Source organism: Kitasatospora sp. GAS1066B (assembly GCF_041262605.1).
Classification (GTDB): domain Bacteria; phylum Actinomycetota; class Actinomycetes; order Streptomycetales; family Streptomycetaceae; genus Kitasatospora.
On sequence record NZ_JBGCCO010000001.1, the window covers coordinates 171,056 to 286,398 of the forward strand.

Sequence of the window (115,343 nt, forward strand, 5' to 3'; positions counted from 1 at the left end):
CGTCGGTCCCGCCGGTGACCAGTCGCCACAGGTCCTCGGGCGACTGCACGCCGCCCGGGAACCGGCAGCTCATGCCGATGATGGCGATCGGCTCGTCGGTTGCACGGGACGCGCGGGCGGGCATCGTCGCGCCGGTGGCCGTGGCCGCCTGCTGGGCGCCGGCGATCTGGGTGCGCAGGTACTCGGCGAGCGCGGCGGGGGTCGGGTAGTCGAAGATCAGGGTGGGCGGCAGGCGCAGCCCGGTGGCGGTGTTGAGCGCGTTGCGCAGCTCGACGGAGGTCAGCGAGTCGAAGCCGAGCTCCTTGAACGCCCGGCCCGCCTCGATCACCTCGGGCGAGGCGTGGCCCAGCACGGCGGCGACCCGCACCCGCAGGACTTCGAGCAGCTCGCGGTCCAGCTCGGCCTCGGAGAGCCCGGCCAACCGGCGCATCAGCTCCGAGCCACCGCCCGCTCCGCCCTGGGCGGCACGCCGGGTCGGCACCCGGACCAGGCCGCGCAGCAGGGCGGGCAGGGTGCCGGCGGCAGCCTGGGCGCGCAGCGCGGTCACGTCGAGGTGCATCGGGACCAGGGCGGCCTGTCCGAGGCGCGCGGCGGTGTCGAGCAGGGCCAGGCCTTCGGCGTTGGCGAGGCCGCGCATGCCGTCGCGGGCCAGGCGCTGGAGGTCGGCGGCGTCGAGGGTGCTGGCCATGCCGCCCTCGGCCCACGGGCCCCAGGCCAGCGAGAGCGCGGGCAGGCCGGCCTGGGCGCGCTTGGTCGCGAGCGCGTCCAGGAAAGCGTTTGCAGCCGCGTAGTTGGCCTGGCCGGCGCCGCCGAGCGTGGCGGCGTTGGAGGAGTAGAGCACGAAGGCCGACAGGTCGAGTCCGGCGGTCAGCTCGTGCAGGTTGAGCGCGGCGTCCACCTTGGGCCGCAGGACGGCGTCGAGCCGCTCCGGGGTGAGCGAGGCGAGGACGCCGTCGTCCAGGACGCCGGCGGTGTGGATGACGGCGGTCAGCGGGCGCGCCAGCGAGCCGAGCAGTGCCGCGAGTTCGGCCCGGTCGGCCGCGTCGCACCCAGCGACGGTCACCGAGGCACCCAACTGCTCCAGCTCGGCCGTCAGTTCGACCGCGCCCGGGGCGTCGGCGCCGCGCCGGCTGGTGAGCAACAGGTGCCGCGCGCCGTGCTCGGCGACCAGGTGGCGAGCGGCGACGGCGCCCAGCGCGCCGGTGCCGCCGGTGATCAGGACGGTGCCGTCCTGGTCCAGCGGGGCCGGGACGGTGAGCACGACCTTGCCGATGTGCTTGGCCTGCGAGACGAAGCGGAACGCCTCCGGTGCCCGATGGATGTCCCAGGTGGCGATCGGCAGGTGGTCGAGCGCGTCCTGGTCGAAGAGCTCCAGCAGCGCCGCGAGCATCTCGCCGGTGCGCTGAGCACCGGCCTCGATCAGGTCGAAGCCCTGGTAGTGGACGCCCGGGTGCTCCGCGGCGACCTGCTCGGGGTCGCGGACGTCGGTCTTGCCCATCTCCACGAACCGCCCGCCGCGCGGCAGCAGCCGCAGCGAGGCGTCCACGAACTCCCGTGCCAGCGAGTCGAGTACGACGTCCACACCGCGTCCGCCACTGGCCGAGCGGAACCGCTCCTCGAACTCCAGGTCACGCGAGGAGGCGATGTGCGCCTCGTCCAGACCCAGCGCCCGCAGCGCCTCCCACTTGCCCGCACTCGCCGTGCCGTAGACCTCCGCGCCCAGGTGCCGGGCCAGCTGAACCGCCGCCATCCCCACACCACCGGCGGCAGCGTGGACCAGGATCGACTCACCCGCCTGGAGGTCCGCGAGGTCCACCAGCGCGTAGTAGGCGGTCAGGTAGACCAGGGGCACCGAGGCGGCCTGGGCGAAGGTCCAGTTCCGCGGCATCCGGGCGATCTGCTGACGGTCGGCCACCGCCACGGGGGCGAAGCCGCCGGAGATGATGCCGAACACCCGCTCGCCGACGGCGAGATCGGTGACGTCACTTGCCACCTCCAGGACGACGCCCGCGCCCTCCAGGCCCAGCAGGCCCGCGTTGCCCGGGTACATGCCCAGCGCGTTCAGCACGTCACGGAAGTTCAGGCCGGCCGCGCGCACGCCGATCCGGACCTGGCCCGCCTCCAGCGGCGCGACGGCCGCCGGGTACTCGACCAGCGCCAGGTTGTCCAGCGTGCCCTTGACCGGGATGTCCAGGCGCCAGGCGACCGCGCCCGCCGGCTCGGTGAGCGCCTCATCGGTGGCGACCCGCGCCAACCGAGTTGCGTAGCAGCCTCCCTGACGGATCGCCAGCTCCGGCTCGCCGGAGGCCAGTGCGGCCGGGAGGGCGGCCACCGAGGCATCCGAGGCGTCCAGGTCCAGCAGGACGAACCGCTCCGGGTTCTCCGCCTGCGCCGAGCGGATCAGGCCCCAGACCGCGGCCTGCGCCGGATCGGCCAACTGCTCCCCCGCCAACGGCGCCACCGCGCCCCGGGTCACCAACACCAGCCGCGAGTCAGCGAACCGCTCCTCCGCGAGCCAGGCCTGTGCCAGGCCCAGCACCCGGTGCGTCACCTCCCGCACCCCGTCCGCCGACAGCTCGCCGACCAGCGCCGCGCACGGCACGAACACCGCGTCCGGCACGCTCTCGGCTGCCGCCACCGCCGCCAGATCGGCGAAGGTCTCGACGCCGGGCACCTTGAAGTCACCGAGCGTGGCCAAGCGGCCGGGCAGGGAAGCAGGAGCGGGCAGCGGGACCCACTCGACCCGGAAGAGCGACTCGTGGTGCGCGGACCGGGCCGCGCCCAGCTGCTGGGCGGAGATCTCGCGCAGCGCGAGGGAGCGCACCGACATCACCGGCGCGCCGGTGCCGTCGGCGAGCTCCAGCGCCACCTCGCCACGCCCGAGCGGGGTGACCCGCACCCGCAGCGTGGCAGCGCCGGTGGCGTGCAGGGTGACGCCGGTCCAGCTGAACGGCAGGCCGCCGCGGAGCGCGTCGTCGGAGCTGTCGGCGCCGAGCGCGTGCAGGGCGGCGTCCAGCAGCGCCGGGTGCAGGCCGAACCGGTCGGCGTCCTCCTCGGTGCCGTCCGGCTGGGCGATCTCGGCGAAGATCTCGGTGCCGCGCAGCCAGGCGGCCCGCAGGCCCTGGAAGGTCGGGCCGTAGCCGAAGCCGGCCTCGGCCAGGCCGGTGTGCAGCTGCTCGACGTCGACCGCGCGGGCGCCGGTGGGCGGCCAGGCGGTCAGGTCGAAACCGGCCGGCGCGGCGCCGGCGCTGAGCACACCGGTGGCGTGCCGGGTCCATGGTTCGTCGGCCGGGGCGCCCTCGATCCGGGAGTGCAGGCTGAGCGAGCGGTTGCCGTGCTCGTCGGCGCCGCTGACCACGATCTGCAGCTGCACGCCGCCCTGCTCCGGCAGGATCAGCGGTGCTTCCAGGGTGAGTTCCTCGACCAGGTCGCAGCCGACCTGGTCGCCGGCCCGGATCGCCAGGTCGACGAAGGCGGTGCCCGGCAGCAGCACGGTGCCCAGCACGGCGTGGTCGGCCAGCCAGGGGTGGGTGTCCAGGGCGAGCCGGCCGGTGAAGAGGAAGCCGTCGACGTCGGCGAGGGCCACCGCCGCGCCGAGCAGCGGGTGGTCGGCGGCGCCCAGGCCGATCGAGGCGATGTCGCCGAGCGGGCTGCCGCTCTCCAGCCAGTAGCGCTCGCGCTGGAAGGCGTAGGTGGGCAGGTCCACCCGGTGCGCGCCCTGGCCGGCGAAGACGCCGTCCCAGTCGAGGAGTTGGCCGCGCAGGTGGGCCTGGGCGAGGGCGGCGGTGAAGCTGCGGACCTCGGGCCGGTCGCCGCGCAGCACCGGCAGGAGGACCGCGGACTCGGTGACGCACTCCTGGCCCATCGCCGAGAGCACGCCGTCCGGGCCGAGTTCGACGAAGGTGCTGACGCCTGCGGCCTCCAGCGCGCGCATCGCGTCGGCGAACCGGACGGCCTCGCGGACGTGGCGCACCCAGTACTCGGGGGTGGTCAGGTCGGCGCCCTGGTCGAGCGTGGAGACGATCGGGATCCGGGGCGCGTGGTAGGTCACCACCTGGGCGCAGCGCCGGAACTCGTCCAGCATGGCGTCCATGTGCGGCGAGTGGAAGGCGTGGCTGACGGTCAGCCGCCTGGTCTTGCGCCCCTCGGCGCGGAACTGCTCGGCGACGGCGAGCACGGCGTCCTCGTCACCGGCGATCACCACGGCTTGCGGGCCGTTGACGGCGGCGACGGCGACCTGACCGGCGCGGTCGGCGAGCGCGGCCGCGACCTCGTCCTCGGTGGCCTGGACGGCCAGCATCGCGCCACCGGACGGCAGTTCCTGCATCAGGCGGCCGCGCGCGGCGACCAGCAGGGCGGCGTCCGCCAGGGTGAGGACGCCGGCCGCGTGGGCGGCGGCGAACTCGCCGATCGAGTGGCCGGCCAGGAAGTCCGGGCGCAGGCCCCAGGATTCGGCCAGCCGGAACAGCGCCACCTCGATCGCGAAGAGCGCCGGCTGGGTGTAGGCGGTCTGGTGCAGCAACTCGGCCTCAGCCGAGCCCTCGGCCGCGAACAGCACCTCGCGCAGCGGTCGTTCGAGCTGCAGGTCGAGGTGGCCGCAGGCCTGGTCGAGGGCGGCGGCGAAGACCGGGAAGGTCTGGTACAGCTCGCGGCCCATGGCCAGGCGCTGGCTGCCCTGTCCGGTGAAGAGGACGGCGGTCCGGCCGGCGGCCGGGGTGCCCTGGAGCAGGCCGGGCAGCTCACCGCCGTCGGCCAGGGCCCGCAGCGCCTGCTCGAACTCGGCACGCTCGCCGCCCAGCAGCACGGCGCGGTGCTCGAAGCTCGCGCGGCTGGTGGCCAGCGAGAGGCCGAGGTCGGCCGGGGTCTGCTCGGGGTGGGCGGCCAGGTGGGCCAGCAGGCGCTCGGCCTGGCCGCGCAGCGCCTCGGGGGTCCTGGCGGAGAGCGCCCAGGGCAGCACGGCCGGGGCCACGGCGGCGGGCGCGGCCGGGGCCAGCTCCTCGGCCGTCGGGGCCTGCTCGATGACGGCGTGGGCGTTGGTGCCGCTCATGCCGAACGAGGAGACGCCGGCCCGGCGCGGGTGGCCGTTCTCGGGCCAGGGCATCGCCTCGGTGAGCAGCTCGACGGCGCCGGCGCTCCAGTCGACGTGCTCGCTGGGCCGGTCGACGTGCAGGGTGCGCGGCAGCACGCCGTGCCGCATCGCCATCACCATCTTGATGACGCCGCCGACGCCGGCCGCGGCCTGGGTGTGGCCGATGTTGGACTTCAGCGAGCCCAGGCGCAGCGGCTGGTCCGCGGGGCGGTCCTGGCCGTAGGTGGCGAGCAGGGCCTGGGCCTCGATCGGGTCGCCCAGGGTGGTGCCGGTGCCGTGCGCCTCGACGGCGTCCACCTCGGCGGGCGTCAGACCGGCGTCGGCCAGGGCCTGGCGGATGACGCGCTGCTGGGCGGGGCCGTTGGGGGCGGTCAGGCCGTTGCTGGCGCCGTCCTGGTTGATCGCGGTGCCGCGCACGATGGCGAGCACGGGGTGGCCGTTGCGCTGGGCGTCACTGAGCCGCTCGACCAGCAGCATGCCGACGCCCTCGCCCCAGGCGGTGCCGTCGGCGGCGTCGGCGAACGGCTTGCAGCGCCCGTCGGGGGCAAGTCCCCGCTGGCGGCTGAAGGCGATGAACGAGCCGGGGTTGGCCATCACGGCCACACCGCCGGCCAGTGCCACGCCGCACTCGCCGCGGCGCAGCGACTGCACGGCCAGGTGCAGGGCCACCAGCGAGGAGGAGCAGGCGGTGTCGATGGTGACGGCGGGGCCCTGGAAGCCGAAGGTATAGGAGAGCCGGCCCGAGGCGACGCTCAGCGCGCTGCCGGTGACCAGGAAGCCCTCCATGCCCTCGGCGGCCTCGTGCAGGCGCGGGCCGTAGTCCTGGGCCTCGGCGCCGATGAAGACGCCGGTGCGCGACTCGCGCAAGGTGGCGGGGTCGATGCCGGCCCGCTCGAACGCCTCCCAGGAGGTCTCAAGGAGCAGCCGCTGCTGCGGGTCCATCGCCAGCGCCTCACGCGGCGAGATGCCGAAGAAGCCGGGGTCGAAGGTGTCGGCGTCGTGCAGGAAGCCGCCGGCCTGGGCGTAGCTGGTGCCGGGGTGGTCGGGGTCCGGGTCGTAGAGGCCGCCGAGGTCCCAGCCGCGACCGGCCGGGAAGGTCGAGATCGCGTCGGTGCCGTCCGCGACCAACTGCCAGAGCTGCTCGGGCGAGTGGGCGTCACCGGGGAACCGGCAGGCCATGGCGACGATCGCGATGGGCTCGTCGTCGGCGGAGCCGAGCGGCTGGACCTCGCCGCTGTCGGCGGCCAGGCCCAGGATCTCCGCGCGCAGGTGCCGGGCCAGCGAGGCCGCGGTCGGGTGGTCGAAGACCAGGGTGACCGGCAGGCGCAGCCCGGTCGCGGCGGCCAGCCGGCTGTGCAGGTTGACCGCGGCCAGCGAGTCGAAGCCCAGCTCCAGGAACGGCCGGTCGGCCTCGATGGGGGCGGCCGGCTTACCCCGCAGCGATTCCATCGCGTGTTCCAGCACCAGGGCCAGCAGCAGCCGCTGCTGATCCGCCGCCGCGCAGCCGGCCAGCCGCTCCCGCCAGGAGGTCAGCGCATCGGAATTTCCAGCACCCCTACCGCCCGGCTCCGAAATGCGACCCTCGGACTGGTTCATCATCGCGCGCTCCACCACCCAGCAGACGGTATCCAAAACCGTCGGCCAGCCTGCCAGGAGCGGTGAGCAGCAGAAACCCCTAGGCCCCCCTAGCCACCCCTAGCCAATCATCCGGGGACCCCTGACTGATTTTCAGGTGCCTTGGAAGGAATTTCCAAGTGGTGTTCCGGGGGGCCGGAAATGCGTTACGGCGGACGCCCGGAAAGGCGAATTGCCTTTTCCGGCGGCCGCCGTCAACCCTGTTCGAGGAACGGGTCGAGCAGCTGTGGCACGGCCCGCGCGGCGAGGGCCAGGCCGTCGGCGACGGCGATGTCGCGGACCCGGTAGGCGCCTCGGCCCGCAGCGGTGGCGGCCGTCAGGGTGAGCAGGCCCAGACGACGCTGGAACGGCGACTGGCTGACCGTCCAGCCGATCACGGCGGCCCGCTCCAGGGCGACCGTGCGCCGGGCGAAGGTGCCCGAGCGGACCACCAGGTAGCGGCCCACCAGGGCGTGGCCCAGGGCCCGGTGGGCGTCGAGGGCCAGCAGCAGCGCGAGCGGCAGCAGGACGACGGCGACCGCGCAGGCGAGCGGCAGGAACTGCGACACCCAGATGCCGGGCAGCGCCAGCGCCCCGGCCGTCAGGGCGACCACGCCCACGGCGCGGTTGATCCGGCGGCGCCGCGCCGACCTCGGGTGCGGGGTCAACTCGGCGGTGATGGGCAGGGCTTGGCCGTCCGGCAGGATCTCGGCGGCGACCCGCAGCGCCTGCGCGCGCGGCGCGGGCGGCAGCAGCACGCTCCGGGTGCGGTTCTCCTCGGCATTGCCGAGGCCGGTGGCGATGGCGAGCAGCCGCGCACCGCCGCCCAGGCGCAGCAGCAGCGGCTCGGCCAGCTCGATGCCGCGCAGCCTGCGCTCGTCGAGCGAGACCGAGCGGTGGATCCACAGGCCGCGCCGGACCCGCAGGACACCGCCGTCCTCGCGCTCCAGGCGGTACCCGAACCAGCCTTCGACGTACTGGCCGACCGAGGCCACCGTGCCCAGCACGACCAGCACCAGCAGCAGCGCCGGCACCGCGACCCAGAGCGGCACCGAGCTGAAGGCGGCGACGAGTTGGTGCACCAGGCCCAGCTTCAGCGGGTCGATCTGCATGTCGTGCAGGGTGTTGTAGCCGATCCCGAGGGCCGCGAAGAGTCCACCGACGCCCCAGATGGTCAGGGGGGCGTAGCGCAGCCAGCGCCAGGAGAGTCGGGCGATCGGGGCGTCGGGCTCCGCGTCGGCAGGCCCTTCGGCGAGCAGGGCGCCCCGGCGGTTCAGCAACTCCTGGCGCAGCGCGCCTGCCTGGGCGACGGTGAGGCCGTCCAGCCTGAGCGCGCGCCCCGCCGAGGTGCCGTGCACGGCGGCGCCGACGTGCACCGTGGCGAGCCCGAGGAGGCGGTGCAGCGGACGGGCGGTGACGTCCGCGCTGCGGATGCGGTCCAGCGGGACGGCACGGTGGCTGCGGAAGAGCAGGCCGGAGCGGAGTTCCAGCCGCTCGTCGGTGATCCGGTAGCCGGTGGTGAACAGGCGCGTCAGGTTGATGCCCGCCACCGTCAGGAAGGCCACGGTGAACGAGGAGAGGGTGATCAGCGCTTGCAGGTTGAGCCGACCGCCGGTGCCGAGCAGGGTGCCGGTGGTCGTGACCACGGGGGGGACCAGCCAGGCCAGGTGCACCGGGATCAGCCGCGGGCTCAGCCGCCGCCAGGCGGGCTCGGCCGGCTCGGCGACCTCGGTCGGGTCCTGGGTGGCGGTGCTCATGTCGCGTCCCCCGGGGTGGCCTGGGTGGCGCTGGTCAACTGCTCGACGAGCTCGGCGGCGCGGCCGCGGTCCAGGCCGCGGATGGTCAGCGCGCCGGCGGCGGAGGCCGTGGTGACCTTGATGCCGCTGAGCCCGAAGAGCTGCTCCAGCGGGCCCCGGACGGTGTCCACGGTCTGGATCCGCGACAGCGGCGCCACCCGCCGGCGCTGCCACAGCCAGCCGGAGGCGGTGTAGACGGCCTGGTCGGTGGTCTCCCAGCGGTGCACCCGGTAGCGCCAGAGCGGCATGACGATCAGGTAGCAGAGCCCGGGCAGCGCGACGGCCAGGAAGAGCGGGCCGAAGACGAACCGGGCCGGCGGGATGAGCAGGTCCAGCACGCCCAGCACCAGCGCGGTGGGCACCGGGATCAGCGCGGCACGCAGCACCCACCAGACGATGGCGCGGCGTTCGACCCGATGGCGGGGCGGCCGCAGGAGCAGACCGTCGGACTGGGGCATGGGTGTTTCCTTCCACTCTGCGACAGTGCTACCCGGCCGCCGGGCCACCGTCCCGGGCCGGCGGCCGGCACCGACGCCTCGTCAGCGCGGTGGCGTGGCCACCGCGATAGCGGACGCCATCGGCACCGGTGCCGCACCCGGTCCGGCGCGGGCAGCCGACCGGTCCGAGTCTAGACCTGTCCGGCTTCGTCCCGATTGCGGCTGGCGGCCCCGCCGTTCGGGTGTGCGGGGTGGAAGGGGAGCACCAGGACGGCGGCCACGCGCGCCCACCAGGCTGACGGACCGTCAGGCAGGGTTCCCGGCGTCGGCCAATCCGGCCGCCGCCTCGGCGAGTTCGGTCATCCGCCGCTTGTCCGGCTTGCCGTTGCGGTTGAGCGGGAACTGCTCCAGCACGATCACCCGGTTCGGCTGCTCGTAGCTCGGCAGCACCTCGGCCAGCAGCTCGCGCCAGTGCGCGGAGTCCCGCTGCTGCTCGTCCTCGACGAAGAAGACCAGGCTGCTGCCGCGGCGCTCGTCGGGCAGCGGCACGATCCGGGTCGAGCAGCCGCCGGTGGCCGCCTTGCGCTCGATGATCTCGGGGTAGAGCGTGTAGCCGTTGCGGTGCACGGCGAACTTGCGGCCCAGCACGAAGAGGTTGCCAGCCGCGTCCAGGTAGCCGAGGTCGCCGGTGCGGAAGACGCTCTGGTCCACCGGGTCGATGCCGCCCTCGGCGGTGAGGTAACCGACCATCACATCCGGTGTCTCGATGAGCAGTTCACCCACCTCGCCGGCCGGCACCTCGTTCTCCTCGTCGTCCACCACGCGCACCCGCAGGCCGTCCATCACCTGCCCGCAGGAGACCGCGTTGTCGCTGGTCGCGAACGCCACGTTGCCCGCCTCGGTGCTGCCGTAACTGTCCAGCAGCGGCAGGCCGAAGTGCTCCAGGTAGCGCTCCACCAGCGACTGGTCGAGCGGCGCGGCCCCGCTGCAGAACATCCGGACCGTGCCGAGCGAGTCGGCGAGCGCGGGCTTCTGCCTGATGATGTTCAGCATGCTGCGGTAGGTGGCGGGGGTCGCGTCCAGCACGGTCGCACCCGAGTGCCCGGCCATCCGCAGCGCCCGGTCGGCGCGCTTGTAGGGGGCGATCACCAGCGAGCCCTGGACGATCCAGGCGATCAGCACCATCGACAGGCCGTACTGGTGCGAGAAGGGCAGCAGCGGCAGCAGCACGTCGTCCGAACAGTGGCCCATGTGGCGCGCGTTGCGCTCCAGGTTCTTCAGCATCCGCCCGCCGTTCTTGACGATGCCCTTGGGCTCGCCGGTGGACCCGGAGGACCACATGATCAGCGCGTCGTCCAGGTCGGACCAGGCACCGAAGTCGAGCCGCCGGTCCGTCACGGCCAAGTCTGGTGCGGCGGCCAGCAGTTCGTAGAGGTAGACCGGCTCGGTGTCGGCGGGCACCGGGGCGTCGTCGTCGACCAGGACCAGCTTGGTGCCGGCCCGCCGGATGATGGAGCCGGTGGCCTCCTGCTTCTCCTGCTGGTCCACCATGACCACCGAGGCGCCCACGTGCATCAGGGCGAAGAGGACCGACACGTAGGCGATCGAGTTGCCGGCCTTGAGCAGCACCCGGTCACCGAGCCCGACCCCGCGTTCCCGCAGCACCTGGGCGATGCGCAGGGTGTCCTGCTCGAACTCGGCGAGCGTCGCTGCGGAGCTCTCCGCGAGGATCTTGGCCGGCATCGGCTCCACTCATCCTTCTCGTGCTCGGCGGCCACCATGGACACCCGCACCCGGGGGGCCGGGGAGTGGTCGGAGGGGTTCGGGGCGGGCTGGGCGCGCCCTGCCCGTACGTACCGGAGCGTATCCAGCCGCCCTGCGGGGGCAGTACCCCTATCCGACCCCAGCCGCCCCAGCCGGTCGCCGCACCCCACTCGGCACACCACGCTCGGCCACGCACGCGCCAAAGCCGCGGCACACTCGGGGAGTTGCCGCGGCTCGGGGGTGGCGGGTCAGTCCCGAGCCACCGTGATCGCCGTCGCCACCAGCCCCTCCTCGGCGACCCAGCGCCCCTCGAACCCCGGCAGTCGCCGGCCCTCGACCACGGGGCCCGGCACCAGCAGCCGGGCGGTGAAGGTACCGTCCGCCTCCAGCCGCAGTTCGGCCTCGGAGAAGTCCAGCATCTTGCCCATCAGCGGGAACCAGGCCTTGTAAACGCTTTCCTTGGCGCTGAACAACAGCCGGTCGCCGTGCACGGCCGGATCCGCGCGGCGCAGCGCGGCCAGCATCGGCAGCTCCGCCGGGACCGCGATCGCCTCCAACACCCCTTCCGGCAGAGGCTCGTTGGACTCCGCGTCGATGCCCAGGGTGAGCACCGTGGCGGCCGGGGCCAGCGCGGCGGCGCGGTAGCCCGCGCAGTGCGTCATGCTGCCCACCACCGTTGCGGGCCAACGGGGTTCGCCACGGGGGCCGGGGACCAGCGGGACGGGCGGCAGGCCGAGGGCGGCCAGCGCGCGGCGGGCGCAGGAGCGGACCGCCTGGAACTCGTCCTGGCGCTGCGGCACCGACTGGCTGATGTGCGCGGCCTCTTCGGGGAAGAGGTCGATCTGCTCGCGCTGGGCCCGGCTCTCGGCCCAGACGACCGGCTCGGGAAGGATCCGCTCGATCAACGCTTCGTCACCTCGGGGAAGATCTGGCGCAGTCCGCCCGGCGCCTGATCGCCCCGGCGGCGCCACTCGCGCGGGTAGCCCACCGAGACCTCCTCGAAGCGGACGCCGTCGTAGTGGGTGACCCGGGGGATGTGCAGGTGGCCGTAGACGACCGCCGCCACGTTGAAGCGGGTGTGCCAGTCGGCGGTGGCCGTGGTGCCGCACCACTGCGCGAACTCGGGGTAGTACAGGACATCGGTCGGCTGGCGGACCAGCGGGTAGTGGTTGACCAGCACGGTCGCGATCGCCGGGTCCAGGGCGGCCAGCCGCTCCTCGGTGGCGGCCACCCGGGCGTCGCACCAGGCCTCGCGGCTCGGGTACGGGTCGGGGTGCAGCAGGTACTCGTCGGAGCAGACCACGCCCGTCTCGTGGGCGCGGGCCAGCGCCTGCTCCTTGGTGGTGGTGCCGGCCGGGCGGAAGGTGTAGTCGTAGCCGACGAAGAGCGGGGCGATCCGCACCGGCCCGTCGGGGCCCGGCCAGAGCGGGTACGGGTCCTCGGGGGTGTGCACGCCCAGCCGGCGGCAGATCTCCACCAGGTGCTGGTAGCGCTCCACGCCGCGCAGCTTCACCGGGTCACTGGGGTGGGTCCACAGCTCGTGGTTGCCCGGCGCCCAGACCACGGCGGCGAACCGCTCGCTGAACAGGCGGAGCGTCCACTCGATCTCCTCGACGACCTCGCCGATGTCACCGGCGACGATCAGCCAGTCCTGCGGCGACCGGGGCCGCAGCTCCCGGACGATCTCGCGGTTCTCCGGGTAACTGATGTGCAGGTCACTGGTGGCGAGGAGAGCGCCGCCCGGTCCGTTGCTACTGTTCGTCAAGGGATCGTGCCTTCCGGGCCCCGCCGCGTCAACTCCTGGGCTTCAGGGCCGACTCCGGGGCGATCGTGGTCGTGGCGAAGTTGTCGACCGTGCACTTCAGTCGCCGCAGCAGCCGGTCCCGACCGACGATACTGATCCGCCGCACGCCCTGCCCGACCAGGGTGTCCACCACACCGGGCCAGCGCATCGGGCGGGTGAAGCCGCCCAGGATCCAGTCCCGGGCCTGCTCGGCGGTGGTGACCAGCGAGCCGTCCTGGTCGGAGACGATCGGCAGCAGGGGGTCGCGCAACCGGTAACCGCTCAGCAGCTGCTGGTCGACCCGCTCGCGCAGCGGGCCGAAGATGCTCGCGTGGGCCGGCGGGCGCATGGTGTAGAGGGAGTAGCCGCCGACCGCGCCGATCCGCTGCTTGAATCCGTCCAGGGCCCGCTCGTTGAGCGAGACCATGTACATGTCGCGATCCATGTACGATGAGATCTCGTACCACTCGTCAGCCGCGGCCAGTTCGGCCAGCAGCTCGTCGAGGGTGTCCGAGCCGACCTTCACGAAGGAGTGGGTGACGATGTCGCTGTGCTGCTCGGTGAAGTACTCGTGCTCGCAGCGGGCCATCTCGGCCACCAGCCGCACGGCCTCCTCGAAGGGCAGCACGCCCGCGTGCGCGGCGGCGGCCATCTTGCCGAAGCTGACGCCGGCGCAGTGGCCCACCGGCCCCGGGAGTTCCGGCCCGCTCCACTCGACCAGCGCGAGCGAGGCCACGAACGAGGTGACCTGCGCGACCTCGGCGTAGTCGTCCTCGCTCTGTCGCAATGCGTCGAAAACCCGGTAGCCGAGCACTTCGTCGGCGATCCCGAACAGCTTTCTGGCTTGCCGGTTGACCACCATGAACCGGCCGAAGTCGGCGAATCGCGACGGGCCCATGGCAGGAAAGACGATAGCGTTGCTGCCCGGCTCACCGGTCGTCATGTCAGCCCGTTCTCTCGGCACCGTTTCGGTCCCGTCGAAGCCTATCCGCGCGGGCGGCGTCCACCACCCCTGCCCACCCCCTACCCACCCTTATGCCCGGGCCCCGTGGCGCATTTCGGCAGTGCCGGAAACCGGACCGTAGGGGGGAGCTAGGGGTTGCCCGGGATAGGGCCGCCCCATAACTTCGGCCGCGGCAATGCCCGTCCCGGATGCCAACTCCGTATCAGGGATCAAGGCTGCACGGCCGATGATTCCACCGCACCACGAGGAAGCCCGCGATGAGGATTGCTTGCTGGCAGGCCGCGTGCGGCTCCCCCGACGTGCCGCACCTGCTGGGGCGGCTTCGGGAGGTGGCCCGGCAGGCGGCCGAAGCGGGCGCGGAACTGCTGGTCGCCCCGGAGATGACGGTGGGTGGCTACCCGCTGCGACCGGCCGCGCTGGCTCAGGCCAGCGAGCCGGTGGACGGGCCGCACGGCCTCGAAGTCGCCGCGATCGCTCGCGAGTTCGGCATCGCCGTGCTGCACGGCTGGCCGGAGCGCGACGGCGACGCCGTCTACAACGCGAGCCGGCTGGTCTCCGCCGAAGGCGTGCTGCTGGCCAACTACCGCAAGGCGCACCTGTTCGGCGAGGTGGACCGGTCCCGGTTCGCGCCGGGCGACCACGGCGTGGTGCAGGCCAAGCTGGGCGAGCTGACGGTGGGTCTACTGGTCTGCTACGACGTCGAGTTCCCGGAGGCGGTCCGGGCGCACGGCCTGGCCGGCACCGAACTGCTGCTGGTACCGACCGCGCTGATGCGTCCCTGGGACGTGGTGGCGCGAACGCTGGTACCCGCCAGGGCCTTCGAGAGCCAGCTCTACATCGCCTACGCCAACTGGATCGGCGAGCGCGGCGGCCTGGACTTCTGCGGGCTGACCACCGTGGCCGCCCCGGACGGCACTTGGCTCACCCGGGAGGAGCCCACCGAGGGCCTGCTGCTGGCCGAGATCGATCCGGCGGTGGTGGCGAAGGCGCGCCTCGACACTCCCTACCTCCATGACCGGCGCCCCGAGCTCTACCGGGGTCTGCCCGACCGCCTGGGCTGACCACCGCGAGCCGGGTCCCGAAAGGTGTCCACAGATGTCCCTCAGTGCCCGCGAGTATCCGGCCGTGCGTGATGTGACCGCACCTCTGACGATGTTCGGACCCGACTTCCCCTTCGCCTACGACGACTGGCTGCGCCACCCCGCCGGGCTCGGCTCGGTCCCCGCCGCCCACCACGGCACCCCGGTTGCCGTGGTGGGCGGCGGCATGGCGGGCCTGGTCGCGGGCCACGAACTGCTGCGCCTGGGGCTGCGGCCGGTGCTCTACGAGGCGGGCGACCTGGGCGGCCGGATGCGCTCGGTGCCGTTCGAGGCGAACCCGGAGTTCGCCGCGGAGCTCGGGGCGATGCGCTTCCCGGTCTCGGCCACCACGCTGTTCCACTACATCGACGCGCTGGGCCTGCGGACCCGGCCGTTCCCCAACCCGCTCGCCCCGGGCACCTCGAGCACCCTGGTGCACCTGGGCGGCGAGCGGCACTACGCGCGCGCCGTCGAGGACCTGCCGTCGGTCTACCAGGAGGTGGCCGACGCCTGGCAGAAGACGCTGCTGGACCAGGCCGAGCTCGCGGTGATGGAGGACGCGGTGCGCCGCCGCGACACCGCACTGCTCAAGGCGGTGTGGAACCGGATGGTGCGGACCCTGGACGACCAGTCGTTCTACGGGTTCCTGGCCGCCTCACCGTTCTTCCGCTCGTTCCGGCACCGGGAGTTGTTCGGCCAGGTCGGCTTCGGCACCGGCGGCTGGGACACCGACTTCCCCAACTCGATCCTGGAGGTGCTGCGGGTGGTCTTCACCGGCGCCGACCAGGACCAGGTCGGCATCGTCGGCGGCACGGGCCGGCTGGTGCGGGGCCTGTGGACGCGGCCGGTGGGCCGGGCGGCGCACTGGCCGGCCGGCACCTCGCTCGCCACGCTGCACGGCGGCACGCCCCGCCCGGCGGTCGGCGCGCTGCGCCGGGTGGCCGAGGGCGTGCAGGTCGAGGACGCCGAGGGCGGCCGCGCGACCTATCCGGCGGTGGTCTTCACCCCGCACGTGTGGACGCTGCTGAGCCAGATCGACTGCGACCCGGCACTGCTCTCCACCGAGCACTGGACGGCGGTCGAGCGGACCCACTACATGGGCTCCTCCAAGCTGTTCGTGCTCACCGACCGGCCGTTCTGGCTGGACCGGGACGGCGCGACCGGCCGGGACGCGATGAGCATGACGCTCAGCGACCGGATGCCGCGTGGCATCTACCTCTTCGACGAGGGCCCGGACCGGCCCGGGGTCATCTGCCTCTCCTACACCTGGAACGACGACTCGCTGAAGGTCGCCACGCTCAGCGACGAGCAGCGGCTGGAGGTGCTGCTCACCCAGTTGCGCGGGATCTACCCCGAGGTCGACGTGCGCGCGCACATCGTCGGGCCGCCGATCTCGGTGACCTGGGAGACCGACCCGCTGTTCATGGGGGCCTTCAAGGCCAACCTGCCCGGGCAGTACCGGTACCAGCGCCGGCTGTTCACCCAGTTCGTCCAGGATGGCTTCCCGGCCGACCAGCGCGGGCTGTTCCTGGCCGGCGACGACGTGTCGTGGACCGCGGGCTTCGCCGAGGGCGCGGTCACCACGGCGCTCAACGCTGTCTGGGGAGTGGTCCGCCACCTGGGCGGCGCCAGCCACCCTGCCAACCCCGGCCCGGGGGACGTTTTCGAGGCACTCGCGCCGATCCAGTTGCCGGAGGAGTGAAGCCAGTCGCGGAAATGACAGTTGAGTGAACAACGGGGGAATTGATGGAAACACGGGGGAAGGGCATCGGCGGTGCGCCAGGACGGGCCGTGCTGTGCCAGGCGACCGGTCGGGACGACACAGAAACAGCCATGGCACAGTTGATCAGCGCAGCGCAGACCACGTGGGTCGAGCTCCTCACGGGTCTGGACACCGCGGAGTTCGAAGAACTGCTGGAGGCACTGCGGCCGCACACGCAGGCGGATACGCCCCGGGTGGGCCGGCGTTGGACGCTGTCCCTGGCGGACCGGGTCCTGCTGGTCTCGGTCTACCGGCGGACCAATCTGACCATGCGTGAGGTCGCCGTGGTGTTCGGGATCTCCAAGTCGGCCGCCGACCGGATCGTCGGCCACCTCGGGCCGATGCTCGACCTGCCGGGGGTGCGGCACCGGCGCTGCCGGCTGACCCTGCGGCTGGACCGGACCGAGTGCCAGGCACCCGCCGAGCTGACGGTCGACCGCTGCGTACCGCCGGGCACGGAGCCGCAGCGGGCCTGAGCGAACGTCACCGGACCAGCCCAGAGCGGCCCGGAGCAGCACAGAGCAGCACAGAGCAGCCCGGCCCGACGGCCGGTCCGATCCAGCGAACAGCCCGAACCGACCGAGCCCATGGCCGGTCCGATCCAGCGAACAGGCTGGACCGGACCGGCCATCGACGTCATCGGACCAGGTCAGAGCTGCGGCAACTACGGGACAACCGTACTCCGCCCCTCGGTCCGGCCCACCTCGGCCCGGCCGCGCCCCGATGAACGTTGACGGTCCATCACTCCTCCTCTGCAACGGCCGAGTTAACGCGGCGTTTCCAGCTCCCGTGACTCCCCGCCAGCGCGCCCATTTGCCCGATTCATCAGCAATTGCCGGATCGGTCACGGCCGCCGACACCCCTCCGGGCGGCCCACCGGCCCGCCATCCTCAATTCTTGATCAGTTCCTAGCGACAGGCATGTCCCCGTCGGCCGGAGCAGTGTTATGTTTCAGATCAGCTGTCCCGCAACTAGTAGCCGCCGACCCGAAACGGCTCACCGGTGCGCGGGAATGGGGAGTTGTGGGCCGACCACACTATTGAGGCCCGAATAGTCACCCATCGATCATCAGCGGTTCGCCAGAATTTTCGTGCATTTCATCTGGGAGAAAAGTGTTCCAGCACGGAGTGCGGCACAACTCATCCGTCGGGATTCCCGCTGCACCGGGTTCCCCTCTCTACGCCCCAGCCAGTTTCTCCACTCCACGCAACGTCTGCCCCCACCAGACCTCGACTGGACCGGATGCAGGACCCGACGCAAGGAGCCACAACATGACTGGCCGTCCTGATCTCATCGAGCGCGCCGAAGAATTGCACCTCCTCCGCAGAATCACCACGGACGCCGTCCGGGGCAAGGGATCGGTCGGCCTGGTGGTCGGCCCTGTCGCGAGCGGAAAGTCCGTCCTGCTGTGCGCCTTGGGCGAGCACGCCGCCGAGGCGGGCGCCACCGTTCTGCGCGCCACCGGCGCGCAGGCCGAGCACCGCACGCCGCTCAGCATCGTCGGTCAACTGCTCCAGCAGGCCCCGCTGGACGCCGATCGCCTGCGGCAGACCCAGCACCTGCTCGCGACGGCGGCCGAGGCCGCGACGGCTCACCCGGCGGGCATCGCGCCGCAGGCGACCGGCGCCCACCAGCTGCCGGCCGACCTGGTCCAGGCGCTCTGCGCGGTCCTGTTCGACCTCTCCAGAACCGTTCCGCTACTGATCTGCGTCGACGACGCCCACCACGCCGACGCGCTCTCCCTGCAGTGGCTGCTCTTCCTGATCCGCCGGCTGGGCACCGCACGCATCGCCGTGGTGCTCACCGAACGCACCGCCCGCCAGCACCCGCAGCCCGCCTTCCACGCCGAGTTGCTGCGCCAGCCGCACTGCCGCCGGATCATGCTCGGACCGCTCACCCACGAGGGCGTGGTCCAGCTGCTCGGCACCCGACTCGACCACGAGCGGGCCGACCGACTGGCCGCCCGGGTCGACGCGTTGACGGGCGGAAACCCGCTCCTGGTGCACAGCCTGCTGGAGGACCTGCGCTCCTCCACCCGACTCGCCGCCGACCAGCACCCGGCCGGCCTGGGCGGCGGGTTCGCCTTCTCCCAGGCCGTGGTCAGCTGCCTGCACCGCAGCGAGCCGGCCGCGCTCGCGGTGGCCCGCGGCATCGCCGTCTTCGGCGACCTCGCCTCGGACCAGCAGCTCGGCCAGTTGCTGGGTCTCTTCCCAAGCCTGGTGGCGGGCGTCATCGACGGCCTGGACTCGGCCGGCCTGCTGGAGCAGGGCCGGTTCCGGCACCCGGCGGTGCGCACGGCCGTGCTGCACGACACCGACCCGGCCGAGCTCAGCCGGCTGCACGCGCAGGCCGCCCGGCTGCTCTACGCCCAGGGCGCGCCGGAACGGGCCATCGCCGAACAGCTGCTGGCCTCCGACCAGCCCGGCGAGGCCTGGAGCACCCGGGTGCTGTGCGACGTCGCCCGGCAGTCGCTCTTCGACGGCGACGCGGACCTGGCCCGGCAGTGCGTCGAGCACGCCCATCGCAACTGCACCGACGCCCGTCAGCGCGGCGAGGTGCTCACCCTGCTGGCCGGCGTCGAGTGGCAGCTGCAGCCGGGCAACGCCACCCGCCACCTGCCGATGCTCACCGCCGCCCTGCGGGCCGGTGAGCTGGGCGACCGGCACTCGGTGGTGGTCGTCAAGTACCTGCTGCGGCACGGCCGGATCACCGAGGCCACCGGTCTGCTGGAGCACATGCTGGCCCAGGGCCGCAAGATCGACGGCCGGACCGCCTCCGAGGTGCAGACCGTCAAGCTGCTGCTCTCCAGCTCCTACCCCGGCGCGCTGGCCGAGCTGCCGGACTTCGGCTCCTGCAGCATCAACCAGGACCGCACCCCCGCGGCCGTCCGCGCCGACCCGCGCCTGCAGGCCGCGGCCGCGCTGGACGAGGTGCTCAGCGGCCGGGCCGACGAGAACACCTTCCTCGGCGCCGAGCAGGTGCTGCGGAGCATCGGCCTGACCTACCGCCACTGGGAACAGGTCGAGTTCGCCCTGCTCGCGCTCATCTACGGCGACCAGCTGGAGCGCGCCGCGCTCTGCTGCGAGCAGCTGCTCGAGCGGGTCGGGCGGGCCGCCGAGGGCTGGCGGCCGCCGCTGCTCGCGCTGCGCAGCCAGATCGCGCTGCGCCAGGGCCGGTTGCTCGACGCCGAGCGCTACGCGAAGAGCGCGCTCGACCAGCTCCCCTGGAAGGGCTGGGGGGTGAACATCGGCCTGCCGCTGGCCACCCTGCTGGCGGCGCAGACCCTGATGGGCAAGTACGAGGACGCCGCGCAGCTGCTCAACCACCCCGTCCCGCAGGCCATCTACCAGACCCGCTACGGCATGCACTACCTGCACGCCCGTGGCGAGTTCCGGCTGGCCACCAACCACCCGCACGCGGCGCTGGACGACTTCCTGATCTGCGGCGAGATGATGCAGGACTGGGACCTCGACCTGCCGAGCGTGGTGCCCTGGCGCGGGGCGGCGGCCCGGGTCCACCTGCAGATGGGCAACCACCAGCAGGCCAAGGTGCTGATCGACGAGCAGACCAAGCGGCTGCAGCCCGGCTCCTCGCTCTCGCGCGGCAGCACGGTGCGGCTGAGCGCGGCGGTGGCCGAGCTCAAGTACCGTCCCTCGCTGCTGCGTCAGGCCGTGGACGATCTGCAGCGCTGCGACTCGCGGGTCGAACTGGCGCTGGCCCTGGCCGACCTGGGCTACGCGCACCAGAACCTCGGCGACCACAAGCGCTCCCGGATCATGATGAGCCGGGCCTGGCAGCTGGCCAAGGAGCAGGCCGCCGAGCCGATCCAGCGCGGGCTGTCCAGCATGTTCTCCGACCTGAGCGGGGAGCCGGCGCCGGCGACGACGGCGGACCACGCCGAGTCCGCCTCCTACGCGGGCGACTTGAGCGACGCCGAGCGGCGGGTCGCCTCGCTGGCCGCGCTCGGGCACACCAACCGGGAGATAGCCCGCGAGCTGTTCATCACCGTCAGCACGGTCGAGCAGCACCTGACCCGGGTCTACCGCAAGCTCAAGGTCACCCGCCGCAGCGATCTGCCCAGCGAACTCTGCCTGGTGCCCAGCGCCTGACGTCACTCGCTGGGCTCCAGGGCCCGGAGCGGCCGGCCGATGCCGATCGCTCCGGGCCTTCGGCGTGCCCCGGTCAGCCGGTGTGCGCCCGCAGCCGGTCGGTGATCTCGCCGAGCACGGCCCGCTGCTGGGCGGCCAGGTAGAAGTGGCCACCGGAGAAGACCCGCAGCGAGAACTCGCCGGTGGTCTCCTCGGCCCAGGCCTTGGCCTCGTCCACCGTGGACTTCGGGTCGTCGTCGCCGATCAGCGTGACGATCGGGCAGCTCAGCGGCCCGCCCGCCGGGCGCTCGTAGGTCTCGATCGCCCGGTAGTCGTTGCGGATCGCGGGCAGGATCATCCGCAGGATCTCCTCGTCGCCCAGCAGCGCGGTGTTGGTTCCGCTGAGCGTCTTGAGCTCGGCCACCAGGCCGTCGTCGTCCCGCTGGTGGACGAACTCCGCGCGGTGCGTGGCCGGTCCGCGCCGCCCGGAGGCGAACAGCGCCGCCGGCACCCGCCCGTCGGCCTCCAGCCGGCGGGCCAGCTCGAAGCCGAGGATCGCACCCATGCTGTGGCCGAACAGCGCCAGCGGCCGGTCGTCCAGGGTGGCGAGCACCCGGTGGATCTGGTCGGCCAGTTCGGCGATGGTGCCGATGCTCGGCTCGGCGCGGCGGTCCTGACGCCCCGGGTACTGGACCGCGAGCACCTCGATGTCGGGCGACAGCGCGGCCGACACGGGGAAGTAGAAGCTGGCCGAGCCACCCGCGTGCGGCAGGCAGAGCAGGCGCACCTTGGCGTCCGGGGCCTGGTGGAAGCGACGGATCCACAGGTCGTACTCGGCGCTGGTCGGGACGGTCATACGGATCTCTCGTCTCTCTCGGGATGGGTACGGGTCTGTGGGGGGAGCTGCCGGCCGTCAGGGGCCGCGCTCCCGTTCAGGACGACCATGCCAGGGGGTTGCCGCTCCGGCCCGCCGGGGGTCGGGCCGGAGCGGCGGTCTTCGTGCCGGCGGTCTTCGTGCCGGCGGCGCGGGGGTGCTGGCGGGCTGGGTGTCAGCGCACCTCGCGCAGCCAGTCCTCGATCAGGTCGGCGGTGGCGGCGGCGTGCTCCTCCATCACGGTGAAGTGGTTGCCCGGGGCGTCCACCGCGGTGTGCGGCAGCGGCCAGGACGCCCGCGCCCGCGCCGTCTGCGGCTCGTCCGTGCCGGGCGCGCCGGGGGCGGTGAGCAGGTCGACGGCGCGCACCAGCAAGGTGGGAGCGGCGATCCCGGCCGGCCGCCAGCCCGCGAAGATCCGCAGGTAGCCGCCCATCGCGGTGAGCCTGGTGTCGTCGATCGGGACGTACCCGCCCTCGCGGGCGAGCATCGCCCCGGTCAGCACCGGCAGCACCTCGGCCGCGTCGCCCAGGCCGGCGGCCTCGCCGTCCGCGTCGACAGAGCCCGCCTCGCTGTCCGCGTCGGCGAACGAGTAAGTGTCCACCAGGACGACACCCGCCAGGGCGGCGCCCAGCTCCTCCAGCCGGACCGCGGTGGCCTGCGCGAGCATGCCGCCGGTGGAGTGGCCGAGCAGCACGAACGGCGCTCCCCCGGTGGCCAGCAGGACAGCCCGGGCACCGAGTTCGACGATCGCCTCGGGCGACTCGGGCAGCGGCTCGCCGTCCAGGAAGCCCGGCAACGGCAGCGCCAGCACCTGGCGCCGGCCCCGGAAGGCCGCCGCGATCCGGGCGTACTGGTGCGGGCCCGAGATCGCCAGCAGCGAGGGCAGGCAGACCAGAAGCGGCTGCTCGGGCCCATCGGCCAGGCGCAGCAACTCCGGTGCCAGCTCGGCTGCCTGCGCCGCGGCGAAGGCGGGCCGGAAGCGCGAGGCGGCGAAGAGCAGTCCCATGAACTCCTGGCTGCGCCCGCTCTCGGCGGCGATGCGCAGCATCGCCCCGATGGTGCCGAGCGGACGGCTCGGCTCGACCGCCCCCGCCCCCGCCCCCGCTGCCGCGTCGCCCGCGGCGGCAGCCGACACCAGCTGCTGGCACAGCCGGACCGCCAGCGCACCCGGGGTCGGGTGGTCGAAGAGCAGCGTGGCCGGCAGCCGCAGGCCGGTGACCAGGGCCAGCCGGTTGCGCAGCTCCACCGAGGTCAGCGAGTCGAAGCCCAGCTCCAGGAAGCCCCGTTCGATCTCCACCGCCTCCGGCCCCGCGTGGCCGAGTGCGGCGGCGGCGTGGGTGCGTACCAGATCGAGCAGGACGGCCTCGCGCTCCGCCTCGCTGCGGCCCGCGAGCCGTTCGGCCAGTACGGCGGCCGATTCCTGCTCCCCCGCCACCGCCCGGCGCAGCGGCACCCGCACCAGGCCGCGCAGCAGCGCCGGCACCTGGCCGGTCGCGGCGGCGTGCGCGCGCAGGCCGGCCAGGTTGAGCTTGACCGGCACCAGCAGCGCCCGGTCGAGCAACTCGGCGGCGTCGAAGAGGGCCAGGCCCTCCGTGGTGGTCAGCGGTGCCACCCCGCCGCGGGCCAGCCGCTCCAGGTCGGCCCGGTCGAGCTCGCCTGCCATGCCGCCGTCCGTCGCCCACAGGCCCCAGGCCAGCGAGGTGGCCGCCAGGCCCTGGGCCCGCCGGTGCTCGGCGAGGGCGTCCAGGAAGGCGTTGGCCGCAGCGTAGTTGGCCTGCCCGGGGCCACCGAAGACACCGGCGACGGAGGAGAAGAGCACGAACGCGTCCAGCTTCTGATGCTTCGTCAGTTCGTGCAGCTGCCAGGCGGCATCGACCTTCGGGCGCAGCGCCGCATCGACCCGCTCGGGAGTGAGCGAGACCACGGCTCCGTCGTCCAGCAGGCCGGCGGCGTGCACCACCGCGGTCAGCGGGTGCTCGGCGGGCACCGAGGCGAGGAGTTCGGCCATCGCCTCGCGGTCGGCCGCGTCGCAGGCGGCGAACCTGACCTCGGCGCCCGATGCGCTCAGCTCACGCTTCAACTCGGCTGCGCCGTCGGCGTTCTCGCCACGCCGCGAGACCAGCAGCAGGTGCCGCACACCGCGCTCGGCCACCAGGTGGCCGGCCAGCAGGCGGCCCAATGAGCCCGTGGCGCCGGTGAGCAGGACCGTCCCGGCGGGGTTCCAGGCGGCGGACTCGGCGGGCCCGGCAGGCTCGATGGGCTCGGCGGGCAGCGCCACCCGGGTCAGCCGGGGAGCCAGCAGCTGCCCGGCCCGGATGGCGAGTTGGGGCTCGTCGAGCGCGCATGCGGCGGCGAGCACGCGGGCCGAGTCCTGGTGTCCGTCCAGGTCGATCAGGACGAAGCGGTCGGGGTACTCGCTCTGCGCGGTGCGGACCAGACCCCAGACGGCGGCCGACGGCAGGTCGGTCACGTCCTCGCCGGGACGGCCCGCCACCGCACCGCGGGTGACCAGCACCAGACGCGCGTCGGCCGTGCAGTCCTGCGCGAGCCACTGCTGGACCAGCGCCAGCGCCCGGTGCGCCGCCTCGTGCGTCGCCCGTGCGACGTCGCCCGCCAGGCCGGCGGACGGGGGGCAGGCGGACGGGGGGCAGGCGGCCAGCACGGTCCGGGGCATCGACGCCCCGGCCGCCACCGCCGCCGCCAGCGCGGTCGGATCGGTGTGGCGTGGGGCGTCAACGCCCGTGCCACCCAGCAGAGTCGACCAGTCCTCCGGGTCAGGACCGAGCAGCGCCCAGTCCGGGCCGGTGGCGGCGGGCGCGGGTACGGTGACCCACTCCAGGCCGAACAGCGCGTCCCCGGCTCCGCCGCCGGTGGCGCCGAGCTGCTCGGGCGAGATCGAACGCAGCGCGAGCGACTCGATGGCCGCCACCGCCTGGCCGCCCGCGTCGGCCAGCTCCAGCGCCACCGCGTTCTCGCCCACCAGCCGGATCCGCGCCCGCAGTTCGGTCGCGCCGGTGGCGTGCAGGCGGACCCCGCTCCAGGCGAACGGCAGCCGCGCACCGCCGGTGTCCGCGACGAGCCCGCCGAGCGCGAGGGTGTGCAGGACGGAGTCGAGCAGCGCCGGGTGCAGCCCGAAGGCCGCCGCCTGCGCCCGGGACTCCTCCGGCAGCGCCAGCTCGGCGAAGAGTTCGCCGTCCCGGCGCCAGGCGGCCCGTACGCCCCGGAAGGTCGGGCCGTAGGCGAGGCCGAGCGCGGCGAAGCTGTCGTACAGGCCGTCCACCGCGACGGGCTCGGCGTCCTGCGGCGGCCACTCGCCGAGCCCGAAGGCCGCGGCGGCCGGCGCCCCGGCGGACAACTCGCCGGTGGCGTGCCGGATCCACGGCAGGTCGCCCGGCGCGTCCTCGGGCCGCGAGTGCAGGCTGAACCGGCACCGGCCGGACGCGTCCGGCGCGCCCACGGCCACCTGCACCCGCACCCCGCCGCGCTCGGGCAGGACCAGCGGCACCTCCAGGGTCAGCTCCTCCAGCACCTCGCACCCGACCTGGTCGCCGGCCCGGATCGCGAGGTCCACGAAGGCCGTGCCCGGCAGCAGCACCGAGCCCAGCACGGCGTGGTCGGCCAGCCAGGGGTGGGTGTCCAGCGCGAGCCGTCCGGTGAACACGTGACCGTCGGCATCCGCGAGCGCGAGCGAAGCACCCAGCAGCGGATGGTCCGTCGTGCCCAGCCCGGCCGAGGACACGTCCGTGAAGAACCCGGTGTACGGCTTGGGCCAGTAGCGCTCGCGCTGGAAGGCGTAGGTGGGCAGGTCGACGTGCTGGGCGCCGCTGCCGGCGAAGACGGCCGGCCAGTCGAGCTTGACGCCGCGCACGTGCAGCTGGGCCAGGGCGAGGGTGAACGTCTGCGTCTCGGATCGGTCGCGGCGCAGCACGGGCGGGAATGCGCTCTCCGCTGTGGTCACGCACTCCTGGGCCAGCGCGGACAGCGTGCCATCCGGGCCCAACTCCAGGAAGGTGCGCACGCCTTCACGCTCCAGGGTGGCGATCGCGTCGGCGAAGCGGACGGCCTCGCGAACGTGACGCACCCAGTACTCGGGCGAGGTCAGGTCGGCCGACTGGTCGAGCGTGGAGATGATCGGGATCTGCGGGGTGTTGAAAGTCAACTCGGCGGCGACCGCGCGGAACTCGGCGAGCATGCCGTCCATCAGCGGCGAGTGGAACGCGTGGCTGACGGTCAGCCGCTTCGTCTTGCGACCGTCGGCCGCCAGCTTCTCGGCAACCTCCAGCACAGCCTGCTTGTCGCCCGAAATCACCACGGACGTAGGCCCGTTGACGGCGGCGATACCGACATCCGAGCGGTCCGCCAGCAGCGGCAGCACCTCGTCCTCGGCAGCCTGCACGGCCACCATCGCGCCACCGGCGGGGAGCGCCTGCATCAGGCGACCGCGCGCGGCGACCAACTCGGCGGCGTCGGCCAGCGAGAGGACACCGGCGACGTGCGCGGCCGCCAACTCACCGATCGAGTGCCCGGCCAGGAAGTCGGGCCGCACACCCCAGGACTCGACGAGCCGGAACAGCGCCACCTCGACGGCGAAGAGCGCCGGCTGGGTGTAAGCGGTCTGGTCGATCAGCGCGTCGGCGTCCTTGAGCGGCGTCTCCAGGTGCTGGTCCAGCTCCGCGCACACGGCGTCATAGGCCTCGGCGAACGCCGGGAAAGCGCTGTACAGCTCCGCGCCCATGCAGGCCCGCTGGCTGCCCTGACCGGTGAAGAGGAACGCCGTCCGGCCCGCCGATCCCGCGCGCCCGACCACCGCCCGCGCCGCCGACTCACCGCGCGCCAGCGCCGCCAGCGCCTCACGGTCGCCGGCGACCACCGCCGCCCGGCGCTCGAAGGCCGCGCGGGTCGTCGCCAGCGCGAAGGCGACGTCGACCGCCTCCAGTTCGGGCTCGGCGTCGAGCCGGGTCAGCAGCCGCTCGGCCTGCTCGCGCAGCGCCTCGGGCGTGCGGCCGGAGAGCAGCCACGGCACCACCGGCGACTGCCCGATCGCGGCCGGCTCGGCCGGCGCCTGCTCGACGGCCGGCGCCTGCTCCAGGATGATGTGCGCGTTGGTCCCGCTGAACCCGAAGGAGGACACGGCCGCCCGGCGCGGCTCGCCGGTCCGCGGCCAGTCCCGCGCCTCGCTCAGCAACTCCACCGCGCCGGCCGACCAGTCCACGTGCCGCGACGGCTCACCGACGTGCAGCGACTTCGGCAGCACCCCGTGGCGCATCGCCATGACCATCTTCATGATCCCGGCCGCACCCGCCGCCGCCTGCGTGTGACCGATGTTCGACTTCACCGACCCCAGCCACAACGGCCGCTCGGCCGGGCGCCCCTGACCGTAGGTGGCCAGCAGGGCCTGGGCCTCGATCGGGTCGCCCAGCGTGGTGCCGGTGCCGTGCGCCTCGACCACGTCGACCTGCTCGCTGGTGAGGGCGGCGTCGGCCAGGGCCTGCTTGATCACCCGTTGCTGCGAGGGTCCGTTCGGCGCCGTCAGACCGTTCGAAGCGCCGTCCTGGTTCACCGCACTGCCACGGACCACGGCGAGCACGGGGTGGCCGTTGCGCCGGGCGTCGGAGAGCCGCTCGACCAGCAGCATGCCGACGCCTTCGCCCCAGCCGGTGCCGTCGGCGTCGTCGGAGAACGCCTTGCAGCGCCCGTCGGTGGCAAGGCCCCGCTGGCGGCTGAACTCCACGAAGGTGCTGGGCGTCAGCATCACGGTGACACCGCCGGCCAGCGCCAGCGTCGACTCGCCCTGGCGCAGCGACTGGCAGGCCAGGTGGAGGGCGACCAGCGAGGAGGAGCACGCGGTGTCGATGGTCACCGCCGGGCCCTCCAGGCCCAGCGTGTAGGAGACCCGGCCCGAGGCGATGCTCCCCGAGGTCCCCGTCCCCAGCTGGCCTTCGAGGCCCTCCACGGACTGCTGGAGCACGATGCCGTAGTCGTTGTACATCACGCCGACGAAGACGCCGGTCCGGCTGCCCTTGAGCGTGGTCGGGTCGATGCCGGCCCGCTCGATGGCCTCCCAGGAGGTCTCAAGGAGCAGCCGCTGCTGCGGGTCCATCGACATCGCCTCACGCGGCGAGATCCCGAAGAACCCCGGGTCGAACGCCCCTGCACGGTCGAGGAAAGCGCCTTCCCGGGAGTAGGACGTCCCGGGATGGTCCGGGTCCGGGTGGTAGAGGTTCTCGGTGTCCCAGCCCCGGTCCTCGGGGAAGACCGAGACCGCGTCCCGTCCGTCCGCCACCAGGTCCCACAGGCTCTCAGGACCGTTCACCCCGCCCGGAAAGCGACAGGCCATGCCGACGATGGCGATCGGCTCGTGCTCGCCCTCCTCGACCTCCTTCAAGCGGCGACGCGTCTCGTGCAGATCCGCCGTCACTCGCTTCAGGAAGTACCGAAGCTTGTCCTCGGCCATCATCTCAGCCGACATGTCAGGTCACCTCTCGGGGATGTTGCAGGAAGCGCGTGCGGCGATCAGGAGATGCCGAATTCCTTGCCGATGAAGTCGAACAGGTCGTCGTCGGTGGCCTCGTCGAGCTGTTCGGCGACGCCCGCGTCCTCGGCCGGGACCTGCTGGTCGTTCCACCGGGCGAGCAGCGCCTGCAGGCGGTTGGCGACCCGCAGGTGGCCCTCGTCGTCCGCCGCCGTCCCCAGCAGGGAGGCTTCGAGCCGGTCCAGCTCGGCCAGCAGCGGCACCACGGCCTGTGCCGCGTCGGGCACCGCCTCGGCGCGCAGCAGGTCGACCAAGGCCATCGGCGTCGGATAGTCGAAGACCAGGGTGGCCGGCAGCCGCAGACCCGTCACCGCGTTGAGGCGGTTGCGCAGTTCGACGGCGGTCAGCGAATCGAAGCCCAGGTCCTTGAACGCCCGGTCGGCCTCGACGGCCTGCGGCCCGGCGTAGCCGAGCACCGCCGCGACCTCGGCGCAGACCAGCTCCAGCAGCACGCCGTCCAGATCGGCCTCGGCCACGCCCGCGATCCGCTGGGCCAGCGAGGGACCGGTCGCCTCCACGGTGCGCCGGGCGGCGACACCGCGCACCAGGCCGCGCAGCAGCGGCGGCAGCATGCCCGCCTCCGCCTGGGTCCGCAGCCCGGCCAGGTCGAGGTGCACCGGCACCAGGACCGGCTCGCCGGAGCGGGCGGCGGCGTCGAGCAGGGCCAGGCCCTCGGCGGCGGCGAGCGGCAGCACACCACCACGCGCCATCCGCTCGACATCGGCCGAGCCCAACTCACCGGCCATACCGCCGTCTTCGGCCCACAGACCCCAGGCCAGCGAGGTCGCCGGCAGACCGGACGCCTGCCGATGCTGAGCCAGCGCATCCAGGAAGCTGTTCGCCGCCGCGTAGTTACCCTGACCCGGATTACCGAAGACACCGGCAGCGGAGGAGAACAGCACGAACGCCGCGAGATTCTGATCCTTCGTCAACTCATGCAAGTGCCAGGCCGCGTCCACCTTCGGCCGCAACACCGCATCGATCCGCTCCGGGGTCAGCGAGGAGACGATCCCGTCATCCAGCACACCCGCCGAATGCACCACGGCCGTCAACGGATACTCCAGCGAACCGAGCAACTCCGCCAACGCCGCACGGTCGGCGACGTCACAGGCCGCGACCGCCACCTCCGCACCCAACTCCGCGAGTTCGGCCGCCAACTCCTCCACACCACCGGCCGCACGGCCCCGACGCGAGACCAGCAGCAGACGCCGAGCACCGTACTCGCCGACCAGATGACGGGCCACCAGACCACCCAACGACCCGGTCGCACCCGTCAACAGCACCGTGCCCTCAGGATCCAGCACCGGCAACTCGGCCTCGGCCACCACCGGCACCCGAACCAGCCGCGGCGCGAACGCCGCACCAGCCCGCAGCGCCAACTGCGACTCGCCAGAGCCGACGGCGGCAGCGAGGGCGCGCTGCGAGGGCGCCTCCTCATCCAGGTCGACCAGCACGATCCGGCCCGGGTTCTCCGACTGCGCCGAACGCAGCAGACCCAGCACCGCGGCCGACGGCAGGTCGCGGACGTCCTCGCCCGCGGTGGCCGCCACCGCGCCACGCGTCACCAGGACCAGCCGGGAGCCGCCGAACGCCTCCTCGGCCAGCCACTGCTGAACCAGCGCCAGCGCGCGGTGGACCGCCCCGTGGGTGGCCGCCGCGACGTCCGCGGCGGCGGCCGGGAGCACCGGCAGCACCACCGTGTCCGGCAGCAGCTCGCTCAGCGTCGTCAGGTCGTCGAAGCACTCGGCGCCCGCCAACCCGAGGTCGTCGCGGCCGAGCACCGCCACCACACCGAGCGAACCGGCGGCGGGCAGCGCCACGCCCATCCACTCGGAGCGGAACAGCGACTCGTGGCGACCACCGTTGCCTGCCAGTTGCTCGGGCGAGAAGGCCCGCAGCACCAGCGAATCCACCGACGCCACCGGTGCGCCCGACCCGTCCGCCACTTCAAGCGAGACCGAGTCCGCACCGCGCGAGGCGATCCGCACCCGCAACTCCGCCGCACCTGCGGCGAAGAGCGAGACACCCGACCACGCGAACGGCAGCCGGCCCTGGCTCTCCTCGCCGAGCAGTCCGCCCAGGCCGATCGCGTGCAACGTGGCGTCCAGCAGCGCCGGATGCAGACCGAACAGGCCCGCCTCGGCCCGGCTGCCCTCGGGCAACGCCACCTCGGCGAAGATCTCACCGTCGCGCCGCCAGGCCGCCCGCAGGCCCTGGAAGGTCGGGCCGTAGCCGAACCCGGCCATCGCGAACCCGTCGTACAGGCCGTCGACCGGCACCGCCTCCGCACCGGCCGGCGGCCACTGGGTCAGCTCGCCCGGCGCCTGGGCGCCGCCGACCGCCAGTTGGCCCGTCGCGTGCCGGGTCCACGGCTGGTCCGGCTCGGCGTCCTCGGCGCGCGAGTACAGGCTGATGCCGCGCCGACCCGCCTCATCGGGCTCGCCCACCGTCACCTGGACCTGCACCGCGCCCTTGGCCGGCAGCACCAGCGGCGCCTCCAGCGTCAGCTCCTCCACGGTGTCGCAGCCCACCTGGTCCCCGGCCCGCACCGCCAACTCCACGAAGGCGGTACCCGGCAGCAGCACCGTGTCGGCCACCGCGTGGTCGGCCAGCCACGGATGCGTGTCCACCGCGAGCCGGCCCGTGAAGACATGGCTGTCGGCATCCGCGAGCGCCAACGACGCACCCAGCAGCGGGTGATCCGCCGCGCCGAGACCGGCGGAGGCCACATCGCCCACCAGGCCGGAGCGGACCCGCGGCCAGAAGTTCTCCAGCTGGAAGGCGTAGGTCGGCAGGTCGACCCGGCGGGCGCCGGTGCCGGCGAAGACCGCCCGCCAGTCGACCTTGGCACCGCGCACGTGCAACTGGGCGAGCGCGGTGGTGAAGGTCTCCACCTCGGATCGGTCGCGGCGCAGCACCGGCGTGAAAGCGCTTTCCTCGCCGCTCACGCAGTCCTGGCCCATCGCGGTGAGCACCCCGTCCGGGCCCAACTCCAGGAAGCTGCGGACGCCCCCGGCCTCCAGGGTCTGGATCGCGTCGGCGAAGCGCACGGCCTCGCGAACGTGACGCACCCAGTACTCGGGCGAGGTCAGGTCGGCCTGCTGGTCGAGCGTCGAGACGATCGGGATCTGCGGAGCGTTGAAGGTCAACTCGGCTGCGATCGCACGGAATTCGGCCAGCATCGGGTCCATCAGCGGCGAGTGGAACGCGTGGCTGACGGTCAGCCGCTTGGTGCGACGGCCGTCGGCGGCCAGCTTCTCGGCGATCTCCAGCACGGCCTGCTCGTCGCCCGAAATGACGACGGCCGAGGGCCCGTTGACGGCGGCGATACCGGCATCCGCGCGGTCCGCCAGCAGCGGCAGCACCTCGTCCTCGGCCGCCTGGACGGCCACCATCGCGCCACCGGCCGGCAGTTGCTGCATCAGGCGACCGCGCGCGGCGACCAGCCTGGCCGCGTCGGCCAGCGAGAGGACACCCGCGACATGCGCGGCAGCGAGCTCGCCGATCGAGTGGCCCGCGAGGAAGTCCGGGCGGACACCCCAGGATTCGACCAGGCGGAACAGGGCCACCTCGATCGCGAACAGCGCGGGCTGGGTGTAGCCGGTCTGGTCGATCAGCGCGTCGGCGTCCTTGAGCGGCATCGCCAGGTGCTGGTCCAGCTCCGCGCACACGGCGTCGTAGGCCGCCGCGAATGCCGGGAAGGCACTGTACAGCTCCGCGCCCATGCCGGCCCGCTGGCTGCCCTGACCGGTGAACAGGAACGCCGTCCGGCCCGCCGAGCCGGCGCCGCCGACCGCGATCCGCGCCGCCGACTCGCCCCGCGCCAGGGTCGCCAGGCCGCGGCGAAGCTCGTCGCGGTCCTCGCCGAGCACGGTTGCGCGGTGCTCCAGCAGCGTTCGGGTGGTCGCCAGCGAGTAGCCGATGTCCACCGGGTTCAGCTCGGGTTCGGCGTCGAGGCGGGCCAGCAGCCGGGCGGCCTGCCCGCGCAGCGCCGGCGCCGTGCGGCCGGAGAGCAGCAGCGGCACCAGCGGCGGGTGCGCCCCGGCGGCGGGCTGCTCGGTTGCTTCGGTCACCGGCGGCGCCTGCTCAAGGATGATGTGCGCGTTGGTGCCGCTGAACCCGAAGGACGAGACGGCCGCCCGGCGCGGCTCGCCGGTCTGCGGCCAGTCCCGCGCCTCGCTGAGCAGTTCCACCGCGCCGGCCGACCAGTCCACGTGCCGGGACGGCTCGCCGACGTGCAGCGTCTTCGGCAGCACGCCGTTGCGCATCGCCATGACCATCTTCATGATCCCCGCCGCGCCGGCGGCGGCCTGGGTGTGGCCGAGGTTGGACTTGATCGAGCCGAGCCAGAGCGGCTGGTCCTCGGTGTGCTCCCGACCGTAGGTGGCGAGCAGCGCCTGGGCCTCGATCGGGTCGCCCAGCGTGGTGCCGGTGCCGTGCGCCTCGACCGCGTCGACCTGAGCGCCTGTCAGTCCCGCGCTGGAAAGCGCTTGCCGGATCACCCGCTGCTGGGACGGCCCGTTCGGGGCGGTCAGGCCATTGCTGGCACCGTCCTGGTTGACGGCGCTGCCGCGCACGATCGCCAGCACGGGGTGACCAAGGCGGCGGGCGTCGGAGAGCCGCTCCACGAGCAGCATGCCGGCGCCCTCGCCCCAACCGGTGCCGTCCGCGTCGTCCGAGAAGGCCTTGCAGCGCCCGTCGGTCGCAAGTCCCCGCTGGCGGCTGAACTCCACGAAGGTGCCCGGCGTCAGCATCACGGTGACGCCACCGGCCAGCGCCAGCGTCGACTCGCCCGACCGCAGCGACTGGACGGCCAGGTGCAGCGCGACCAGCGAGGAGGAGCAGGCCGTGTCGATGGTCACCGCCGGGCCCTCCAGGCCCAGCGTGTAGGAGACCCGGCCGGACGCGACGCTGGCCGAACTGCCGGTCCCGACCTGGCCCTCCAGCGCCTCCACGGACTGCTGGAGGAGCGCGCCGTAGTCGTTGTACATCACACCGACGTAGACGCCGGTCCGGCTGCCCTTGAGCGTGCTCGGGTCGATGCCCGCCCGCTCGAAGGCCTCCCAGGAGGTCTCAAGGAGCAGCCGCTGCTGCGGGTCCATCGACATCGCCTCACGCGGCGAGATCCCGAAGAAGGCCGGGTCGAACAGGCCCGCCTCGTGCAGGAAGCCGCCCTCGCGGGTGTAGGAGGTGCCCTGGTGATCGGGGTCCGGGTGGTAGAGGTGCTCGGTGTCCCAGCCGCGGTTCTCGGGGAAGAACGAGACGGCGTCGCGGCCACCGGCGACCAGGTCCCACAGGCCCTCGGGGCTGGTCACCCCGCCCGGGAAGCGGCAGGCCATGCCCACGATGGCGATCGGCTCGTCATCGACGGCCGTGGTCACCGCGACCGGCAGCCCGTCATCGGGCAGCGCACCGAGGAGTTCGGCGCGCAGCAGGGCAGCCAGCGCGGTCGGGCTCGGGTAGTCGAAGACCAGGGTGGCCGGCAGCCGCAGGCCGGTCGCGCCGTTGAGGCGGTTGCGCAACTCGACGGCGGTCAGCGAATCGAAGCCCAGGTCCTTGAAGGCCCGGTCGGCCTCGACGGCCTGCGGCCCGGCGTAACCGAGAACGGCCGCCACCTCGGCGCAGACCAGTTCCAGCAGGACGGCCTCGCGGTCGGCCTCGGCCACACCCGCGAGTCGCTGGGTGAGCAGGGAGGCGGCGACACTGCCGGCGCTCTCGACGGCGCGGCGCATCGGCGCCCGGACCAGGCCGCGCAGCAGCGGCGGCAGCATGCCCGCCTCCGCCTGAGCTCGCAGGCCGGTCAAGTCGAGGTTGATCGGCACCAGTAGCGGCTCGCCGGAGCGGGCGGCGGCGTCAAGCAGGGCCAGGCCCTCGGCGGCGACGAGCGGCAGCACGCCACCGCGCGCCATCCGCTCCACGTCAGCCGAGCCCAACTCACCGGCCATACCACCATCTTCGGCCCACAGACCCCAGGCCAGCGAGGTCGCCGGCAGACCGGACGCCTGCCGATGCTGAGCCAGCGCGTCCAGGAAGCTGTTCGCCGCCGCGTAGTTACCCTGACCCGGATTACCGAACACACCGGCAGCGGAGGAGAACAGCACGAAAGCAGCGAGACTCTGATCCTTCGTCAACTCGTGCAGATGCCACGCCGCATCCACCTTCGGCCGCAACACCGCATCGATCCGCTCCGGGGTCAGCGAGGAGACGATCCCGTCATCCAGCACACCCGCCGAATGCACCACGGCCGTCAACGGATACTCCAGCGAACCGAGCAACTCCGCCAACGCGACGCGGTCGGCGACGTCACAGGCCGCGACCGCCACCTCCGCACCCAACTCGGCGAGTTCGGCCGCCAACTCGTCCACGCCACCGGCCGCACGGCCCCGACGCGAGACCAGCAGCAGACGCCGAGCACCGTACTCGCCGACCAGATGCCGGGCCACCAAACCACCCAACGACCCGGTCGCACCCGTCAACAGCACCGTGCCCTCAGGGTCCAGCGCGGGCAGCTCGGCCTCGGCCACCACCGGCACCCGAACCAGCCGCGGCGCGAACGCCGCACCAGCCCGCAGCGCCAACTGCGCCTCGCCAGAGCAGATCGCCGCCGCCAGCACGGCCGCCGAAGCCTCGTCCTCGTCCAGGTCGACCAGCACGATCCGGCCCGGGTTCTCCGACTGCGCCGAACGCAGCAGGCCCACCACGGCGGCCGAGGCCAGGTCCTCGACATCCTCACCGGCATCGGCCGCGACCGCGCCACGGGTCACCACCACGAGCCGGGAGTCGGCGAACGCGTCCTGCGCCAGCCACTCCTGGACGTTCGCCAGCACCCGGTGCACAGCCTGATGGGTGGCCGCAGCGACATCGGCCAGGTCAGCCGGCAGCACCGGCAGCACGATCGTGTCGGGCGCCGCGTCGACCAGCGCGCTCAACTCCGCGAAGCACGCGGCATCCGCGAACCCGAGGCTGTCACCGCCGCGCACCGCCACCGCGCCGAGCGACGCCGCCGACGGCAGCGCCACGCTCGTCCACTCCGGGCGGAACAGCGACTCGTGCCGGCCGGCCCCGCTGCCCGCCAACTGCTCGGGCGAGAAGGCCCGCAGCACCAGCGAATCCACCGAGGCCACCGGCGCGCCCGACCCGTCCGCCACCTCCAGCGAGACCGAGTCCGCACCGCGCGAGGCGATCCGCACCCGCAACTCCGACGCACCGGCAGCGAAGAGCGAGACACCCGACCACGCGAACGGCAGCCGACCCTGACCGGTGTCCGCCACCAGGCCGCCCAGCCCGATCGCGTGCAACGTCGCGTCCAGCAGCGCCGGATGCAGACCGAAGTGACCCGCCTCCGCCCGGTGCTCCTCCGGCAGCGCCACCTCGGCGAACAGCGCGCCGTCCCGCCGCCAGGCCGCCCGCAGCCCCTGGAACGCCGGACCGTAACCGAACCCGGCCGCCGCGAAGTCCGGGTACACCGACTCGACCGACACCGCCTCGGCACCCGTCGGTGGCCACTGCGCGAACTCGAACGAGGCCGCCTGCTCGGCCACCGCCAGCACGCCCGCCGCGTGCCGCGTCCACGGCTCGTCGAACGGCGCGTCCTCGGCGCGCGAGTACAGGCTGACGCTCCGCCGGCCCGACTCGTCAGGCGTGCCGACCCAGAGCTGGACCTGCACACCGCCCTTGGCCGGCAGCACCAGCGGCGCCTCCAGCGTCAGCTCCTCCAGCAGCCCGCAACCCACCTGGTCACCGGCCCGGATCGCCAGCTCCACGAACGCCGTGCCCGGCAGCAGCACGCTGCCCGCCACCGCGTGGTCGGCCAGCCAGGGCTGCGCCTCGACCGCGAGCCGCCCGGTGAACAGGTGCCCGTCGGCGTCCGCGAGCGCGAGCGAAGCACCCAGCAGCGGGTGATCCGCCGACCCGAGACCGGCGGACGCGACGTCACCGACCCAGCCGGTCACCGGCCGGGGCCAGAAGCGCTCGTGCTGGAAAGCGTAGGTCGGCAGCTCGATCCGGCGGGCGCCGGTGCCGGCGAAGACCGCCGGCCAGTCGACCTTGGCGCCGCGCACGTGCAGCTGGGCGAGCGCGGTGGTGAACGTCTGCGCCTCGGCGCGGTCACGGCGCAGCACCGGGGTGAAAGCGCTTTCCTCGGCCGTCACGCACTCCTGCGCGAGGGCCGACAACGTGCCGTCCGGGCCCAACTCCAGGAAGGTGCGCACGCCCTCGCGCTCCAGGGTCACGACCGCGTCGGCGAAGCGGACAGCCTCGCGAACGTGACGCACCCAGTACTCGGGCGAGGTCAGGTCGGCCTGCTGGTCGAGCGTCGAGACGATCGGGATCTGCGGAGCATTGAAGGTCAACTCGGCCGCGATCGCACGGAATTCGGCGAGCATGCCGTCCATCAGCGGCGAGTGGAACGCGTGGCTGACGGTCAGCCGCTTGGTGCGGCGGCCGTCGGCGGCGAGCTGCTCGGCGACTTCAAGGACGGCCTGCTCGGCGCCCGAAATCACCACGGATGTGGGCCCGTTGACGGCGGCGATACCGGCATCCGCACGGTCCGCGAGCAGCGGCAGCACGTCTTCCTCGGCGGCCTGGACGGCCACCATCGCGCCACCGGAGGGCAGTTGCTGCATCAGGCGGCCGCGCGCGGCGACCAGCTTGGCCGCATCGCTCAGTGACAGCACGCCCGCGACGTGCGCGGCGGCCAGCTCACCGATCGAGTGCCCGGCCAGGAAGTCGGGCCGCACACCCCACGACTCCACCAGCCGGAACAGCGCCACCTCGAGCGCGAAGAGCGCCGGCTGCGTGTACCCGGTCTGGTCGATCAACGCGTCGGCGTCCTTCAGCGGCGTCTCCAGCCACCGGTCCAACTCCGCACAGACCGCGTCATACGCCTCGGCGAACACCGGGAAAGCGCTGTACAGCTCGCCACCCATCCCAGCCCGCTGGCTGCCCTGGCCGGTGAACAGGAACGCCGTCCGACCCGCGGATCCCGCGCGCCCGACCACCGCTCGCGCCGACTCACCGCGCGCCAGCGCCGCCAGCGCGCCGCACAGCTCCTCGCGGTCGCCACCGATCACCGCCGCCCGGTACTCGAAGGCGGTCCGGCTGGTCGCCAGCGAGTAGGCGACGTCCGCCACCCGCGCCGCCGGCTCCTCGTCCAGCCGGCCGAGCAGCCGGGTGGCCTGCCCGCGCAGCGCCTCAGCCGTGCGTGCCGACAGCACCCACGGGACCGACGGCAGCACTGCACCGGGCACGGTCGCCTCGGGCTCCGCCGCCGTCTCGACCGCAGGGGCCTGCTCCAGCAGGATGTGGGCGTTGGTGCCGCTGATGCCGAAGGAGGAGACGGCCGACCGGCGCGGCTCGCCGGTCTGCGGCCAGTCCCGCGCCTCGCTCAGCAGCTCCACCGCACCCGCCGACCAGTCCACATGGCTTGACGGCTCGGAGACGTGCAGCGTCTTCGGCAGCACGCCGTGCCGCATCGCCATGACCATCTTGATCACACCGGCGGCGCCGGCGGCGGCCTGCGTGTGGCCCAGGTTGGACTTCACCGAGCCGAGCCAGAGCGGCTGGTCCTCGGTGTGCTCCCGACCGTAGGTGGCGAGCAGTGCCTGGGCCTCGATCGGGTCGCCGAGCCTGGTGCCGGTGCCGTGCGCCTCCACCGCGTCGACCTGACTGGCCGTCAGTCCCGCGTTGGAGAGCGCTTGCCGGATCACCCGCTGCTGGGACGGCCCGTTCGGGGCGGTCAGGCCATTGCTGGCACCGTCCTGGTTGACGGCGCTGCCGCGCACGATGGCCAGGACCTGGTGCCCGTTGCGCCGAGCGTCGGAGAGCCGCTCGACCAGCAGCAGGCCGACGCCCTCGCCCCAGCCCGTGCCGTCCGCGTCCTCCGAGAACGCCTTGCAGCGCCCGTCCACCGACAGCCCGCGCTGGCGGCTGAACTCCACGAAGGTGCCCGGCGTCAGCATCACGGTGACACCACCGGCCAGCGCCAGCGTCGACTCGCCCGACCGCAGCGACTGGCAGGCCAGGTGCAGCGCGACCAGCGAGGAGGAGCACGCGGTGTCGATGGTCACCGCCGGGCCCTCCAGGCCCAGCGTGTAGGAGACCCGGCCCGAGGCGACACTGCCGGTCGAGCCGGTGCCGACCTGGCCCTCCAGGCCCTCGATCGACTGCTGGAGCACGACGCCGTAGTCGTTGTACATCACACCGACGTAGACGCCGGTCCGGCTGCCCTTGAGCGTGCTCGGGTCGATGCCGGCCCGCTCGAATGCCTCCCAGGAGGTCTCCAGCAGCAGCCGCTGCTGCGGGTCGATCGACATCGCCTCGCGCGGCGAGATCCCGAAGAACGCCGGGTCGAACGCCCCCGCGCCGTGCAGGAATCCGCCCTCGCGGGCGTAGGTGGTGCCCTGGTGGTCCGGGTCCGGGTGGTAGAGGCTCTCGGTGTCCCAGCCCCGGTCCTCGGGGAAGAACGAGACGGCGTCACGTCCACCGGCGACCAGATCCCACAGGCCCTCGGGCGTGGTGACCCCGCCGGGGAAGCGGCAAGCCATGCCCACGATGGCGATCGGCTCGTCATCGACAGCCGTGGTCACCGCGACCGGCAACCCGTCACCGGGCAGCGCGCCCAGCAGCTCGGTACCCAGCATGGCGGCCAGCGCGGTCGGGCTCGGGTAGTCGAAGACCAGGGTGGCCGGCAGCCGCAGGCCGGTCGCGCCGTTGAGGCGGTTGCGCAGTTCGACGGCGGTCAGCGAGTCGAAGCCGAGCTCCTTGAAGGCCCGGGCGGCGTCGACCGTCGCGTGGCTCGGGTAGCCGAGCACCGCCGCGACCTCGGCGCAGACCAGATCCAGCAGGACGGTCTCACGCTCGGCGACGGGCAGCGCCACCAGCCGCTGGGCCAGCGCCGACCCGGCGGCGCCGGTGGCGCCGCCCGAGGTCTGGGCCAGGCGCCGCACCGGCACCCGCACCAGGCCGCGCAGCAGCGGGGGCAGCAGGCCGACGCCGGCCTGGGCCCGCAGGCTCGCGAGGTCGAGCTGGACCGGGACGAGCACGGGATCGGGCGACTGGACGGCCACGTCGAAGAGCAGCAGCCCGTCCTCGGCGGTCAAGGCGGTGACACCGCCGCGCGCCATCCGCTCCACGTCGGAGCGGACCAGGGCGGCAGCCATCCCGCCGTCCTCGGCCCACAGGCCCCAGGCGAGCGAGGTGGCCGGCAGGCCGGCGGCCTGGCGGTGCTCGGCGAGCGCGTCCAGGAAGCTGTTCGCCGCCGCGTAGTTGCCCTGACCGGCCGCACCGAACACACCGGCGGCGGAGGAGAAGAGCACGAAGGCGGCGAGATTCTGATCCTTCGTCAACTCGTGCAGATACCAGGCCGCATCCACCTTCGGGCGCAGCACCGCATCGATGCGCTCCGGGGTGAGAGACGAGATCACACCGTCGTCCAGCACACCGGCGGTGTGCACCACGGCGGTCAGCGGGTACTCAAGTCCGGTGCCGAGCAGGGCGGCCAGCGCCTCGCGGTCGGCCACGTCGCAGGCGGCGAAGCGGACCGAGGCGCCCAGCTCGATCAGCTCGGCGGCCAACTCCGCTGCACCCTCGGCTGCTTCACCGCGACGCGAGACCAGCAGCAGGTGGCGCGCGCCGTACTCGGTGACCAGGTGCCGGGCGAAGAGACCACCCAGCGTGCCGGTGGCACCGGTCAGCAGCACCGTGCCCTCGGGGTCCAGCGCCGGCGCCGTCGCCTCGGCAGCCGCCACGACCCGCGCCAGGCGCGGGGCGAAAGCCGCACCCGCGCGCAGCGCCAGCTGCGGCTCGCCCGACTCGACAGCGGCGGGCAGGGCGAGCAGCGAAGCAGCGTCCTCGTCCAGGTCGACCAGGGTGATCCGGCCCGGGTTCTCCGACTGCGCCGAGCGCAGCAGGCCCAGGGCAGCGGCCGAGGCCAGGTCGTGCACGTCCGCACCGGGTGCGGCGGCCACCGCGCCACGGGTCACCACGACCAGCCGAGAGTCGGCGAACGCCTCCTCGGCCAGCCACTGCTGAACCAGCGCCAGCGCGCGATGGACGGCCTCATGGGTGGCGGCGACCACGTCCGGACCGGCAAGCGGTAGCACCGGAAGCACGATCGTGTCGGGCACCGCCTCGACCAGCGCACCCAACTCGTCGACGCACACGGCCTCCGCGAACCCGAAGCCGTCGTCACCGAGCACCGCCACCACGCCGAGCGGACCGGCCGAGGGCAACGCCACCTCGGACCACTCGGCGCGGAACAGCGACTCGTGCCGACCGGCCCCGCTGCCCGCCAACTGCTCGACCGAGAACGGCCGCAGCACCAGCGAGTCCACCAGGGCCACCGGCGCACCCGTGCCGTCGGCCACCGCCAGCGAGACCGCGTCCGCACCGGCCGCCGACAGGCGCACCCGCAACTCGGCCGCACCGGCAGCGAAGAGCGAGACACCCGACCAGGCGAACGGCAGCCGGCCCTGACCGGTGTCCGCCACCAGCCCGCCCAGGCCGATCGCGTGCAGCGCGGCGTCCAGCAACGCCGGGTGCAGCCCGAACCCGGCGGCGGCCTCGACGGCCTGCTCCGGCAGCGCCACCTCGGCGAACAGCTCGCCGCCGCGTCGCCAGGCCGCCCGCAGTCCCTGGAAGACCGGGCCGTAGCCGAACGCGGCTGCCTCGAAGGCCGGGTAGACCGACTCGACGGACACCGCCTCGGCACCGGTCGGCGGCCACTGGGTCAGCTCGAACGACGCCGCCCGCTCACCCACGGCCAGCAGACCGGTCGCGTGCCGGGTCCACGGCTCGCCCGGGTCGACGTCTTCCAACCGGGAGTAGACGGAGAGTTGACGCCGGCCCGCCTCGTCAGGGCCGCCCACCGCGACCTGGACCTGGACGCCACCGCGCTCGGGGAGCACCAGCGGCGCCTCCAGCGTCAGCTCCTCCACCAGGTCACAGCCGAGCTGGTCGCCGGCCCGGATCGCCAGCTCGACGAAGGCCGTGCCCGGCAGCAGGACGACCTCGCCGACGGCGTGGTCGGCGAGCCACGGGTGGGTGTCGACCGCGAGCCGGCCGGTGAAGAGCAGCCCGTCGGCGTCGGCCAGGCCGACGAAGGCGCCCAGCAGCGGGTGGTCCGCCAGGTCGAGGCCGAGCAGCGCGACCGCCGCCTCGCCCACCAGGACCGGCGGGGCCTCCAGCCAGTAACGCTCGTACTGGAACGCGTAGGTGGGCAGCTCAACCTGCTGGGCGCCGAGTCCGGCGAAGACGGCCGGCCAGTCGAGCTTGACGCCGCGCACCTGCAGCCGGGCCAGGCCGGTGGTGAAGGTCTCCGCCTCGGCGCGGTCGCGGCGCAGTACCGGGGTGAAAGCGGTTTCCTCGGTGGTCACGCACTCCTGCGCGAGAGCGGACAGCGTGCCGTCCGGGCCCAGCTCGAGGAAGGTGCGGACGCCCTCGCGCTCCAGGGTCACGACCGCGTCGGCGAAGCGCACGGCCTCGCGGACGTGACGCACCCAGTACTCGGGGGACGTCAGGTCAGCGGACTGGTCGAGCGTCGAGACGATCGGGATCCGGGGCTCGTGGAAGGTCAACTCCGAGGCGATGGACCGGAACTCGGCGAGCATCGGGTCCATCAACGGCGAGTGGAACGCATGGCTGACCGTGAGCCGCTTCGTCTTGCGGCCCTCGGCCGCCAGCTGCTCCGCAACCTCCAGCACGGCCTGCTCGTCGCCCGAAATCACCACGGCCGACGGCCCGTTGACGGCGGCGATACCGATATCCACGCGGTCCGCCAGCAGCGGCAGCACCTCGTCCTCGGCCGCCTGCACGGCCACCATCGCGCCACCGGACGGCAGCTCCTGCATCAGACGCCCGCGCGCGACGACCAACTTGGCCGCATCCGCCAGCGAGAACACACCCGCCACATGCGCGGCCGCCAACTCACCGATCGAGTGGCCCGCGAGGAAGTCAGGCCGCACACCCCACGACTCCACCAGCCGGAACAGCGCCACCTCAAGCGCGAACAGCGCCGGCTGCGTGTACCCGGTCTGGTCGATCAACGCCGCAGCGTCCTTCAGCGGCGTCTCCAGGTGCTGGTCCAACTCCGCACACACGGCGTCATACGCAGCCGCGAACACCGGGAAAGCGCTGTACAGCTCGCCACCCATCCCGGCCCGCTGGCTGCCCTGACCGGTGAAGAGAAACGCCGTCCGACCCGCCGACCCAGCCGTCCCCAGCACCACGCGCGACGCCGGCTCGCCTGTCGCGAGGGCGGCCAACTCCGCTTCGAGCAGCTCGCGTTCGGCGACCGGCAGGACCGCGCGGTGCTCGAAGGCGGTGCGCGTGGTGGCCAGCGAGAAGGCGACGTCGAGCAGCGTGCACGAAGGCCGCTCCCGCAGGTGCTCGCGCAGGCGCTCGGCCTGCGCCCGCAGCGCCTCGGGGCTCTTCGCGGACAGCAGCACGGGCAGCACCCGCGACGGCTGCACCGACGGCTGCGCCACCGCCTTGGGGTCAGTCCCGCGCAGTGCCGGCGGCTCCTCGATGATGGCGTGCGCGTTGGTGCCGCTGATGCCGAACGACGAGACGCCGGCCCGGCGCGGTCGATCGGCCTTCGGCCACTCCCGCGCCTCGGTCAGCAGCTCCACGGCGCCCGCCGCCCAGTCCACGTGCGTGGACGGCTCGCCGACGTGCAGCGTCTGCGGCAGCGTGTCGTGCCGCATCGCCATGATGACCTTGATGATGCCGGCGACCCCGGCCGCCGCCTGGGTGTGGCCGAGGTTGGACTTCACCGAGCCGAGCCAGAGCGGCTGGTCCTCGGTGTGCTCCTGGCCGTAGGTGGCGAGCAGCGCCTGCGCCTCGATCGGGTCGCCCAGCGTGGTGCCGGTGCCGTGCGCCTCGACCAGGTCGATCTGATCCCCGGTCAGTCCCGCACTGGAGAGCGCTTGCCGGATCACCCGTTGCTGCGACGGCCCGTTGGGGGCGGTCAGACCGTTCGAAGCGCCGTCCTGGTTGATCGCCGAGCCGCGCACGATGGCCAGCACCGGGTGCCCGAGGCGCTGCGCGTCGGAGAGCCGCTCCACCAGCAGCATGCCCGCGCCCTCGGCCCAGCCGGTGCCGTCCGCGTCGTCCGAGAACGACTTGCAGCGCCCGTCGCGGGCCAGGCCGCGCTGGCGGCTGAAGTCGACGAAGGTGTCGGGCTTGGCCATCACGGTCGCGCCGCCGGCCAGCGCCATGGTGCACTCGCCGGTGCGCAGCGCCTGGATCGCCCAGTGCAGCGCGACCAGCGAGGAGGAGCAGGCCGTGTCGACGGTGACCGCCGGACCCTCCAGGCCCAGCACGTAGGAGACCCGGCCCGAGGCGATGCTGCCCGAGTTCCCGGTGCCGAGATACCCCTCGACGCCCGGCGGAATGGCGGGCAGCCGCGTGATGTAGTCGTGGTACATGATGCCGGCGAACACCCCGGTCCGGCTGCCCCGCACCGTGTCCAGGTCGATGCCGGCGCGCTCGAAGGCCTCCCAGGAGGTCTCGAGCAGCAGCCGCTGCTGCGGGTCCATCGCCAGCGCCTCACGCGGCGAGATGCCGAAGAACGCCGGGTCGAACTCGCTGGCGTTGTGCAGGAAGCCGCCCTCGCTGGTGTACGAGGTACCGGGGTGGTCGGGGTCCGGGTGGTAGAGGTTCTCGACGTCCCAGCCGCGGTCGGTGGGGAAGGGCGAGATGCCGTCGACCCCGGCCGCGATCATCCGCCACAGGTCCTCGGGCGAGCGCACGCCGCCCGGGTAGCGGCAGGCCATGCCGACGATGGCGATCGGGTCGTCGGACGCTGCCACCAGGGTGGGCGCCGTGTCGGTGGCGGCCTCGCTCAGGCCCAGCGCCTCGGTGTGCAGGTAGCCGGCCAGCGCGACGGGCGTCGGGTAGTCGAAGACGACGGTTGCCGGCAGCCGGACACCGGCCGCCGCGTTCAGGCGGTTGCGCAGTTCGACCGAGGTCAGCGAGTCGAAGCCGATCTCGCGGAAGGCCTTGGCCGGATCGACGGTGTGGGCGCCCGCGTGGCCCAGTACCAGGGCGACCTGGGTGCGGACCAGTTCGACCAGGGCGCGCTGCTGCTCGTCCTCGGTGAGGGCGAGCAGGCGCTGCACCAGCGAGGCGTCCCCGGTCGCACCGGCGGCGACCGCCCGGCGCACGGGGGTGCGGACCAGGCCGGTGAGGACGGCGGCCAGCCGGCCGGTCCTGGCCTGCTGGCGCAGTCCGGCCTGGTCGAGCCGGATCGGCACCAACGTGGCGGCCGGCTGCGCGATGGCCGCGTCGAACAGGGCCAGGCCCAGCTCGGCGGTGAGCGGGGCGACGCCGCCCCGGGTCATCCGCTCGATGTCGGCCTCGTCCAGGGTGCCGGCCATGCCGCCGGCCCACAGGCCCCAGGCGAGCGAGGTGGCCGCGAGGCCGGTCGCTCGACGGTGCTCGGCGAGCGCGTCCAGGTAGGCGTTGGCGGCGGCGTAGTTGCCCTGGCCCGCGGCGCCGAGGACGCCGGAGGCGGAGGAGAAGAGTACGAAGGCGGCCAGGTTCTGATCCTGCGTCAGCTCGTGCAGATGCCAGGCCGCGTCCACCTTCGGCCGCAACACCGCATCGATCCGCGACGGGGTGAGCGAGGTGACGATGCCGTCGTCCAGCACACCGGCCGTGTGCACCACGGCAGTCAGCGGGTGCTCCAACGACCGGAGCAACTCGGCCAGCGCCTCGCGGTCGGCCACGTCGCAGGCGGCGAACCGGACGGAGGCGCCCAGCTCGATCAGCTCGGCGGCCAACTCGCTTGCACCATCAGCCGTTTCACCGCGACGCGAGACCAGCAGCAGGTGCCGCGCACCGTACGCGGTGACCAGGTGCCGGGCGAAGAGACCACCCAGCGTGCCGGTGGCGCCGGTGATCAGGACGGTGCCCTCGGGGTCCAGCTCGACCGGCGCCGCCTCGGCGGCGGCGGGCACCCTGGCCAGTCGCGGCGCGAGGGCCGCACCCGCGCGCAGCGCCAGCTGCGGCTCGCCCAAATCGGCGGCAGCGTCGAGCGCGCGCAGCGAAGCCGGGTCCTCGTCCAGGTCGAGCAGCGTGATCCGGCCCGGGTTCTCCGACTGGGCGGAGCGCACCAGGCCGAGGACGGCGGCCGCGGCCAGATCGCGGACCTCCTCGTCGGCGGCCGCGGCCACCGCGCCACGCGTCACCACCACCAGCCGGGAGGCGGCGAACGCGTCCTCGGCCAGCCACTGCTGGAGCTGTGCCAGCGCCTCGTGGACGGCGGTGCGCACCGCGCTCGCCGAGCGCTCGGCGCCGTCGCTGGTGCCGCCGCCGGTGCCGAGCGGCAGGCAGAGGGTGGCGGGCGCGTGCTCGTCGGTGTCCAGGCGCGCCGCCAGGGCGGCCAGGCTCGGCGGGGTGTCGACGCCGTGGCCGGCGGTCAGCAGGCCGGCGGCCAGGCCGAGCCGGTCGGCGCCGATGACGGTGTGCCGCTCGGCGGGCGCGTCGGTGCGCTCGGGCAGCGCGAGCGGGGTCCAGCTCAGGCCGAACAGCGCGTCGGCGAGGGCGGCCGCGCGGCGGTCGGCCTCCTGGAGGTGCTCCGGGACCAGCGGCCGCAGGATCAGGCTCTCCACGGTGGAGACCAGCGCGCCGGCCGGATCCACGGCGGTCAGCGAAACCGCGTCCGGGCCCGCCGGGACGATCCGCACCCGCAGCGTGGCGGCGCCGACGGCGTGCAGCGCGACGCCGGTCCAGGAGAACGGCAGCCGGCCCTGGGCGGGCCCGGCCGCGTCGGCGCCGCTGAGGGCGACCGCGTGCAGGGCGGCGTCGAGCAGCGCGGGGTGCAGGCCGAAGCCGGCCGCGTCCGCGACGGCGCCCGCCGGCAGGGCGACCTCGGCGAAGACCTCCTCGCCGCGCACCCAGGCCGCGCCCAGGCCCTGGAAGGTCGGGCCGTAGCCGAAGTCGGCCTCGGCCAGCGCCTGGTAGAAACCGTCGAGCTCGACCGGGCGGGCCTCGGCGGGCGGCCAGACGGCCGGGTCGAAGCCGGCTTCGGGAGCCGCGCCGCCGGCGCCCAGCAGGCCTTCGGCGTGCCGGGTCCACGGCTCGTCGTCCTCGGCGTCCTCCGGGCGGGAGTAGACGGTCAGCGGGCGCAGGCCTGCCGGATCGGCCTGGCCGACCCACAACTGCACCTGGATGCCGCCCTGTTGGGGCAGTACCAGCGGTGCCTGAAGGGTCAGCTCCTCCAGCCGGTCGCAGCCGACGTAGTCGCCGGCCCGGATCGCCAGCTCGACGAAGGCGGTGCCGGGCAGCAGCACGGTGCCGGCCACCGCGTGGTCGGCCAGCCAGGGGTGGGTGGCGCAGGACAGCCGCCCGGAGAAGAAGAAGCCGTCGCTGTCGGCGAGCGCCACCGCCGCGCCGAGCAGCGGGTGTTCGGCCGAGCCGAGGCCGATCGCGCGCGCGTCGGCCGGCAGCGGGGCCGACCGGTCGATCCAGTACTCCTCGTGCTGGAAGGCGTAGGTGGGCAGCGCGACGCGCTGGGCGCCGCGGCCCGCGAAGACGGCCGGCCAGTCGAGCTTGACGCCGCGCACGTGCAGCCGGGCAAGGCCGGCGGTGAACGCCTCGGCCTCGGGACGGTCGCGGCGCAGCACGGGGGCGAGGACGGCGTCCTTGGTGACGCACTCCTGGGCCAGCGCGGTCAGGGTGCCGTCGGGGCCCAGCTCCAGGAAGGTGCGGGCGCCCTCCTGCTCCAGGCTCCGCACCGCGTCCTGGAAGCGGACGGCCTCGCGGACGTGGCGCACCCAGTAGTCCGGCGAGCCCAACTCCTCGGCGGTGGCGAGCCGGCCGGTGAGGGTGGAGACGATCGGGATGCGCGGCGCGGCGTAGCTCAGCCGCTCGGCGACGGCCCGGAAGGTGTCCAGCATGCCGCTCATCAGCGGCGAGTGGAAGGCGTGGCTCACCGTCAGGCGCCTGGTCTTGTGCCCCTGGGCGGCCAGTTGCTCGGCGATCTCCTGGACGGCCTGCTCGGCACCCGAAATGACCACGGACGAAGGCCCGTTGACGGCGGCGATGGCGACGTCCGAGCGGCCTGCGAGCAGCGGCAGCACCTCGTCCTCGGCGGCCTGCACAGCCACCATCGCCCCACCGGCGGGCAGTTGCTGCATCAGCCGGCCGCGCGCCGCGACCAGTGCGGCGGCGTGGCCGAGCGAGAGCACCCCGGCGACGTGCGCGGCGGCCAGCTCACCGATCGAGTGCCCGGCGAGGAAGTCGGGCCGCACACCCCAGGATTCGACCAGGCGGAACAGCGCCACCTCGATCGCGAAGAGCGCGGGCTGGGTGTAGGCGGTCTGGTGGATCAGCTCGGCGTCGGCGACCGCCTCCTTGAGCGGCCGGTCCAGGTAGCGGTCCAGCTCGGCGCAGACCGCGTCGTAGGCCTCGGCGAACACCGGGAAGGCGTCCGACAGTTCGGCGCCCATCCCGGCTCGCTGGCTGCCCTGTCCGGCGAACAGGAAGGCCACCCGGCCGACCGGGCCCGTGCTGCCCTGCTGCGTGCCGGCGGCCGGCTCGCTGCCCGCCAGCGCCGCCAGTGCCCGGCGCAGTTCGGCCCGCTCCCCGCCGACCACGACGGCCCGGTGCTCGAAGGCGGCCCGGGAGGTGGCCAGCGAGAAGGCCAGGTCGACCGGGTTCAGCTCGGGTTCGGCGTCCAGCCGCTCCAGCAGCCGCTCGGCCTGCTCGGCCAGCGCCCGCTCGGTGCGGCCCGACAGCGCCCACGGCACCACCGGCGTGCGCACGGTCACCGCGGGCTGCTCGGCGGCCGCCTCGGGCTCCGGCGCCTGCTCGATGATGGCGTGCGCGTTGGTGCCGCTGAAGCCGAAGGAGGAGACGCCGGCCCGGCGCGGCTCGTCACCCTGCGGCCAGTCCTGCGCCGCGGCGAGCAGCCGCACGGCGCCCGCCGTCCAGTCGACCACCGGCGAGGGCTGCTCGGCGTAGAGGGTGCGCGGCAGCACGCCGTGGCGCATCGCCTCGACCATCTTGATCACGCCGGCCACGCCGGCGGCGGCCTGGGTGTGGTTGATGTTGGACTTGATCGAGCCGAGCCACAGCGGGCGGTCCTCGGGCCGGTCCTGGCCGTAGGTGGCGAGCAGCGCCTGGGCCTCGATCGGGTCACCGAGCGAGGTGCCGGTGCCGTGCGCCTCGACCGCGTCGACCTGCTGGGCCGTCAGCCGGGCGTCCTCCAGGGCCTGGCGGATCACCCGTTGCTGCGAGGGGCCGCTGGGGGCGGTCAGGCCGTTGCTGGCACCGTCCTGGTTGACCGCGGTGCCGCGCACGATGGCCAGCACCGGATGGCCGTTGCGCCGCGCGTCGGCGAGCCGCTCGACGAGCAGCATGCCGACGCCCTCGCCCCAGCCGGTGCCGTCGGCGCCGGCCGAGAACGCCTTGCAGCGGCCGTCGGCGGCCAGGCCCCGCTGGCGGCTGAAGTCGATGAACGCGTCGGGCGTGGACATCACGGTGACGCCACCGGCCAGCGCCAGCGTCGACTCCCCGCGGCGCAGCGACTGCACGGCCAGGTGCAGGGCAACCAGCGAGGAGGAGCAGGCGGTGTCGATGGTCAGCGCCGGGCCCTCCAGGCCCAGCGCGTAGGCGACCCGGCCCGAGGCGATGCTGGCCGAGCTGCCGGTGCCCAGAAACGCCTCGACGCCCTCCGGCACGGCGTGCAGGCGGGCGGCGTAGTTGTGGTAGATGACGCCGGCGAAGACGCCGGTCCGGCTGCCGCGCAGGGTGCCCGGGTCGATGCCGGCCCGCTCGAAGGCCTCCCATGAGGTCTCGAGCAGCAGCCGCTGCTGCGGGTCCATCGCCATCGCCTCGCGCGGCGAGATGCCGAAGAACTCCGGGTCGAACTCGGTGGCCCGGTGCAGGAAGCCGCCCTCGTTGATGTACGAGGTGCCCGGGTGCTCGGGGTCCGGGTGGTAGATGGTCTCGACGTCCCAGCCGCGGTTGACGGGGAACGCGTCGACGGCGTCACGGCCCTCGCTGACCAGCTGCCACAGCTCCTCGGGGGTGCCGACGTCGCCGGGGAAGCGGCAGGCCATGCCGATGATCGCGATCGGCTCGTGGTCGGCGCTCTCCACCTCCTGGAGGCGCTGGCGGGTCTGCGCCAGATCGGCGGTCACCCACTTGAGGTAGTCACGCAGCGTCTCTTCATTCGCCATCTAATTGCCCACCTCTTCAACGCATCCAGTCGGCTCACGTCGCGCTTCGACGGATTTCACCGGCAGGAATTCGCAGCCATGACCCCGACGGCATGCAGCGGCCGCCGGATTCCTCGGCGGCCTTCGGCACCGGGCGTTTTCGCCCAGCTCACCCATTGCATTTCGCTATCGCGATGATGGTTGGCCCCCCTAGCCGTCTCAACCCCTATTCGTCCCCTAGGTCCGGTCCGGGCGCCCGGCAGCCCGGCCGGACCGGGCCGGAGCGACGGCGGCGGGTCCCGGCCGCACCACAACGCCCGCGACCGCCCGGCACGGTGGCGGGCGGTCGCGGGCGTTGTGGTGCGGCCGCAGGAGGTCGTGGGTGGTGACCGGGGCCGTCAGGGACGAGCCGTCAGCGCAGCTTGCCGGCCCGGGCGCGGCGGGCCAGGTCGGCCACCCGGGCCAGCGTGGGCTCGCGCAGGAACCAGGCCAACTGCCCCATGAAGCCCTCCTCCTGGGCGGGCTCCAGCAGCACCTCGCGGCAGACGGCGGCCAGCATCGCCAGCAACCCCACCGAGTCCCCGCCGAGCTGGTGGAAGTCGGCCGTCCCGTCGAGCCGGCCGCGTGGCACACCGAGGGTGCGGGCCCAGATCTCGGCCACCGCCGCCTCGACCGGGTCCAGCGGCGCCGCCGGCTCCGTCCCGGGCTCGGCAGCGGCCTCCGGGTCCGCCGCGAACGGGTCGGGCAGCGCGCGCGCGTCGACCTTGCCGCTCACCGTGTAGGGCAGCTCCGGCAGCACCAGGACGGCTGCCGGCACCATGTACGAGGGCAGCCGGTCGGCCAGGTGCGCGGTCAACGCGTCCTCGCCGACAGCCGCGTTGGCCAGCACGTAGCCGTACAGTGCCTTGGCCGACCCGCCGGTCCTGGACCGGGCGATCACCACGGCGCGCTCGACGGCGGGATGCGTCTCCAGCGCCTGCGCCACCTCCGCCGGCTCCACCCGGTGGCCGCGCACCTTGACCTGGTCGTCGATCCGCCCGACGCACTCCAACTCGCCCGAGGGCAGCAGCCGGACCAGGTCGCCGGTGCGGTAGACCCGGGTGCCGTCGGCCAACGTGACGAACCGCTCCCGGTTCAGCTCGGGCCGGCCGAGGTAGCCGCGGGCCAGCTGTGCGCCGCCCAGGTAGAGCTCGCCGATCTCGCCGGGCGCGACGAACCGCAGCTCCTGGTCGAGCAGATGGGCGGTGGTGTTGTCGGCCGGCAGGCCGATCGGCACCACCGCCCGCTCGGCGTCGCGCTCCGGGTCGAAGGTGTGCGCGGTGCAGCCGATGGTCGCCTCGGTCGGCCCGTACTCGTTGATGATCCTGCAGTCGGGCCCGAACATCTGCTGGGCCCGGGCGGCGACCTCCACCCGCAACTGCTCACCGATCACCAGCACCGTGCGGTAGCCGGTGGGCGTCAGGTCGAGGCGGCCGATCAGGTCGAGGTGGGAGGGCGTCAGATTCAGCGTGTTGGCGCCCGACTGCTCCAACAGGCGGCCCAGCGACAGGTGGTTGGGCTCCTCGCGCAGCAGGATCACCTCACCGCCGGCCAGCAGCGGCAGGAAGACCGAGGTGCCCGTGACGTCGAAGGAGGGTGAGGTGATCAGCGGCAGCCGGGTGTCGGCGTCCACCCCGAAGGCACGGGTGGCCCAGTGCACGTAGTTGGCCAGACTGTGGTGCTCGATCTGAACGCCCTTGGGGCGCCCGGTCGATCCCGAGGTGTATATGATGTAGACGAGATCTGAACGATCGATGGACGCGTCCTGGAAGTCCGCGGGCGCGTCGCCGTCCAGGGCCAACTCGTCCAGCAGCAGCGGTTGGCAGCCCGTCGGCAGGCAGTCGCGCTGCTCGTAGGCCCGCTCCAGCAGGCAGTGGCCGCTCTCGGCGTCCGCGAGCAGATCGGCGATCCGGGCGTCGGGGTGCCGGGTGTCCAGTGGCAGGTAACAGGCCCCCGCCCGCAGTACCCCCCACAGTCCGGCCAGCGCCGCCACCGTGCGGCCGGCCAGCAGGCCGACCACGCTGCCCGGTCCCACGCCCTGTCTGCGCAGTTCGGCGGCGACGCGGTCCGCCCGGCGGCTCAGTTCGGCGTAGGTCACCTTGCCCTCGGGGCCGCTCAGCGCGATCCGGTCCGGGGTGCGCTCGACCTGCTCGCGGAAGAGCTCGACCACCGAGCGCTCGCTGGGCAGCGCACGCTCGGTGCGGTTGCCGGCCCACTGGCGGTGTGCGGGCGGGGAGAGCGCGTCCGTGATCGTCTCCAGCAGGCCTTCGACGCGTTCCGCCATTCCCGGCTCGTCATGCCAGGCGACGGTGACCTCGGTGCGGCCGGGGCACTCCATCAGGTCGATCTCGGGCGGGCCGCCGGGGCTGGTGCTGCCCAGCGAGTAGTAGGCGTCGGCCCGGAAGCCCTCGGTGGACAGCTCGGCGAGCTCGATGCCGCCCAGGTGCGAGAGCAGGGCGGTGCCGGAGTGGCGGCGCCTGCGCGCGGCGGACCGCTCGATCCCGGCGTTGAACACCCGCAGCAGCGGCACCGGCACCCGCAGCAGCCAGGAGCCCAGTGGCAGCGCCAGTTCCTCGCGCTTGACCAGCGAGCCGAGCAGCCGCTCGTGCACCTGCTGCCACTGCTCCCCGGCCGCGACGTCCACGCTCAGGCTGTGCGCCAGCATGGCGGTCGAGCGCAGCTCGGGATCGTGGCGGCGCAGGTCCACCGGGACGAAGAACCGGCCGGCGCCGGACTCGGTGGTCGCGGCGAGCGCGGCTGCCACCTTGGCCACCGCCGCCGGATGGCGGCCGTCGATCGTGCGGCGGCGCCAGAGCAGCCGGCTCGGGTCCGGCACCGGGTGACCCAGCAGCGAGGGCCACTCCAGCGCGGCGGCGGGCGCCGGCGGCGGCTGGTGGCCGGCGACGCGCTCGGCGAACTCGTGGTGGTCGGCGGTGGCGTCGTAGCCCAGCGGCGGCTCCCCACGCAGCACCCGGAAGACGTCGGCGGCCCACAGCTGCAGCCCGCGGGCGTCGGTGATGCCGTGGAAGGCGCGGAACAGCAGCGTGGTCGGCGTGCCGGGGATCAGCACCACCTCACAGGTCGGGCCGCTGCCGTCGAGCCCGCAGTGCAGCGCGGGGCTGTCGAAGCGCTCGTTGTCGAAGCTGCCCGCCGCCAGGACGTGCAGCTCGGGAGCCTTGCCGCTGTCGACCCAGTCCCGGCCCCGGCGGACCAGCCGCATGCCCGGGGACGCCGCGGCCGCGGCCGCCAGCGCGGCGGCGAGCTCGCCGGCCGGCAGGACTCCCTCGCCCTCCACCACGTGCTGGACGACGCTCTGCGCCGGCCGCAGGCCCAGGAAGGCCCGCTCCATCGGCGTCATGACTCGGCTGTACGGCTGCGAGCCGGCGGAGGTGCTCACCGCCGGTGCAGCGGGCGGGCGTTGGTTCTCCTGTTGGGTACTCAACGTGATCGCAATCTCTTGTGGCGTTCCTGCGCCCTGGCGGGGTCGTCGGGCGCGGCTCTTCGAGGCGGGAAGCCTTGCCGCGGCCCCGGTCCGGCACCGACTGCGTCGGGCCGGGGCCGCGGCAACTCCGTCTCTCAGGTGGTCAGTTGCCGCCTCCATGGGAGCGGCCGAGCTGGTCGTTGATGAACGCGAACAGCTCGTCGTCGGAAGCCGCCTTGAGCTGCCCGCCGTCCACCGCGCCACCACCCGCCACCGCCGTGGGCGCGGCGGGCTCGCCGAGCCGGCCCAGCATCGCCTGCAGCCGGGCCGCCAGGCTGCCGCGCAGCTCGCCGTCGGGCACCGGAGCTGCCGTGAACGCCGCCTCCAGGCGGTCGAGTTCGGCCAGCAGCGACTGTGCGGCGGCGGCCGGGGCCGGGGTGATCTCGGCGAGCAGCAGCTCGGCGAGTGCGGCGGGCGTCGGGTAGTCGAAGACCAGCGTCGCGGAGAGCCGCAGGCCGGTGGCCGCGTTCATCCGGTTGCGCAGCTCGATGCCGGTCAGCGAGTCGAACCCGATCTCCTTGAAGGCCCGTTCGGCCTCGACGACCTCCGGTCCGGAGTACCCGAGGACGGCGGCGACCTGGACGCAGACCAGTTCGAGCAGCAGCTTGCGGCGCTCGTCCTGCGCCAGGCCGCTCAGGCGCTGCTCCAGCGTCGGCCCCTCCACCACCCCGGCCGCGGCACGGGCGGCGCGGCGCGCGGGGCCGCGCACCAGGCCGCGCAGCAGCGGCGGGACGGTGGCCGGGTCGGCGTGGTCGCGCAGCCCGGCGACGTCCAGGCCCATCGCGGCGACGGTGCCGCGGCCCAGCGTCGCGGCGGTGTCGAGCAGCGCCAGGCCCTGGGCGGAGGAGAGCGGGGTGATGCCGCCGCGGGCCATCCGCTCCAGGTCCGCCTGCGCCAGGTCGCCGGTCATGCCGCTGCTCTCGGCCCACAGGCCCCAGGCCAGCGAGAGCGCGGGCAGGCCCGCCCGGGTGCGCTTGGTCGCCAGCGCGTCCAGGAAGGCGTTTGCAGCCGCGTAGTTGCCCTGCCCGGCGCCGCCGAAGGTGCCGGCGACGGAGGAGAAGAGCACGAAGGCCGACAGGTCGAGTCCGGCGGTCAGCTCGTGCAGGTTGAGCGCGGCATCCACCTTGGGCCGTAGCACGGTGTCCAGGCGCTCGGGCGTCAGGGCGTTGACCACCCCGTCGTCCAGCACGCCCGCCGTGTGCACGACGGCGGTCAGCGGGCGCGCCAGCGAGCCGAGCAGCGCCGCGAGCCCGGCCCGGTCGGCCGCATCGCACGCCGCGACGGTCACCGAGGCACCCAACTGCTGCAGCTCGGCCGTGAGTTCGGCCGCGCCCGGGGCGTCGGCGCCGCGCCGGCTGGTGAGCAGCAGATGCCGGGCACCATGCTCGACCACCAAGTGCCGGGCCACCAGCGCCCCGAGGGTGCCGGTCGCGCCGGTGATCAGGACGGTGCCGTCCTGGTCCAGCGGGGCCGGGACGGTGAGCACGACCTTGCCGATGTGCTTGGCCTGCGAGACGAAACGGAACGCCTCCGGCGCCCGGTGAACGTCCCAGGTCGCGATCGGCAGATGCGCCAACGCACCCTGCTCGAAGAGCTCCAGGACGGCGGCGAGCATCTCGCCGGTGCGCTGCGGGCCGGCCTCGATCAGGTCGAAGCCCTGGTAGCGCACGCCCGGGTGCTCGGAAGCCACCTGCTCGGGGTCGCGGACGTCGGTCTTGCCCATCTCCACGAACCGCCCGCCACGCGGCAGCAGCCGCAGCGAGGCGTCCACGAACTCCCGTGCCAGCGAGTCAAGGACCACATCCACACCACGACCACTGGTCGCCGAGCGGAACCGCTCCTCGAACTCCAGATCACGCGAAGACGCGATGTGCGCATCATCCAGCCCCAGCGCGCGAAGAGCGTCCCACTTGCCCGCGCTCGCCGTGCCGTAGACCTCCGCGCCGAGGTGACGGGCCAGCTGCACGGCCGCCATCCCGACGCCACCGGCCGCCGCGTGCACCAGGATCGACTCACCCGCCCGCAACTCCGCCAGATCCACCAGCGCGTAGTACGCGGTCAGGTAGACCACCGGGACGGAGGCCGCCTCGGTGAAGCTCCAGCTGGCGGGCATCCTGGCGATCATCCGGCGGTCGACCACGGCGACCGGGCCGAACCCGCCGGACATCATGCCGAACACCCGGTCACCGACCGCGAGATCGGTGAGGTCACTTGCCACCTCCAGCACCACGCCGGCGCCTTCCAGGCCCAGCAGACCGGCGTTGCCCGGGTACATCCCCAACGCGTTCAGCACGTCACGGAAGTTCAGGCCGCTGGCCCGCACCCCGATCCGCACGCTGCCGGGCTCCAGCGGCGCGACGGCCGCCGGGTGCTCGATCAGCGCCAGGTTGTCGAGCGCACCCTTGACCGGGATGCCCAGGCGCCAGGCAACCGCGTCCTGCGGCTCGGCAAGCGCGTCATCGGTCGCCAGTCGCGCCAACCTCGGTGCGTAGCAGGATCCCTGACGCAGCGCCAGCTCGAACTCGGGCAGCACCAGCGCGGCCGGCAACGCGGCGACCGAGGCCTCGGTGTCGTCCAGGTCCAGCAGCACGAACCGCTCGGGATTCTCCGCCTGCGCGGAACGAACCAGACCCCAGACGGCGGCATGCGCCGGATCGGCCAACTCCTCCCCCGCCAACGGCGCCACCGCACCCCGGGTCACCAACACCAGCCGCGAGTCCGCGAACCGCTCCTCGGCGAGCCAGGCCTGAGCCAGGCCCAGCACCCGGTGCGTCGCCTCCCGCACCACATCCGCCGACAACTCACCGACGGCCGAGGGCGAGCACGGCACGAAGACCACGTCCGGCACCGTCCCACCCGCAGCCACCGCCGCCAGATCGGCGAAGGTGTCGACCGCGAAGCCCGCGGCGGCGAAGGCGCCGGACAGGTCCGAGTCGCCGCCGACGACCGCCCAGCGGCCGTCCTGCGTCACCTCGGCCGCGGCCGGCAGGGCAGACCAGTCGACGTGGAAGAGCGAGTCGTGGTGAGTGCCGCGGGCGGCGCCGCGCAGCTGGTCGGCGCCGATCGGGCGCAGCACCAGCGACTCCACGGTGGCCACCGGCTCGCCGGTGGCGTCGGCGAGCGTGAGGGCGACCGCGTCCGTGCCCTGCGGGGTGATCCGTGCGCGCAACGCGCTCGCCCCGGCGGCGTGCAGCGTGACGCCGCTCCACGAGAACGGCAGCCGGCCCCCTTCGGCGCCGCTCCCCTGGAGGAAGGTGCCGTGCAGCGCGGCGTCGAGCAGCGCGGGGTGCAGCCCGAACAGGCTCGCGTCCGGCTCGGTGCCCTCCGGCAGCGAGACCTCGACGAAGATCTCCTCGCCGCGCTGCCAGGCGGCGGTCAGCCCCTGGAAGGCGGGCCCGTAGGCGAATCCGCCGACCGCCAGGCGCTCGTAGAAGCCGGTGGTCTCCAGCGGCACCGCGTCCACCGGCGGCCAGACGGCGAGGTCGCCGGCCTCGGCCGGCTCACGCACTCCGCCGGTGCCCAGCGCGCCGCCGGCGTGCTTGGTCCACGGCTCGTCGGCCTCCGCGTCCTCGGGACGGGAGTAGACCGAGAGCGGCCTGGTGCCGGACTCGTCGGCGGCGCCGAGCCAGAGCTGCAACTGCAGCGCACCGCTCGGCGGCAGCAGCAGCGGCGCTTGCAGGGTGAGCTCTTCCAGCCGGTCGCAACCCGCCTGGTCGCCGGCGCGGACCGCGAGTTCGACGAAGGCGGTGCCGGGCAGCAGCACGGTCCCGGAGACGGCGTGATCGGCCAGCCAGGGGTGGGTGTCCAGCGCGAGCCGCCCGGTGAACAGGAAGCCGTCCGACTCGGCCAGCGGGGCGGCGGCACCGAGCAGCGGGTGCACGGGGGCCAGCAGCCCGGCCGAGGCGACATCGGCGGCCCACAGCGCCGGGGCCTCCAGCCAGTAGCGCTCGCGCTGGAACGCGTAGGTCGGCAGCTCGATCCGGCGGGCGCCGGTGCCGGCGAAGACCGCCGGCCAGTCGAGCTTGGCGCCGCGCACGTGCAACTGGGCGAGCGCGGTGGTGAACGTCTGCGCCTCGGCGCGGTCACGGCGCAGTACCGGGGTGAAAGCGCCTTCCTCGGCGGTCACGCACTCCTGCGCGAGGGCCGACAACGTGCCGTCCGGGCCCAACTCCACGAAAGTGCGCACGCCCTCGCGCCCCAGGGTCACGACCGCGTCGGCGAAGCGGACGGCCTCGCGGACGTGACGCACCCAGTACTCGGGGGACGTCAGGTCGGCGCTCTGGTCGAGCGTCGAGACGATCGGGATCTGCGGGGCGTTGAAGGTCAACTCGGCTGCGATCGCACGGAATTCGGCGAGCATGCCGTCCATCAGCGGCGAGTGGAACGCGTGGCTGACGGTCAGCCGCTTCGTCTTGCGACCGTCGGCCGCGAGCTTCTCGGCCACCTCGGCCACGGCCTGCTCGGCACCCGAAATCACCACAGACGTAGGCCCGTTGACGGCGGCGATACCGACATCCGCGCGGTCCGCCAGCAGCGGCAGCACCTCGTCCTCGGCGGCCTGCACGGCCACCATCGCGCCACCGGACGGCAGCGCCTGCATCAGACGGCCGCGCGCCGCCACCAGCCTGGCCGCGTCCGCCAGCGAGAACACACCCGCCACATGCGCGGCCGCCAGCTCACCGATCGAGTGCCCGGCCAGGAAGTCAGGCCGCACACCCCACGACTCCACCAGCCGGAACAGCGCCACCTCAACGGCGAAGAGCGCCGGCTGGGTGTACGCGGTCTGGTCGATCAGCGCGTCGGCGTCCTTGAGCGGCGTCTCCAACCACCGGTCCAGCTCCGCACACACGGCGTCATACGCCGCGGCGAACACCGGGAAAGCGCTGTACAGCTCGCCACCCATCCCAGCCCGCTGGCTGCCCTGACCGGTGAACAGGAACGCCGTCCGCAGCGTGCTGCCGGCGGTGCCCTCGACCAGCTGCCCGGCCGGCTCGCCGGCGGCCAGTGCCGCCAGGCCGCGCAGCAGGTCCATCCGGTCGCCGCCGACCACTGCGGCACGCTGCTCCAGGCCGGCGCGCGTGGTGGCCAGTGAGAAGGCGACGTCGAGCGGGTGCGACGCCTCGTCGGCGGTCAGCTGCTCGTGCAGCCGGCCCGCCTGATCCCGCAGCGCCTCGCGGGTCTTGGCGGAGAGCACCCAGGGCAGCGCGGCCGGTGCGGCAGGCTCGACCGGGGTGGCGGGCTCAGCCGCAGCGAGCGGTGCCTGCTCGATAACGACGTGCGCGTTGGTGCCACTGACGCCGAAGGACGAGACGCCCGCCCGGCGCGGCCGGCCGGTCTCCGGCCAGTCCCGTGCCTCGGTCAGCAGCTCGACGGCGCCCGCCGTCCAGTCCACGTGCGGGGTCGGCTCACCGACGTGCAGCGTCTGCGGCAGCAGGCCGTGCCGCATCGCCATCACCATCTTGATGATCCCGGCGGCGCCGGCGGCGGCCTGGGTGTGCCCGAGGTTCGACTTGATCGAGCCCAGCCAGAGCGGCTGCTCCGCACCGTGCTCCTGGCCGTAGGTGGCGAGCAGCGCCTGCGCCTCGATCGGGTCGCCCAGCGAGGTGCCGGTGCCGTGTGCCTCGACCGCGTCGACCTGATCGGCCGTCAGCCCGGCGTTGGAAAGCGCTTGCCGGATCACCCGCTGCTGCGAGGGACCATTCGGCGCCGTCAGACCGTTCGAAGCGCCGTCCTGGTTCACCGCCGTGCCCCGGACGATCGCCAGCACCGGGTGCCCGTTGCGACGGGCGTCGGAGAGCCGCTCGACGAGCAGCATGCCCACGCCCTCGGCCCAGCTGGTCCCGTCCGCGTCGGCGGAGAAGGACTTGCAGCGGCCGGTGGAGGACAGGCCGCCCTGGCGGGCGAAGTCGACGAAGGTGTCGGGCGTGGCCATCACGGTCACGCCGCCCGCCAGCGCCAGCGAGCACTCGCCGCTGCGCAGCGCCTGGGCGGCCAGGTGGAGGGCGACCAGCGAGGACGAGCACGCGGTGTCCACGGTGACCGCCGGCCCCTCCAGGCCGAAGGTGTAGGAGACCCGGCCCGAGGCCACGCTGCCGGAGCCGCCGGTGCCGAGGTAACCCGCGACGTCCTCGGGGACGGCGGGCAGCCGGGTGACGTAGTCGTGGTACATCACGCCCGCGAAGACGCCGGTCCGGCTGCCCTTGACCGAGGTCGGGTCGATGCCGGCCCGCTCGAAGGCCTCCCAGGACGCCTCGAGCAGCAGCCGCTGCTGCGGGTCCATCGCCAGCGCCTCACGCGGGTTGATGCCGAAGAAGCCGGGGTCGAAGGCGCTGGCGTCATGCAGGAACCCGCCCTGCAGCGCGGCGGCCGCCCGCTCGGCGTCGGCGCTGTGCAGCGCGTCCACCAGCCAGCCGCGGTCGGTGGGGAATCCGGAGATGCCGTCGCGGCCGCTGGTGACCAGCTGCCAGAGCTCCTCGGGCGTGGTCACCCCACCCGGGTAGCGGCAGGCCATGCCGATGATCGCGATCGGGTCGTCGGCGACGCCGGTGGTGCTGGCGCGCGGTCCGGCCGGGGTGGCCACGCTCTGGACCGAGCCGAGGAGTTCGGCGCCCAGCTGGTCGGCGAGGGCGGCCGGGTTCGGGTAGTCGAAGACCAGGGTGGCCGGCAGCCGCAGGCCGGTCGCGGCGGTCAGCCGGTTGCGCAGCTCGACGGCGGTCAGCGAGTCGAAGCCGAGCTCCTTGAAGGCCAGGTTCGGCTCGATGGCGTCGGCGCCGCCGTGGCCGAGCACGGCGGCCACCTCACCGGTGACCAGGGCCAGCAGCGCCTTGCTCCGCTCGGCGGCCGGCAGCGCGGCCAGCTGCTCGCCGAGCGAGCCGGCGGCCTGCTCGACCTGCGCGGCACGCCGGGCCGGCGCCCGGACCAGGCCGCGCAGCAGGGCGGGCAGCGCCGAGCTCGCGGCCTGGGCCCGCAGCCCGGCCAGGTCCAGGTGGATCGGGACGTAGCTCGCACCGCCCAGCGCGGCAGCGGTGTCGAGCAGCGACAGGCCCTGCTCGGAGGAGAGCGCGGCGACCCCGCCGCGAGCCATCCGCTGGAGGTCGGCCGCCTCCAAGCTGCCGGTCATGCCGCTGCGTTCGGCCCACAGGCCCCAGGCCAGCGCGGTGGCGGGCAGCCCCGCGGCCCGGCGGTCCTGCGCGAGCGCGTCCAGGAAGGCGTTGGCGGCGGCGTAGTTGGCCTGGCCGGGTCCGCCGAGGGTGGCCGCCGCCGCCGAGAAGAGCACGAAGGCGGTGAGGTCCTGATCCTTCGTCAGCTCGTGCAGGTGCCAGGCCGCGTCGACCTTGGGACGCAGCACGGGGGTCAGCCGCTCGGGGGTGAGCGCGGAGACGATGCCGTCGTCCAGCACGCCGGCGGTGTGCACCACGGCGCTCAGCGGGTGCTCCGGCGCGAGCGAGTCGAGCAGCGCGGCCAGCGCTTCGCGGTCGGCCACATCGCAGGCGGCGAACCGGACACAAGCGCCCGACTCGCCGAGCTCGGCGGCGAGTTCGGCCGCGCCGGCCGCCTCGGCGCCGCGCCGGGAGACCAGCAGCAGGTGCCGCACGCCGTGCACGGCGACCAGGTGACGGGCGACCAGCCGGCCCAGCGTGCCGGTGGCGCCGGTGACCAGCACGGTGCCGTCCGGGCCCACCTCGAGACCGGGCGAGACGTCGTCGGCGGGGGCGGCGACCCGGGCCAGCCGGGGCAGCAACAGGACGCCCTCGCGCAGCGCCAGCTGCGACTCGTCGGCGGCCAGCGCGGTGCTCAGGGCGGCGGGCAGCGCCCGCAGCGAAGCCTCGTCGCCGTCCAGGTCGAGCAGCACCAGGCGGCCCGGGTTCTCGGTCTGGGCCGAGCGGACCAGGCCCCAGACGGTGGCGGCGGCCAGCTCGGCGACCGCCTCGCCGGCGCTGACGGCCAGCGCGCCGCGGGTGGCCAGCACCAGCCGAGCGTCGGCGAACTCGTCGGCGGCCAGCCACTCCTGGACCAGGGCGAGGGCGCGGCGGGCCGTCGCGTGCGCCGCCTGCGGCAGCTCGCCGGGCTCGGCCGCCACCACGGTGAGCACGGTGGTGGGCGGCGTCGCGCCGGCGTCGATGGCCGCGGCCAGCGCGGTCAGGTCGGCGTGTCCGGGCAGATCGAGGGCGAGCCGCTCGGCGCCGAGCAGCGCCCACCCCGCGGTGTCCGCACCACCGAGAGAGGCGGGCTGCCACTCCACGGTGAACAGCGACTCCACGTGGGCGCCGCGGGCGGCCCGCACCTGGGCGGCCGAGACCGGGCGCAGCAGCAGCGAGTCGATGTGGGCGACCGGGGCGCCGGTGCCGTCGGCGACGGTGACCGAGACGGCGTCCGCACCGGCCGGGGAGAGCCGCACCCGCAGGGTGTCGGCGCCCGAGGCGTGCAGGGTGACGCCGCTCCAGGCGAACGGGAGCCGCCCGGACTCGCTGGGGCTCAGCAGGGTGCCCATGCCCACGCCGTGCAGGGCGGCGTCCAGCAGGGCGGGGTGCAGGCCGAACCGGCGGGCCTCGGCCCTGGCCTGCTCGGGCAGCCGCACCTCGGCGAAGATCTCGTCGCCCGACTGCCAGGCGGCGCGCAGGCCCTGGAAGGTGGGGCCGTAGCCGAACCCGGCCTCGGCCAGGAAGTCGTAGAGGCCCTCGGTCTCGACCGGGGTGGCGCCGGCCGGCGGCCAGCTGTCCAGGCCGAGCGGCTCGGCGCGGTGGCCGGTACCGGCGGGCGCGAGGATGCCGGTGGCGTGCCGGGTCCAGGCGTGCTCGGCGGTCAGGGCCGCGCCGCTGACGGCCTCCTCGGGCTCGGGACGGGAGTGCAGGGTGAAGCCGCGGGCGCCGGTGGCGTCCGCCTCCCCCACCGCGAGCTGGATCTGGACGGCACCGTGCTCGGGCAGCACGAGCGGGGCCTGCAGGGTCAGTTCGGCGAGCTGGTGGCAGCCTACGTGGTCGCCGGCCCGGATCGCGAGCTCGACGAAGGCCGTGCCGGGCAGCAGCACGCTGCCCATGACGGCGTGGTCGGCCAGCCAGGGGTGGGTCCGCAGTGAGAGCAGCCCGGTGAAGAGCACCCCGTCCGCGTCGGCGAGCGCGACGGCGGCGCCGAGCAGCGGGTGGTCGGCCGTGCCGAGACCGGCCGAGGCGACGTCGCCGAGCCAGCCGGCCAGCGGCTCGGGCCAGTGGCGGCGGCGCTGGAAGGCGTAGGTGGGCAGGTCCACCCGGGCGCCGCCCCAAGCGGCGCTGACGGCGGACCAGTCGGGCGCGGCGCCGTGCACGTGGGCCAGCGCGAGCGCGGTCAGCAGGCTCCGCACCTCGGGGCGGCCGGCGCGCAGCGTGGGCACCAGGGCGGCGCCGTCGGCCTGCTCGCCGAGGCAGTGCTGGGCCATCGCGGTGAGGACGCCCTCGGGGCCGAGCTCCAGGTAGCTGGTGACACCGCTGGCGTCGAGCCGGCGGACGGCGTCCAGGAAACGGACGGCCTCGCGGACGTGGCGCACCCAGTACTCGGGCGAGCAGACCTCCTCGGCACTCAGCGAGGCGCCGGTGACGGTGGAGATGATCGGGATCCGCGGCGGCTGGTAGTCCAGGCCCTCGGCGATCTTGCGGAACTGCGCCAGCATGCCGTCCATCAGCGGGGAGTGGAAGGCGTGGCTGACGGTGAGGCGCTTGGTCTTGCGGCCCAGCTCCTCGAAGTGCCCGGCGATGGCCAGCACGTCGTCCTCGGCGCCCGAAATCACCACGGCGCTCGGGCCGTTGACGGCGGCGATGCCCACCGTGTCGGCGCGGCCCGCGAGCAGCGGCAGCACCTCGTCCTCGGCCGCCTGGAGCGACACCATCGCACCGCCGCGCGGCAGTTCCTGCATCAGCCGGCCGCGCGCCGCCACCAGCTCGGCCGCGTCGGCGAGCGACAGGACCCCCGCGACGTGCGCGGCGGCCAGCTCGCCGATCGAGTGGCCGGCCAGGAAGTCCGGTGCCAGGCCCCAGGATTCCAGCAGCCGGAAGAGCGCCACCTCGATCGCGAACAGCGCCGGCTGGGTGTAGGCGGTCTCGTCGATCAGCGCGTCGGCGTCCTTCAGCGGCGTCGCCAGGTGCCGGTCGAGCTCCACGCAGACCTCGTCGTAGGCCTGCGCGAACGCCGGGAAAGCGCTGTACAGCTCCGCGCCCATCCCGGCGCGCTGGCTGCCCTGGCCGGTGAAGAGGAAGGCCGTGCGGCCCGTGGCGGCGACGCCGCGCACCAGCTGCGGCGCGCTCTCATCGGCGGCCAACGCGTCCAGGCCGGTCAGCAGTTCGGCGCGGTCGGCGGCCAGCACGACGGCGCGGTGGTCCAGGGCGGCGCGGGTGGTGGCCAGCGAGTGGGCGAGGTCGGCCGGGGCGAGGTCCGGGACGGTCTCCAGGTGGGCCCGCAGCCGGGCGGCCTGGGCCCGCAGCGCCTCGGCCGTCCGGCCCGAGACCAGGTGCGGCAGCAGCGCGGGGGCGGCGGCCGCCGGGGTCCGGCCGGCGGACGGCTCGACCGCGGGTGCCTGCTCGACCTCGGGTGCCTGCTCGATGATGCTCTGCTCGACAATGATGTGGGCGTTGGTGCCGCTGACGCCGAACGAGGAGATGCCCGCGCGGCGCGGCTCGCCGGTCTCCGGCCACGGCCGGGCCTCTTCGAGCAGCGCCACGCCGCCCGAGGTCCAGTCGACGTGCGGCGAAGGCTCGTCCACGTGCAGGGTCTTGGGCAGCACGCCGTGGCGCATCGCCTGCACCATCTTGATGATGCCCGCGACACCGGCGGCGGCCTGGGTGTGGCCCAGGTTCGACTTGACCGAGCCCAGCCAGAGCGGCCGGTCCTCGGGCCGCTCCAGCCCGTAGGTGGCCAGCAGGGCCTGGGCCTCGATCGGGTCGCCGAGCACCGTCCCGGTGCCGTGCGCCTCGACCACGTCGACCTGACCGGGCGTCAGCCCCGCGCTGGAGAGCGCTTGGCGGATGACCCGCTGCTGGGAGGGGCCGTTCGGCGCGGTCAGACCGTTCGAAGCGCCGTCCTGGTTGACCGCCGAGCCGCGGATCACCGCGAGCACCGGGTGGCCGTTGCGCTGGGCGTCGGAGAGCCGCTCCAGCAGCAGCATGCCGACGCCCTCGCCCCAGCCGGTGCCGTCGGCGGCGGCGGCGAAGGACTTGCAGCGGCCGTCGGCGGCGAGCCCGCGCTGGCGGCTGAACTGGATGAACGCCCGCGGGCTGGACATCACCGTGACGCCGCCGGCCAGCGCCAGCGAGCATTCCTTCTGGCGCAGCGCCTGCACCGCGAGGTGCAGGGCGACCAGCGAGGAGGAGCAGGCGGTGTCGACGGTGACGGCCGGGCCCTCCAGGCCGAAGGTGTAGGAGAGCCGGCCGGAGAGCACGGCCGCCGAGTTGCCGGTGAGGGTGTAGCCCTCGACTCCCTCGGGCACCTGGTAGAGCAGCTCGCCGTAGTCCTGGCCGTTGGTCCCGGCGAAGACACCGGTCCGGCTGCCCTTGAGCGAGGTCGGATCGATGCCCGCCCGCTCCAGCACCTGCCAGGACGCCTCGAGCAGCAGCCGCTGCTGCGGATCCATGCCGAGCGTCTCGCGGGGGCTGATGCCGAAGAAGGCGGCGTCGAACTCGGTTGCGTCGTACAGGAAGCCGCCCTGCCGGGTGTAGCTGGTGCCCTGCTGCTCGGGGTCCTCGTCGAAGAGCGACTCCATGTCCCAGCCCCGGTCGGCCGGGAAGTCGCCGATCGCATCGCGGCCCTCGGCCACCAACTGCCAGAGATCTTCGGGAGAGTTCACCCCGCCCGCGAACCGGCAGCTCATCGAGACCAGGGCGATCGGCTCGGAGTCGCCCGACTCCGCCTCACGCAGCCGCTGGCGGGTCTGGTGCAGATCCGCCGTGACGCGCTTCAGATAGTCGAGGAGCTTTTCCTGATCCACTGTTGGAACCTCACCCAATTCGATCACTGCTGCAAGTAGTTGCGGGCCGATCCGGGCCCGGTCCGGTCGTGGGCGCGGCCGTGCGGGCCGCACGGGCCGCGCCCACGGAGGCGGGCCCGTCAGGCGATGCCCAACTCGTTGTCGATGAAGGCGAACAGCTCGTCGGCCGAGGCCGCCTGCAGCTTCTCGGTCACCTGCTCCTCGGCCTCCCGCTCGCGCGGCGCGCCGCTCCACCGGGCCGCCAGGGCCTGGAGGCGGGCGGCGACGTCCGCGCGGGTGTCCTCGTCGGCGGAGACCGCCGCCAGCGCGGCCTCCAGCCGGTCGAGGTCGGCCAGCGAGGGCTCGCCCTGCCCGCCGCCGGTGGGCAGCAGCTCCGCCCGCAGCCGGGTGGCCAGCGCGGCCGGGGTCGGGAAGTCGAAGACCAACGTCGCCGGCAGCCGCAGCCCGGTGGCGGCGCTGAGCCGGTTGCGCAGCTCCAGCGCGGTCAGCGAGTCCAGTCCGAGCTCCTTGAACGCCCGGCCGCCGACCACCTCGTCCACCGTCGCGTGGCCGAGCGCCGCCGCCGCGTGGGCCCGGACCAGGTCGAGGACGGCCTGCTCGCGCTCCAGCTCCGCCATCCCCGCCAGGCGCCGGCGCAGCTCGGCGGCGTCGCTCGGCGCCGCCTGCGCGCCGGCCTCCTCGCCACCGGACTGCCGGCGGGCGGCGGGCAGTTCGTCCAGCAGGGCGGAGGCGCGCACGGCCGTGAAGCCGGGCGCGAACCGCTCCCAGACGATGTCAGCGATGGTGACCACGGTCTCGTCCAGGTCCAACGCCTGCTGGAGGGCGGCGATCGCCGACTCGGGCCGCATGCCGGGCAGTCCGGCCCGGTCCAGGCGGTCGCCGATCAGGCCGTCGGCCGCCATGCCCGACTCGCCCCAGCGGCCCCAGGCGACCGAGGTGGCGGGCAGGCCCTGGGCCCGGCGGTGCTCGGCGAAGGCGTCCAGGAAGGCGTTGGCGGCCGCGTAGTTGCCCTGCCCGGGGTCGCCCAGCGTGCCGGCGATGCCGGAGAACAGGACGAAGGCCGTCAGGTCCGACTCTCGGGTCAGCTCGTGCAGGTTGAGCACGGCGTCCACCTTCGGACGCAGCACCCCGGCGACCCGGTCGGGCGTCAGCGAGTCGAGCACGCCGTCGTCCAGCACGCCCGCGGTGTGCACGACCGCGGTGAGCGGCCGGTCCGCCGGTACGGCGGCCAGGAGTTCGGCGAGCGCCGCCCGATCGGCCGCGTCGCAGGAGGCGATGGTGACCTGGGCGCCCAGCGCGGTGAGTTCCGCGTGCAGTTCGGCGGCGCCTTCGGCGTCCGGGCCGCGACGGCTGGTCAGCAGCAGGTGCTCGGCGCCGTTGCCGGCCAGCCAGCGGGCCACGTGCGCGCCGAGCGCGCCGGTGCCGCCGGTGACCAGGACGGTGCCGCTCGGGCGCCAACTCGCCTCAGGCGCGAGGCCCGCGGGCGCGGGCAGCAGCCGGCGGACGAACACCCCGGAGGCCCGGACGGCCAGCTGGTCCTCGACCCCGGCGCCGGCCAGCACGCCGACCAGCCGGTCCAGCGCGCGCTCGTCGATCCGCTCGGGAAGGTCCAGCAGGCCGCCCCAGCGCTGCGGCTGCTCGAGCGCCGCGACCCGGCCGAGACCCCAGACCAGCGACTGCGCGGGTCCGGCCGGCCGCTCGCCGCGGTTCACCGCCACCGCACCCCGGGTGGCGCACCACAGCGGCGCCTCGAACCCGGCGTCGCCGAGTGCCTGGACCAGCCCGACGGTCCCGGCCAGGCCCAGCGGCAGGCCCGGGTGGTCCTGGTGCGGCCGCTCGTCCAGCGCGAGCAGCGAGAGCACGCCGGTCAGCTCGACCACATCGCCAAGTTCCTTGCGGAGCACGTCGACCAGCGCCTCCCGGTCCAGGTCGAGCCCGCTGAGGCTGAACGTCCGCACCTCCGCGCCGGCCCGGTCCAGGGCCCGGGCGGTGTCGGCCACCCAGCCCTGCTCGGCGAGTTCCTCGGGCACGATGACCGCCCAGGTGCCGGCCAGGCTCGGCGCGGCCGGCAGGTCGGTGAGCGCCTGCCAACCGACCCGGTAACGCCAGCCGTCGATGGCGGACTGCTCGCGGCGCCGGCGCCGCCAGGAGGAGAGCGCGGGCAGCACGGCGCTCAGCGGGGCCTCCCCGCCGAGGTCGAGCGAGCCGGCCAGCGCCGCCAGGTCCTCGCTCTCGACGACCTCCCAGAACGCCGTCTCCACCGGGTCGTTGCCGGCCTGCCCGGACCAGGTCTCGGGCCTGGCCGCCTCGGGCCAGAAGCGGCGGCGCTGGAAGGCGTAGGTCGGCAACTCGACCCGCCGCGTGCCGGTGCCCGCGAAGACGGCGGCCTGCCAGTCCACCGCGACACCGCGCACCCAGGCCTCGGCGAACGAGGCCAGCACCCGGCGGGCGCCGCCCTCGCCACGGCGCAGCGTGCCGAAGGCCACCGCGTCGCGGTCCGCCTCCTCGATGCTCTCCTGAACCGCCATCACCAGCACCGGATGCGGGCTGACCTCGATGAACGTCCCGTAGCCGGTGGCGAGCAGCGCCTCGGTGGCCTCCTGCAGCCGCACGGTCTCGCGGAGGTTGGTGTACCAGTACTCGGCGTCCATGCCCGAGCCGTCCACCAGCTCGCCGGTCACCGTGGACAGCAGCGGCACCCGCCCTGCGCGCGGCTCGATGCCGGCCAGCACGCCGAGCAGCTCGTCGCGGATCAGCTCGACCTGTGCCGAGTGCGAGGCGTAGTCCACCGGGATCCGCCGGGCCCGGACACCGTCCGCCTCACAGGCGGCCAGCAGTTCCTCCAGCGCGGTCGGCTCGCCCGAAACCACCACCGAGGATGGCCCGTTGACGGCGGCCACCGAGATCCGCCGCTCGCCCCAGCGGGCGAGACGCTCGCGGACGGCGGCCACCGGCAGCGCCAGCGACACCATGCCGCCCAGGCCCGCCAGGCCGGCCGCGATCGCCTTGCTGCGCAGCGCGACGACCTTGGCGCCGTCCTCGAGCGACAGCGCACCGGCGACCACGGCGGCCGCGATCTCGCCCTGCGAGTGACCCAGCACGACCGAGGGCTCGACGCCCGCCCCGCGCCAGACCTCCGCCAGCGAGACCATCACCGCCCAGAGCACGGGCTGCACCACGTCCACCCGCTCCAGCCACGCCTCACCGGCCCGGCCGAGCAGCACGTCCTCCAACGACCAGTCGGTGAACGGCGCCAGCGTCGCGCCGCACGCCTCGATCGAGGCCCGGAACGCCGCCGACTCCTCCCAGAGCCGAGCACCCATCGCGGCCCACTGCGAGCCCTGGCCCGGGAAGACGAACGCCACCTTCCCGGGGGCACCGGCGATCCCCTGGATCACCTCGGCCGAGACCTCGCCGGCGGCCAGCGCCGACAGACCGCGACCCAACTCCTCGACGTCCCCGCCCAGCACCACCGCCCGGTGTTCCAGCACCGCGCGGTCCACCGCCAGCGAGCGGCCGACGCCCGCCGCGTCCAACTCCGGCTCGGCGGCCGCGAAGGCCCGCAGCCGCGCCGCCTGACCGCGCAGCGCCTGCGCGCCTCGGCCCGACACCAGCCACGGCAGCACCTCGGCGCCGAGCACCGGGCTGCCGGCCTGCGGCGGGTCGGACGGCTCGGCCTGGAGGACCGGCTCCTGCTCGACGGCCGGTGCCTGCTCCAGGATGATGTGCGCGTTCGTCCCGCTGAACCCGAACGAGGAGATGCCCGCCCGGCGCGGCTGCCCGGTCTCGGGCCAGGCCCTGGCCTCGGTCAGCAACTCCACCGCACCCGCCGACCAGTCCACTTCCGGGGTCGGTTCGTCGATGTGGATGCTCTCCGGCAGCACGCCGTGCCGCATCGCCAGCACCATCTTGATGACGCCGGCCAGGCCGGCCGCCGCCTGCGCGTGGCCGATGTTGGACTTCACCGAACCGAGCCAGAGCGGCCGGCCCTCGGGCCGGTCCCTGCCGTAGGTGGCGAGCAGCGCCTGGGCCTCGATCGGGTCGCCGAGCGCGGTGCCGGTGCCGTGCGCCTCCACCGCGTCGACCTGAGCGGCCGTCAATCCCGCACTGGAGAGCGCTTGCCGGATCACCCGCTGCTGGGACGGACCGTTCGGCGCCGTCAGCCCGTTGCTGGCACCGTCCTGGTTGATCGCCGAGCCGCGCACCACGGCCAGCACCGGATGCCCGTTGCGCCGCGCGTCGGAGAGCCGCTCGACCAGCAGCATGCCGACGCCCTCGGAGGGCGTGAAGCCGTCCGCGGCGGCCGAGAACGGCTTGCAGCGGCCGTCGGAGGCCAGCCCCTGCTGGCGGCTGAATTCGACGAAGGTCCCCGGGGTCGACATCACGGTCACGCCACCGGCCAGCGCCAGCTCGCACTCGCCGTTGCGCAGCGCCTGCACCGCCAGGTGCAGGGCCACCAGCGAGGCCGAGCAGGCGGTGTCCACGGTCATCGCCGGGCCTTCGAGGCCGAACAGGTAGGAGACCCGGCCGGAGACCACGCTGGCCGCCGTGCCGGTGGCGACATGGCCCTCCGCCGACTCGGCCGCGCCGGCCAGCAGGGCCAGGTAGTCCGATCCGTTGGTGCCGGCGAAGACGCCGGTCCGGCTGCCGCGCAGCGCGCCCGGGTCGATGCCGGCCCGCTCGAGCGCCTCCCAGGAGGTCTCAAGCAGCAGCCGCTGCTGCGGGTCCATCGCCATCGCCTCACGCGGCGAGATCCCGAAGAAGGCGGCGTCGAAGCGGCTGGCGTCGTCCAGGAACCCGCCCTCGCGGATGTAGGAGGTGCCCTGGTGGTCGCGGTCGGCGTTGAAGACCGCGTCGAGGTCCCAGCCACGGTCGGCGGGGAACTCCGACAGCGCGTCACCCGCGTTGACCAGCAGCCGCCACAGGTCCTCGGGCGAGGCCACGCCGCCGGGGAACCGGCAGCTCATGCCGACGATCGCGATCGGCTCGTCGGCGGCCCTGACCACGACCGGGGCGGCCACCGCGCCGGCGGTGCCGGAGAGTTCCTCCGCGAGGTGGCGCACGAGTGCGACGGCGTTGGGGTGGTCGTAGATCAGGGTGGCGGGGAGCTTGATCCCGGCGGCCGCACCGAGCCGGTTGCGCAGCTCGACGGCGGTGAGCGAGTCGAAGCCGAGCTCCTTGAAGGCCCGGCCGGTGTCCACCGCCTCCGGGCCCGGGTAGCCGAGCGCGGCCGCGACGTGGGAGGTGACCAGGTCGAGCAGGATCTCCTCGCGCTCGGCCGCCGCGAGACCGGCGAGCCGGGCGGCCAGGCCGTCGCCGGCGCTCTCCTGCTCCTCGGCGCCGCCGCCGGTGCGCGCCAGGGCCGCGACGGCCTCGGGCAGCTCGAACAGCAGCGGCCGGACCCGGCCCGAGGTGAAGGCGAGCGCGAAGCGCTGCCAGTCGATCTCGGTGACGGTCAGCACGGTGTCGCCCTGGTCCAGCGCCTGCTGAAGGGCGGCCACCGCCCGCCCGGGCGCCATCTCGAGGATGCCGTGCCGGCGCATCCGGTCGCCGACGCCGTCCTCGGCCGCCATGCCGCCCTCGCCCCACGGCCCCCAGGCCACCGAGGTGGCGGGCAGGCCGTCGGCCCGCCGCTGCTCGGCCAGCGCGTCCAGGAAGGCGTTGCCGGGCGCGTAGTTGCCCTGGCCGGGGGCGCCGAAGGTGGCGGCGAAGGAGGAGAAGAGCACGAACGCGGACAGCTCGAGGTCGCGGGTCAGCTCGTGCAGGTGCAGGGCGGCGTCGACCTTGACCCGCAGCACCCGTTCCAGCTGATCGGCCGTCAGGGCCTGGATGACCGCGTCGTCCAGCACTGCGGCGGTGTGCATCACGGCGGTCAGCGGCCGGTCGGCCGGGATGCCCGCCAGCAGCTCGGCCAGCGCCGCACGGTCGGAGACGTCGCAGGAGGCGATGGTGACCTGGGCGCCCAGCGCGGTGAGCTCCGCGTGCAGTTCGGCGGCGCCTTCGGCGTCCGGGCCGCGGCGGCTGGTCAGCAGCAGGTGCTCGGCGCCGTTGCCGGCCAGCCAGCGGGCCACGTGCGCGCCGAGCGCGCCGGTGCCGCCGGTGACCAGGACGGTGCCGCTCGGCCGCCAACTCTCGCCCTGCGCCGGGCCGGCCGGCGCGTGCAGCAGGCGGCGGACGAACACCCCGGCGGCCCGGACGGCCAGCTGGTCCTCGACCCCGGTGCCGGCCAGCACGCCGACCAGGTGATCCAGGGCGCGCTCGTCGACCGTTTCGGGCAGGTCCAGCAGACCGCCCCAGCGCTGCGCGTCCTCCAGCGCGGCGACCCGGCCAAGCCCCCAGACCAGTGACTGCGCGGGTCTGGCCAGCCGCTCGCCGCGGTTCACCGCCACCGCACCCCGGGTGGCGGTCCACACCGGCGTCTCGAACCCGGCGTCCGCCAGCGCCTGGAGCAGCGCGACCGAGCCCGCCATGCCGAACGGCACCGACGGGTACGCGGGGCAGCGGGTCTCGTCCAGCGCGAGCAGCGACAGCACCCCGGCGGGCGCGGCGCCCTCCGGCAGCTCCCGGCGGAGCAGCTCGGCCAGCGCCGCCCGCTCCAGGTCGGCCTCGTCGACCACCAACTGCTTTAGGTCCGCGCCGCGTTGGGTGAGCTTCTGGACGGCGCCGACGGCCCAGGCGTCCGCCGTGAGGCCGGCCGGCACGACGACCAGCCAGGTGCCGGAGAGCACCGGGGCGGGCAGGTCGGTAAGCGCTTGCCAGCCGACCCGGTAGCGCCAGCCGTCGATCACGGACTGCTCGCGGCGCTGGCGCCGCCAGGAGGAGAGCGCGGGCAGCACAGCGCTCAACGGGGCGTCCCCACCCAGGTCGAGCGAGCCGGCCAGCGCCGTCAGGTCCTCGTTCTCGACGGCCGCCCAGAACTCCGCCTCCACCGGATCCAGCGCGGCGTCACGCTGCTCGGCGGCGGCCGCGCTCGGCGCGTCCAACCAGTAGCGGCTGCGCTGGAAGGCGTAGGTGGGCAGCTCGACGCGCTGCGCGCCGGTGCCCGCGAACACGGCGGCCTGCCAGTCCACGGCGATGCCGCGCACCCAGGCCTCGGCGAAGGAGGCCGCCATCCGGCGGGCGCCGCCCTCACCGCGCCGCAGCGTGCCGACGGTGACGGCCGGCGCGTCGGCCTCCTCCAGGACCTCCTGAAGGCCGGTCAGCAGCACCGGGTGCGGGCTGACCTCGACGAACCCGCCGACCCCGTGGTCCATGACGGCGGCCCGGACCGCGTCGCTGAACCGCACGGTGGAGCGGAGGTTGGTGTACCAGTACGCGGCGTCCATCGCGGCGCCGTCGAGCAGCTCGCCGGTCACCGTGGAGAGCAGCGGCACCCGCCCGGTGACCGGGGCGATCCCGGCCAGCGCGGTGGCCAGCTCCTCCTGGATCGCCTCGACCTGGGCGGAGTGCGAGGCGTAACTGACCTGCACCCGACGGGCCCGGACACCGTCCGCCTCGCAGCCGGCGAGCAGCTCGTCCAGCGCCGCCGGCTCGCCCGCGACCACCACCGAGGTCGGGCCGTTGACGGCCGCCACCGAGATCCGCTGCTCGCCCCAGGCGGCCAGCCGCTCGCGGACCGCGGCCACCGGCAGCGCCATCGAGACCATGCCGCCGTGGCCCTCCAGGCCGGCGGCGATCGCCTTGCTGCGCAGCGCGACGACCTTGGCGCCGTCGGCACGCGACAGCACCCCGGCCACCACGGCGGCCGCGATCTCGCCCTGCGAGTGGCCCACCACCAGCGCGGGCTCGACACCCGCCGCCCGCCAGACCTCGGCGAGCGAGACCATCACGGCCCACAGCACCGGCTGCACGACCTCGACCCGGTCCAGCCACTCCTCGCCGGCCCGGCCGAGCAGCACGTCCGGCAGCCACCAGTCGGTGAACGGCGCGAGCGCAGCCGCGCACTCCTCGATCGCGGTGCGGAACACCGGCGACCGGTCCCACAGTTCGACGCCCATCGCGGCCCACTGCGAGCCCTGCCCGGGGAAGACGAAGGCGACCTTGCCGACCGGCTGGGCCACGCCTTCGACCAGGTCGGCGGCCACCCCACCGGCGGCGAGCGTCTCCAGTCCGCGACCGAACTCCGCGAGGTCGGTGCCGAGCACCACGGCCCGGTGCTCCAGCGCGGCCCGGCCCACCGCCAGCGAGAGCCCGACGGCCGCCGCGTCCGGCACCGGCTCGACGGCCGCGAAGGCGGCCAGCCGGGCCGCCTGCCCGCGCAGCGCCGCCGCGCCTCGGGCGGACACCGGCCAGGGCAGCACGTCGGCCTCGATCGCGGCGCCCTGCACCTGGGCCGGCGGCTGCTGCTCGGCGGGCGGCTGCTCGGCCGACGGAGCCTGCTCGGCGGTGCTCTGCTCGATGATGCTCTGCTCGATGATGATGTGTGCGTTGGTGCCGCTGAACCCGAAGGAGGAGACGGCGGCCCGGCGCGGCTGCCCGGTGTCCGGCCAGTCCCGCGCCTCGGTCAGCAGCTCCACCGCACCGGCCGACCAGTCCACGTCCGGGGACGGCTCGCTGACGTGCAGCGTCTTCGGCAGCACGCCGTGGCGGATCGCCATCACCATCTTGATGATGCCGCCGACCCCGGCCGCCGCCTGGGTGTGGCCGATGTTGGACTTCAACGAGCCGAGCAGCAGCGGCCGTTCGGCCGCCCGCTCCTGGCCGTAGGTGGCCAGCAGGGCCTGCGCCTCGATCGGGTCGCCCAGCGTGGTGCCGGTGCCGTGCGCCTCGACCGCGTCGACCTGACCCGGCGTCAGACCGGCCGATGCGAGCGCTTGCCGGATCACCCGCTGCTGGGACGGGCCGTTCGGGGCGGTGAGGCCGTTGCTGGCGCCGTCCTGGTTGATCGCCGAGCCCCGCACGATGGCCAGCACCGGGTGCCCGTTGCGCCGCGCGTCGGAGAGCCGCTCGACGAGCAGCATGCCGACGCCCTCGCCCCAGCCGGTGCCGTCCGCGTCGGCCGAGAAGGCCTTGCAGCGCCCGTCGGTGGCAAGCCCGCGCTGCCGGCTGAACTCCACGAAGGTGCCGGGCGTGGCCATCACGGTGACGCCACCGGCCAGCGCCAGCGTGCACTCGCCGGTGCGCAGCGCCTGCACGGCCAGGTGCAGGGCGACCAGCGAGGAGGAGCACGCGGTGTCGACGGTGACCGCCGGGCCCTCCAGGCCGAGGGTGTAGGAGACCCGGCCCGAGGCGACGCTGCCGAAGCTGCCGGTCCCCAGGTGGCCCTCGACGCCCTCCGGCACCGAGCTGAGCCGGCTGGCGTACTCGTGGTACATCAGGCCGGCGAAGATGCCGGTCCGGCTGCCCTTGAGCCCGGTCGGGTCGATGCCGGCCCGCTCGAAGGCCTCCCAGGAGGTCTCCAGCAGCAGCCGCTGCTGCGGGTCCATCGCCAGTGCCTCGCGCGGCGAGATCCCGAAGAAGGCCGGGTCGAACTCGCAGGCGTCGTGCAGGAAACCACCCTGGCTGACGTAGCTGGTGCCCTGCTGGTCGGGGTCCTCGTCGATCAGCGACTCGACCTCCCAGCCACGGTCGGTCGGGAAGCCGGTGACGGCGTCACCACCGTCGGCCACCAGCCGCCACAGCTCCTCCGGAGAGGACACCCCACCGGGGTAGCGGCAGGCCATGCCGACGATCGCGATCGGCTCCTGGTCGCGCTCCTCCAGCTCCCGCAGGCGCCGGCGAGCGTTCCGCAGATCAGCGGTGGCGCGCTTGAGGTAGTCGCGCAGCTTGTCCTCGTTCACCATGTCCGTCCATTCCTTGCGGAAAAGGGGTCGCGCCTGCGTACTGGGGGCCCGGAAGCCCGGTCAGAAGGTTTCGAGCTCGTCGTCGAGCAGGTCGAACAGCTCGTCGTCGGTGGCCGATTCGATGTCGGTGTCGTCCTCCGCCGGGTGCTGGTCCGCACCGACGTAGTCCCGCCACTGGGCCAGCAGCGCTTGCAGGCGCAGGGTGACCCGGGTGCCGGTCTCCTCGTCGGTGGGGGTGGCCGCCAGGGCCTGCGCCAGGCGGTCCAGCTCGGCGAAGACGCCGTCCCCGGCCGCCTGCTCGTCCAGCGGCAGCGCGCCCCGCAGTTGCCCGGCCAGCTCGGCCGGGCTCGGGTAGTCGAAGACCAGCGTGGCCGGCAGCCGCAGGCCGGTCACCGCGTTCAGCCGGTTGCGCAGCTCGACGGCGGTCAGCGAGTCGAAGCCCAACTCCCGGAAGCTGGCCGCCGGCTGGACGGCCGCACCACCGGAGTAGCCGAGCACCGCGGCGACCTGCCCGCGCACCAGCTCCAGCAGGATGCGTTCCTGCTCCTCGATGGCCAGACCGGTCAACTGCCGCACCAGCGCGGTGCCCGGGTCGGCGGCCGCGCTGCCGGCCGCGCGCCGTGCCGGCTGGCGGATCAGGCCCCGCAACAGCGCGGGCACCTCGCCCGCCTCGGCCGCCTGGGCCCGCAGTCCGGCCAGGTCCAGCCGGGCCGGCAGCAGCACCGGGTCCGGCAGGCCGACGGCCGTGTCGAGCAGGGCCAGGCCCTCCTCGACCGAGAGCGCCGCCACACCGCGGTTCAGCCGGCGGGCGTCGGCCTCGTCCAGCTCGCCGCCCATCCCCCCGCCGTCCTCGGCCCACAGGCCCCAGGCCAGCGAGGCGGCCGGCAGCCCGGCGGCCCGGCGGTGCTGGGCGAGCGCGTCCAGGAAGGCGTTGGCGGCGGCGTAGTTGCCCTGGCCCGCGTTGCCGAAGATGCCGGCGGCGGAGGAGAAGAGCACGAAGGCGGCGAGGTTCTGATCCTTCGTCAGCTCGTGCAGATGCCAGGCCGCGTCCACCTTCGGGCGCAGGACGGTGTCGAGCCGCTCCGGGGTGAGCGAGGAGATCACGCCGTCGTCCAGCACACCGGCGGTGTGCACGACGGCGGTCAGCGGATGCTCGAGTCCGGTGCCGAGCAGGGCGGCCAGCGCCTCGCGGTCGGCCACGTCGCAGGCGGCGAACCTGGCGACCGCACCCAGCTCCGCCAGCTCGGCGGCCAACTCCGCCGCGCCCTCGGCCGCTTCACCACGACGCGAGACCAGCAGCAGGTGCCGCACGCCGTGCCGGGCCACCAGGTGCCGGGCCACCGCGCGGCCGAGCGAGCCAGTCGCGCCGGTCACCAGGACCGTGCCGTCGGCGTCGTACGCCGGGGTGACCTCGGGTTCGCCGGTGGCCACGGCTGCCAGGCGCGGGGCGAGCGCCGCACCGGCGCGCAGCGCCAGTTGGGGTTCGCCCGTGTCGACGGCGGCGGCCAGGGCGGCCGTCGAAGCCACGTCCTGGTCCAGGTCGACCAGCGTGATCCGGCCCGGGTTCTCGGCCTGCGCGGACCGCACCAGGCCCCAGACAGCGGCCCCGGCCAGGTCGCGGACGTCCACACCGGCGACGGCCACCGCGCCACGGGTCACCAGGACCAGCCGGGAGTCGGCGAACGCCTCGTCGGACAGCCACTGTTGGAGCAGCGCCAGCGCGCGGTGGACCGCCCCGTGGGTGGCCACCGCGAGATCGGCGGCGGCAGCCGGCACAACCGGCACCACGACCGTGTCCGGCAGCAGCTCGCTCAGCGTCGCCAGGTCGTCGAAGCACTCGGCGCCGGGCAGCCCGAGGTCGTGCTGCCCGAGCACCGCCACCACGCCCAGCGAACCGGTGGCGGGCAGCGCCACGCCCGTCCACTCGGAGCGGAACAGCGCCTCGTGCCGGCCGGACCCGTCGCCCGCCAACTGCTCGGGCGAGAAGGCCCGCAGCACCAGCGAGTCCACCGAGGCCACCGGCGCGCCGGTGCCGTCGGCCACCGCCAGCGAGACCGAGTCCGCGCCGAGCGAGGTGATCCGCACCCGCAACTCGGCCGCACCGGCGGCGAAGAGCGAGACACCCGACCAGGCGAACGGCAGCCGGCCACGGCTCTCCTCGCCGAGCAGGCCGCCCAGGCCGAGCGCGTGCAGTGTCGCGTCCAGCAGCGCGGGGTGCAGACCGAACAGGCCTGCCTCCGAACGGTGTTCCTCCGGCAGCGCCACCTCGGCGAACAGCTCGCCGTCCCGCCGCCAGGCCGCCCGCAGGCCCTGGAACGTCGGGCCGTAGCCGAACCCGGCCGCCTCGAAGGCGGGATAGACCGACTCGACCGGCTCCGGCTGGGCGCCCGCCGGCGGCCACTGCGCGAGGTCGAACGACGCGGTCCGCTCGGCTGCGGCCAGTTGGCCGGTGGCGTGCCGGGTCCATGGCAGGTCCGGCTCGGCCTCCGCCGGGCGCGAGAAGACCGCCAGCCGGCGCCCGCCACTCTCGTCGGGCGCGCCGACGGTCAGCTGCACCTGCATCGCGCCCTTGGCCGGCAGCACCAGCGGCGCCTCCAGCGTCAGCTCCTCCAGCAGCCCGCAACCCACCTGGTCACCGGCCCGGATCGCCAGCTCCACGAACGCCGTGCCCGGCAGCAGCACGCTGCCCGCCACCGCGTGGTCGGCCAGCCACGGGTGGCTGTCCAGTGCGAGTCGAGCCGTGAAGACGTGACTGTCGGCGTCCGCGAGCGCCAACGAGGCGCCCAGCAGCGGGTGATCCGCCGACCCGAGGCCGGCGGAGGCGACATCGCCGAGCCACCCGGCCTGCGGCCTGGGCCAGTAGCGCTCGCGCTGGAAGGCATAGGTGGGCAGTTCGACGAGCCGCGCCCCGCTCCCGGCATACAGCGCCGCCCAGTCGACCCGCACCCCGCGCACGTGCAGCCGGCCCAGGGCGGTGGCGGCGGCCTCGGTCTCCGGGCGGTCGCGTCGCAGCAGCGGCGTCAGCAGGGCGGCCGTCTCGTCGGTCAGGCAGTCCTGCGCCATCGCGGTGAGGGTGCCGTCCGGGCCCAACTCCAGGAAGGTGCGGACGCCTTCGCTCTCCAGGGCCTGGACCGCTTCGCAGAACCGGACCGCCTCGCGCACATGCCGCACCCAGTACTCGGGCGAGGTCAGGTCCGCGCTCCGGTCGAGGGTGGAGACGATCGGGATCTTCGGCGCGTGGAAGGTCAATTCCTCGGCCACCGACCGGAATTCGGCGAGCATGCCGTCCATCAGCGGCGAGTGGAAGGCGTGGCTGACGGTGAGCCGCTTGGTCTTGCGGCCGAGCTCCGCCAGCTGCCCGGCGACCTCGATCACGGCCTGCTCGGCGCCCGAGATCACCACGGAGGTGGGCCCGTTGACAGCGGCGATGCCGAGCTCGTGCTCGCGCCCGGCGAGCAGCGGCAGCACCTCGGCCTCGGCGGCCTGGACGGCCACCATCGCGCCGCCCGTGGGCAGTTGCTGCATCAGGCGACCGCGCGCGGCGACCAGCTCGGCGGCGTCGGCCAGCGAGAGGATGCCCGCGACGTGCGCGGCGGCGAGCTCACCGATCGAGTGGCCGGCCAGGAAGTCCGGGCGGATACCCCAGGACTCGACGAGGCGGAACAGCGCGACCTCGATCGCGAAGAGCGCGGGCTGGGTGTAGGCCGTCTGGTCGAGCAGCGCGCCGGCGTCCTTCAGCGGCGTCTCCAGGTGCTGGTCCAGCTCCGCGCAGACGGCGTCGTAGGCCGCCGCGAACACCGGGAAAGCGCTGGACAGTTCGGCGCCCATCCCGGCGCGCTGGCTGCCCTGGCCGGTGAACAGGAAGGCCGTCCGGCCGCCGCTGACCACCCCGGCGCTGACGGTCGCCTCGTCACTCGCCAGTAGCTCCAGCCCGCGCAGCAGCTCCGCCCGGTCGTGCGCCACCAGAGCGGCACGGTGGTCGAAGGCGGCGCGTGCCGTGGCCAGCGAGTAGCCGAGGTCCGCGATGGCCGGCCCGGGGTGGGCGGCGAGGTGGTCCCGCAACCGGGCCGCCTGGCCGCGCAGGGCCTGCGGTGTCCGGCCCGACAGGACGAGCGGGAGCAGTGACGGCTGCTCGACGTCCGGGGCCTGCTCGACGTCCGGGGCCTGCTCGATGACGGTGTGGGCGTTGGTGCCGCTGATACCGAAGGAGGAGACCGCGGCCCGTCGTGGCTGCCCGGTCTGCGGCCACGGCCGCGTCTCGGTGAGCAGTTCCACCGCGCCGGCGGTCCAGTCCACGTGCCGGGACGGCTCGCCGACGTGCAGCGTGCGCGGCAGCACTCCGTGCCGCATCGCCATGACCATCTTGATCACGCCGGCCACGCCGGCGGCGGCCTGGGTGTGGCCCAGGTTGGACTTGATCGAGCCGAGCCAGAGCGGCTGCTCCTCGGTGTGGTCCTGGCCGTAGGTGGCGAGCAGCGCCTGGGCCTCGATCGGGTCACCCAGCGTGGTTCCCGTGCCGTGCGCCTCGACCGCGTCGACCTGATCGGCGGTCAACCCCGCACTGGAAAGCGCCTGCCGGATCACCCGCTGCTGGGACGGGCCGTTCGGCGCCGTCAGACCGTTCGAAGCGCCGTCCTGGTTGACCGCCGATCCGCGCACGATGGCGAGGATCGGGTGCCCGTTGCGGCGTGCGTCCGAGAGCCGCTCCACGAGCAGCATGCCCGCGCCCTCGCCCCAGCCGGTGCCGTCCGCCTCGTCCGAGAACGCCTTGCAACGCCCGTCGGCCGACAGGCCGCGCTGGCGGCTGAAGCCGACGAAGGTGTTGGGGGTGGCCATCACGGTCACACCGCCGGCCAGCGCCATCGTGCACTCGCCGCTGCGCAGCGCCTGGATCGCCCAGTGCAGCGCGACCAACGAGGACGAGCAGGCCGTGTCCACGGTGACCGCCGGCCCCTCCAGGCCGAAGGTGTAGGAGACCCGGCCCGAGGCGATGCTGCCCGTGTCGCCGCCGCCCAGGTAGCCCTCGCCACCGGCCGGGTCGTCCTGGAGGCGGGTGGCGTAGTCGTGGTACATCACGCCGACGAAGACGCCGGTCCTGCTGCCGCGTAGCGTGGCCGGGTCGATACCGGCCCGCTCGAAGGCCTCCCAGGAGGTCTCGAGCAGCAGCCGCTGCTGCGGGTCGGTGGCCAGCGCCTCGCGCGGGCTGATGCCGAAGAAGGTCGGGTCGAACTCGGCGGCGTCGTGCAGGAAGCCGCCCTCACGGGTGTACGAGGTGCCGGGGTGTTCCGGGTCCGGGTGGTAGAGGCGCTCGATGTCCCAGCCGCGGTCCTCGGGGAAGCCCGAGATGGCGTCCCGCCCGTCGGCGACCAGCTGCCACAGCTCCTCGGGGGTGCTGACCCCGCCGGGGAAGCGGCAGCTCATCGCGACGATGGCGATCGGGTCCTCGTCGGCCGCCGTCGGGCGGGCCACAGCGGCCGCCGGCTGGTCGAGACCGGTCGTGCCGAGGAGTTCGGCCCGCAGGTGCCGGGAGAGCACCTGCGAGTTGGGGTGGTCGAAGACCAGGGTGGCCGGCAGGCGCAGGCCGCTCGCCGCGGTGAGGCTGTTGCGCAGTTCGAGAGCGCTGAGCGAGTCGAAGCCCAGTTCGCGGAAGGCACGGGTCGGGTCGACCGCTTCCGGCCCGCCGTAGCCCAGCACGGCCGCCGCGTGGGTCCGGACCAGGTCGAGGAGCAGCGCGTCCTGCTCGGCCTCGGACAGCTCGGCGAGCCGGGCTCCCAGCGCGGTGGACTCGGCGCCGGCGGCAGCGGAGGCGGCGCGACGCAGCGGCGCCCGGACCAGGCCGCGCAGCAACGGCGGCAGCAGGCCCGCCTCGGCCTGCGCCCGCAGGCCGGCCAGGTCGAGCCGGACCGGCACCAGCAGCGGCTCACCGGAGCGCGCGGCGGCATCGAGCAGCGCCAGGCCCTCGGTGGCGGAGAGTGGCAGCACACCGCCGCGCGCCATCCGCTCGACATCGGTACTGGCCAACTCGCCAGCCATGCCGCCGTCTTCGGCCCACAGGCCCCAGGCCAGCGAGGCGGCCGGCAGCCCGGCGGCCTGACGGTGCTCGGCGAGCGCGTCCAGGAAGCCGTTCGCCGCAGCGTAGTTGCCCTGACCGGCCGCGCCGAACACGCCGGCGGCGGAGGAGAAGAGCAGGAAGGCGGCGAGGTTCTGACCCTTCGTCAACTCGTGCAGGTGCCAGGCCGCGTCGACCTTCGGGCGCAGCACCGCAGAGACGCGCTCGGGGGTGAGGGAGGAGATCACGCCGTCGTCCAGCACACCGGCGGTGTGCACGACGGCGGTCAGCGGATGCTCAAGCTCGGTACCGAGCAGGGCGGCCAGCGCCTCGCGGTCGGCCACGTCGCAGGCGGCGAACCTCGCGACCGCTCCCAGCTCCGCCAGCTCGGCGGCCAACTCCGCAGCGCCCTGGGCCGCTTCACCGCGACGCGAGACGAGCAGCAGGTTGCGCGCGCCGTACTCGGTGACCAGGTGCCGGGCCACCAGCGCGCCCAGCGTGCCGGTGGCACCGGTCAGCAGCACCGTGCCCTCGGGGTCCAGCGCCGGCGCCGGCGCCTCGGCAGCCGCCATCACCCGCGCCAGGCGCGGGGCGAAGGCCGCACCCGCGCGCAGCGCCAGCTGCGGCTCGCCCGACTCGACGGCGGCGGGCAGCAGGCCCGACGACTCCTCGTCCAGGTCGACCAGCGTGATCCGGCCCGGGTTCTCCGACTGCGCCGAGCGCAGCAGACCCAGGACGGCGGCCGACGGCAGGTCGCGGACCTCCTCGCCGGCGACGGCCACCGCGCCACGCGTCACCACGACCAGCCGGGAGTCGGCGAACGCCTCCTCGGCCAGCCACTGCTGAACCAGCGCCAGCGCGCGGTGCACAGCCTGATGCGTGACCGCGACCACGTCGAGAGCAGCACCCGGCAGCACCGGAAGGACGATCGTCTCGGGCGCCGCCTCGACCAGCGCACCCAACTCGTCGACGCACACGGCATCCGCGAACCCGAAGCCGTCGTCACCGAGCACCGCCACCACGCCGAGCGAACCGGCCGACGGCAGCGACACGCCCGTCCACTCCGGACGGAACAGCGCCTCCTGGTGGCCGCCGTCACCCGCCAACTGCTCGGGCGAGAACGGCCGCAGCACCAGCGAGTCCACCAGGGCCACCGGCGCACCCGTGCCGTCGGCCACCGCCAGCGAGACCGCGTCCGCACCCGCCGCCGACAGGCGCACCCGCAACTCGGCCGCACCGGCAGCGAAGAGCGAGACACCCGACCAGGCGAACGGCAGCCGGCCCTGACCGGAGTCCGCCAGCAGCCCGCCCAGACCGATCGCGTGCAGCGCGGCATCCAGCAACGCCGGGTGCAGCCCGAATGCGGCCGCAGCTTCCCGGGCCTGCTCCGGCAGCGCCACCTCGGCGAACAGCTCGCCGCCGCGCCGCCAGGCCGCCCGCAGCCCCTGGAACAGCGGGCCGTAGGCCAAACCGGCCTGCCCGAGGCCGTCGTACAGCCCCTCGACCGGCACCGCCTCGGCGCCCACCGGCGGCCACTGGGTCAGCTCGAACGACGCCGCCCGCTCACCCACGGCCAGCAGACCGGTCGCGTGCCGCGTCCACGGACGGTCGGACCACGCCGCGCCGGCCGTCTCGTCCTGCGGGCGGGAGTGCACCTGCAGCGTCCGGCGACCCGCGTCGTCCGGTTCGCCGACAGCGAGGCAGAGTTGGAGCGCACCTGCGGTCGGGAGGGCCAGCGGCGCCTCCAGCGTCAGCTCCTCCAGCAGGCCGCAACCCACCTGGTCGCCGGCCGCCACCGCCAGCTCCACGAACGCGGTGCCGGGCAGCAGCACGCTGCCGGCCACCGTGTGGTCGGCCAGCCACGACTGCGCGTCGAGCGACAACCGCCCGAAGCAGAGCAGGCCGTCCGCGTCGGGCAGCGCGACCACCGCGCCCAGCAGCGGGTGATCGACCGCGCCGAGGCCGGCCGTGGTCACGTCGCCGCCGGGGAAGTCGCCGGTGTCCAGCCAGTAGCGCTGCCGCTGGAACGCGTAGGTCGGCAGGTCGACCCGCCGGGCTGCCGTGTCCGCGAAGACCGCCGGCCAGTCGAGCTTGACGCCGCGCACGTGCAGCTGGGCAAGCGCGCTGCTGAACGTCTCCGGCTCGGCGCGGTCGCGGCGCAGTACCGGGGTGAAGGCGCTTTCCTCGGCGGTCACGCACTCCTGCGCGAGAGCGGACAGCGTGCCGTCCGGGCCCAACTCCAGGAAGGTGCGGACACCCTCGCGCTCCAGGGTCACGACCGCGTCGGCGAAGCGGACGGCCTCGCGGACGTGGCGCACCCAGTACTCGGGCGAGGTCGGATCGGCCTGCTGGTCGAGCGTCGAGACGATCGGGATCCGCGGGGCATTGAAGGTCAACTCCGAGGCGACCGCACGGAACTCGGCGAGCATCGGGTCCATCAGCGGCGAGTGGAACGCGTGGCTGACCGTGAGCCGCTTCGTCTTGCGACCCTCGGCCGCCAGCTGCTCCGCAACCTCCAGCACGGCCTGCTCGTCGCCCGAAATCACCACGGCCGACGGACCGTTGACGGCGGCGATACCGACGTCAGTGCGGTCCGCCAGCAGCGGCAGCACCTCGTCCTCGGTCGCCTGCACGGCCACCATCGCGCCACCGGCCGGCAGCGCCTGCATCAGGCGCCCGCGCGCGGCGACCAACTTGGCCGAATCCGCCAGCGAGAGCACGCCCGCCACATGCGCGGCCGCCAGCTCACCGATCGAGTGCCCGGCCAGGAAGTCCGGGCGGACACCCCACGACTCCACCAGCCGGAACAGCGCCACCTCAAGCGCGAAGAGCGCCGGCTGCGTGTACCCGGTCTGGTCGATCAACGCCGAAGCATCCTTCAGCGGCGTCTCCAGCCACCGGTCCAACTCCGCACAGACCGCGTCATAGGCCGCAGCGAACACCGGGAAAGCGCTGTACAGCTCGCCACCCATCCCAGCCCGCTGGCTGCCCTGACCGGTGAACAGGAACGCCGTCCGACCCGCCGACCCGGCCGTCCCCAGCACCGCGCGCGAAGCCGACTCGCCGTTCGCCAGCGCCTCGACGGCCGCCAGGGCCTCGGCGCGGTCCCGGACCAGCAGCGCGGCCCGCCGCTTGTAGGCCGTGCGGGAAGTGGCCAGCGAGAAGCCCAGGTCGGCGACCGTCAGATCGGCCTCACCCGCCAAGTGCTCCGCCAGCCGCGCCGCCTGGGCGCGCAGCGACCGCTCGTCCCGCCCTGAGACCACCAGCGGCAGCGGTCGCGCGAGCGGGCCCGGCCCGCCGGCCGTGGCCGCCGGGTCCTGCTCGATGATGCTCTGCTCGATAATGATGTGCGCGTTGGTCCCGCTCACGCCGAACGAGGAGACCGCCGCGCGGCGCGGCCGCCCGGTCTCGGGCCAGGGCCGCGCCTCGGTCAGCAGCTCCACCGCACCGGCCGACCAGTCCACGTGCGGGGACGGCTCGTCCACGTGCAGCGTCTTCGGCAGCACGCCGTGGCGCATCGCCATCACCATCTTGATGATGCCGCCGACCCCGGCCGCCGCCTGGGTGTGGCCGATGTTGGACTTCAACGAGCCCAGCAGCAGCGGGCGTTGCCGGTCCTGCCCGTAGGTGGCGAGCAGCGCCTGCGCCTCGATCGGGTCGCCGAGCCGGGTGCCGGTGCCGTGTGCCTCCACCGCGTCGACCTGACCGGCCGTCAGCCGTGCCGAGGCCAGCGCCTGGCGGATCACCCGCTGCTGGGCCGGGCCGTTGGGGGCCGTCAGTCCGCTGCTGGCACCGTCCTGGTTGACCGCGCTGCCGCGCACCACGGCGAGCACGGGGTGCCCGTTGCGCTGGGCGTCGGCGAGCCGCTCGACCAGCAGCATGCCCGCGCCCTCGCCCCAGCCGGTGCCGTCGGCCGCCGCCGCGAAGGACTTGCAACGGCCGTCCGCCGCGAGTCCGCGCTGGCGGCTGAAGTCGATGAAGGCGTTGGGGGTGGACATCACCGTGACGCCACCGGCCAGTGCCAGCGAGCACTCGCCCGCGCGCAGGGCCTGGATCGCCCAGTGCAGGGCGACCAGCGAGGAGGAGCACGCGGTGTCGACCGTGACCGCCGGGCCCTCCAGGCCGAGCGCGTAGGCCACCCGGCCCGAGGCCACGCTGCCCGAGTTGCCGTTGCCGAGGTAGCCCGCGACGCCCTCGGGGACGTCGAACAGGCGGGCGGCGTAGTCGTGGTACATCAGGCCCGCGAAGACACCGGTGGCGCTGCCGCGCGCCGACTCGGGGTCGATGCCGGCCCGCTCGAAGGCCTCCCAAGAGGTCTCCAGGAGCAGGCGCTGCTGCGGGTCCATCGCCAGCGCCTCGCGCGGCGAGATGTTGAAGAAGTCGGGGTCGAACTCGGCGGCCTCGTGCAGGAAACCGCCTTCCCGGGTGTAGGAGCTGGCCGGCTGCTCGGGGTCCTCGTCGTACAGGTCCCAGCCACGGTCGACGGGAAAGCCCGACACGCCGTCGGCACCGGTCGCCACCAGCCGCCACAGGTCCTCGGGAGAGCGCACGCCGCCCGGATAGCGGCAGGCCATGCCGACGATCGCGATCGGCTCGGGCTCCTGCTCCTCGAGATCGCGAAGCCGCCGGCGGGTCTCACGCAGGTCGGCGGTCGCCCGCTTGAGGTAGTCGAGGAGCTTCTCTTCGTTCTCCACGTTGTCCGTCACACCCCTGAACCGGCCGTGAAGGTCCTGCCGGTCGCCGCCGACGTCCGAAGGACGCCGTCGAGCGGACCGGGCATGACCACCAATTGATCGACCACCAATTGATTCGTGATGAAAGCGCGCGCCCGCAGCTCCCCGCCGCCCGGGAAGGACCTCTGCCATTTCCGACGGGGGTCCCGCACAGTTCCGGCATCGGTATTCGCGCACCCCACCGGCCCGGTCGCGTCATTGCTGGGCGATGATTCCGGCGGACTCGCGGAACACAATTGCTGCTCCGCCACGCTAGCAGCGGCCGCCAGTGGGAGACATCCCCTAGCCGCCCCCTAGCCCCCCTGTTCCGGAGAGCGCCGGATTGCGGCGGAGCTGGCCAACTCTCCCCATGCTATACATGGTGCGCACGGTTCCGTGTCCCTTTCCACCGGCGCATGACGTCGTATCAGGATGCGCGTGAACTCCTCGCCGCGTAACCCCTATGCCGCCGTTATCGCGTCCCGCTCGATTCGCAGGCATCAATGAATACAGCACGCGCACCACAGGCCGTGGATTCAGCCGTCGTGGTCGACCAGTTGGTCAAGAGATACCGTAATCGCGATCGTCCTGCGGTCGACGGGCTGAGTTTCCGGGTCCGGCCCGGCGAGGTGTTCGGCCTGCTCGGGCCGAACGGCGCCGGAAAGTCGACCACGGTGGGAATGATGACCACCCGGGTGGCGCCGACCTCGGGCAGCGTCACCATCCTCGGGGTCGACGTGGCGGCCGACCCGTCCACCGCGCACCGGAACTTCGCCGTCGTCCCCCAGCGCAACAACCTCGACCGTTCCCTGACCATCCGGCAGAACCTGGTCTTCCACGCCGGCTACCACGGCATGGGCCGGGTCGAGCGCAACCGGCTGGCCGACAGCAGCCTGGAGTGGGTCGGCCTCAGCGACCACGGCAAGGCCCGGGTGGACGAGCTCTCCGGCGGCCAGGCGCAGCGGGTGATGATCGCCCGCGCGCTGATGCACCGGCCCCGGGTGCTCTTCCTGGACGAGCCGGCGACCGGTCTCGACCCGCAGTCGCGGCTCTTCGTCCACGAGCGGGTGGCCGAGCTGAGCGCGGGCGGCATCACCGTGGTGATCACCACGCACGACATGGAGGAGGCCGCCAAGCTCTGCGACCGGGTCGGCATCGTCGACCACGGCAAGCTGCTGGCGCTCGACTCCCCGGCGGCGCTGACCGAGTCGCTGCCCGGCACCGGCACCCTGACGGTCACGCTGCGCACCCCCGAGGCGGCCGAGGCCGGTTCTGCGGAACTCAACGACGTGGTCCGGGCCCTGGAGAAGACCGCCGGGGTCGAGCGGGTCGAGCCGGTCGAGCGGGTCGCCCCCGACGAGGAGGGCGACGTCCAGCCCGGCACCAGCCGGCTGCGGATCTACACCACCGGTCGCCCGACCACGGCGCTGCCCGCCGTCGTCGGCGTCTTCGCCGAGCTGCACTGCGACCTGGACGACGTGTCCCTCGGCGAACTGACCCTGGAGGACGTCTTCATCGAACTGACCGGGAGAGAACTCCGTTGAGCACCACCACCCCCACCATGCCCCTGCACGGCGGTGCCGAGCGGGCGAAGCCCCGCAAGGGCGGCTCAGCGGCCTGGGCGTTCTGCTACATCCTCTGGCGGGACATCTTCGTCACCGGCCGCGAACTGGTGCCGTTCCTGGCCCAGGTGATCATCGAGCCGTTCTTCATCCTGTTCGTCTTCGGCAAGGTGCTGACCACCATCGGCTTCACCGGCGAGGGTTTCCAGCAGGTGCTGCTGCCCGGCGTGGTGGCGCTCAGCAGCTTCCTGGTGGCCCTGCAGAACACGGCCTTCCCGCTCATCGTGGACTTCTCCTTCACCAAGGAGATCGAGGACCGGCTGCTCTCCCCGATCCCGCTCGCCCTGGTCGCCCTGGAGAAGCTGCTGTTCGGGGCGATCCGCGGCATGATCGGCGCCGCCGTGATGATCCCGCTCGGCTTCCTGCTGCTCAACCACGTGCACTGGCCGCTCTCCAGCGCGCTGCCGATCGCCGGTATCCTCGCGCTCGGCTCGCTGGCCGGCGCCACGGTGGGGATGACCATCGGCACGGCGGTCGACTCCCGGCACATCAGCATCATCATCACGGTGGTGCTGACGCCGCTGATGTTCACCGGCGCCACCCAGTTCCCGTGGTTCGGCCTCGCCGCCGTCCGGCCGTTCCAGGTGCTCTGCGCGCTCAACCCGCTGACCTACGTCAGCGAGGGGATGCGGGCCGTGCTGATCCCGCACGCCGTCCAGCACTCGATCCCGCTCTGGATCGACGCGACCGCCCTGGTCGGCGCCTGCCTGCTGTTCGGGCTGCTCGGCATCCGCGGCTTCCGAAAGCGGGCACTGGACTGAACGCAGTTCTGGCCCAGCCTGCGTGGGTTCACCTGAGACGGAAGCGCGGCAACGGCTTCGGCCCCGGGACCGGCACAACGGTCGCGGGGCCGAAGCCTTTTCGCGGTCCGGGGCCGGCGAGGCGCCCGCAACGCAGCCGACTCCAACGAGGCGTGCCCCCCGACACACGATCGCCCCCCTTGGACCGGGACGGTGCTCCGGTCCAAAGGGGGCGATCGAGCTTGCGGGGGCCCGCCGGGGTGTCAGTCCCCCGGCGGGCCCGGTCTGCGCCGGGCCGGTTCAGGCCCGAGGCTGGTCAGTTCAGGCCCAACTCCTCGTCGAGCAGGCTGAACAGCTCGTCCGCGGTGGCCGAGCTCAACTCGGCGTCGGCGGCCGGGTCGGCGGTGGCGGCCGCCTCAGGCTGCTGGGTCTCGGTCCACATCGACAGCAGGGTGCGCAGGCGGGTGGTGATGCTCCGGCGGTCCTCGTCCCCCGGGGTGAGGGTGGCGAGCACCGACTCCAGGCGGTCCAACTCCGCACCGATCGGCAGGGCCGGGCCGCCGGCCGCCTCGTCCTGGCGGGTCTCCTCGCGCAGGTAGCCGGCCAGCGCCACGGGTGTCGGGTAGTCGAAGATCAGCGTGACCGGCAGCCGCAGCCCGGCCAGCCCGCCCAGGCGGTTGCGCAGGTCGACGGCGGTCAGCGAGTCGAAGCCCAACTCGACGAAGCCGCGCTCCGGTTCGATCGCCTCGGCGTTGCCGTAGCCCAGCACCGCGGCCACCTGGCCGCGCACCAGGTCCAGCAGCAGGCGATCCCGCTCGGCGTCCGGCAGGCCGCGCAACCGCTCGGCCAGCGAACTCTGTTCGGTCGCCTCCGCGCCCCGTCCGGCCGCTCCGGCCGCCCCGGCGGACGCCGGGCGGCGGACCGGGATCCGGACCAGACCGCGCAGCAGGTGCGGCACCAGCTCGGGGTCGCCCTGGCCGCGCAGCACCGCCGCGTCCAGCCGCATCGGGACCAGCACCGGGTCGTCCAGTCCCAGCGCCAGCTCGAAGAGCTCCATGCCCTCCTTGGGCGCCAGCGGGGCGAACCCGGCCCGGGCCAGCCTGGCCACGTCCGCCTCGTCCAGACCGCCGGCCATGCCGCCGTCCGTCGCCCACAGGCCCCAGGCCAGCGAACCGGCCGCCAGACCCAGCGCCCTGCGGTGCTGGGCCAGCGCGTCCAGGAAGGTGTTGGCGGCGGCGTAGTTGCCCTGTCCCGCGCCGCCGAAGACACCGGAGGACGAGGAGAACAGCACGAACATGGCCAGATTCTGATGCTGCGTCAGATCGTGCAGGTGCCAGGCCGCGTCCACCTTGGGGCGCAGCACGGTGTCCAGCCGCTCGGGCGTCAGCGCGGAGATCACGCCGTCGTCCAGCACGCCGGCGGTGTGCACGACCGCGGTCAGCGGCCGCTCGGCCGGCACGGCGGCCAGCAGCGTGGCAAGCGCCTTCCGGTCGGCCGCGTCGCACGCGGCGAGCTCCACCTGGGCACCCAACTCACCGAGCTCCGCGACGAGTTCCGTCGCTCCCGGGGCGTCGGCCCCGCGCCGGCTGGTGAGCAGCAGGTGCCGGGCGCCGTGCTCGGTGACCAGCCGGCGGGCGACCAGCGCGCCGAGCGCGCCGGTTCCGCCGGTGACCAGCACCGTGCCGGTCGGGTCGAGCAGGCTCGCCCGCTCGGTCGGTGCGGCGGGCACCCGGCCCAGCCGGAACCCGTGCGGCAGGCCCGCCCGGACGGCCAGTTGCGGCTCGCCGGTGGCCAGTGCCGCCGGCAGGTCGCGCCGCGGGTCGGCGTCGGCGTCCAGGTCGACCAGCACGATCCGGTCGGGGTTCTCGGCCTGGGCGGAGCGCAGCAGACCCCAGACCGGGGCGTGCACCAGATCGGTGACGCCGGCGTCCTCGCCGGTCGCCACCGCGCCCCGGGTGACGACGATCAGGCGGGTGTCGGCGAGGCGGTCCTCGGCGAGCCAGGACTGGACCAGCGCCAACGCCCGGTGCACGGCGGTCCGGGCCACCTCGGCCAGCTCCGGCCCGGTGCCGTCCGGCGCGACGCACGGGACGACCACGGCCTCGGGCGCCGCACCGCTCGCCACCAGCGCGGCGAGGTCGGGGTGCACGGTCAGCTCGCGGCCGAACGCGCCCAGCGCCTGGGCCTGGGTCTCATCGCCCAGCACCGCCCAGTTCTCCGGCGCCGAGGCGGCCACCGGCGGCAGCGCCACCCACTCCGGGCGGAACAGCGACTCGTGGAACGCGGCCTGCGCGGAGCGCAGTTGCTCGGCCGAGACGGCCCGCAGCACCAGCGCGTCCACCGACGCCACCGGACGTCCGGCCTCGTCGGCCAGCTCCAACGACACCCCGTCCGTCCCGGCCGGCGTCAGCCGCACCCGCAGCGCGGCCGCGCCGGCGGCGTGCAGGCGGACCCCGCTCCAGGAGAACGGCAGCCGGGCCCGGCCCGCGTCCTGGTCGGCGCGCGCGACGACGCCGCCCAGGCCCACCCCGTGCAGCGCCGCGTCGAGCAGCGCCGGGTGCAGGCTGAACGCGGCGGTGTCCAGACCCAGTTGGTGCGGACCGTGCGCGTCCGGTGCCGATCCGGCCGTGGCGGGCCGGATCTCGGCGAAGACCTCGCCGTCGCGACGCCAGGCCCGCTGCAGCCCCTGGAAGAGCGGGCCGTACTCCAGCCCGGCCGCCGCCATCCCGGCATAGAAGTCGGCGAGGTCGATCGGCTCGGCGTCGACCGGCGGCCAGCTGGCCAGATCGAAGCCGGCCGGCTGCGCGCCGGAGCTGAGCAGGCCGGTGGCGTGCCGGGTCCACGGCTCTTCGGCGCTCGCGTCCTCATGGCGCGAGTGCAGGGTCAGCGGGCGGCTGCCGGAGTCGTCCGGCGCGCCGACCGTGATCCGCAGCTGGACGCCGCCGCGCTCCGGCAGGATCAGCGGTGCGGCCAGCGTGAGTTCGTCCAGCAGGTCGCAGCCGAGTTCCTCGCCCACCCGCAGCGCCAGCTCGACGAAGGCCGTGCCGGGCAGTAGCACCGAGCCCATCACGGCGTGGTCGGCCAGCCACGACTGGGTGGAGATCCCGAGCCGGCCGGTGAAGACGAAGCCGCCGGAGTCCGGCAGTTCGACCGCCGCACCGAGCAGCGGGTGCCCGGTGGGGTCGACGCCGGCGGTGGCCAGGTCACCGAGCGAGACGCCCATGTCCAGCCAGTACCGCTCCTTCTGGAAGGCGTAGGTGGGCAGGTCGACCCGCTGGGCGCCGTGCCCGGCGAAGGCCGTCGCCCAGTCGACCGCCGTGCCCTGCACGTAGGCCTGGGCCACCGCCGTCACCAGCGTCCGCGCCTCCGGACGGCCCGCCCGCAGCGCCGCCGCGAAGACCGCCGGTTCGGCCACGCACTCCTGGCCCATGGCCGCCAGCACACCCTCGGGACCGAGTTCCAAGTACCGGGTGACGCCGCGCGCCTCCAGGGTCCGGACCGCGTCGGCGAACCGGACGGCCTCGCGGACGTGGCGCACCCAGTACTCGGGCGAGGTCAGGTCCGCGCCCTGGTCGAGCGTCGAGACGATCGGGATCCGCGGCTCGTGGAACTCCAACCGCGCGGCGATCGCGCGGAACTCGGCCAGCATCGGCTCCATCAGCGGCGAGTGGAACGCGTGGCTGACGGTCAGCCGCTTCGTCTTGCGACCGTCGGCCGCCAGCTTCTCCGCGACCTCAAGCACTGCCTGCTCGGCACCCGAAATCACCACGGCCGACGGCCCGTTGACAGCGGCGATACCGACATCCGCGCGGCCCGTCAGCAGCGCCAGCACCTCGTCCTCGGCCGCCTGCACCGCCACCATCGCACCGCCCGTGGGCAGTTGCTGCATCAGGCGACCGCGCGCGGCGACCAGCTCGGCCGCGTCGCTCAGGGACAGCACACCCGCGACGTGCGCGGCGGCCAGCTCACCGATCGAGTGCCCGGCCAGGAAGTCGGGCCGCACACCCCAGGATTCGACCAGCCGGAACAGCGCCACCTCGACCGCGAAGAGCGCGGGCTGGGTGTAGGCCGTCCGGTCGATCAGCGCGTCGGCCTCCAACAGCGGCGTCTCAAGGTACTTGTCCAGCTCCGCGCGGACCGCGTCGTAGGCCTGGGCGAACGCCGGGAAAGCGCTGTACAGTTCGGCGCCCATCCCGGCTCGCTGGCTGCCCTGGCCGGTGAAGAGGAAGGCGGTGCGCCCTGCACCGGCCGAACCCTGCACCAGGTTCGCGCCGGGCGCCGTCCCGGACGCCAGCGCGTCCAGCGCGCTCAGGAACTCCGCCCGGTCGTCGGCCACCAGCACCGCACGCTGCTCCAGCGCGGCCCGGGTGGTCGCCAGCGAGTAGCCGACGTCGACCGGGCGCGCCTGAGGCTGCTCCAGCAGCCGGGCGCGCAGCCGGGCGGCCTGTGCCCGCAGCGCCGGCTCGCCCTTGGCGGAGAGCACCCAGGGCACCACCGGCGCCGACCCGGACGCCTCGGCGGCCGGCTCCGTGCCGACCTCCGGCGCCTGCTCGAGCACGGTGTGCGCGTTGGTGCCGCTGATGCCGAAGGAGGAGACCGCGACGCGGCGCGGACGTCCGGTCTGCGGCCACGGCCGGGCCTCGGTCAGCAGCTCCACCGCGCCGGCGGACCAGTCCACCTGCGGGGTGGGCTCGTCCACGTGCAGCGTCTTCGGCAGCACGCCGTGGCGCATCGCCTGCACCATCTTGATGATGCCCGCGACGCCGGAGGCCGCCTGGGTGTGTCCCAGGTTGGACTTGACCGACCCGAGCCAGAGCGGCCGGTCGGCGGAGTGCTCCTTGCCGTAGGTGGCGAGCAGTGCCTGGGCCTCGATCGGGTCGCCGAGCGCGGTGCCGGTACCGTGCGCCTCCACCGCGTCGACCTGATCGGCCGTCAGCCCGGCACTGGAGAGCGCTTGCCGGATCACCCGCTGCTGCGAGGGCCCGTTCGGCGCGGTCAGACCGTTGCTGGCGCCGTCCTGGTTGATCGCCGAGCCGCGCACGATCGCCAGCACCGGGTGCCCGTTGCGCCGGGCGTCGGAGAGCCGCTCGACCAGCAGCATGCCCGCGCCCTCGCCCCAGCCGGTGCCGTCCGCCGCCGCGGCGAAGGACTTGCAGCGGCCGTCCTCGGACAGGCCGCGCTGCCGGCTGAACTCGATGAAGGTGCCGGGGGTGAACATCACGGTCACACCGCCGGCCAGCGCCATCGCGCACTCGCCGTTGCGCAGCGCCTGGACCGCCAGGTGCAGCGCGACCAGCGAGGAGGAGCAGGCCGTGTCGACGGTGACCGCCGGGCCCTCCAGACCGAAGGTGTAGGAGACCCGCCCGGACACCACGCTGCTGGAACTACCGGTGCCGAGGTAGCCCTCGACCTCGTCCGGAGCGGCCCGCAGGCGGGTGCCGTAGTCGTGGTACATCACACCGGCGAAGACGCCGACCGAGGTGCCCCGCACGGTCGCCGGGTCGATCCCGGCCCGCTCGAAGGCCTCCCAGGAGGTCTCGAGCAGCAGCCGCTGCTGCGGGTCCATCGCCAGCGCCTCACGCGGCGAGATGCCGAAGAACGCCGGGTCGAAGTAGCTGGAGTCGTACAGGAACCCGCCCTCGCGGGTGTACGAGGTGCCCAGCGAGTCCGGGTCCGGGTCGTAGAGCGCGTCCAGGTCCCAGCCGCGGTCGGTGGGGAATCCGGCGATGCCGTCGCGTTCGGCGGCGATCAGCTGCCACAGCTCCTCGGGCGAGGACACCCCGCCCGGGTAGCGGCAGGCCATCGCGACGATGGCGATCGGGTCGTCATCGACCGCCGCCGCCGCTGCCGTCCGGACGGTGGCCGACTGCTGGGTGAACTCCGGCTGCGAGCCCAGCAGTTCGTCGCGCAGGTGGCCGGCCAGGGTGGCCGGGTTGGGGTAGTCGAAGATCAGCGTGGCGGGCAGCCGCAGTCCGGTCGCCGTGTTCAGCTGGTTGCGCAGCTCGACGGCGGTCAGCGAGTCGAAGCCCAGCTCCTTGAAGGCCCGGTCGGCGCCGACGGCCTCGGCACCGGAGTAGCCGAGCACGGCCGCGATCTGCCCGCGCACCAGCTCCAGCAGCGCCTCGCGCTGTTCGGCCACCGGCAGCGGGGCCAGCCGGGTGAGCAGCTCGGACTCGCCACCGACCGCGCCTGCGGCCACCGGCATCACGCTCCGGCGCAGCGGGGTGCGGACCAGCCCGCGCAGCAACGTGGGCAGCAGGCCCGCTGCCGCCTGCTCGCGCAGGGTGGCGGTCCGCAGGTGCATCGGCACCAGGACGGCGTCCGCGCCCTCGGCCGCCAGCGCGGCGTCGAACAGTGCCATGCCCTCGGCCGAACCGAGCGCGCCGAGACCCGAACGCTCCAGGCGGGCCAGGTCGTTCGCGTCCAGGTGGCCGCTGACACCGCTCTGCTGCGCCCACAGCCCCCAGTCGAGCGAGGTCGCCACCAGGCCCTGGGCCCGGCGGTAGTGCGCGAGCGCGTCCAGGAAGGCGTTGGCGGCGGCGTAGTTGCCCTGGCCCGGGCCACCGAAGAGACCGGCGGCCGAGGAGAAGAGCACGAAGGCCGACAGGTCGAGTCCGGCGGTCAACTCGTGCAGGTTCCAGGCTCCTTCGGCCTTCGGCCGGAGCACCTGCGCGATCCGCTCGGGGGTGAGCGAGGCGAGGATGCCGTCGTCGGTGATGCCCGCCGTGTGCACGACGGCACGCAGCGGCTGCGCCAGCTCGCTGCCGAGCAGCGCGGCAAGCGCCTCCCGGTCGGCGGCGTCGCAGGCCGCGACCGTCACCGAGGCGCCCAACTCGTCCAGATCGGCGATGAGTTCGGCCGCACCCGGGGCGTCGGCACCACGGCGGCTGGTGAGCAGCAGGTGCCGGACGCCGTGCTCGGTGACCAGGTGGCGGGCGAGCAAGGCACCGAGCGTGCCGGTGCCGCCGGTGATCAGGACGGTCCCGTCCGGCCCGAAGGCGGGGGCCTCGGCCGCCGCCTCGGGACGCGACGTGGACTCCACCCGGGCCAACCGCAGCGCGTGCGGCACGCCCTGACGGATCGCCAGCTGCGGCTCCTCGTGCGCCAGCACGGTGGTCAGCGCCCGCGCCGAGGCGGCGTCCTCGTCGAGGTCGACCAGGACGATCCGCGCGGGGCTCTCGGTCTGCGCCGAGCGCACCAGGCCCCAGGCGGCGGCGTGCGGCAGGTCGGTCCGGTCCGGGTCGTCGGCGGTCGCGACGGCGCCCCGGGTGACCAGCACCAGCTGCGTGTCGGCCGTCCGGTCCTCGGCCAGCCAAGCCTGCGCCAGCGCGAGCACCCGGTTCACGGTCGCGAGCACCGTCCCGGGCGTGTCAGCCGCCGGGGCGTCCGGGGCGTCCGGCACGAAGCACGGCACGATCACCGCGTCGGGGAGCGTCCCGGTCGCCAGCAGCGCGTCCAGGTCGGCGTAGGACGGCAGGTCGCGATCCAGGCCGTCCAGCGCCCGGGCACCGTCGCCGAGCACCGCCCAGCGTTCGCCCGCCGGGGCGGCGGCCGGGGCCAGCGCCACCCACTCCGGGCGGAACAGCGACTCGTGGAACGCGGCCTGCGCGGACCGCAGTTGCTCGGCCGACACGGCCCGCAGCACCAGCGCGTCCACCGACGCCACCGGACGTCCGGCCTCGTCGGCCAGCTCCAGCGACACCACGTCCGAGCCGGTCTTGGTCAGCCGCACCCGCAGGGCGCAGGCGCCGACCGCGAACAGCGAGACGCCCGTCCAGGAGAACGGCAGCCGGCCGTGCCAGTCGGTCTCGCCGTCGGTGTCGGCCATGCCGAGCGCGTGCAGCGCGGAGTCGAGCAGCGCCGGGTGCAGGCCGAACAGGCCGGCGTCGCCCTGCGCGTGCTCCGGCAACCTGACCTCGACGAAGACCTCGCCGTCGCCGCGCCAGACCCGGTGCAGGCCCTGGAAGGCCGGGCCGTACTCGAAGCCCAGCTCGATCAGCCCCTGGTAGTGGCCGTCCAGCTCGACCTCGGTCAGGCCGGGCGGCGGCCACTCGGCGAGGTCGAATGCGGCCGGCTGCGCGCCGGAGCCGAGCAGACCGGTCGCGTGCCGGGTCCACGGCTCTTCGGCCGGGACGTCCTCGCGCCGCGAGTACACGCTGAGCGCCCGCCGCCCGGACGCGTCCGGCGCGGCCACGGTCAGGCGCAGCTGGACCGCACCCTGCGCGGCCAGGATCAGCGGCGCCGTGAGGGTGAGCTCCTCCAGCAGGTCGCAGCCGACCTGCTCGCCCGCGCGCACGGCCATCTCGACGAAGGCCGTGCCGGGCAGCAGCACCGAGCCCATCACGGCGTGGTCGGCCAACCACGGGTGGGTACCGAGCGCGAGCCGGCCGGTGAACACCAGGCCACCGGAGTCCGGCAGTTCGGCCGCCGCGCCGAGCAACGGATGGTCGGTGGCACCGAGGCCCGCCATGGTGACGTCGCCGGCACCCAGCGCCGGGACATCGGGCCAGTAGTTCTCGTGCTGGAAGGCGTAGGTGGGCAGCTCGATCCGCTGGGCACCCTGGCCGGCGAAGACCGCGTCCCAGTCCACGGCCACGCCCTGCACGTAGGCCTGCGCGACGGCGGTGACCACGGCGCGCGCCTCCGGACGGCCCGCGCGCAGCACCGGCACGAACGACGCCGGCTCGGTCACGCACTCCTGGCCGATCGCGCTGAGCACACCGTCCGGGCCCAACTCCAGGTAACTCGTGACGCCCTGGGCGTCCAGCGTGTGCATCGCGTCGGCGAAGCGGACGGCCTCGCGGACGTGGCGCACCCAGTACTCGGGGGACGTCAGGTCAGCGGACTGGTCCAGCGTCGAGACGATCGGCAGCTGCGGCGGGTTGAACGTCAACTCCGAAGCGACAGCCAGGAACTCGGCCAGCATCGGCTCCATCAACGGCGAGTGGAACGCGTGACTGACCGTCAGCCGCTTCGTCTTTCGCCCCAACTCCGCCAACTGCCCGGCCACCTCGACCACAGCCGCCTCGGTGCCCGAAATCACCACCGAGGAAGGCCCGTTGACGGCAGCGACACCCACGTCCGTGCGGTCCGCGAGGAGCGGCAGCACCTCGTCCTCGGCCGCCTGGACGGCCACCATCGCGCCGCCTGCGGGCAGCGCCTGCATCAGACGGCCACGGGCGGCGACCAGCTTGGCCGCGTCGGCGAGCGAGAGAACGCCCGCAACGTGTGCGGCGGCCAGCTCACCGATCGAGTGGCCCGCCAGCACCTCGGGCCGCACACCCCACGACTCCAGCAGCCGGAACAGCGCCACCTCGACCGCGAACAACGCGGGCTGCGTGTACGCGGTCTGGTCGATCAGCTCACCCTCAGCGGCGAACATCACCTCGCGCAGCGGCCGTTCCAGGTGCTGGTCCAGGTGCGCGAACACCTCGTCCAGCGCATCCGCGAACACCGGGAAAGCGCTGTACAGCTCCGCGCCCATGCCCGGGCGCTGGCTCCCCTGCCCGGTGAAGAGGAACGCCGTACGCCCCAGCGCCGCCGTACCCTCCACCAACCCCGGAAAGCGCTCTCCCGCCACCAGCGCGGCCAACGCCGAGCGGTAGCCGTCCAGGTCCTCGGCCACCACGACCGCGCGGTGCTCCAGCGCGGCCCGCGTGGTGGCCAGCGAGTAGCCGACATCCACCGGCCGCGCCTCGGGCAGCGCCACCAGGTGGTCACTCAGCCGCTCCGCCTGGGCCGCCAGCGCCGCCTCGGTGCGAGCGGACAGCGGCCACGGCACCACCGGCGCCGTCACGGTCACCTCGGCGACCGGCGCCGCGCCGACCTCCGGCGCCTGCTCCAGCACGGTGTGCGCGTTGGTGCCGCTGATCCCGAAGGACGACACCGCCGCGCGACGCGGCCGACCGGTCTCCGGCCACGGCCGGGCCTCGGTCAGCAGCTCCACCGCGCCGGCGGACCAGTCCACTTGCCGCGAAGGCTCGTCCACGTGCAGCGTCTTGGGCAGCACGCCGTGCCGCATCGCCAGGACCATCTTGATGATGCCCGCGACACCGGCCGCCGCCTGGGTGTGTCCCAGGTTCGACTTCACCGAACCCAGCCACAGCGGTTGGTCCGTCGGCCGGTCCTGCCCATAGGTCGCCAGCAGCGCCTGCGCCTCGATCGGGTCGCCCAGCGCCGTACCCGTCCCGTGCGCCTCGACCACGTCCACCTGATCGGCCGTCAGCCCGGCACTGGAAAGCGCTTGCCGGATCACCCGCTGCTGCGAGGGACCGTTCGGCGCCGTCAGACCGTTCGAAGCGCCATCCTGGTTCACCGCCGAACCGCGCACGATCGCCAGCACGGGATGCCCGTTGCGACGGGCGTCGGAGAGCCGCTCGACCAGCAGCATGCCCGCACCCTCGCCCCAGCCCGTACCGTCGGCCGCCGCCGCGAACGCCTTGCAGCGCCCATCCGCCGCCAGCCCACGCTGCCGGCTGAAGTCGATGAACGACCCCGGCGTCGACATCACCGTCACACCACCGGCCAGCGCCAGCGAGCACTCGCCCGCCCGCAGCGCCTGGATCGCCCAGTGCAGCGCGACCAGCGAGGACGAACACGCCGTGTCCACCGTGACCGCCGGCCCCTCCAGCCCCAGGCTGTAGGAGACCCGCCCCGACATCACACTCGCCGCGTTGCCGGTGCCCAGGAAGCCCTCGGAGCCGTCCGGTGCCATCAGGATGAGCGGCAGGTAGTCCTGACCATTGGTACCGGTGAACACACCGGTCCGGCTGCCACGCAACGCGGCCGGGTCGATCCCGGCCCGCTCGAACGCCTCCCAGGAGACCTCCAGCAGCAACCGCTGCTGCGGATCCATCGCCAGCGCCTCACGCGGCGAGATCCCGAAGAAGCCGGCATCGAAAGCACCCGCCGCCGCCAGGAAACCACCCTCCCGCACGTAGGTGGTGTCGGGATGCTCGGGGTCGGGGTGGTAGATCGCGTCCAGGTCCCAACTGCGGTCAGTGGGAAAGTCGGTGAGCGCGTCGGTGCCGTCCGCGAGCAGCCGCCAGAGGTCCTCGGGCGTGCTCACCCCACCCGCGAACCGGCAGGCCATGCCGACGATCGCGATCGGGTCGTCATCGACCGGGCGCCCCTCGGCCGCCGCCAGGACAGCGGTCTCCCCGACCGTGCCGAGGAGTTCGACACAGAGCTGCTCGGCGAGAGCGGTGGCGTTGGGGTAGTCGAAGACCAGCGTCGCCGACAGCTTCAGACCGGTCAGCGCGGCGATCAGATTGCGCAGCTCCACCGCTGTCAGCGAGTCGAAGCCCAACTCCCGGAAAGCCCTCGCCGGCTCCACCGCCTCCGGCCCCGGGTACCCGAGCACCGCCGCCACCTGCGTCCGCACGAAGTCCAACGCGAGCCGCGCACGTTCACCACCGGAGGCGGCCGCCAGCCGCTGCCGCAGCGACCCGGCATCCGACGGCTCGCCGTCCTTCGTGTCGGCCTCCGCCATCGCCTGCACCGCCTCGGGCAGTTCGGCGAAGAAGGTGCTCGGCCGGATCGCGGTGTACTGCGGTGCGAACCGGTCCCAGCGGAGGTCCACCACCAGCGAGTAGGTCTCGTCGTGATCGAGCGCGTGCTGCAGCGCGGTGATCGCCAGCTCTGGCGCCAGCGCCGGCATCCCGGCCCGGCGCAGCCGCTCGGTGACCACCGCGTCCCCCGCCATGCCGCCCTCGGCCCAGGCACCCCAGGCCACCGAGGTGGCAGGCAGACCGGCGGCCCGACGCTGCTCGGCCAGCGCGTCCAGGAAAGCGTTCGCCGCCGCGTAGTTCCCCTGCCCGGGGCCGCCGAAGGCACCCGCGAAGGAGGAGAACAGCACGAACGCGGACAGGTCCAGCTCGCGGGTCAGCTCGTCCAGGTTGACCGCGGCATCCACCTTGGGACGCAGCACGCCCGCCAACCGCTCAGGCGTCAGCGCGTCCAGCACACCGTCATCCAGCACGCCGGCGGCGTGCACCACCGTGGTCAGCGGGAACTCGGCCGGGATCGCGGCCAGCAGCTCCGCGAGCGCGCCACGATCCGCCACATCACACGCGGCCACCGTCACCCGCGCGCCCAGCGCGGTCAGCTCGGCCTCGAGCTCGGCCGCACCCGCCGCCTCGCGACCCCGCCGGCTGGTCAGCACCAGATGCTCGACGCCGGCCTTGACCAACCACCGCGCGACATGCGCACCCAGCGCACCGGTACCACCCGTGACCAGCGCCGTCCCGCGCGGAGCGAACCCCGCAACCACCGCCTCGGCCCGGGCCGCCTCGACCCGCGGCGCACGCAGCAACCGGCGCGCCAGAATCCCGGAGGAACGGATCGCCAGATGGTCCTCGGCACCCAGGCCACCCAGCACGGCCACCAACCGGCCCAACGCCCGCTCATCGAGCGTCTCCGGGAGATCGACCAGACCGCCCCAACGCTCGGGATACTCCTGCGCCACCACCCGGCCCAGACCCCAGACCGGCGCCTGTGCCGGCGAGTCCAGGCGATCGGACCGCCCGGTCGACACCGCGCCCCGGGTCGCACACCACAGCGGCGCCCCGATCCCGGCGTCCCCCAGCGCCTGAACCAGCGCCAGCGTGCCGGAGAGCCCGGCCGGCACCGACGGCAGACCAGGGCACGCGCCCTCCTGCAACGCCACCAGCGAGAGCACCCCGGCAACCGGCTGCCCATCCGCCGCGCACGCGGCACGCAGCAGCTCGGCCAGCTCGGCACGGCCCGTGGACGCCGCATCCCAGGTGATCTGACCAACCGTCACACCGCACTGGACAAGCGCCTGTTCGACGGCGTCCGAGCACTCCTGACCCGCTCCACCAGCCGGGACCACCAGCAGCCAGTGACCCGCGACCACGGCCGCCGGCGCCTCCGAGGTCGGCCGCCAACCGATCCGGTAGCGCCAACCGTCCACCGTGGAACGATCCCGGCTCTGCCGACGCCAAGCGGTCAACGCCGGCAGCACCGAACTCAGCGGCTGATCACCGTCCAGCGCCAGCGTGCTGGTGAGCGCTTCCAAGTCACCGCGCTCCACGGCCGCCCAGAACCGGGCGTCCACCGCGTCACTCTCGGACGACCCGGCCACCGCGGTCTCCGCCCAGGCAGCGGCGGTCGGCCAGTAGCGGCGGCGCTGGAAAGCGTAGGTGGGCAGGTCCACCTGGCGGGCACCGCGGTCGGCGTACAGCGCCCGCCAGTCGACGGCCGTGCCCCGCACGAAGACCTGGGCGAGGGCGGTGGTCAGCGCCTGGACCTCGGGTCGGTCGCCGCGCAGCACCGGCGCGAACACCGCATCGCCGCCGACGCACTCCTGACCCATCGCGCTGAGCACCCCGTCCGGGCCCAACTCCAGGTAACTCGTGACGCCCTGGGCCTCCAGCGTGCGCATCGCGTCGGCGAACCGCACCGCCTCGCGCACATGCCGCACCCAGTACTCGGGCGACGTCAGATCGGCGCCCTGGTCCAGCGTCGAGACGATCGGCAACTGTGGCGCGTTGAACGTCAACTCCGAAGCGACAGACCGGAACTCGGCCAGCATCGGCGCCATCAGCGGCGAGTGGAACGCGTGGCTGACCGTCAGCCGCTTCGTCTTGCGCCCCAACTCCGCCAACTGCCCGGCCACCTCGACCACGGCTGCCTCGGCACCCGAAATCACCACCGAGGAAGGCCCGTTGACCGCAGCGACAGCCACATCCGAGCGCCCCGCCAGCAGCGGCAGCACCTCGTCCTCAGCCGCCTGCACCGCCACCATCGCACCACCGGACGGCAACGCCTGCATCAACCGCCCGCGCGCCACCACCAACTTCGCCGCATCCGCCAGCGACAGCACACCCGCGACATGCGCGGCCGCCAACTCACCGATCGAGTGACCAGCCAGGACGTCCGGCCGCACCCCGAACGACTCGACCAGCCGGAACAGCGCCACCTCGATCGCGAACAGCGCCGGCTGGGTGTACGCGGTCTGGTCGATCAGCGCCGAAGCATCCTTCAGCGGCGTCTCCAGGTGCCGGTCCAGCTCCGCACAGACCGCGTCATGGGCGGCCGCGAACACCGGGAAAGCGCTGTACAGCTCCGCGCCCATCCCAGCCCGCTGGCTGCCCTGCCCGGTGAACAGGAACGCCGTGCGGCGCTCCGCCGCCGAGCCCCGCACCACGCCGGCGGCCGGCTCGCCCGCCGCCAGTGCGCCGAGCCCGCGCAGGAACTCCGCGCGGTCGCTCGCCACCAGCACCGCGCGCTGCTCCAGCGCGGCCCGGCCGGTCGCCAACGAGTAGCCCACGTCCAGCGGTTCGAGCCCGGGGTCGGCCGCCAGCCGGTCCCGCAGCCGGGCTGCCTGCGCGCGCAGCGCGTCCTCGGTGCGCCCGGCGAGCTGCCAGGCCAGCACGGCGGGGAGCACAGCGGCCGGCTCAACGGCCGGCTCGACGACGGCCTCAGCGGTCGCCTCGACGGCGGGGGCCTGCTCGACAATGACGTGCGCGTTGGTGCCGCTCACCCCGAACGAGGAGATGCCGACCCGGCGCGGCTGCCCGGTCTCCGGCCACGGCTGGGCCTCGGTGAGCACCTCGACCGCACCCGCCGACCAGTCCACCTGCGACGAGGGCCGGTCCACGTGCAGCGTCTTGGGCAGCACGCCGTGCCGGATCGCCATGACCATCTTGATCAGACCGGCGACGCCCGCCGCGGCCTGGGTGTGCCCGAGGTTGGACTTGATCGAGCCGATCAGCAGCGGCCGGCCCTCGGGGCGGCCCTGGCCGTAGGTGGCCAGCAGGGCCTGCGCCTCGATCGGGTCGCCCAGCCGGGTACCGGTGCCGTGCGCCTCGACGGCGTCCACCTGATCCGGCGTCAGCCGGGCGCTGGCGAGCGCCTGGAGGATGACGCGCTGCTGCGACGGCCCGTTCGGCGCCGTCAGACCGTTCGAAGCGCCGTCCTGGTTGACGGCGCTACCGCGCACGATCGCCAGCACCGGATGCCCGTTGCGACGAGCGTCCGACAGCCGCTCGACGAGCAGCATGCCGACGCCCTCGCCCCAGCCCGTACCGTCGGCGGCGTCCGCGAAGGCCTTGCACCGGCCGTCGGCGGCCAGTCCGCGCTGGCGGCTGAAGTCGATCAGGTTGCCCGGGGTGTTCATCACCGTGACAGCGCCGGCCAGCGCCAGCGAGCACTCGCCGTTGCGCAGCGCCTGCACCGCCAGGTGCAGGGCGACCAGCGAGGACGAGCAGGCGGTGTCGACGGTGACCGCCGGACCCTCCAGCCCGAAGGTGTAGGAGAGCCGCCCGGCCAGCACGCTGGCCGCGTTGCCGGTGCCGAGATAGCCCTGGACGTCGTCCGTGGAGTTGAGCAGGACCGCCAGGTAGTCCTGGCCGTTGGTCCCGGCGAAGACGCCGGTCCGGCTGCCCTTGAGCCCGGTCGGGTCGATGCCGGACCGCTCGAACGCCTCCCAGGCCGCTTCGAGCAGCAGCCGCTGCTGCGGGTCCATGGCGAGCGCCTCGCGCGGCGAGATCCCGAAGACCGCCGGATCGAACTCGGCGACGTCGTGCAGGAAGCCGCCCTCGCGCGTGTAGGAGGTGCCGACGGAGTCCGGGTCGGGGTCGTACAGCGCGTCCAGGTCCCAGCCGCGGTCAGTGGGGAATTCGGAGATCGCGTCGTGGCCGCCGGCGACCAGCTGCCACAGCTCCTCGGGCGAGGTGACCCCGCCGGGGAGCCGGCAGCTCATGCCGACGATGGCGATCGGCTCCTGGTCCTTGGCCTCCACCTCGCGCAGCCGCAGCCGCGTCTGTGCCAGGTCGGCCGTCACCCGCTTGAGGTAGCTGCGGAGTGTCTCTTCATTCGCCATTTCGTGACCTCATTACGGCATTCCGGCTGCGCGCGGGTGCGCCCACGCAGAAGGTTTTTCCGACGCTTTCGGGCGGGCGACGAAACGTCCTGGGCACAGTCCCGCCGACGACGGCCACCCGGAGCGCCGCGAAGCCCCGGGCGGCGGCTGCCCCGCGCGGGGGCAACGCGTCCGCCAGAGGCTTCACCAGGTCCGAACTGCCGTGGTCATCGCGCCCGATCGGCAGCAGGCCCGACACTCCTGCCATCTGCGACGCTCCAACGGGTCTCCGGTCGAACTGCCTGCCCAGGCGCGGTCAGGGCAGTCGACACGACGTTTTCCGGCGTCACGGTAGAGCGGCCGGATCGGAGCGCCAACCCCTACCCTGCCCCTAGGGCCGCCTGGCCGCCGCGCCGTTCCCGACGGATCGTCAGCACCCGGACGGCCGCCCCGAGCACCCTGATCGACAAGGGGCGCGCGTAGGGGTTGATCGGCCGCTGGACAGGGGTCGAAGGGGGCAGCTAGGAGGCGAATCGGGGGGCTGCGGATTTGCCGCGCAACTACGCTGAAGTTATCGCGAGTTATATGCGAACCGATCGCATGGGGAAATGCGCCGTGCCGGCCACCGGGGAGATGTGTTGAACGAGATGCCTCAGATACCTGCGCAGCGCGTGGAGATCGACCGGTCAGCGTCGCCCGCTCGGGAGCCGGGGCCGATCGACATCCGCCGCTACTACGCGCACCCCGCCTACTCGGGCATCGCCACGTTCATGGGTGTGCCGCTCTGCCTCAACCAGGACGACCTGCGGGCCGGGAACGTCGACGTGGCCGTGCTGGGCATCCCGCTGGACGCCTCGGTCGGCCACCGCGGCGCCTCCTACGGCCCGCGGATGATCCGCTCCGACGAGCGCTACGTCTTCAACACCCCCGAAGCGGTGATCAACGCCAGCACCCGGATCAACCCGTTCGACGTGCTCAAGGTGGTGGACTACGGCGACGCCGCCGTGGACCCGTTCAGCACGCCGAACTCGATCGGCCCGATCCGCTCCCTGGTCCGGGAGATCGCCGAGGTCGGCGCGGTGCCGGTGCTGCTCGGCGGCGACCACTCGCTGCTCTGGCCGAGCGTCGGCGCGCTGGCCGACGTGTACGGCCCGGAGAAGATCGGCGTGATCCACTTCGATGCCCACCCGGACTGCCACGAAAGCCAGTTCGGCCACAAGGTGACCCACAGCACCCCGATCCGGCGGATCATCGAGGACGAGAAGGTCCCGGCCGGCAACGTGGTCCAGGTCGGCCTGCGGACCATCACCGGCCCCGACAACCAGCTGTTCAACTGGATGCGCCGGCAGGGCATGAAGTCGCACTTCATGGCCGAGATCGAGCAGATCGGGTTCAACGCGGTGCTGGACAAGGCGATCGCCGAGGTCCAGGAGAAGGCCGAGTTCGTCTACCTCTCGCTGGACATCGACGTGCTCGACCCGGCCTTCGCGCCCGGCACCGGCACCCCCGAGCCCGGCGGCCTGACGAACCGTGAGATCTTCCCGGCCTTCCGCCGGATCTGCCACGAGACCAAGGTCATCGGCATGGACGTGGTCGAGGTCGCCCCGCACCTGGACCCCGGATACTCGACCACGATGAACGCCCGGCGCGCCATCTTCGAGGGCCTGACCGGCCTGGCGATGAACCGCCTGAAGATCGCCGGACCGAACTACCTCAACCCGATCGTCTCCGGGCAGGTCAAGTTCCCGATGGGCTAAGGCCGTCACGTTTCCCGATGGGGTGAGGCCGGCCCGCCAGGCCGAGGCCGCCGGGCGCCCGCGACCGTGCGCGTCCGCAACGTCACGTCTCGTCGTCGTGGTGGCCGCGCGCGCGGTGGGCGGTGGTGGGAGGTTGGTCTCTGGGGGCGGAAGCGGCGACCACGTGATCGCGGTCGCCGGAGCACGGCGGCGAAGCGGCCGCCGGGCCGTCGAGCCCGTTCGGAGGTGCCCCATGGCCGTGTCGATGGGAGTCGAGGAGGAGTTCCACATCGTCGATGTGGAGAGCCGGATGCTGGTCCCACGAGCGCCCGAGGTGCTGGACCGGTTACCACGGCGCGGCTTCGCTCACGAGTTCCAGCGGTCGGTCGTCGAGTCCAACAGCGGCGTGCACCGCTCGCTGGACGCCCTGCACACCGATCTGGCCCGCTCCCGGCGGACCCTGGCCGCTGCCGCCGCCCCGCTGGGCCTGGCGCCCGTCGCGGCCGGCACCCCGCCGCTGGCCCGCCTGGGCACGGTGGCGGCCACCGCGCACCCCCGCTACCTGCACATGGCCGACGAGTACCGCAGGGTGGCCGACGAGCAGCTGATCTGCGGCGCGCAGGTCCACGTGGACGTGCCCGACCGCGACACGGCGGTCCGCGCGATCTGCGTGCTGGCGCCCTGGCTGCCCACCATGCTGGCGCTGTCGGCCAGTTCGCCCTGCTGGCTCGGCGCGGACACCGGCTATGCCAGCTGGCGCACCCTGCTCTGGCAGCGCTGGCCCAGCACGGGGCCGGCCGGCTGCTTCGCGTCGGCGGCCGAGTACGACGCCGCCGTGGCCGAGCTGGTGCGCTCCGGGGTGGTCAGTGACCCGGGGATGGTCTACTACGACGTCCGGCCCTCCGCGCACCAGCAGACGCTGGAACTGCGGATCTGCGACGCCTGCCCGCGCCTGGAGACCGTGCTGCTGATCGCCGGGCTGTTCCGCGCGCTGGTGGTCGACGCCTGCGAGACCGTACAGCACAGGCCCGCAGAACGGACGCCCGGAGAGCACCGCTGCCCGCCGGCCCGCCAGCAGTGGCTGCGCGCCGCGACCTGGCGGGCCGCCCGCTCGGGGCTGGACGGCGACCTGCTGGACCCGGCCACCGGGCAGCCCGCACCGGCCGACGCCGTGGTCCGCGCCTTGCTGGCCCGGTCGCGCCCGACGCTGGAGGCGTACGGCGACTGGTCGACCGTCGTGGAGCTGACCGAGCACACGCTGCGTGGCGGCACCGCCGCCCGCCGGCTGCGGCAGGTCGCCGCCACCGCCGGCCTGCCGGCCGCGGTGGACCTGCTGATCGCCCAGACCCGGACGGCCCGCACCGTCGACGCCGGCCGGGCCCGGCTCGGCCGGACCGGGTCGCCCGCCCGCCGCCGACCGAACCGCCCGGCCCGGCTGGCGCCCCACCGGCCGAGCACGCCGCTCTGCCGGCGCAGCCGGATCGCGGCCATCGAGGAACGGGCCTGCGCCTGCAGCGCCGACCCGGCGACGGCCGCGCTGCTGCCCCGAGCGCCCCAGCACTGGTCGGACGGCGGTGAACCGGCATGTGCGGGCTGAGCGGAGAGATCCGTTTCGACGGCGGGCGCCCGGACCTGGCCGCCGTGGAGCGGATGACCGACCGGTTGGCGGCCCGCGGACCCGACGGCCGGGGGCTCTGGTCCCAGGGCGCCGTGGCGCTCGGCCACCGCCGCCTGAAGATCATCGACCTGTCGGAGCGCGGCGCCCAGCCGATGACCGACTCGGAGAGCCGGCTGACCGGCGTCTTCAACGGCTGTATCTACAACTACCGGGAGCTGCGGCGGGAGCTGGCGGGCCTGGGCCACCGCTTCTTCTCCGGCTCGGACACCGAGGTGCTGCTCAAGGCGTACCGGCAGTGGGGGACGGCCTGCGTCGACCACCTGTTCGGCATGTTCGCCTTCGCCGTGGTCGAGCAGGACACCGGACGAGTGGTGCTCGCCCGTGACCGGCTCGGCATCAAGCCGCTCTACCTGGCGCAGCGGGCCGACCGGCTGCGCTTCGCCTCCTCGCTGCCGGCCCTGCTCGCCGGGGGCGGGGTGGACACCTCGCTCGATCCGGCCGCGCTGCACCAGTACCTGACTCTGCACGGCACGGTGGCGGCGCCGCGCACCGTGCTGGCCGGCGTGCGCAAGCTGGCGCCCGCCACCGTGCGGGTGGTCGAGCCGAACGGCACGCAGCACGACCACCGCTACTGGCAGCCGTCCTACCGGCGGCGGCCCGAGCACGCGGACATGGACGCCGCCGACTGGCGCGACGCCGTGCTGGACGCGCTGCGCACGGCGGTCCGCCGCCGCACGGTGGCCGACGTGCCGCTGGGCGTGCTGCTCTCCGGCGGCCTGGACTCCAGCCTGATCGTGGCGCTGCTGGCCGAAGCGGGCCAGTGCGACCAGGCCACCTTCAGCGTGGGCTTCGAGGCGGAGCGCGGCGAGCAGGGCGACGAGTTCCACTACTCGGACCTGGTGGCCCGGGAGTTCGCCACCGACCACCACCAGATCATGGTCCCCTCGGACCGGCTGCGGACCGCGCTGGACCGGGCGGTGGCGGCCATGAGCGAGCCGATGGTCAGCCACGACGTGGTCGCCTTCCACCTGCTCGCGGAGCAGGTCTCGAAGCACGTCAACGTGGTGCAGAGCGGGCAGGGGGCCGACGAGATCTTCGCCGGGTACCGCTGGCATCCCGCGCTGGCGGCCGTACCGCGCGAGCGGGAGCCCGAGACCTTCGTCGAGGTGTTCTTCGACCGGTCGCACGCCGAGTTGGGCCGGATGCTGCAGCCGGAGCTGCTGGCGGACCGCGACGTCTCCGGTGAGCTGGTCCGGGCCGAGATGGCGGTCGAGGGGGCCGAGAGCGCCCTGGACGCGGCGTTGCGGCTGGACACCCACGTCCTGATGATCGACGACCCGGTCAAGCGGGTCGACAACATGACCATGGACTGGGGCCTGGAGGCACGCGTGCCGTTCCTGGACCACGAGTTGGTCGAGCTGGCCGCCGCCTGCCCGCCGGAGTTCAAGCTGGCCCACGGCGGCAAGGGCGTGCTCAAGGACGCCGCCCACAAGCTGCTGCCGAGCGAGGTCGTCGACCGGCCCAAGGGCTACTTCCCGGTGCCGGCGATCCGCCGGATGGCTCCGCCGGTGCTGGACCGGATCCAGCAGGCCCTGTCGGCGCCCGAGGCGCGGACCCGGGGGATCTTCCGCCCCGGATATCTGGCCGAGCTGCTGGCCGCCCCGGACGACCATCGCACCAGGCGCGGGGCGAACACCCTGTGGCAGGTCGCGCTGCTGGAGATGTGGCTGCAGTCCCACGGGATCGACTGAGCGGGAGGCGCACGGTGGCGGATCAGCGGCCCGACCCGGTGGCCTCGGCGCAGGCGGCGCCGCTGGCCGCAGCCCTGCCGGACGCCCCGGGGGCCCGGGACGCGCCCAGCCCGGTGACCGCCCACGGCTGCTGGTACCCGTCGGCGGACCCGGCCGGCGGGCAGCTGGCCTTCATCTGCAACCGCGGCGGCGTGCCGCAGCTGTGGACGGGCCCGGCCGACGGCGGCGAGGTGCACCTGCTGGACGCCGGGCCCGACCCGGTCCTGGAGGTCTCCTGGTCCCCGGACGGCCGCTGGATCGCCTACACCACCGCCCCCGGCGGCGGCGAGCACACCCGGGTCCTGTGCGTGCGCCCGGACGGCAGCGACCGCCGGGTGCTGGCCGGTGCCGCGCCCGGCAGCACCGCCTATCTGGGCCGCTGGACGCGTGACGGTTCGGCGATCGCCGTCACCGCCACCGACCCGCCGTCCGGCCTGCTGGTCGCCGAGCACGGCGCCGCCCCGCTGTCCGCCCCGCTGTCCGCCACGCCGTACGGGCAACCGCCCCAGGAGCCGTACCCGAGCGGCTGGGCCAGCCGCAACGGGCGCTCGGTGCTGCTCGGCGGCGCCGGGCCCGAGCAGCCCGGCAGAGCGCTGGTCCCGCCACCGCCGGCCCCCTACGGACCCGCCCCCGAGCCGCACCTCTCGGGCGGCGGCCTGGCCGCCTACCTGGCCGATCCGGCCGGTGCCCGGCCGCCCGAGCTGCTCGCCACCGAACCGGCGGGCGCCACCCTGCGGGTCTGCGACAGCACGCCGGATGCCCGGCTCGTCCTGCTGCTGCGCGGACCACGCGGGCGGCGGGAGGCCGTGGTGCTGCGGACCGGCAGCCGGGAGACGGCCTGCACGGTGCCGGTGGCTGACGGCGATCCCTGGATCGGCCGCTTCTCGCCCGACGGCCGGGCGCTGTACCTGCGCAGCGACGCCGACCGCGAGTTCGCGGCCCTGTTCACCGCCGAACTCGCACCCGACGGCAGCTGCCGGCGGCTCGTGGTGAGCGCCGAGCGGCAGGACGCCGACCTGGAGCTGCTCTCGGTCCGCGACGACGGGCGGACCGCCGTGCTGGCCTGGAACATGCGCGGGTGCAGCGAGTTGGAGACCCTCGTGCTGCCCCCGACCGGGGTCGGCGGGCTCGACGGCAGCCGCGTCCCGCTGCCGCACGAGGTGGTGACCCGGGTCAGCCCGGCCGGTCCGCGCGGCCTCGCGCTGGCCGTCTCCGGCTCCGGGCGGCGTCCCGGCGTCTGGCACACGCCCGACGGCGCGGCACTCGCCCGCACGCCGTGGTCCTCGCGTGACGAGGACGCCGTCGCCCCCGGCCGGCCACCGGTGCGACCCGAGCACCTGCGCCTGCGGGCCCGCGACGGGCTGGAGTTGGGCGGCTGGCACTACCGCGCGCTGGGCCGTGACCCCGGCCGCCAGGCGCCGTGCGTCCTGCATCTGCACGGCGGCCCCGAGCAGCAGGAACGACCCGTCTTCGACCCGCTGTACCACGAGTTGCTCGGCCGCGGCCTGGACGTCTTCGCCCCTGACGTGCGCGGCTCGCTGGGCGCGGGCCGCTCCTTCGTCGACGCCGACCTGGGCGCCGGGCGCCTCGCGGCGATCGACGACGTCGCGGACTGCGCGGCGCACCTGGTCACCGCGGGCCTGGCCGACCCCCGACGGCTCGCCGTGATGGGCCGCTCCTACGGCGGCTACCTCACGCTGGCCTCGCTGGTCTGGCATCCGGAGCTGTTCCGCACCGGTGTCTCGGTGTGCGGCATGTCGGACTTCCTGACCTTCTTCGCCGGCACCGAGCCGTGGATCGCCCGCTCGGCGGCCGCCAAGTACGGCCACCCCGAACGCGACCGGGACCTGCTGCACACGCTCTCCCCGATGAGCCGGATCGACGCGCTGCGGGTACCGCTGCTGGCCGTCCACGGGGAGCACGACACCAACGTCCCGCCGGGCGAGTCCGAGCAGATGGTCCGGGCCGCCCGGCAACGCGGCATCCCCGCCGAGCTGCTGGTGCTGCCCGACGAGGGCCACGACTTCGTCCGCACCCGCAACCGGGTGCTGTTCCGCCGCACCGCGGCCGACTGGATCGAGCGGCACCTGGCCGGGTGAGCGGTGCCGGCACGGACGCGGCACGAGCGGACCGGCCGGACGCCTCAGCTCACCACGAGGCTGCCCGGCGGCGGCACGATGCCGAACTCCGCCTCCAACACCGCTGCCACCTCCCGCTCGCCCGTCACCGTGCGCTCCTGGACGGTGCCGTCCGGGCCGGTCACGGTGAGGGTGTCCCCGACCAGCAGCAACTGGCCGTCCGCCAACGCCCGTTGCACGTAGAGCCGTTGCCGGAACGGCGAGCGCGGGTGGGTGGCCACGTACCAGTTGGCGACCTGACAGTCGGATGCCTGGAACGGCTCCTCGGTGAACGCGTACTGGTCCTGCCGGGCGTCGTCGTGCCAGGCCTGCAGCACCAGGCCCGGCAGCGGACCGCCGGACGGCTCGGCCAACAGCCGGCGCCGCCGCCGGCCACCGCTCCACTCCGTACCCGCCAGCAGCGGCAGCGGTTCCAGCAGCGCGCCGGCCGCACCGAAGCCGACGTCCGCGAGGTAACGGTGCGGCTCGCCCGGCACCTCGACGGCCAGCAGCATGTGCGTGCGCGGCCGGATGTCACCGGGCCCCGCCCCGACCCGGACCCGGGCCGTCAGCCGGGTGACCGTGAAGCCCAACTGCTCCAGGACGGCGGCGAAGAGCGTGTTGTGCTCGTAGCAGTAACCGCCGCGCGGGCCGTCGACGAGCTTGGCCTGCAAGGCGTCGAGGTCCAGCGAGGGCGCCGTGCCGCCCAGCGCTTCCAGGTTCTCGAACGGGATGCCGCAGATGTGCGCCCGGTGCAGCGAGCGCAGCGTCTCGGCGGTGGCCCGGTGCTCGCCGTCCCAGCCGATCCGGGCGGCGTAGCGTTGAAGATCGACAGTCATACCCGTCACGGTACGGCGCGGCGGTCAGGGGGCAGCAGTCAGGGGCAGCGGGCCACCGGGGGACGCCGACGCAGGGTTTTGACGCGGGGCTTAGGGTGTCCGCCATGATGCGCACCAGGCTGTACCGCAACGGCACCTTGAAGCTGGAGAACTTCCCGGTCCAGGACATCTCCGAGTACATCGGCGACCCGGAGTCGACGGTGTGGCTGGACGTGCACGACCCGGACTCCACCGCCTTCGAGACGATCGTCGAGGAGTTCGGCCTGCACGCGCTCGCCGTCGAGGACGCCCGCAACGAGCACCAGCGGCCCAAGCTCGACCGCTACCGGACCCACCTCTTCCTCTCCGCCTACGCGGTCTGCCCCGACCCCGACCCCGACAGCGCGGCGTTCAGCGTCGGCGAGGTCGCCGCCTTCATCACGCCCAACGCCCTGATCACCATCCGCAAGGGCGCGCACTGCGACATGGAACGGGTGGTCCAGCGCTGGGACAACGCCCCGGAGCTGGCCGAGCACGGCGTGGGCTTCCTGCTGCACGGGCTGCTCGACTACCTGGTCGACAGCCACTTCCAGGCCGTCCAGCTCCTGGACGAGCGCATCGAAGCCCTGGAGGACCTGCTCTTCGAGGACGGCCCGGAGCAGATCCAGCAGGTCCAGCGCACCTCCTACGAGCTGCGCAAGAGCCTGGTGAAGCTGCGCCGCGTGGTGCTCCCGATGCGCGAGGTGGTGAACTCGCTGCTGCGCCGGGACGTGCAGCTGGTCGACGAGGCCCTGATGCCGTACTACCAGGACGTCTACGACCACGTCCTGCGGGCCACCGAGTGGACCGAGTCGCTGCGTGACCTGGTCAGCACGGTGATGGAGACCAACCTGACGGTGCAGGGCAACCGGATGAACATGATCATGAAGAAGGTGACCAGCTGGGCCGCGATCATCGCCGTGCCCACCGCCGTCACCGGCTTCTACGGCCAGAACGTCCCCTACCCCGGCTTCGGCACCCAGACCGGCTTCTGGGCCTCGACGATCATCATGATCGCCCTGTCCGGGCTGCTCTACGTCGCCTTCAAGCGCCGGGACTGGGTCTGACGGCTCGGGTGTGAGGGCTCGGGTGTGACCTGGGCCATCCGCGCGGCCGTTGCGGATCTTCGCGACGTGGGCGCTGGGTCAGGGGCCGCTCACCGGGTGTCGACAATGTGGGCGGCCTCACCCCGCACCGGCGGTGACGGCCACCACATCCACCACCCCCACCCCGCCCACGACCGCGAGTTCTCGCACCCCCCGACCCCCGCCTACCGCCGGTAATCCGCCCCCGACCTGCGGCTATCCCCCCAACCCTTGTCCCCCCGCCAGCACCCCCCGTAGCTTCGAAACCAGCGCGGCAAGCACCACAGCGCCGCACACCCCCCCCGATCAGCCAGGCCCCCACGGGCCCGGTTCCCCCTGCCCACCGGCACGCCCGAGAGGACCCGCATGACCTACCGCAACGAGACCACCACCACCGCCACCGCCACCACCGCCCGCAAGCACAACCGTCGACGCCTCGCCGTCCTCGGCGGCGCGCTGGCCGTCCTGCCGGTCGCCGGTCTCGTCACGGCCACCACCTCCTCCGCCGCCCCCGAAACCACCTGGGACAAGGTCGCCCAGTGCGAGGCCACCGGCAACTGGGCCATCAACTCCGGCAACGGCTTCTACGGCGGCCTCCAGTTCACCCCCTCCACCTGGAACGCCTTCGGCGGCACCCAGTACGCCCCCCAGGCCAACCAGGCCACCAAGGCCCAGCAGATCACCATCGGCGAAAAGGTCCTCGCCGCCCAGGGCCCCGGCGCCTGGCCCATCTGCTCCGTCAAGGCCGGTCTCTCCTGACCCGTTCACGGGTGGGCGATCACCGCTGAACCCCACCGGGTGCGGCTGCGTACTGTGAAATGCGGACCCGCCGACGCGGGCCGATGAACCGGCCGCACCGCAGCCGCGCGGAGCCGGGGTTCCAGCGGAAGAAGTCCGTCATGAAACGTGGCATCGCCCTCGCGCTCGGCGCGACCGCCGTCGCGGCACTGGCCGCCGGCTGCGGCAGCTCGACCAGCAAGACGGCCACCCCGTCCGCCACACCCTCCCCTTCGGCGTCCGCGCCCTCGAGCGGCACACCCGCGACCGGAGCCGCCACGCTGAAGGTCGCGAGCTCGCCGCTGGGCCAGGTCCTGGTCGACGGCGCCGGGCGCACCCTGTACCTGTTCCAGGCCGACACCGGCACGACCTCGAACTGCAACGGCGCCTGCGCCATGGCCTGGCCTCCCAACATCACCACCGGGCAGCCCAACAGCAACGGGGTGAACGCGTCCCTGGTCGGCACGACCACCAGGATGGACCACTCGACCCAGGTGACCTACAAGGGCCACCCGCTCTACTACTTCGCCGAGGACACCAAGCCCGGCCAGACCAACGGCGAGGGCGTCAACGCCTTCGGCGGCGCCTGGTACGTGGTCAGCCCCAGCGGCGACGCGATCACCTCCGCACCGAGCATGCAGAGCCCCGCGCCGAGCACCGGCGGCGGATACTGACGACTGGTCAGGACAGCGGCGGGCCAAGGTTGTTGGGCACTCCGCCGTCCGCCCGCACCCCCCTTCCGCACAGCTGGCACTGCGCTCCGGAGAACCGATGGCATCGATCGGCAGCGCCACCGCCCGGACCCGCCCGCACCGCCGCGGCGCGACCGCGGTGGTCGCCGGCGCGTTCTGGGCGACCATGGTGGGCACCACCATCCCCACGCCGCTCTACCCGCGCTACGAGGCCGCCTTCGGCTTCTCCTCGCTGATGGTCACGGTCGCCTTCGCGGTCTACGCCCTCGGCGTGGTGGCCGGCCTGCTCTGCTTCGGTTCGCTCTCCGACCGGCTCGGCCGCCGCCCGGTGACCGCCACCGCGCTGCTGCTGGCCATTGCGGCGGCAGGCGTCTTCCTGGCCGCGGACGGTCTGGGGCTGCTCCTCTTCGGCCGGGTGCTCTCCGGCCTCGCCGCCGCGCTGGTCACCGGCGCGGCCACCGCCCACCTCACCGAACTCGCCGCGCCCGACCGGCAGGTCAGAGCCGGCCGGATCGCGCTGGCCGCCAACATGGGCGGCCTCGCCGGCGGCCCGCTGCTCGCCGGCTTCCTGGCCCAGTGGGCACCTGACCCGCTGCGGCTGGTCTGGCGCGTCGACGCCGCCCTCGTCCTGGTCGCCCTGCTGCTCCTGGCCGGGGTACCGGAGACCGTCACCCGCCGCGCCGGCAGCCGGCTGTTCGCGCTCTCGCTGCCCCGGATCCCCGCCGACCTCCGCACACCGTTCCTGCACTGCGCGCTCGCGGCGGGGTCGGGGTTCGCGGTGCTCGGCGTGCTCACCGCCACCACCGGCCTCTTCTTCGCCCAGGTGCTGAGCCTGAGCACCCCGGCGCTGTCCGGGGCGACGGTCGCCATCGCGTTCGTCTGCACCGGCCTGGGCCAGCTGCTGGCCCGGGGTCTGGCATCCCGCCGGGTGCTGCCCACCGCCTGCCTGGGCCTGCTCGCCGCCGCCGCACTGATCGCCACCGCGATGCTGACCGCCACACTCGCCCCGCTGATGGCCGCCGCGGTGATCGTCGGCCTCGCCACCGGGCTCGCCGTCGGCGCCGGCATCGCGCTGATCACCGAGCACGTCGCACCGGCGGTTCGCGGCCAGGCGTTCTCGGCACTGTTCGCGGTGCTCTACGCGATGCTGGCGCTGCCCGCGATCGGCGTGGGCGTCCTCATCACGGCCACCGGCCTGCGCACCGCGGGCGCGGTCTTCGCCGCGGTGGTGGCAGCCCTGGTGCTGGGGGTGCTGGCGAGGCTGCCGCGCGCCCGTGACGTGGTGGAATAGCGCGCACCACACGCCCGTTGACCTGTACACCTGCCGGGTCATCAGGGAAGGGCTGAGGAGATCATGTCGTCGCTGGAAGAACCGTCACGACCCCTACCACTGGTGACCGCCTGCGGCCGCCGGATCGAGGTCGGCGCACTGCGCGTGGCCATCCCCGGTCGACCCATCGACCGCATCACCCTGAACGTCGGCCCGGAACGCGGCGGCCGCTCCAAGGTCTGGGCCGGCCTGAG

31 protein-coding genes (2 of these 31 running past the window's edge) are annotated in these 115,343 nt (G+C 74.0%); 15 read left to right on the forward strand and 16 right to left on the reverse strand.

Translation table 11 applies throughout. The annotated features are described in order from the left end of the window. From ABH937_RS00515 to ABH937_RS00545, 7 genes are all read right to left on the reverse strand, one after another. Positions 1-6,688: the start of a type I polyketide synthase gene (locus ABH937_RS00515; protein ID WP_370216734.1), read on the reverse strand. Its footprint begins 28,847 nt before the window's first position; 6,688 of the gene's 35,535 nt are visible here — the first part of the coding sequence; it begins with the start codon at positions 6,686-6,688; its stop codon lies beyond the left edge, outside the window. A 230-nt stretch (positions 6,689-6,918) separates the two neighbouring features. After that, positions 6,919-8,460: a PH domain-containing protein gene (locus ABH937_RS00520; RefSeq protein WP_370216735.1), complete on the reverse strand. Its 1,542-nt coding sequence runs from the start codon at positions 8,458-8,460 to the stop codon at positions 6,919-6,921. Further along, complete coding sequence (locus tag ABH937_RS00525; RefSeq protein WP_280689061.1) at positions 8,457-8,957, reverse strand: PH domain-containing protein; 501 nt, start codon at positions 8,955-8,957, stop codon at positions 8,457-8,459. Before ABH937_RS00525 ends, ABH937_RS00520 begins: the two co-directional genes overlap by 4 nt. Positions 8,958-9,242: 285 nt before the next feature. Next, positions 9,243-10,679, reverse strand: coding sequence for a class I adenylate-forming enzyme family protein (locus tag ABH937_RS00530; protein WP_280689063.1), 1,437 nt, complete (start codon positions 10,677-10,679; stop codon positions 9,243-9,245). Positions 10,680-10,948: 269 nt separating this feature from the next. Beyond that, positions 10,949-11,605: a 4'-phosphopantetheinyl transferase gene (locus tag ABH937_RS00535; protein ID WP_370216736.1), complete on the reverse strand. Its 657-nt coding sequence runs from the start codon at positions 11,603-11,605 to the stop codon at positions 10,949-10,951. Continuing rightward, positions 11,602-12,465, reverse strand: coding sequence for a metallophosphoesterase (locus tag ABH937_RS00540; protein WP_280689065.1), 864 nt, complete (start codon positions 12,463-12,465; stop codon positions 11,602-11,604). The genes ABH937_RS00535 and ABH937_RS00540 overlap by 4 nt, the downstream gene beginning before the upstream one ends. A gap of 28 nt (positions 12,466-12,493) precedes the next feature. Then, the gene (locus ABH937_RS00545) at positions 12,494-13,381 is read right to left on the reverse strand and encodes an ACP S-malonyltransferase (RefSeq protein WP_370216737.1); all 888 of its coding nucleotides are present in this window, start codon (positions 13,379-13,381) and stop codon (positions 12,494-12,496) included. A 323-nt stretch (positions 13,382-13,704) separates the two neighbouring features. Between ABH937_RS00545 and ABH937_RS00550 the strand changes: the two genes are divergently transcribed. The 4 genes from ABH937_RS00550 (at position 13,705) to ABH937_RS00565 (ending at position 20,397) form a co-directional block, all read left to right on the forward strand. Next, complete coding sequence (locus tag ABH937_RS00550; protein WP_370216738.1) at positions 13,705-14,508, forward strand: carbon-nitrogen hydrolase family protein; 804 nt, start codon at positions 13,705-13,707, stop codon at positions 14,506-14,508. A 34-nt stretch (positions 14,509-14,542) separates the two neighbouring features. Further along, positions 14,543-16,228, forward strand: a complete 1,686-nt coding sequence (locus ABH937_RS00555) for an NAD(P)/FAD-dependent oxidoreductase (RefSeq protein ID WP_280689068.1) — start codon at positions 14,543-14,545, stop codon at positions 16,226-16,228. 131 nt (positions 16,229-16,359) lie between these two features. Beyond that, a complete protein-coding gene (locus tag ABH937_RS00560; protein ID WP_370146324.1) occupies positions 16,360-16,764 on the forward strand; it encodes a transposase family protein in 405 nt (134 codons plus the stop codon). Between the two features lie 795 nt (positions 16,765-17,559). Further along, positions 17,560-20,397 (forward strand): helix-turn-helix transcriptional regulator, encoded by a 2,838-nt coding sequence (locus ABH937_RS00565; protein WP_280689069.1) that lies wholly within the window; start codon positions 17,560-17,562, stop codon positions 20,395-20,397. Between the two features lie 73 nt (positions 20,398-20,470). Here ABH937_RS00565 and ABH937_RS00570 read toward each other — a convergent pair whose 3' ends face one another. From ABH937_RS00570 to ABH937_RS00600, 7 genes are all read right to left on the reverse strand, one after another. Then, positions 20,471-21,232 (reverse strand): thioesterase II family protein, encoded by a 762-nt coding sequence (locus tag ABH937_RS00570; protein ID WP_280689070.1) that lies wholly within the window; start codon positions 21,230-21,232, stop codon positions 20,471-20,473. A 193-nt stretch (positions 21,233-21,425) separates the two neighbouring features. Further along, positions 21,426-27,668 (reverse strand): type I polyketide synthase, encoded by a 6,243-nt coding sequence (locus tag ABH937_RS00575; protein WP_370216855.1) that lies wholly within the window; start codon positions 27,666-27,668, stop codon positions 21,426-21,428. 95 nt (positions 27,669-27,763) lie between these two features. Further along, positions 27,764-48,967: an SDR family NAD(P)-dependent oxidoreductase gene (locus ABH937_RS00580; RefSeq protein WP_370216739.1), complete on the reverse strand. Its 21,204-nt coding sequence runs from the start codon at positions 48,965-48,967 to the stop codon at positions 27,764-27,766. Between the two features lie 391 nt (positions 48,968-49,358). Beyond that, positions 49,359-52,343, reverse strand: a complete 2,985-nt coding sequence (locus ABH937_RS00585) for a non-ribosomal peptide synthetase (RefSeq protein WP_370216740.1) — start codon at positions 52,341-52,343, stop codon at positions 49,359-49,361. Positions 52,344-52,569: 226 nt separating this feature from the next. Then, entirely contained in the window at positions 52,570-64,416 is an 11,847-nt protein-coding gene (locus tag ABH937_RS00590) for an SDR family NAD(P)-dependent oxidoreductase (protein WP_370216741.1), read from the reverse strand. Positions 64,417-64,535: 119 nt separating this feature from the next. Next, a complete protein-coding gene (locus ABH937_RS00595) occupies positions 64,536-74,195 on the reverse strand; it encodes a type I polyketide synthase (protein WP_370216856.1) in 9,660 nt (3,219 codons plus the stop codon). 63 nt (positions 74,196-74,258) lie between these two features. Further along, positions 74,259-84,953, reverse strand: coding sequence for a type I polyketide synthase (locus ABH937_RS00600; RefSeq protein WP_370216742.1), 10,695 nt, complete (start codon positions 84,951-84,953; stop codon positions 74,259-74,261). Between the two features lie 536 nt (positions 84,954-85,489). Here ABH937_RS00600 and ABH937_RS00605 point away from each other — a divergent pair. Both ABH937_RS00605 and ABH937_RS00610 read left to right on the forward strand, forming a co-directional pair. Further along, the gene (locus ABH937_RS00605) at positions 85,490-86,503 is read left to right on the forward strand and encodes an ABC transporter ATP-binding protein (RefSeq protein ID WP_280689075.1); all 1,014 of its coding nucleotides are present in this window, start codon (positions 85,490-85,492) and stop codon (positions 86,501-86,503) included. Further along, positions 86,500-87,342 (forward strand): ABC transporter permease, encoded by an 843-nt coding sequence (locus ABH937_RS00610; RefSeq protein ID WP_280689076.1) that lies wholly within the window; start codon positions 86,500-86,502, stop codon positions 87,340-87,342. Before ABH937_RS00605 ends, ABH937_RS00610 begins: the two co-directional genes overlap by 4 nt. A gap of 295 nt (positions 87,343-87,637) precedes the next feature. Here ABH937_RS00610 and ABH937_RS00615 read toward each other — a convergent pair whose 3' ends face one another. Continuing rightward, entirely contained in the window at positions 87,638-103,168 is a 15,531-nt protein-coding gene (locus tag ABH937_RS00615) for a type I polyketide synthase (protein ID WP_370216743.1), read from the reverse strand. Positions 103,169-103,794: 626 nt separating this feature from the next. Between ABH937_RS00615 and ABH937_RS00620 the strand changes: the two genes are divergently transcribed. From ABH937_RS00620 to ABH937_RS00635, 4 genes are all read left to right on the forward strand, one after another. Then, positions 103,795-104,904, forward strand: coding sequence for an agmatinase family protein (locus ABH937_RS00620; protein ID WP_280689078.1), 1,110 nt, complete (start codon positions 103,795-103,797; stop codon positions 104,902-104,904). A 232-nt stretch (positions 104,905-105,136) separates the two neighbouring features. Then, a complete protein-coding gene (locus ABH937_RS00625) occupies positions 105,137-106,480 on the forward strand; it encodes a YbdK family carboxylate-amine ligase (RefSeq protein ID WP_370216744.1) in 1,344 nt (447 codons plus the stop codon). Then, positions 106,468-108,252, forward strand: coding sequence for an N-acetylglutaminylglutamine amidotransferase (locus ABH937_RS00630; protein ID WP_370216746.1), 1,785 nt, complete (start codon positions 106,468-106,470; stop codon positions 108,250-108,252). Before ABH937_RS00625 ends, ABH937_RS00630 begins: the two co-directional genes overlap by 13 nt. After that, the gene (locus ABH937_RS00635; protein WP_370216747.1) at positions 108,225-110,390 is read left to right on the forward strand and encodes a prolyl oligopeptidase family serine peptidase; all 2,166 of its coding nucleotides are present in this window, start codon (positions 108,225-108,227) and stop codon (positions 110,388-110,390) included. The genes ABH937_RS00630 and ABH937_RS00635 overlap by 28 nt, the downstream gene beginning before the upstream one ends. A gap of 44 nt (positions 110,391-110,434) precedes the next feature. Here the strand turns inward: ABH937_RS00635 and ABH937_RS00640 are convergent, their stop codons facing one another. Continuing rightward, positions 110,435-111,247: an arylamine N-acetyltransferase gene (locus ABH937_RS00640; protein WP_370216748.1), complete on the reverse strand. Its 813-nt coding sequence runs from the start codon at positions 111,245-111,247 to the stop codon at positions 110,435-110,437. A gap of 104 nt (positions 111,248-111,351) precedes the next feature. Between ABH937_RS00640 and ABH937_RS00645 the strand changes: the two genes are divergently transcribed. The 5 genes from ABH937_RS00645 to ABH937_RS00665 form a co-directional block, all read left to right on the forward strand. Beyond that, on the forward strand, positions 111,352-112,332 hold the full coding sequence (locus tag ABH937_RS00645) for a magnesium transporter CorA family protein (RefSeq protein WP_280689083.1): 981 nt from the start codon (positions 111,352-111,354) through the stop codon (positions 112,330-112,332). Between the two features lie 384 nt (positions 112,333-112,716). Then, positions 112,717-113,109, forward strand: coding sequence for a transglycosylase family protein (locus ABH937_RS00650; protein ID WP_280689084.1), 393 nt, complete (start codon positions 112,717-112,719; stop codon positions 113,107-113,109). A gap of 140 nt (positions 113,110-113,249) precedes the next feature. Then, complete coding sequence (locus tag ABH937_RS00655; RefSeq protein ID WP_280689085.1) at positions 113,250-113,801, forward strand: hypothetical protein; 552 nt, start codon at positions 113,250-113,252, stop codon at positions 113,799-113,801. A gap of 97 nt (positions 113,802-113,898) precedes the next feature. Then, the gene (locus ABH937_RS00660) at positions 113,899-115,110 is read left to right on the forward strand and encodes an MFS transporter (protein ID WP_280689086.1); all 1,212 of its coding nucleotides are present in this window, start codon (positions 113,899-113,901) and stop codon (positions 115,108-115,110) included. 63 nt (positions 115,111-115,173) lie between these two features. Then, positions 115,174-115,343: the 5' portion of a hypothetical protein gene (locus tag ABH937_RS00665; protein ID WP_280689087.1), read on the forward strand. 76 nt of this gene lie beyond the right edge of the window; only the first 170 of its 246 coding nucleotides appear in the window; it begins with the start codon at positions 115,174-115,176; its stop codon lies off the right edge, out of view.

Excerpts from the sequence above, each read along its gene's own strand:
- ABH937_RS00615 (WP_370216743.1), bottom strand. The coding sequence starts at position 103,168 with ATGGCGAATGAAGAGACACTCCGCAGCTACCTCAAGCGGGTGACGGCC.
- ABH937_RS00655 (WP_280689085.1), top strand. The coding sequence starts at position 113,250 with ATGAAACGTGGCATCGCCCTCGCGCTCGGCGCGACCGCCGTCGCGGCA.
- ABH937_RS00530 (WP_280689063.1), bottom strand. The coding sequence starts at position 10,679 with ATGCCGGCCAAGATCCTCGCGGAGAGCTCCGCAGCGACGCTCGCCGAG.
- ABH937_RS00520 (WP_370216735.1), bottom strand. The coding sequence starts at position 8,460 with ATGAGCACCGCCACCCAGGACCCGACCGAGGTCGCCGAGCCGGCCGAG.
- ABH937_RS00555 (WP_280689068.1), top strand. The coding sequence starts at position 14,543 with ATGTCCCTCAGTGCCCGCGAGTATCCGGCCGTGCGTGATGTGACCGCA.
- ABH937_RS00620 (WP_280689078.1), top strand. The coding sequence starts at position 103,795 with ATGCCTCAGATACCTGCGCAGCGCGTGGAGATCGACCGGTCAGCGTCG.
- ABH937_RS00550 (WP_370216738.1), top strand. The coding sequence starts at position 13,705 with ATGAGGATTGCTTGCTGGCAGGCCGCGTGCGGCTCCCCCGACGTGCCG.
- ABH937_RS00650 (WP_280689084.1), top strand. The coding sequence starts at position 112,717 with ATGACCTACCGCAACGAGACCACCACCACCGCCACCGCCACCACCGCC.
- ABH937_RS00565 (WP_280689069.1), top strand. The coding sequence starts at position 17,560 with ATGACTGGCCGTCCTGATCTCATCGAGCGCGCCGAAGAATTGCACCTC.
- ABH937_RS00660 (WP_280689086.1), top strand. The coding sequence starts at position 113,899 with ATGGCATCGATCGGCAGCGCCACCGCCCGGACCCGCCCGCACCGCCGC.
- ABH937_RS00625 (WP_370216744.1), top strand. The coding sequence starts at position 105,137 with ATGGCCGTGTCGATGGGAGTCGAGGAGGAGTTCCACATCGTCGATGTG.
- ABH937_RS00525 (WP_280689061.1), bottom strand. The coding sequence starts at position 8,957 with ATGCCCCAGTCCGACGGTCTGCTCCTGCGGCCGCCCCGCCATCGGGTC.
- ABH937_RS00645 (WP_280689083.1), top strand. The coding sequence starts at position 111,352 with ATGATGCGCACCAGGCTGTACCGCAACGGCACCTTGAAGCTGGAGAAC.
- ABH937_RS00585 (WP_370216740.1), bottom strand. The coding sequence starts at position 52,343 with ATGACGCCGATGGAGCGGGCCTTCCTGGGCCTGCGGCCGGCGCAGAGC.
- ABH937_RS00580 (WP_370216739.1), bottom strand. The coding sequence starts at position 48,967 with ATGGCGAATGAAGAGACGCTGCGTGACTACCTCAAGTGGGTGACCGCC.
- ABH937_RS00630 (WP_370216746.1), top strand. The coding sequence starts at position 106,468 with ATGTGCGGGCTGAGCGGAGAGATCCGTTTCGACGGCGGGCGCCCGGAC.
- ABH937_RS00640 (WP_370216748.1), bottom strand. The coding sequence starts at position 111,247 with ATGACTGTCGATCTTCAACGCTACGCCGCCCGGATCGGCTGGGACGGC.
- ABH937_RS00570 (WP_280689070.1), bottom strand. The coding sequence starts at position 21,232 with ATGACCGTCCCGACCAGCGCCGAGTACGACCTGTGGATCCGTCGCTTC.
- ABH937_RS00545 (WP_370216737.1), bottom strand. The coding sequence starts at position 13,381 with ATGGGCCCGTCGCGATTCGCCGACTTCGGCCGGTTCATGGTGGTCAAC.
- ABH937_RS00560 (WP_370146324.1), top strand. The coding sequence starts at position 16,360 with ATGGCACAGTTGATCAGCGCAGCGCAGACCACGTGGGTCGAGCTCCTC.